Consider the following 115,343-nt stretch of genomic DNA (forward strand, 5'->3'; position numbering starts at 1 on the left):
ATCGCCCGCGCTTTCGGCCGCACCGCCGCAGTGGCCGAAGCGGTGCAAAGCACCCCGGGCCTGGGCCTGGAAGGCCAGGTCGAAGGCCGCCTGCTGCGTATCGGCCAGGCTGCCTTCAGTTGCGGGCCGAGCGGCGCGCCAGTGCCGCCGATGCCCGACGAACCCGGCCAATGGCTGCTGCTCGGCGACCAGCAAGGCCCGCTGGCCTGGTTCGTCCTCGACGACCGCCTGCGCCACGACGCCGCCGACCTGCTCGACGCCTGTCGCGCCCGTGGCTGGCGAACCCTGCTGCTGTCCGGCGACAGCTCGCCGATGGTCGCCAGCGTCGCTGCCGAGCTGAACATCGACCAGGCCGTCGGCGGCCTGCGCCCGGACGACAAGCTGCAGCGCCTCAAGGCCCTGCAGGCCGAAGGGCGCAAGGTGCTGATGCTGGGCGACGGGGTCAACGACGTGCCGGTGCTGGCGGCGGCGGATATCAGCATCGCCATGGGCTCGGCCACCGACCTGGCCAAGACCAGCGCCGACGCGGTGCTGTTGTCCAACCGCCTCGACAGCCTGGTGCAGGCCTTCGTCCTGGCCCGCCGCACCCGGCGGATCATCATCGAGAATCTGTGCTGGGCCGCGCTCTACAATGGCCTTATGCTGCCGTTTGCCGCCCTCGGCTGGATTACCCCGGTGTGGGCGGCGGTCGGCATGTCGGTCAGTTCGCTGATCGTGGTGCTCAATGCCCTGCGCCTGACCCGGCTGCGCGGCAGCGTGGCGGCGCAGCCCGCACCCGCCGCGGCCCATGCCGCGCCCGCCTGAGGAACTGCCATGCCCGCACTCTACGTGATGATTCCCGCCGCTCTGGTCCTGGTCGGCATCGCCGTGTACATCTTCTTCTGGGCAGTGGACAGCGGCCAGTACGAGGACCTCGACGGCCCGGCCCACAGCATCCTGTTCGATGACCAGGACCCCAAGCACCAGGCTGCGGTAAAAGGCGAGGAAACCGCCACGGACGACAAGCCGGAGCCGCCTGCCCGTGGTTGAACTGCTGCCCCTGCTCGGCTCCGCCTTGATCCTCGGCCTGCTCGGCGGCGGCCATTGCCTGGGCATGTGCGGCGGCCTGATGGGCGCACTGACCCTGGCCATCCCGCCCGAACAGCGCGGCCGCCGCCTGCGCCTGCTGATTGCCTACAACCTTGGCCGCGTGCTCAGCTACGCCAGCGCCGGCCTGCTGCTGGGCCTGGCCGGCTGGGCCCTGGCCGGCAGCCCGCTGGCCACGGCGATGCGCGTGCTTGCCGCGCTGTTGTTGATCGCCATGGGCCTGTACCTGGCCGGCTGGTGGAGCGGCCTGACCCGGGTGGAAGCCCTGGGGCGTGGCCTGTGGCGGCATATCCAGCCAGTGGCGACGCGCCTGCTGCCGGTTTCCAGCCTGCCTCGCGCCCTGCTGCTGGGCGCCCTGTGGGGCTGGCTGCCCTGCGGCCTGGTCTACAGCACCCTGCTCTGGGCCGCCAGCCAGGGCAGCGCCATCAACAGCGCCCTGCTGATGCTGGCGTTCGGCGTCGGCACCTGGCCGGTCCTGCTCGCCACCGGCCTGGTCGCCGAGCGCAGCAACGCCCTGCTGCGCCAGCGCGGGGTGCGCATCGCCGGTGGCCTGCTGGTGATCCTGTTCGGCCTGTGGACCCTGCCCGGCCCGCACCAGCACTGGCTCATGGGCCACTGAAGCGGGCTTGATGCAAATCAACACCGATGTACGTGGCGCTCCCTAGACTCCGGACACTGCCGTAATTCCTGGGACTGCCACCATGTACGACGCCCTCCAATGGGACTCTGACCTGATCCGCCGCTACGATCTGGCCGGCCCGCGCTACACCTCCTACCCGACCGCGGTGCAACTGCACAGCGAGATCGGCTCCTTCGACCTGCTCCATGCCCTGCGCGACAGCCGTCGCGCGGCGCGTCCGCTGTCCCTGTACGTTCATGTGCCGTTCTGCGCCAACATCTGCTACTACTGCGCCTGCAACAAGGTCATCACCAAGGACCGCGCCCGCGCCCAGCCCTACCTGCAACGCCTGGAGCAGGAAATCCAGCTGATCGCCTGCCACCTCGACCCGGGACAGACCGTGGAGCAGTTGCACTTCGGCGGCGGCACCCCGACCTTCCTCAGCCACGTCGAACTGCGCGAACTCATGGCCCACCTGCGCCAGCACTTCAACCTGCTGGACGATGATTCCGGCGACTACGGCATCGAGATCGACCCGCGCGAGGCCGACTGGTCGACCATGGGCCTGCTCCGCGAACTGGGCTTCAACCGCGTCAGCCTCGGCGTACAGGACCTCGACCCGGCCGTGCAGCGGGCGATCAACCGCCTGCAGAGCCTGGAGCAGACCCGCACCATCATCGAAGCGGCGCGCACCCTGCAATTCCGCTCGATCAACCTCGACCTGATCTACGGCCTGCCCAAGCAGACCCCGGAAGGCTTCGCCCGCACCGTCGAGGAAGTGATCAAGCTGCAGCCCGACCGCCTCTCGGTGTTCAACTACGCACACCTGCCGGAACGCTTCATGCCCCAGCGGCGCATCGACAGCAGCGACCTGCCGGCCCCGGCGGCCAAGCTGGAAATGCTCCACCGCACCATCGAGCAACTGACAGGCGCCGGCTACCGCTACATCGGCATGGACCATTTCGCGCTGCCCGACGACGAACTGGCCATCGCCCAGGAAGAAGGCACCCTGCAGCGCAATTTCCAGGGCTACACCACCCACGGCCACTGCGACCTGATCGGCCTGGGCGTGTCGTCCATCAGCCAGATCGGCGACCTGTACTGCCAGAACAGCAGCGACCTGGCCGACTACCAGAACGCCCTCGACGCCGCGCAACTGGCGACCCGTCGCGGGCTGATCTGCAACCAGGACGACCGCGTGCGCCGGGCCGTGATCCAGGACCTGATCTGCCATTTCGAGCTGGATTTCGAGCGCATCGAACAGGCCTTCACCATCGACTTCCACGGCTACTTCAAGGAGCTATGGCCGGCATTGAAAGTGATGGCCAAGGACGGTCTGATCGAACTGCGCAGCGACGGCATCAGCGTGCTGCCGGCCGGACGCCTGCTGGTGCGCTCGGTGTGCATGGTGTTCGACGCGTATCTGGACCTGAGCAACCGCCAGCGTTTCTCGCGGGTGATCTAGACCAGCAGCTTCATGGCCTTGCCGACCTGGTCCGGTGTCAGATCGGCCTGGCTCATGGCCCGGACCAGTCCGAAATTGACGGTATTCAACGACGCGGACAATGCGCTGACCCGGGCTTGCAAGGCGGCAGTCTTTTTCTGCATTTCAACCGGATCGAGGGAACGATCGCGCATCAACGCCTGGAGCTGGCGGTTGGCCTCGGCCAGTTCCCTTTGCAGTTTGCGGATCATCTTGAGCAACTGACGAACGGACTCGGGCAGCCCACTTTCGTCGATATCGGCGTCGCCCTGCTGTTTGCTGGCGACTTCCAGGCCCTTGAGGGACAGGTCGACCTTGATCCCCTCGGACGGCGCGGAACCGCTCTGGCGCGCCTCTTCAGCCTGTTTGGCGGAGGTTTGCGCCTGATTGGCGAGGATTGCCTGGCGAGTGCTCTTGATATCGACGGTCAGCATGGCGCGGCCTGCCTGGGGAAAAAGATCCATGAAGGGGTATCGGCGGCAAAGCCGCGAACTTGAGCGGGAGGCGCACCAAAACAGAGCAAGCTGGCCTACAGTAGCCCGGCTGGGTTACCCTTGCATTCTATGTGTGCTTTCCCACAAGGATCGATGAAATGTCTGAGCCAGTTAAACTGCGCCCTCACAACCAGGCTCATTGCAAGGATTGCAGCCTGGCGCCCCTGTGCCTGCCGTTGTCGCTGAACCTGGAAGACATGGACGCACTGGATGAAATCGTCAAACGCGGGCGACCCCTGAAGAAAGGCGAGTTTCTGTTCCGGCAGGGTGACAACTTCGGCTCTGTCTACGCGGTGCGCTCCGGCGCCCTGAAAACCTTCAGCCTCAGCGATGGCGGCGAAGAGCAGATCACCGGCTTCCACCTGCCCAGCGAACTGGTCGGGCTGTCCGGCATGGACACCGAGGCCTATCCGGTCTCGGCCCAGGCCCAGGAAACCACCTCGGTGTGCGAGATTCCGTTCGAGCGCCTGGACGAGCTGTCGGTGCAACTGCCGCAATTGCGTCGCCAGTTGATGCGGGTGATGAGCCGGGAGATTCGCGACGACCAGCAGATGATGCTGCTGCTCTCGAAGAAAACCGCCGACGAACGCATCGCCACCTTCCTGGTCAACCTCTCCGCACGCTTCCGCGCCCGTGGCTATTCGGCCAACCAGTTCCGCCTGAGCATGTCGCGCAACGAAATCGGCAATTACCTGGGCCTGGCGGTGGAAACCGTATCCCGGGTGTTCACCCGCTTCCAGCAGAACGGCCTGATCGAGGCCGAAGGCAAGGAAGTGCGCATCCTCGACCCGATCCAGCTCTGCGCGCTGGCCGGTGGCGCACTGGAAGCCTGATTCCTCGCGCGAACGGGTATACTGACGGGCGTTTTGCCCACCAGGATACCCGTTCCATGCCCAGCGACAGCTTTGACCTCAAATCCCTCATCCGCCCGGTCGTGGACTTCCCCAAGCCCGGCGTGATCTTCCGTGACATCACCCCGCTGTTCCAGTCGCCCCGCGGGCTGCGCCATGTCATGGACCAATTCATCGAGCGGTATGTCGAGGCCGACTTCAGCCATATCGGCGCCATGGATGCCCGTGGCTTCCTGATCGGCTCGATCATCGCCCATGAACTGAACAAGCCGCTGATCCTGTTCCGCAAGCAGGGCAAACTGCCGGCCGATGTGATCAGCCAGGGCTACCAGACCGAATACGGCGAAGCCTTCCTGGAAGTGCATGCCGACAGCCTGTGCGAAGGCGACAAGGTACTGATCTTCGACGACCTGATCGCCACTGGCGGGACCTTGCTGGCGGCGGCAAGCCTGGTGCGGCGAATGGGCGCTGCGGTGTATGAAGCGGCGGCGATCATCGACCTGCCGGAGCTGGGCGGCTCGCAGAAGCTGCGCGAAGCGCAGGTGGAGACGTTCTGCCTGACCGAGTTTTCGCTCAGCGAATACTGATCGGCTTCAGGGCCTCATCGCTGGCAAGCCAGCTCCCACAGGTTCACTGCAAGGCTTTGGCCTGAGGTGATCCCTGTGGGAGCTGGCTTGCCAGCGATGAGGCCCTGAAAAACAACACAAGATTCAGAGGGAAATTGGTTTACGCCCGGCAAACGAGTGAGCCAGCGTCCCACCATCCACCAGCTCCAGTTCCCCGCCCAGCGGCACCCCATGGGCGATCCGCGAGGCCACCAGGCCCTTGTCCGCCAGCAACTGGGCGATGTAATGCGCCGTCGCCTCGCCTTCCACCGTCGGGTTGGTCGCCAGGATCACCTCGGTAAAGGTGCCCTGCTCCTCGATCCGCGCCATCAACTGCGGAATGCCGATCGCCTCGGGCCCCAGGCCATCCAGCGGCGACAGATGCCCCTTGAGCACGAAATAACGCCCGCGATAGCCGGTCTGCTCCACCGCGTAGACGTCCATCGGCCCTTCCACCACGCACAGCAGCGTGTCGTCACGGCGCGGATCAGCGCATTGCGGGCACAACTCCTGCTCGGTCAGGGTGCGGCACTGACGGCAATGGCCAACCCCTTCCATGGCCTTGGTCAACGCCTCGGCCAGGCGCGTACCGCCACTGCGGTCGCGCTCGAGCAGTTGCAAGGCCATGCGCTGGGCGGTTTTCTGGCCCACGCCCGGCAGGGTGCGCAAGGCGTCGATCAACTGGCGAATCAGGGGACTGAAGCTCATGGTAAAAGGCCCGGCAAATCATCGAATGGGAGAAACGACGGTGGGAGCGACGACCTCAAGGCCGTGCTCCCACCGTGGGTACAGCGGATGCCGTCTTAAAACGGCATCTTGAAGCCAGGAGGCAACTGCATCCCGGCAGTCATGCCGCTCATCTTGTCCTGGCTGTTCTGCTCGACCTTGCGCACGGCGTCGTTGACGGCGGCGGCGATCAGGTCTTCCAGTACTTCCTTGTCTTCCTGCATCAGGCTGTCGTCCAGGCTGATGCGCTTGACGTCATGACGACCGGTCATGACCACGCTGACCAGGCCGGCGCCGGATTGACCGGTCACTTCGGCGTTGGCCAGTTCTTCCTGCATCTTGGCCATCTTTTCCTGCATCTGCTGCGCCTGCTTCATCAGGCCGGCCATGCCACCTTTCATCATGAGAAATCACCTCGGTAGTTGTATGACTCACCGCGCACCGGGCGCGGCGCTGGATAGGGGTTATTCGCCTTGGGTCACCACGGCGTCGACAGGTTCAATAGTATCGTGGCGCACGCTGGCACCGAACTTCTGGATCATTTGCTGGATGAACGGGTCGTTCTCGATCGACTGCTCGGCCTCGCGCTGGCGGTTGGCGCGCTTGCGTGCCGCGGCCTGGGCCGGGGTTTCCTGCTCGGGGCGGATCAGCTCGATGCTCAGGTTCAGGGTGCGGCCCAGGTGCTGGTTCAGCGCCTCGTTCAGGCGGCGCTGCTGGGTGGCGTTGAACAGGGCACTGTGGTTCGGGTCCAGGTGCAGCAGCCAGTTGTCGCCTTCGGCGCTGACCAGGGTGCAGTTGGCCGCGATGCTCCCGGTCATGCCGGAAATCGGCAGGTGCGGGAACAGCTCCAGCCATTGCAAGGCCAGGCCCGTGGCCGGTTGCGCAGCGGGCTCGGGTTCCGGCTCCGGGGCCGGCTCGGCGCTGAGTTCGGCGGCGTGCTCGGTGGCCAGTTCGTCCAGGTAGCTGTAGCCGGCCGGGTCCACTTCGCCCATGTAGTAATCGTCGTCCGGCGGTGGCTCGTCGTCGCGGTCCATGCCGGCGGGGGCGTAGGCCTGGTCGTCGTGGGGCGGCTCTTCGCGCGGGGCGGCAGGCGGCGCGGCGGCGACAGGGGCCGGGGCTGGCTCGGGTTCAGGTGCAGCGACAGGCGCAGGAATCGGGTCTTCCCAGGGCAGGTCGGTGACTTCCTCGATTTCCGGCTCGGGCTCGGCTGCGACGACGGGCTCGGCTTCCGGCTCGGGTTGCGGCGCTGGCTCGGGCTCAGGCTCGGGCACCGCCTCGACGACCGGAGCGGGAGCACTGACAGGCTGCGGGGCGGGTGCGGCGATCGCAACCGGGGCCACCGGTGCCGGGGAATCAGTCGTGGCCTGGCTGATCCCCACTGGCTTTAGTGTCGTGCCCGGGGCATCGCCGCTGTCGGCCGGGCGGAACGCCAGCATGCGCAGCAACACCATCTCGAAGCCGCCACGCGGGTCGGGTGCCAAGGGCAGGTCACGCCGGCCGATCAGGCCCATCTGGTAGTAGAACTGCACATCCTCGGCCGGCAGGGCCTGGGCCAGCGCCAGTACCTTGTCGCGGTCGCCCTGGCCGTTGTCCACCGCCTCGGGCAGCGCCTGGGCGATGGCCACGCGGTGCAGCACGTTGAGCATTTCCGACAACACGCCGTTCCAGTCCGGCCCCTGCTCGGCCAGATGGCGCACGGCCTCCAGCAGCGCCCGGGCATCGCCTTCCAGCAAGGCCTGGAGCACGCCGTAGACCTGGCCATGGTCGAGGGTACCGAGCATCGCCCGCACATCGGCAGCCAGGACCTTGCCCTCGCCAAAGGCGATGGCCTGGTCGGTCAGGCTCATGGCGTCGCGCATCGACCCGTCGGCAGCGCGGCCGAGCAACCACAGGGCATCGTCCTCGAAGGGCACGTTCTCCACACCGAGCACATGGCTCAGGTGCTCGACCACCCGTTCGGGGGTCATGTTCTTCAGGGAGAACTGCAGGCAGCGGGACAGGATGGTCGCCGGCAGTTTCTGCGGGTCGGTGGTGGCCAGGATGAACTTGACGTAGGGCGGCGGCTCTTCCAGGGTCTTCAGCAGGGCGTTGAAGGAATGGCTGGAAAGCATGTGCACTTCGTCGATCAGGTAGACCTTGAAGCGCCCGCGGCTCGGCGCGTACTGCACGTTATCCAGCAGTTCGCGGGTGTCCTCGACCTTGGTCCGGCTCGCGGCGTCGATCTCGATCAGATCGACGAAGCGGCCCTCGTCGATCTCCCGGCACACCGAGCAGGTGCCGCAGGGGGTCGAGGTGATGCCGGTTTCGCAGTTCACGCACTTGGCGATGATCCGCGCGATGGTAGTCTTGCCGACCCCGCGGGTGCCGGTGAACAGATAGGCATGGTGCAGTCGCTGGTTATCGAGTGCGTTGATCAAGGCCTTGAGCACGTGGGTCTGGCCGACCATTTCGCGGAACGAGCGCGGACGCCATTTACGTGCAAGGACCTGATAACTCATGAAAAACGTCGCAACCTGAACGAGCGGGGAGAGACCGCTAATGCTAGCGGAGCGGGGGCAAAATTGCATCCTGCCATTCATTAGCGCCACGAACCCTGTGGGAGCTGGCTTGCCAGCGATTGCGATGGTGAATTCACTACTGCAATCGCTGGCAAGCCAGCTCCCACAGGGTTCGCGGTGTGCTTCAGAGAAGGCATGCTGCCAGGAACAGCCCGCAGCCGAACACCACATGCGTCATCAAACTCCGCCCCCGGTTCCGCCACGGCGTCGGCGTTCTGCTGGCAAAGAACCCCGCCCCCATCGCCGGCTGCATCACGCACCACGGCGCCAGCACCGTCGCAATCCCGAAGAGCAAGGCCGGAGCCAGTGTCGGCTGGCGCAACCAGCCTTCTCCCACCAGCCCCACCAACCCGGCCGCGAACAGCAACCCTATCGCATAATGCAGCACCCAGCCCCAGGCCAGCTCGTGGGCCACAGGTTCACTCCTGGCAATCCCCTGATGATGCACGCGCCCCTTCAACAAATGCCCGGCCCAGCGCCCGAGCATGGCGTAATTCAGGGTGGCGACCCCAAGCCGCTTGAGCAACAGCGTCCACAGGTCCATGACCAGCGTGGCACCCACCCCGATCAACACAATGGAAAACATGGCAAATCCCCTCGGCACGTTGACGAAATCGAAACATGCCGCGCAGGATAGAAGTTGAAGTCAACTTCAAGTCAAGGGTTCGCCAATGGACATTGCCGACGTCGCCAAACGCACCGGAGTACCAGCCTCGACGCTGCGCTACTACCAGAAGATCGGCCTGCTCCAGTCCCTCGCCGGCCACGGCCAGCGGCGCCAGTTCGCGGCGGACGTGGAAGACCGCCTGGCCCTGATCGCCCTGGGCCAGGCGGCGGGTTTTTCCCTGGATGAGGTGGGCGCGATGCTGGTGGACCTGCAGGTGGACCGGCACATGCTGGTGGCCAGGGCCGACGAGATCGATGCGCAGGTCAAGCGCTTGCAGGCGATGAGCAAGGGGCTGCGGCATGCGGCGCAGTGTCCGGAGAAGGATCACCTGGCGTGTCCGACGTTTCGGCGGTTGATGAAGGTGTCGTTGCTCAGGCGCTGAGCGAAGCTTCGCCGCCGGCAGCCGGTTGCACCTGGTGCAAAGGCTAAATACGCTTCGTCAGCCATTGAACACCATCCACCGAAGACGCTTGAAAGGGACCCCGCATGATCTTCAAATCCGATGACGAAGCCATCGCCGAACGCTATTTCCGCTCTTCCCAGGACATCGGCTCGCTGTTCGCGATCAGTGCCGGCCTGACCTGCCTGCAATTCCAGGATCCACGACCTTTCGCCATGATCGTCACCGCCTTGTTCTTCCTTTGGGCGTTTCTCTCGGGAGGCGCTTATCGTCGAATCGCCAAGGCGTACCTGAAGCAGTATCCCGGTGTTCTCGGTGGGATTCGGTTTGCTGTCACCAAGTTGCCACTGGTGCTGTGCAGCCTGACGTTTCTCGCCCTGATCATGATGGGCGTGCTGACTGCGGAGCGAATTCTGCAATTTGGCAAGCTTCTACCCGTCTCTCCGTTCTGAAAAGGGAAACGGTCCGGCTTGCCGTGCTGCTCAACTGAAAACCGGCCCCCTCGTTTTACTTCGCGCAACGCCAGGCAGGCGCGGAGAGATGCTCATGGAAAAAGTCGGACAGCGCCCTGATCTTCGCTGGCCGCGTCCGTGCAGACGGCGTGACGAAGTACAACCCTCCCCGCGTCATGCTCCACTGCGGAAGGATTCGCTCCAGACGCCCATCGGCCAGGTACTCGCTGGCTATGAACTCGGGCAGTTCCGCAATGGCGAGCCCTTCGAGCAAGACCGGCAACAGCGCATCGGAGTTGGTGACCCGCAGCGGCCCTGTGGGCAACACGTCTTCTTCCGTCCCCGACGCGTCAGTAAAGCGCCACACCTGGCTCCGGGCACGGTAGGCATAGCTGAGACAGGGGGCATCAGCCAGATCCCTTGGATGTTGCGGACGACCGTGCCGCTGCAGATAGGCCGGCGCCGCCACCAGCACCTGCGTGACGGCGCAGAGGCGCCTGGCTACCAGGGAGGAATCGGGCAACGCGGCAATCCGCAGTGCCGCGTCGAAACCTTCTGCAACCAGGTCCACCGAGGCATCGGAGAGATGCAGGTCGATGGACAGCCCGGGGTACTGGCGAATCAATTTCGGCAGCAATGGCGCCACCCAACGCAACCCGAACGACATCGGCACCGCCAGCCGCACCTGCCCACGGGGTTGCACCGACAGCTCCATGGCCTGCCCTTCGACCTCCTCGGCCTGTCGATAGATCTCGCTCGCCTTGCCGACCATGCCATGCCCGAACTCGGTCAACGACAGTTGTCGTGACGTGCGGTTGAACAGCCGTCCGCCCAAGCGCTCTTCGAGGCGGGCAACCGCACGTGACACTGTCGGCACCGAGACGCCCATGACCCGCGCCGCCGCCGCGAACGACCCTTCTTCAGCCACCTTGGCGAACATGGCCAGGCCTTCAAAATCCGGAAGTTTGCTCATTTCATTTCTGCAACGATGAGTTTCAAACGATTCTATTTTGGTTTTATCTGATCGTCGATACGCTTCTCCCACCGAAACAAACACCCTCTTGGAGAAGCATCATGAACGGTAAGCTTGAAGGCAAAATCGCAATCGTCACCGGTGGCACCAGCGGCATCGGCCTGGCCACTGCAAAGCTCTTCGCCAGCGAAGGCGCAACCGTCTACATCACGGGCCGTCGCCAGGCGGAACTGGACGCCGCCGTGGCGCTGATCGGCAACGCGACCGGCGTGCAGGTCGACTCCTCGAAGGTGGAGCAACTGGACGCGTTCTACCAGCAGGTAAAAGCGCAACACGGTCGCATCGACGTGCTGTTCGCCAATGCCGGTGGCGGCTCGATGCTGCCGCTGGGCGAAATCACCGAGGCGCACTACCACGACACCTTCGACCGCAACGTCAAGGGCACGCTGTTCACCGTGCAGCAGGCGCTGCCGCTGTTGGCACAAAATGCCTCGGTGATTCTCACCGGCTCCACCGCAGGCAGTTCCGGCACCCCGGCGTTCAGCGTGTACGCGGCGTCCAAGGCCGCCGTACGAGCCTTTGCCCGCAACTGGATTCTTGATCTGAAAGACCGGAATGTTCGGGTCAACACCATCAGCCCGGGTGCCACCCGTACCCCGGGCCTGGTGGAACTCGCCGGCCCCGACGCTGCGCAACAGCAAGGCCTGCTGGACTACCTGGCTTCGCAGATCCCGCTGGGTCGCGTCGGCGAACCGGAAGAAATCGCCAAGGCCGCATTGTTCCTGGCGTCCAGCGATGCCAGCTTTGTGAATGGGGCAGAATTGTTCGTTGATGGTGGCCAGGCGCAAATCTGATCTTGAGGGCGCTTCATCTTTACAAGCACGAAAAGGGGCAGATCCATTGCCGCTGCGCAGTCCCGCCGGCAAATGGATCGACCCCTTTGTTATTTCAAGCGAGGACGGCAGCGGTACGCTGCCCGCCAAGCAAAGCGACTTGCACCGACTCACTGACATCAACGATGCTTTTCCGAGTTTCCCCCTCCTCTTGATGCAGGTTCAGCGAATGCCCCTGAGTTTTTACAAGATGCACGCCAACGGCGATGACTTTGTAATCGTCGACGCCAGAACCGCCCAAGTCCCGATCACCGAACACCTCGCCCGCAAAATGGGTGACCGCAACCGGGGTGTCGGCTTCAATCAACTGGCGCTACTGCGTGCCTGTGATGACGCCGATGCGCAGGTGCTGTTCTGGAATGCCGACGGCTCCCCCCTGGACACCTGCGGAAGCGCAACCCGCGGTGCCGCCGATATCCTCATGCGCGAAAGCGACACCTCGTCCGTAGTCTTGCGAACCAACCGTGGCCGCCTCACCTGCACACGAACCGCCACCGACGAGATCTCGGTCAGCATGGGGCAACCGATGCTCGACTGGGCCGAAATCCCTTTGGCGCGAGAACTGGACACCGCCTCTCTGCCCATTGCCGGCAATCCCGCCGCCGTGAGCATGGGCAACCCGCACTGCACCTATTTCGTGGATGACCTGACGGCGGTGGACGTTGCCGCCGTTGGGCCTGCGCTGGAAAAGAACCTGCTGTTTCCCGCCAGGACAAATGTGCACTTCGTCCAGGTCATCAACCGACAGCACATTCGTCTGCGTATCTGGGAGCGAGGCGGAGGCGTGCCCCAGGGTTCAGGCTCCTGCTCATGTGGCGCTGCGGTGAATGGCATTCGCCGTGGGTTGCTGGATGACGTGGTCCGGGTCGAATGTGATGGCGGGAGTGTCACGGTTCAGTGGGATGGGGTTGGCGCCGTGATGCTGACCGGCCCGGTGGAAATGTTGTTCTCCGGGAAACTGGCGGAGGGCTTTTTGAACCGCTGACATCCCAGCTGATTCACCTAGCTAAAAATGTCGCATTTAGCGGCAAAACTTCCTCGATTTCCGACTTTCTTGTAGGCAATTTCCCAAGCATACTCCCCGACCCCGCCTGGTGGTTGCGTCCCGTGGAAACGGTGCCTAGTCTGCGTCGGTCGTCGCAAATTCGGCGACCGGATTAGCAGTCCGACATTGGTAACCACCAGCAACCAGTTATGGCGGCTGTGCGTGTGGGCACCTTCGGGTGCGCCGGGTTCCCAATGTCCTGGTCTGCTAACTCACGTACGGTCGCCACCCTTCGTCTAGCAGCGCCGCGTGGCGACTCCGATCCCTACATTGGAGTTTCACCATGAAAAAGCTGGTACCTGATCCACCGCCCGCCCTTTGCGTAGGGCCTGGCCTTTCACATGAAGAAGCCATCAAGCGCGCGGCGGAGCATCTCAATAGAGCGATACTCAGGGCTGCCTACTTGCCCGATCCGCCTGATGCGAGGCATAGGGAAATGCTCAGTGATGCGGTGCTGAACATGAGGATTTCCAAGGCGCTGTTGGCGCTTGCGGTAGCGGAGTCGCCGTTGACGGTAGCGGTATGAACAAAGGCCGTAGAGTTTGTCTCTGCGGCCTTTTAGTTTCGCAACCTAGGCTCTGTAGGAAATCCCAAGAAACCCAATCGGCGCCCTTCGGAAGCTGAAATTCTGTAGGGTTTCCGGCCATCTACGGGAAGGAATTCTGTGATGGCAAAGCGTTACGAACTCTCGGATGAGGCCCGGGGTGTGGTCGCCGATCTCTTCATTGAAACTCATGGTCGAGGGCAACCGCGCCTGAGCGATCGCCTGACGCTCGATGGCGTGCTTTGGGTGCTCTGCTCGGGTGCTGCATGGCGAGATATGCCGGAGCGCTTCGGCCCATGGTCAACGGTGTATCAACGGTTTCGCGGCTGGCGAAAATCAGGGGACAGTCGAACAGATGCTCAAACGCTTGCACCTGAGATTGAATGAGCAAGGCTTGATCGATCTGCAAACCTGGATGATCGACTCAACCGCCGTAAGCGCAACCCGAGCCCCATCTTGCGCTCGGAAAAAAGGGGGCCTGCCGAGCCTGCCGATCACACTCTAGGCCGCAGTCGCGGTGGCCTGACAACCAAAATCCATATGCTCTGCGCTGCCAACGGGACACCGTTGCGCTTCCTCCTTTCTGGCGGTCAAGCCAGTGACATCAGCTATGCCCAGCCATTGCTCGACGACGTCAGCATTCCATCAAACCAACCTGGCCGCCCGCATAAACGCTGCAAATGGTTGCTTGCTGACAAGGGTTACGACGCCGAAGCACTACGCCGCTACTGCGACCAATATCGAATGCAGCCCGTCATCCCGATGCGCTCGATGAAGCGCAAGCCCAAGCTTGGTTTACCCAGACTGTTTGATCGGACTAAGTACCGACAGCGCAACATCCTCGAGCGCATGCTTGGCTGGCTGAAGAGAACCGCCGCATCGTGACACGCTTCGACAAGCTCTCGAAAAGCTATGCCGCCATGGTCTCACTAGCTTGTTCCATGCGGTGTTTGCGACATCTCTTTTCGTACAGCGCCTAGGCAAGGCTAAACCAAATAAAGAACATGCTATGTTTGCTTAATTTTTTTTTACCCCGATTCCGCTCTGAAAATCTTCAATAATTCTTTTTTCAAACAATCCATCAGCATATCGCTTTAGTTCAGGGCCACGCAACCTTTGAATTACAACATCAAGAGATTCATCCTTACCGAAGAGACTCCTCTGCATTAATCTTTCAGTAATCTCAGTTGGCAAACCATATTCCTCAAGAGAGGAAAAACTGTCAGGCTGAAATAAATGCTCAATCGAGGCCGCAAAGGGAATATAGTTACACCCACTCAGCCCTCTCGCCGCCAATACAAAGGCTGCAATATCATTTAAAGCAGAAAGATATTTAGGGTAGTTAAAAGATGCCCACCCACGTATGAAAGCGAGTACATTCTCAACCGCCTCATCGGCTGCCGAGCCATACTCCATCTGATTGATAATTTTCTGCTTTCTAAATACCGGGACGCTCTTGAGCCTAAACAAATCCCATATCCACTTCGTCATCATACTAGATGTTCTCATTGCTGCTCTACGCGCCGACTGAGCACCACCCAGCTTTTCCCAAATTATCTCGGACGAGAACCTTAATTCATCATAAGTAGGGCGAGCAACCCAAGAGCACTGCATAAGAGAGCGGATATCCAACTCATGCAAATACTTGGCTGTATCAATCAAATATTCCGGCTCGATCCCCGAGTGAGCCTTCAAAATGGCCACAGGTAAAAAATTCTGCTTCGTGAGTCTCTCAACTTTTTCCTCTAATCCAGTTGGCAAATCATCCTTACTCATTTGAAGTAGCAAGCTGCTTGGAGTTGCATCAGTAGGGTTGAGTGCGGGTATATCTACGAATGGCAAATCTTCTTCAGGCGGAGCCTCAAATAAGTATACATTCCCGACAAAATGACGAAACATCCGCCCAGAGCGACCTTTGATATTGTTAAAAGTGAAAAAGTCCAGCGGCTGCCGATTCAGTTTATTGTCGTATATAATGACGTTTTTCGCCGCTGTATTTACACCTTCAATCAGAGTTGAAGTACAGAGCAATATTTTTAACTTACCCTCCTCAAAAGCTCGAATCATGAAGCGCCCTAAAGACCTAGGTAGCCGTCCATGATGGATGCCGATGCCATACTTTAAGCCGACAGAAACTAACCAATCGTGATGGTAATGTTTAGCAGTCCAACCAGCTGCCTCTATGAGCTCTTCATCACCCGTTTGCTGGAGTTCTCTATTCTCGAGATACTCGCTCAATACAGTCCTTGTGCTTGATGGAGATTGACAATAAATCATTGTCTGACCATCCAGTCGGTCCAGTAGACCCGCAAGCGCTAAAGCCTTGTTAGGCTTTTTCTTGATATGATGCAACTCAACAGCAACCGTCTGAAAATTCTCCACAACAAAACTGCATTCAACCTTGTTGTAAACCTCTTCAGGGATAGCCTTTATAGAGGGACCGAGCAAATAAAACTGAGCACCAGTCCTTGATAGCGCCAAAAACGCCTGATTCAGCAGAGTAGCTCTATCCCCCTCTCCAGATATCGATAATTTGTAGAACTCATCAATCACAAAGAAATCAATACTAGGAAGCTTGCCCTCAATACTAAGAAACCGTTCCTGAGCAAGAACAAATATATTACGCCCTTCTATTTTTTGATTTGCAGATGTGACAATTGAGTATCTATCTACAAACCTCGAAACGCGTCTCCTAGTTTCTTCCACCAACGCCAAGGTCGGCACAATTAAAACTATATTTGAAAAATCCTTAGCCGAGATCAACAAATCCACCAACAGACTTTTACCAAAAGAAGTTGGTGCACTTAAAATAACTGACTCTCCAGCCATGAGCTTACGCAAAACTTTGGCTTGGGCACTGTGAATGACAAAGTCACTCATCTCTCCGTCCGCTCTGTGAGCAGCGTGCATCATTGCACTTCGCAGAGACAGATCAGACAAACTTTCCACATAAGGATATAACCCAACCTGCATGGCAAGCTCATCAACTATTTCTCGATAGCCATGAACCAATATGAGTTCGCTATCCAAAGCCCTTATTACTAATTCACGACCCAATTCAACGTTTTCGACACAAATTTTCGCAATATTTGAAACAAGATAAAATGGTGACTCGACTAACCGCTCCCCTTTAAGGGCCGCTCTGACCTCATTAATATCCATCATAATTGAAGCGCCTTCAACCTAGTATCCATGGCAGAAATTAGTTCTTTCTTATCTTTAAGCGGTATAAGGATCACATGAACCGTAACCGGCAAATCCGAACCAAATTTATCCCGATATTGTGCACCAAGTTTTTCTCGAAGATTTTTATATGCAATGGCCACTTCAGCCTTAAGGCAATTCAAATAATCAGAATTAGATTCACTAGAGCCTTCAACCGCTTGACTATCATAAGTAAGCAGTATTGGTATGCAGGCCTTTTTGAAAACTTGATCCAACGACACATTACTACTGAGTAGTTTTTTTAGAGATTCTGCCTCAGGCCATTCTGGGTCAATTTTATTTTGAATCAATATAAACTCAGTACGCAAATAATCCGTTGCCAGATGATCAACAATCTCTTTGCACACGTCATATATAGCCCTAGTGATATCATTATAAAATTTAGTTTCACCTATCCATAGCTCTAGCCCATCTCTCCCCTTCACTACATGAACGGCATCAAAGCCCTTTACCGTTTCATTAGCCGAAGACTTATAATAAATCTTACTAACTGCAGGCAAAGTTTTATAAACCTGCCTGATAGCTATATGCAAAAAAATCTCACCAAACTCGCCACGCAACCCATACTTTTCGGACTGGTAAACGATTTTCGCAGCTTTTTTTGTCATACGGATCGCGTTATAGTGCCCAATCTCTTCCAACTCTGAGTAATTCAAAGCGAATTCCGGAAGCCATTCCATTACATGATTTGCTAACTGATCTCTCCGCCACACCCCGCGCTCGAACCCTGCACACAATGCTAGATCATCACCAGCAGCATCAATTTCATGCACGACCAAACTTAGAAATTGTTCTGGATGGTTCATGAGAAATTTCCAGTAAATTTCAGTACGGCTTCCGAATCGCTCATCCTCACTCCTTGAATAAAAATAACCTAATTTGTCCTAACTACAAAATTGCACGCAATGACTTCTCAAACCCGTATCAAAATATAAAGAAAGGGGACAGATCTATTTTTGGTCGATCTACCCCACCCCTTCATTCGTAGAGAGAAATAGTCCCCTTCAGCTGATCAGCAAACCCATAAATATCATCCACCGACCCTATCGGATGGCGCGTTTCGTTTTTTTCCTGATCAAAGACACCGATATATTTTTGACTACGATTGAAGTGCAAGCGACAAATCGGCTTACGGTTGTTGTCATCGAGCAATATCCCGAAGTAGCTCTGAGTATCGCGATGCACGATCCGCTTGGCATCTACGACTGCTCGAACAATCGCCTTTACAATATGGAAGCCCTCCAACTCTTCAAGAGTTGTCTGAACCCGGTCTTCACTGGTGCTTTCGGCTGACTCTTTTTCAGATTCATTCTGTGCAGTAGCCGCCATAGCGAAAGAGGGCTCCGGTGCACCACTCATCGCTGACTTCAGGCGATCATTTACCTGGTCCCCAAGGAATTGACTGGCAGCTTTCCGCGTCAATGTGGTGAATTGCTCCCGCACCTTCTGCGTAATCATGCCTTCATAGACACGGGCGGCGAAGAACTTGACGAAGTCCTCGTCAGGCTGACTGAACTGCGCAGCCATCTCTTTCTTGATCTGCCCGACATACTTCAGCTCACCCGCCGCACTGATGATCGAATCAACATCAAATGCGGACTTGGTGAGCTTCTGAAGCTCAGGAAGCGCATGCTCATCCAAATCAAGCAGATCGAGCTCCAGAAAGGGCTTCTCGTCCATCTTGTTGGGCGCATCAAGGTCAGTGAAGAATTTATATACCTGGCCGTTAGTCAGAATCGAGATACGAGCACTGGTGACATGGAAATACCGGAAAAGCTGGCTCGCGTGATTAATATTCAGCGGCTCACCAATCTTCTTGCACTCGATCAAGATCTGAATTTCGCCCCCTTTGCGGATGGCGTAGTCGATCTTCTCGCCCTTTTTCGTGCCGACGTCGCACACGTACTCAGGCGTCACCTCGGACGGGTCGAACACGTCGTACCCAAGGACGGAGTTGATGAAAGGCATGACAAAGGCGATCTTGGTCGCCTCTTCTGTCTGGATTGCGGGTCCTTGCTGGCGGATCTTTGCCGATAACGCGTTCAGTCGCTCTACGAATTCCATATCTAGCTCCTTGCTCAGAAGCCTCATCGTAGTAGCACCTTCACGCTACTGGCAATTGGAAATCACGGGAAAGCGAGCACCCCAGATAAACGGGCGCAAGGGAAAAGAGGAAGAAGGCAGGGAGACAGAGGCCCGAAAACGATTTTTCCGACCCCAGAAATGGAGGCGGCCCCACCAGCCACACCCCGGCACACAATGTTCCCGCTATGGCTGCTCCCTTCCGGGCCTGACCAGGTTTACGGGTAATCGTTGCGGGGGGACCGATGGGGCCACCATTACGCAGCTCGCCATCTGGTGACGAGCCGCGCCATTGTACCGGTCTGAGGCAGAGTTACAACCTTTGGGTGAGAAAAAATCATCATTTCTCAAGGACTTGTCCGAAGCGAGGGGCTCGCTGCGTGACGCTGTCGGGGGCCTGGGCACCAGTTGTGTCAGGCATACCGGAATGGGGCTGACTGTGAGGGGCGGCGAACCACTGCGATCAGGAGGTTGAATTCACTGACGCAATCGCTGGCAAGCCAGCTCCCACAGGGGCCCGCGGAGCTTAGACGGCGATGCCCTGCCCTGTCAGAAATTCGATGAAGGTGTCCTCGTCCATTACCTTGACTCCCAGCTCGTTGGCCTTGGTGAGCTTGGAGCCGGCACCCGGTCCGGCCACTACGCAGTGGGTTTTGCCGGAGACGGATCCGGCGACCTTGGCGCCGAGGCTTTCCAGTTTGTCCTTGGCGATGTCGCGGTTCATGCGCTCCAGGGTGCCGGTGAGAACCCAGGTCTGGCCTGCCAGTGGCAAGCCTTCCGCCGTTTTCTTTTCGCTGGCCCAGTGCATGCCGAATTCCAGCAACTGCGCTTCGATGGCCCGGGCGAGGTCACGGTTGGCTTCGACCAGGAAGAACTCACGCACGGCGTCCGCCTGCTTGGTCGCCAGGGCCCGGCGCAGGTCGATGCCGTCGGCTTCGATGATCTTGTCCAGGCTGCCGAGCTTGGCGACCAGCTTTTCGGCGCCGGTAGGCCCGACCGAGGAGATGTCGAGCTTGGCGATCATGCCGGCCAGGGTGGTGCTGGCGGCGAATTCGGGGCTGAGTTCGCCTTCGTCCTGCAGTTGCATGCCGCAGTCGAGCAGCTGCTGGATGACGTTGCGGTTGTGCTCGTCTTCGAAGAAGTTGTGGATTTCGTATGCCACTTCCAGGCCGATGTCCGGCAGGTAGGTGAGCACTTGCGGCAAGGCCTTCATCACCCGTTGCAGCGAGCCCAGCGAGCGGGCGAGGACCTTGGCGGTTTCTTCGCCGACATCCGGGATGCCGAGGGCGTAGATGAAGCGCGCCAGGCTCGGGCGCTTGCTGGCTTCGATGGCGGCGAGGAGCTTGTTGCTGGACACCTCGGCGAAGCCTTCGAGCTCGACCACCTGCTCGTAGGTGAGGCGGTAGAGGTCTGCCGGGGAGGCGATCAGGCCTTCGTCCACCAGTTGCTCGACGCTCTTTTCACCCAGGCCGTCGATGTCCATGGCGCGGCGCGAGACGTAGTGGATGATCGCTTGCTTGAGCTGCGCAGCACAGGCCAGGCGGCCGACGCAGCGGTACACGGCACCCTCACTGACGGTTTCCTTGCCCTTGCTGCGCTTGACCAGTTGGGTGCGTTCGACCTGCGAGCCGCATACCGGGCATTCGGTGGGGATCTGCACCGGGCGCACGATGTTCGGGTCGCGGCGTTCCAGTACCACTTGCATGACTTGCGGGATGACGTCGCCGGCGCGGCGGATGATGACGGTGTCGCCGATCATCACGCCCAGCCGCGCGACTTCGTCCATGTTGTGCAGGGTGGCGTTGGCGACGGTGACGCCGGCGACCTTGACCGGCTTGAGCCGCGCCACCGGGGTGACGGCGCCGGTGCGGCCGACCTGGAATTCGACGTCGAGCACTTCGGTGAGCTCTTCCATGGCCGGGAATTTGTGGGCGATGGCCCAGCGTGGTTCACGGGCGCGGAAGCCGAGTTCGCGCTGCGAGGCGAGGCTGTTGACCTTGAATACCACGCCGTCGATTTCATACGGCAGGTCGTTACGCCGGGCGCCGATGTCGTGGTAGTAGGCCAGGCATTCTTCGATGCCGGCGGCGTGCTTGAGCTCGCGGCTGATGGGCATGCCCCAGGCCTTGAGCTGTTCGAGGATGCCGATATGGGTGTCGCCCACGGGTGCGGACACCTGGCCGATGCCGTAGCAGCAGAATTCCAGCGGGCGGCTGGCGGTGATCTTCGAGTCGAGCTGGCGCAGGCTGCCAGCGGCAGCGTTGCGCGGGTTGGCGAAGGTCTTGCCGCCGATCTCGGCCTGGGAAGCGTTGAGCTTTTCGAAGCCGGCCTTGCTCATGAAGACTTCGCCGCGCACTTCCAGCACCTCCGGCCAGCCCTCGCCGTGCAGCTTGAGCGGGACGTTGCGGATGGTGCGGACATTGACGCTGATGTCTTCGCCGGTGGTGCCGTCGCCGCGGGTGGCGCCCTGGACGAGCTGGCCGTTGCGGTAGAGCAGGCTTACGGCCAGGCCGTCGAGCTTGGGCTCGCAGCTGTAGTCGACCGGGGCGCCGCCGCCGAAGAGGTCGCCGGCCGGCAGGTCGAGGCCTTCGACAACGCGGCGGTCGAATTCGCGCAGGTCGGTTTCCTCGAAGGCGTTGCCGAGGCTGAGCATGGGGATTTCATGGCGGACCTGGGTGAAGGCCGAGAGCGCGGCGCCACCGACGCGCCGGGTCGGGGAGTCCTCGGTGACCAGCTCCGGATGCTCGGCTTCCAGGGCCTGGAGCTCGCGGAACAGACGGTCGTACTCGGCGTCGGGGATGCTGGGTTCGTCGAGCACGTAGTAGCGGTAGTTGTGCTGGTCGAGTTCGGCGCGCAGTTCGAGGATTCGGGTTTCGGCATTCATGGTTCTGGGTCTCTTGCTATGAAGAGCAGTCGGGCGATGGTCGGTTGAAATGGACAACCAGAGAACGGCGCTGACCCTGTGGGAGCTGGCTTGCCAGCGATTGCTTTGGTGAGTTCACTGCCGCTATCGCTGGCAAGCCAGCTCCCACAGGGTTCGCGTCTCTCTGTAAGCACAAGGGCCGCTAAGCGGCCCCTGTGGTATCAACTGCGTGCTTCAGCGTTTCTGGGTCAGAGCGCGGCGCTCGAATTCGACGATGCGCTGGCGGTAGTGTTCGATGGTCTGCGCGGTCATGACGCTGCGCTGGTCATCCTTGAGTTCGCCATTGAGTTCGTGGGCCAGCTTGCGTGCGGCAGCCACCATCACGTCGAAGGCCTGCTTCGGATGACGCGGGCCCGGCAGGCCGAGGAAGAAGCTGACGGCGCGGGTGCTGAAGTGGTCGATGTCGTCCAGGTCGAAGACGCCCGGCTTGACGGCGTTGGCCATGGAGAACAGGACTTCGCCGTTGCCGGCCATGCTTTCGTGACGGTGGAAGATGTCCATTTCGCCGAAGCGCAGGCCGCTCTCGAGGATGTTCTGCAGCAGGGCCGGGCCCTTGAAGCCGCCTTCGTCGCGGGAGATGACGCTGATCACCAGCACTTCCTCGACCGGTGGCAGTTCCTTGCCTTCAGCGGCGGTACCGTAGCCGGTGGTCGTGGTGGTGCGGGTGTTTTCCGCCGGGAAGTCGTCTTCGGCGTCGGCGAACAGGTCAGGCTCGCGCGGTTCGGCGCTGAGGGCGAGGTCGCCCTGCAGCGGCTCGCCGCGCTTGCCACGCTTGCTGGCCTTGCCCGCCTTGGGCTCGCGCGCCGGGGCGCTCATCGAAGGCAGGTCGTCTTCGTCGAGTTGCGGTTCCTGGTGCGTGTCCAGCACGCGGGACGGGCCGAGCACTTCGGCGTTGCTGTCGTCGTCAGGAAGATTGGAGAAGCTGCGGTCCAGACGGAATTTCAACTTGCCCTTGCCACCGCGCATGCGGCGCCAGCCGTCGAAGAGAATACCGGCGATAACTATGATGCCGATGACGATCAGCCATTCGCGCAGACCGATTTCCATGTAATCCCGTGCCTCTGTAAAAAATGCTGAAAAATAAAAGGGTTAAAACCCTTTAAAACGTGGCGCCAACTCTATGTTCTGACTGACGTTTTACCCACGCACGAAAAATTGACATTAAGCTAGCACGACCAAAGATAACTTTACACCGTCTAGGCCACTTGACCGGCGCATTTGCCCAAAGATCGTGCATAAACTCCCGTTTCAGGCGTCGACCATGGCCATCGCCTCCTCCACATCCACCGCCACCAGCCGCGAACAGCCGGGTTCATGCATGGTCACCCCCATCAGTTGATCGGCCATCTCCATGGCGATCTTGTTGTGGGTGATATAGATGAACTGGACGGTCTGGCTCATCTCTTTGACCAGCCGCGCATAGCGGCCGACGTTGGCATCGTCCAGCGGCGCATCGACTTCATCGAGCATGCAGAACGGTGCCGGGTTCAATTTGAAAATGGCAAATACCAGGGCCAGGGCGGTCAGCGCTTTTTCACCGCCGGAGAGCAAATGAATGGTGCTGTTCTTCTTGCCTGGCGGCCGCGCCATGATCGTTACCCCTGTATCGAGTAAATCTTCGCCCGTCAGTTCCAAGTAAGCGCTGCCGCCACCGAAAACTTTCGGGAAAAGTGCCTGCAATCCGGCATTTATCTGATCGAAGGTATCCTTGAAGCGGTTGCGGGTTTCCTTGTCGATCTTGCGGATGACGTTCTCGAGGGTGTCCAGGGCTTCCACCAGGTCGGCGTCCTGGGCATCGAGGTAGCGTTTGCGCTCGGATTGCTGCTGGTATTCCTCGATGGCCGCGAGGTTGATCGCGCCAAGGCGCTGGATGCGGCCGTCGAGGCGCTCGAGTTCGGCTTCGGCCTCCAGCTCGCTGGCCTCCGGGGTCAGGGTGGCGATCACGCCGTCGAGGTCGTAGCCGTCGGCGTGCAGTTGTTCTTGCAGGGTCTTGCGCCGCACGCTGAGGCCCTGCCATTCCAGGCGGTGCTGTTCGAGCTGGCCGCGCAGAAGCTGCGACTGCTGCTCGGCCTGGCTGCGGCGTTTTTCGGCGTCGCGCAGCTGGCGGTCGGCGTCGTCCATGTGCAGCCGCGCCTGACGCATTTCCTCGTCGACGCTCATGCGTTTTTCCAGCAGCTCCTCCAGCTTCAGGCGCAGCTCTTCCAGCGGCGCCTCGCCCTCCTCCAGGTTGAGGCTGAGCTGTTCGCGCTTTTCGGTGAGGCGTTCGGATTGCAGCTCCAGGCGTTCCAGGGCCTGGCGCGTGGAATCATGCTGGGCCCGCAGGGAGCCGAGGCGCACGGCCAGCTGGTGGGCGTGGTCCTTGTGTTGGCGGGCTTCCTGGCGAACGCGGTCGAGGTGCTCGCGCAGGCCGTCGCGCTGGGCCAGCAGCAGCTCGCGCTGCTCGGTGTCCTGGGCCATGAGCTCCAGGGATTCCTGCAGGATCAGGCGCGACTCACCCAGTTGCTCCTGTTCGATCGCGCGCTGTCCAGCGGCCTCGGCCAGTTCATCTTCAAGACGCTGGCGACGCAGGTTGAGCTGTTCGGCGCGGGCCTTGCCGGCGGACAACTTCGCTTTCAATTCACCTTGCTGGCGGGCTTCTTCCTGGGCACGACGACGCAGCTGTTCGCGGCTGTCTTCCAGGTGACGCTGCTGCTCGCGCAGTTCCCCGAGCTGCTCGTCAAGCTGGGCCAGGCGCGCCTCCTGCTCCTCTTGCTCCAGCCCCAGGCGCTCCAGTTCCTGGCCACGGGCAAGCACACCGCCTTGGGCATCGCTGGCCCGGCTGACCCGCAGGAAGTGCCGCCCCACCCAGTAGCCGTCACGGCTGACCAGGCTTTCGCCCTCGCCCAGTTGCCCGCGCTGGGCCAGGGCCTGGTCCAGGGTTTCCACCGGGCGTACCCGGCCCAGCCATGGCGCCAGGTCCACCGCGCCTTCGACCTTGTCCAGCAGGCTGCCGGGCAGGCGGGTCGCACCGGCCTGGGCGTCGAGCAGGCGCAGTTCGCCCTGGTCGAAGCCGTCGAAGGCCAGGGTGTCGAAACCTTCCACCAGCACCGCTTGCAGATCAGCGCCGAGCACGGTTTCCACCGCCAGCTCCCAACCGCTTTCCACGCGCAGGCCCTCGGCCAGGCGCGGACGCTGTTCCAGCCCCTGCTCACGCAGCCATTCGGCGGCGCCTTTGCCCGGCTCCAGTGCTGCCTGCTGCAATGCCTCCAGCGAAGCCAGCCGGCCACCGAGGCGCTGCAATTCGCCCTGGGCCTGCTGCTGGGCCTGGGTCGCCTGTTGCAGTTGCTCGCGCAGCGTGTCGAGACGCTCCGCGGCCTGTTGTTCTTCCAGTTGCAGGTCTTCCAGCGCCAGCTCGCTGTCGGCGACCTGTTCGGCCAGTTCGAGAATGGCCGCGTCTTCCGGGTCGGCGCTGAGCTGATCGCGCTCCTCGCCCAGCTTGCGCTGGCGCTCCGACAGCCGTTCGATGCTGTGCTCCAGTTGCTGGATCCGCGACTGCTGCACCTCGGCCTGGCGCCGTGGCTCGGCGGAGCGGGCGTTGAAGGCGTCCCACTGTTCCTGCCAGCCGTGCATGGTGGTTTCCGCTTCCTCGAGGGTCGCGGCAGCTTCCTCGGCGGCGGCCAGGGACATTTCCTGTTCCGGCTCGAGCATTTCCAGCTCTTCGCCGAGGGTCGCCAGCAAGGTGCGGTCGTGGCCGAGGTGGGATTCGGTTTCCTGGCGCGAGCGCTCGGCTTCCTTGAGGTCGTCCTGCAACTGGCGCAGGCGCTGCTGGCCGTGCTGGATGCTTTGCTCGATGCGCGCGATATCGCCGCCTACCGAATAGAAGCGCCCCTGCACCAGATTGAAGCGCTCGGACAGCTCATGGTGCCCGTCACGCAGCCTTTCGATGCTCGCGTCTGCGTTGCGCTGGTCCGCCACCAGCGCCTCGAAGGACACTTCCTGGTCGCCGATCACGCTTTCGCGCTGGCGTACCTGCTCGTCCAGCGCACGCCAGCGCAGGGCCGCCAGCTGCGCCTTGAGCTGGCGTTCCTCCGCCTTGTATTCGGTGTATTTCTCAGCTGCCTGGGCTTGGCGATGCAGGCGCTCCAACTGGCGCTCCAGCTCTTCGCGCAGGTCGGTCAGGCGCTCGAGGTTTTCCTGGGTGCGGCGGATGCGGTTCTCGGTTTCGCGGCGGCGCTCCTTGTACTTGGAGATGCCCGCTGCTTCCTCGATGAAGTTGCGCAGCTCTTCCGGCTTGGCCTCGATCAGCTTGGAGATCATGCCCTGCTCGATGATCGAGTAGCTGCGCGGCCCCAGGCCGGTGCCGAGGAAGATGTCGGTGATGTCCCGGCGCCGGCACTTGGTGCCGTTGAGGTAATAGGTGTTCTGCCCGTCGCGGGTCACCTTGCGGCGGATCGAGATCTCGGCATAGGCGGCGTATTCACCCACCAGGGTGTTGTCGCTGTTGTCGAAGACCAGCTCGATGCTCGCCTGGCTCACCGGCTTGCGGCTGGTGGAGCCATTGAAGATGACGTCGGTCATCGATTCGCCGCGCAGGTTCTTCGCCGAGCTTTCGCCCATCACCCAACGCACCGCGTCGATGATGTTGGACTTGCCGCAGCCGTTGGGCCCGACCACGGCGGCCATGTTGCTGGGGAAGTTGACCGTGGTCGGGTCGACGAACGACTTGAAGCCCGCCAGGCGGATGCACTTGAGGCGCATGGTCAGTCGGCCACCAGGGCCGAGAGCACCAGCTCGCAGCTGCGGCTGCAGTAGGTACTCAACACCTCACGGACCTTGGCCAGGTCACGGGCGACCACGGCCTGCAGCAACTGGGCGAAGAGCACGAGGAAGTCGTTCATCTGCGCCTTGCGTCGGTCCAGCGCCAGGTAATAGGCACGGCTCATGGCCGGCTGCAGGTTCTCGACGGTCTCCTGCAGGTAGGGGTTGTTGGCGAAGGGGTAGGCGGCGCGCATAACCGCGAAGCTTTCCTCGACGAAGGTCTGGATGTCCTTGCGCGCGCAGGCCTCGGTGAGCCGTTGCTGGATGCCGAGGAACGGCGCCAGGTCGGCCTGGCTCTGGTGCCCGGTGGCGACCGAGTTGCCCAGCAGGATGTACAGCTCGCCCATCAGCGCGCAGAGGCTGCGCAGGTTGTGCTCGTTGAGTTCGGTCACGTGGGCGCCACGGCGCGGCAGGATGGTCACCAGGTGACGGCGTTCGAGGATCAGCAGCGCTTCGCGCACCGAGCCGCGGCTGACATTCAGCGCCTGGGTGACCTTCTGTTCCTGGATGCGTTCGGCAGGCTTGAGTTCGCCCCGGATGATCCGCTCGGCCAGGTAGTGGGCAATTTGCTCGGAGAGGCTGTCCGGCGCCTTGAACGTCATGGTTGTCCTTCGCAATCGTTGAACGGCTAAAAACCCGGAAGTGTACCGCAAATGCCCTTTGCCAGCATGTAAGACGCCGTCAACCTGCACGAGCTTTTCGTGCCTGGCGTACGACTTTTCATGGGTCCGAGGGCATTCCTCAGCGTACGCCCGACTCCCCGCGAAGAATTCCGTCAAGGCTAGTCGAGGATCGGGCATGCTGCTTGCAAACGTTCACTCATCCATCTCAGCGTTTTTCTACGTGATCGGTGCTTAATTGAAGACAGGGAAAAGTGCTGCGGATGACCGGGCGTGGAAAATTTCCTGACCCTTAAGTCAGAAAATCATTGACCGGAAAGTCAAGGCTGAATACATTCCGCCTCAGTCCGCTCAACAACAATAAATTCGCTTGTGAGGCCCTTCCGTGATCCAGTTTCTCTTGAACCAGGAATTGCGCAGTGAGCATGCCCTGGATCCCAACATGACGGTGCTCGACTACCTGCGCGTGCACCTGGGCAAAACCGGCACCAAGGAGGGCTGCGCCAGCGGTGACTGTGGTGCCTGCTCGGTGGTGGTGGCCGAGCTCGACACCGATGCCCAGGGCAAGGAAAGCCTGCGTTACCGCAGCCTGAACTCCTGCCTGACCTTCGTTTCGTCTCTGCACGGCAAGCAGTTGATCAGCGTCGAGGGCCTCAAGCACCAGGGCAAGCTGCACAGCGTGCAACAGGCCCTGGCCGATTGCCATGGTTCGCAATGCGGTTTCTGCACCCCGGGCTTCGTCATGTCGCTGTTCGCCCTGCAGAAGAACAGCGACGCGCCGGACCTGCACAAGGCCCAGGAAGCCCTGGCCGGCAACCTCTGCCGCTGCACCGGCTACCGCCCTATCCTCGCCGCCGCCGAGCAATCCTGCTGCCAGGCCAAGCCCGACCAGTTCGATGCCGCCCAGGCGCAGACCATCGAGCGCCTGAAAGCCATCGCCCCGAGCGAAACCGGCGAACTGAACAGCGGCGACAAGCGCTGCCTGGTGCCGCTGACCGTAGCCGATCTGGCCGACCTCTACGGCTCGCACCCGGAAGCCCGGCTGCTGGCCGGCGGTACCGACCTGGCGCTGGAAGTGACCCAGTTCCACAAGACCCTGCCGGTGATGATCTATGTGGGTAACGTCGCCGAACTCAAGCGCATCGAGCACTTCGACGACCGCATCGAGATCGGCGCCGCCACCCCGCTGACCGACTGCTACGACGCCCTCAGCGCCGAGTACCCGGACTTCGGCGAACTGCTGCACCGCTTCGCCTCGCTGCAGATCCGCAACCAGGGCACCCTGGGCGGCAATATCGGCAACGCTTCGGCAATCGGCGACTCGCCACCCTTGCTGATCGCCCTCGGCGCGCAGTTGGTGCTGCGCAAGGGCGAGAGCACCCGCACCCTGAAGCTGGAAGACTATTTCATCGACTACCGCATCACCGCGCGCCAGGACAGCGAGTTCATCGAGCGCATCATCGTGCCCAAGGCGCGCAGCCACTGGGCGTTCCGCGCCTACAAGGTGTCCAAGCGCCTGGACGACGATATCTCGGCGGTGTGCGCGGCCTTCAACCTGCGCATCGAGAATGGCGTGATCGAGCAGGCCCGGGTGGCCTTCGGCGGCATGGCGGCGATCCCGAAACGCGCCCGCGCCTGCGAGGCGGCGCTGACCGACAAGCCGTTCAACCAGGCCACCCTGGAGAAGGCCTGCCAGGCCCTGGGCGAAGACTTCACCCCGCTCTCGGACTTCCGCGCCAGCAAGGAATACCGCCTGCTGGGCGCGCAGAACCTGCTGCGCAAGTACTTCATCGAACTGCAAACACCGCACATCGAGACCCGGGTGACCGCTTATGTCTAACCATCATCACGTGGCCAAGAGCCAGGCCGAACTGGCCGAACTGTTCAGCCAGGACCTGACCACCGGGGTCGGTCGCAGCGTCAAGCACGACAGCGCCGACAAGCAGGTGTCCGGTGAAGCGGTGTATATCGATGACCGCCTGGAATTCCCCAACCAGTTGCATGTGTATGCCCGCACCGCGGACCGCGCCCATGCGCGCATCCTGAAGATCGATACCAGCCCGTGCTACGCCTTCGAGGGCGTGCGCATCGCCATCACCCACGAGGACATCCCCGGCCTCAAGGACATCGGCCCGGTGGTGGCCGGCGACCCGCTGCTGGCCATCGACAAGGTGGAGTTCTTCGGCCAGCCGGTGATCGCCGTGGCCGCAGGCGACCTCGACACCGCGCGCCGTGCGGCAATGGCGGCAATCATCGAGTACGAGGACCTGGAGCCGGTGCTCGACGTGGTCGAGGCCCTGCGCAAGAAGCACTTCGTGCTCGATAGCCATACCCACCAGCGCGGCGACTCGGCCAGCGCCCTGGCCAGCGCCCCGCACCGCCTGCAGGGCACCCTGCACATCGGCGGCCAGGAACACTTCTACCTGGAAACCCAGGTGTCCTCGGTGATGCCCACCGAAGATGGCGGGATGATCGTCTACTGCTCCACCCAGAACCCCACCGAAGTGCAGAAGCTGGTGGCCGAGGTACTGGACGTGCCGATGAACAAGATCGTCCTCGACATGCGCCGCATGGGCGGCGGCTTCGGCGGCAAGGAAACCCAGGCGGCCAGCCCGGCCTGCCTGTGCGCGGTGATCGCTCGCCTGACCGGCCAGCCGACCAAGATGCGCCTGCCGCGGGTCGAGGACATGACCATGACCGGCAAGCGCCACCCGTTCTATGTCGAGTACGACGTGGGCTTCGACGACGACGGCCGCCTGCACGGGATCAATTTCGACCTGGCCGGCAACTGCGGTTACTCGCCCGACCTGTCGGGCTCGATCGTCGACCGCGCAATGTTCCACTCCGACAACGCCTACTACCTGGGCGATGCCACGGTGCACGGCCATCGCTGCAAGACCAACACCGCGTCGAACACCGCCTACCGCGGCTTCGGCGGGCCGCAGGGGATGGTCGCCATCGAGGAAGTGATGGACCGCATTGCCCGGCACCTGGCGCTCGACCCGCTGGCGGTGCGCAAGGCCAACTACTACGGCAAGACCGAGCGCAACGTCACCCACTACTACCAGACCGTCGAGCACAACCTGCTCGAAGAGATGACCGCCGAGCTGGAGGCCAGCGCCGACTACGCCGAGCGCCGCGAGTCGATCCGCCGCTTCAACGCCAACAGCCCGATCCTCAAGAAAGGCCTGGCGCTGACCCCGGTGAAATTCGGCATTTCCTTCACCGCCAGCTTCCTCAACCAGGCCGGTGCGCTGATCCATATCTACACCGACGGCAGCATCCACCTGAACCATGGCGGCACCGAGATGGGCCAGGGCCTGAACACCAAGGTGGCGCAGGTGGTGGCCCAGGTGTTCCAGGTTGACATCGAGCGCATCCAGATCACCGCGACCAACACCGACAAGGTGCCCAACACCTCGCCGACCGCCGCCTCCAGCGGTGCCGACCTGAACGGCAAGGCGGCGCAGAACGCGGCCGAGATCATCAAGAAGCGCCTGGTGGAATTCGCCGCACGGCACTTCAAGGTTACCGAGGAAGACGTCGAGTTCCGCAACAACCATGTACGAGTGCGCGACGAGATCATTACCTTCGAAGCGCTGATCCAGCAGGCGTACTTCGCCCAGGTGTCGCTGTCCAGCACCGGCTTCTACCGCACGCCGAAGATCTTCTACGACCGCAACCAGGCACGTGGCCGGCCGTTCTACTACTTCGCCTTCGGCGCGGCGTGCTGCGAAGTGATCGTCGATACCCTGACCGGCGAGTACAAGATGCTGCGCACCGACATCCTGCATGACGTCGGCGCCTCGCTGAACCCGGCCATCGATATCGGTCAGGTCGAGGGCGGCTTCGTCCAGGGCATGGGCTGGCTGACCACCGAGGAACTGGTGTGGAACGCCAAGGGCAAGCTGATGACCAACGGCCCGGCCAGCTACAAGATCCCGGCGGTGGCGGACATGCCGATCGACCTGCGGGTGAAGCTGGTGGAGAACCGCAAGAACCCCGAGGACACGGTGTTCCACTCCAAGGCCGTGGGCGAGCCGCCGTTCATGCTGGGAATCGCCGCGTGGTGCGCGATCAAGGATGCGGTGGCGAGCCTGGCCGATTATCGCGAACAACCGAATATCGACGCCCCGGCGACGCCGGAACGGGTGTTGTGGGGTTGTGAGCAGATGCGCAAGAAGGTGGCGCAGCGACAGGCTTCGGTCGAGGTCGAGGCGGTCACCGAATAACAGGCTGGCCTGTTTATGGAAGGCTGCTGGCCCTATCGCTGGCAAGCCAGCTCCCACAGGTTCACCACTGCCCTGACTGCGGTGCAGTACCTGTGGGAGCTGGCTTGCCAGCGATGAGGCCAGTAGAAGCACCACAAGATTCCTGGAGAGGACATCAATCATGCACCAATGGATCAACGCCCTCGCCGAGTTGCAGGCCCAGGGCGAGCCCTGTGTCCTGGTGACCATCATCGAGGAGCGCGGCTCCACCCCGCGCAACGCCGGTTCGAAAATGGTGGTCAGCGCCTTCCAGTTGTACGACACCATCGGCGGCGGCCATCTGGAGTTCAAGGCCATGCACATCGCCCGCCAGATGCTCGCCGAAGGCCGCGAAGCGCCCCACCTCGAACGCTTCAGCCTGGGTGCCAGCCTCGGCCAGTGCTGTGGCGGCGCCACCGTGCTGCTGTTCGAACCCATGGGCGCGGTGCAGGCGCAGATCGCCGTGTTCGGCGCAGGCCATGTCGGCCGCGCTCTGGTACCCTTGCTCGCCGCCCTGCCCTGCCGGGTGCGCTGGATCGATTCGCGCGAGCAGGAATTCCCCGCGACCCTGCCCGCCGGGGTCAGCAAGATCGTCGCCGACGAGCCGGTCGACGAGGTCGATGAACTGCCCCCGGGCAGCTACTGCATCGTCATGACCCACAACCATCAGCTCGATCTGGAACTCACCGCCGCCATCCTCAAGCGCAACGACTTCACCTGGTTCGGCCTGATCGGCTCGAAGACCAAGCGCGCCAAATTCGAACACCGCCTGCGCGACCGCGGCTTCGATGCCCAGCGCCTGCAGCGCATGCGTTGCCCGATGGGCCTGGCCGAGGTCAAGGGCAAGCTGCCGATCGAGATCGCCGTGTCCATCGCCGCCGAGATCATCGCCACCTACAACGCCAGTTTTGGCCAGCACAACCCGGCCGCCAACGCCGAACCCATTGCTCAATTGCTGCCGCCCTCACGGCGCAGCCAAGCCATTTGACGAGACCGTTATGAGCGCAACCCGCAAAGCCTACCGTTCCGCCATCCTGCACAGCATCGCCGACCCTGCGGAAGTCGGCATCGAGGCCTCCTTCGAGTATTTCGAGGACGGCCTGCTGGTGGTGGAAAACGGCAAGATCAGCCGTGTCGGCCATGCCGGCGACCTGCTGCCGACCCTGCCCGCCGATATCGAAGTGGTGCATTACCAGGACAAGCTGATCACCCCTGGCTTCATTGACACCCATATCCACTTCCCGCAGACCGGCATGATCGGCTCCTACGGCGAACAACTGCTGGACTGGCTGAACACCTACACCTTCCCCTGCGAGAAGCAGTTCGCCGACAAGGCCCATGCCGACAAGGTGGCCAGGATCTTCATCGAGGAACTGCTGCGCAACGGCACCACCACCGCCCTGGTGTTCGGCAGCGTGCACCCGGAGTCGGTGAACGCCTTCTTCGAAGAGGCCGAACGCCTCGACCTGCGCATGATCGCCGGCAAGGTGATGATGGACCGCAATGCCCCGACTACCTGACCGACACCGCCGAATCCGGCTATGCCGAGAGCAAGGCGCTGATCGAACGCTGGCACGGCAAGGGCCGCCTGCACTACGCGGTCACCCCGCGCTTCGCCCCGACCAGCACCCCGGAACAGCTGCAACTGGCCGGGCAACTGCTGGGCGAATACGACGGCCTGTACATGCACACCCACCTGAGCGAAAACCTCAAGGAAATCGACTGGGTGAAGTCGCTGTTCCCCGAGCGCAGTGGCTACCTGGATGTGTACGACCACTTCAAGCTGCTCGGCGAGCGCTCGGTGTTCGCCCACGGCGTGCACCTGTGCGATGCCGAATGCCAGCGCCTGGCCGAGACCGGCTCGGCCGTGGCGTTCTGCCCGACATCGAACCTGTTCCTCGGCAGCGGCCTGTTCAACCTGCCACAGGCGGAGCAGTTCAAGGTCAAGGTCGGGCTGGGTACCGACGTGGGTGCCGGCACCAGCTTCTCGCTGCTCAATACGCTGAACGAGGCGTACAAAGTGATGCAGTTGCAAGGGGCTCGGTTGCATCCGTTCAAGTCGCTGTACCTGGCAACCCTGGGTGGCGCGCGGGCGCTGAGCCTGGATGACCGGATTGGCAGCCTGAAGGCCGGCAACGATGCCGACTTCGTGGTGCTGGACTACAAGGCCACGCCGCTGCTGGATTACCGCCTGCAGCAGTCGAACAGCATCGAGGAGACGCTGTTCGTGCTGACCACACTGGGCGATGACCGCACCATCAGCCAGACCTTTGCGGCGGGTGTTTGCGTCCATCAGCGAGGCTGAACGCTGAACCTGTGGGAGCTGGCTTGCCAGCGATAGCTATAGTGGATTCACTACAGCAATCGCTGGCAAGCCAGCTCCCACAGGGTTACTCATTGCCCATAAAAAAGGGGCTCATCATGAGCCCCTTTTCGCATCTGTGCAGTTTTCAGCCCTTGGCTGACACTGCCCCACCACGCTTCTTGCTCTGCAACAAATGCGAGAACACCGCATGCAGATCATCCGAAGCGCTTTCCTCGTCCAGGTTCAGCTTGCTGTCGATGTGGTCCATGTGGTGCATCATCAGGTCCACTGCCTTGGCCGCGTCGCGGGCCTCGATGGCGTCGATCAGTTGCATGTGCTCGTCATAGGAACAGTGCGAGCGGTTGCCGCTTTCGTACTGGGCGATGATCAGCGAGGTCTGCGACACCAGGCTGCGCTGGAAGCTGATCAGCGGCGCATTGCCGGCCGCCTCGGCGAGCTTGAGGTGGAATTCGCCGGAGAGACGGATACCGGCGCCACGGTCGCCACGGGAGAAGCTGTCGCGCTCCTCGCGTACCATCTCGCGCAGTTCATTCAGTTGTTCGGCCGTGGCGTGCTGCACCGCCAGCTCGGTGATCGCCCGCTCCACCATGCGCCGGGAGAAGAACACCTGGCGCGCTTCCTCGACGGTGGGGCTGGCCACCACCGCACCGCGGTTGGGCCGCAGCAGCACCACGCTTTCATGGGCCAGGCGCGACAGGGCGCGGCGGATGATGGTGCGGCTGACGCCGAAGATCTCGCCCAGTGCTTCCTCACTCAACTTGGTACCCGGGGCCAATCGCTGTTCGAGAATGGCTTCGAAGATATGCGCGTAGACAATATCGTCCTGGGTGCCGCTGCGACCGCCGGTCTTGCCGGCCCGCGGGGCTTTCTTGAGGGGTTGTAACTGTTCGTTCATGGGCACTCGCGCACGAAGATTCACCTATCGGGCCTCGACTGTAATACCAGCCAGTGGGGCGATGGCAAGTCCTGGGTAGAAAAATGACGGCATAAGGTATTGCCGCATTGTACACAGCAATTGGCATTTCCGCAGGTGCCATCATTCGTTATAGCCCTTGTGACAAACAAACTGCGCACATCCAATAAAACAGTATTTGCATTCTTTGTATACAAAAGCATAATCCACCGGGCAACTTCCTGACCCAGGAGTCAACTCAGGATCCGGAGTCGCCGACACCTTCCCTCGCAGAGCCCCCAGTCAACGTGCAGGACCAGCTCTGAAAAACAAGAAAGACTTGAGGAGTACTCGCTGTGGAAAGCCGCAAATCCGACGCCCCTACGCTGGATCTTGCTCCACCGCTCGAAACGAGCTGGCTGGAACGGATTTTCAAACTCAAGCAACACGGCAGCACCGTCAAGACCGAGATGATCGCGGGCCTGACAACCTTCATCACCATGGCCTACATCATCTTCGTCAACCCCAACATCATGGCCGATGCCGGCATCGATCACGGTGCGGCGTTCGTCGCCACCTGCATCGCCGCCGCCCTCGGCTGCCTGCTGATGGGGCTGTACGCCAACTGGCCGGTGGGCCTGGCGCCGGGCATGGGGCTCAACGCCTTCTTCACCTACACCGTGGTCGGGACCATGGGCTACACCTGGGAGGCCGCGCTGGGCGCGGTGTTCGTGTCCGGGGTGCTGTTCATGTTCCTCACCCTGTCCCGCGTGCGCGAGTGGCTGCTCAACAGCATCCCGGTCAGCCTTCGCCACGCCATGGGCGCCGGCGTCGGATTGTTTCTCGGACTGATCGGCCTCAAGACCGCGGGCATCGTGGTCGATAGCCCGGCCACCCTGATCAAGCTCGGCCACCTCAACGAGCCCGGCCCGCTGCTGGCGGCGCTGTGCTTCCTGATGATCGCGGTGCTCAGCTATCACCGGGTGTTCGGCGCGATCCTCATCAGCATCATCACCGTGACCCTGGCCGGCTGGGGCCTGGGTCTGGTGGAGTACGGCGGGGTGTTCTCGCTGCCGCCAAGCCTGGCGCCGACCTGGATGGCCATGGATGTGGCCGGGGTGTTCAACGTCAGCATGATCGCCGTGGTCCTGGCCTTCCTCTTCGTGCATATGTTCGACACCGCCGGCACCCTGATGGGTGTGGCCCAGCGCGCCAACCTGGTGAACGCCGACGGGCGCATCGAAAACCTGTCGCGGGCGTTGAAGGCAGACAGCGCCTCCAGCGTGTTCGGCGCCGTGGTCGGCGTGCCGCCGGTGACCAGTTACGTGGAAAGTGCCGCGGGCGTCGCTGCCGGCGGGCGTACCGGGCTGACAGCGGTGGTGGTGGGCGTGCTGTTCATCGCGGCGATGTTCTTCGCCCCGCTGGCCGGCATGATCCCGGCCTATGCCACCGCCGGTGCGCTGATCTACGTGGCGATGCTGATGATGGGCAGCATGGCCCATATCGAATGGGATGAAGCCACCGACAGCATTCCGGCGATCGTCACCGTGATCATGATGCCGCTGACCTTCTCGGTGGCCGACGGCATTGCCCTGGGCTTCATTACCTATGTGGTGCTCAAGGCCTTCACCGGCAAGCACAAGGAGATCTCGGCCAGCCTGTGGGTGCTGTGCGCGATCTTCATTGCCAAGTTCATCTTCCTGTAAGGGTTGGATGCAGGGCAGAGAGCCTCACCTTCGGGTGGGGCTTTTTTGTGGGTGCTCTCCCGGGCCTCATCGCTGGCAAGCCAGCTCCCACAGGGCAATACAGACCCTGTGGGAGCTGGCTTGCCAGCGATGAGGCCCAGAAGAACACCACAAAAACAGCAGACGAAAAAAAGCCCGCCAGTGTGAGCGGGCCAAGGACCTACGAAGATTCTTCTAGCGACCAACTAGCTTCCGCGATAGGTCGAGTAACTGTAGGGCGAGATCAGCAGCGGTACGTGGTAATGATCCTGCTTGTCGTTGATGCCGAACCGCAGCACCACCACATCGAGGAACGCCGGCTCGGGCAGTTGCACGCCACGGGCGCGGTAGTAGTCGCCGGCGCTGAACTGCAGTTGGTAGACGCCACTGCGGTAGTCATCGCCCTGCAGCAGCGGCGCGTCGACACGGCCGTCGCTGTTGGTCAGCGCGGTGGTCACCAGCTCCAGTTGCTGGCCTTCGACGCGGTACAGCTCGACCTTGATCGAGCTGCCAGGGCAGCCATGTGCGGCATCCAGTACATGCGTGGTCAAACGTCCCATTGCTTGATCGCCTCGTGTTCACTCTATGGGCAAAAAATACCCGCCTGCACCAGAGGGAAACACAGTGGCAGGCGGCGGTGGAAGCATTAAGACATTTTATCGAAAAATTGTACACAATTTTTCTGGCAATTTTACGATTCAGCGCTACACGCCCCCGGGAACCCTCCATTATTCGCCAGGCCACGCCCGATAAAGACGCCAGCGTCATTAGCTGACCAATCAGGCAGGTTTCTTGCTAGGCATATAGAGCAGGGTGCGACGAAGAAATGGGAAAAAACAGGCTTACAAATCGTAAATAAAGTTGTATACAATCATTCCATCGTCGTGGCCCACCGCAAACCTGCGCATGCCACCACCCTCCGTTTTCACGTACAAGAAGGAAGACTGCAGTGAGCGCTGATTATCCTCGCGACCTGATCGGTTATGGCAATACCCCTCCTCATCCGCACTGGCCGGGGAATGCGCGCGTCGCGTTGTCTTTCGTGCTCAATTACGAAGAAGGTGGCGAGCGCAACGTCCTCCACGGCGACAAGGAATCCGAAGCCTTCCTCTCCGAGATGGTCGCCGCCCAGCCGCTGCAGGGCGTGCGCAACATGAGCATGGAGTCGCTCTACGAATACGGTAGCCGCGCCGGCGTGTGGCGCCTGCTCAAGCTGTTCAAGGACAGCGGCGTGCCGCTGACCATCTTCGCCGTGGCCATGGCCGCCCAGCGCCATCCGGACGTGATCCGCGCCATGGTCGAGGCCGGCCACGAGATCTGCAGCCACGGTTACCGCTGGATCGACTACCAGTACATGGACGAGGCCCAGGAGCGCGAGCACATGCTCGAAGCCATCCGAATCCTCACCGAACTGACCGGCGAGCGTCCGCTGGGCTGGTACACCGGCCGCACCGGCCCGAACACCCGGCGCCTGGTGATGGAGGAAGGGGGTTTCCTCTACGACAGCGATACCTACGACGACGACCTGCCCTACTGGGAGCCGAACAACCCGACCGGCAAGCCGCACCTGGTGATCCCCTATACCCTGGACACCAACGACATGCGCTTCACCCAGGTCCAGGGTTTCAACTGCGGCGAGCAATTCTTCCAGTACCTGAAGGACGCCTTCGACGTGCTCTACGAAGAAGGCGCAACCGCGCCGAAGATGCTCTCCATCGGCCTGCACTGCCGCCTGGTCGGCCGTCCGGCGCGCCTGGCCTCGCTCAAGCGCTTCATCGACTACGCCAAGAGCCACGACCAGGTCTGGTTTGCCCGTCGCGTGGACATCGCCCGCCACTGGCACGCCACCCACCCTTTCAACGCCGAGATTTCGCAATGACCGCTTTCAAGACCCTGACTCCCTCGACCCTGGACCGTGCCGCGTTCATCAAGGCGTTCGCCGACATCTACGAGCATTCGCCCTGGGTGGCGGAGAAAGCCTACGACCTCGGCCAGCTCCAGGAGCTGGACCAGATCGAGAACCTGCACCAGCGCATGAGCGACATCCTTCTCAGCGCCGATCACGCCGCCCAGCTGGCGCTGATCAACGCTCACCCGGACCTCGCCGGCAAGGCCGCGATCCAGGGCGAGCTGACCGAGTCGAGCACCAACGAGCAGGCCGGCGCCGGCATCCACCAGTGCACCGCCGAAGAGTTCGCCCGCTTCACCGAGCTCAACGACGCCTACAAGGCCAAATTCAAGTTCCCGTTCATCATGGCGGTGAAAGGCAGCAACCGGCACCAGATCCTCGCCTCCTTCGAGACCCGCATCCATAACGATGCCGATACCGAATTCAAGGAAGCCCTGGCGCAGATCAACCTGATCGCCCTGTTCCGCCTGCTGCAACTGTAAGAACTGCACCGCAGCGCCTGACGACATACAACACAGAATTCAGAGAATAAAAGCATGCGTACTCTAGTGATCGAGCCCCTGACCAAAGAAGCCTTCGCCCCCTTCGGTGACGTGATCGAAACCGACGGCAGCGACCACTTCATGATCAACAACGGCTCGACCATGCGCTTCCACAAGCTGGCCACGGTGGAAACCGCCCAGCCGGAAGACAAGGCGATCATCAGCATCTTCCGCGCCGACGCGCTGGACATGCCGCTGACCGTACGCATGCTGGAACGCCATCCGCTGGGCAGCCAGGCCTTCATTCCGCTGCTCGGCAACCCCTTTCTGATCGTGGTCGCGCCACTTGGCGATGCACCTGTATCAGGTCACGTCCGTGCCTTCGTCAGCAATGGCAGGCAGGGCGTCAATTACCATCGCGGCGTCTGGCACCACCCGGTGCTGACGATCGAAAAGCGGGATGACTTCCTGGTGGTTGATCGCAGTGGTTCCGGCAACAACTGCGACGAGCATTTCTTTACCGAGGATGAGCAACTGATCCTCAATCCCCACCAATAAGAGAAGGCCGAACACCGTATTTCGGTGGCCGGCAAGAGGTACAAGACTGTGGAAGCACATCTGTTGGAATGGCTGAACCTGAGCGTGCGCTGGGTTCACATGATCACTGGCGTGGCCTGGATCGGCGCGTCGTTCTACTTCGTCTGGCTGGAAAACAACCTGAACCGCGCCAACCCGCGGGACGGACTGTCGGGTGACCTTTGGGCGATCCACGGTGGCGGTATCTACCACCTGGAGAAGTACAAGCTGGCACCGCCGAAAATGCCGGAGAACCTGCACTGGTTCAAATGGGAAGCCTACTTCACCTGGATGTCCGGCATCGCCCTGCTGTGCCTGGTGTTCTACTGGCAGCCGACCCTTTACCTGCTGGCTCCGGGCAGCACCCTGACCGGCTTCGAAGGCGTGGCCATCGGTGTCGGCTCGCTGATCGCCGCCTGGTTCATCTACGACTTCCTCTGCGACTCGCCACTGGGCAAGCAACCCGCCCTGCTCGGCCTGGTCCTGTTCGTACTGATCATCGCCGCCTGCTACGGCTTCAGCCAGGTGTTCAGCGGTCGTGGTGCGTACCTGCACACCGGCGCCATCATCGGCACCATCATGGTCGGTAACGTGTTCCGCATCATCATGCCGGCCCAGCGCCAGCTGGTAGCGGCGATCGAAGCCAACCAGACCCCGGATCCGGTGCTGCCGGCCAAGGGCCTGCTGCGCTCGCGGCACAACAACTACTTCACCCTGCCGGTGCTGTTCATCATGATCAGCAACCACTTCCCGAGCACCTACGGCAGCAAGTACAACTGGGCGATCCTGGCCGGTATCGCGGTCGCGGCGGTGCTGATCCGTCACTACTTCAACACCCGCCACGACAGCAACAAGTACGCCTGGGCCCTGCCTGCCGGCGCACTGGCGATGATCTGCCTGGCCTATGTCACCGGTCCTGCACGGGTACCGAGCACTGCACCGGAGCAAGCTGCGGCGAAGATCGAATACCAGCCGCTGCCGGAAACCGCACTGGGTGGCAAAACCGCCGCCGAGCGTGCCGAGGAAGAAAAGGCCGCCGCCTGGCAAGCCGCACAGGCCAAGCCCGCCGAACCGGCCGCACCAGCCGCCCCGGCCGAAGCCCCTGCGCAAGCCACCGCCGCTGCGGGCGGTGCCGGTTTCGACAAGATCCATAACGTCATCCAGGAACGCTGCACCGTGTGCCACTCGGCCAAGCCGACCAGCCCGCTGTTCAGCGCCGCACCTGCCGGCGTGATGCTCGACACCCCGCAACAGATCCAGGCCATGGCCCCGCGTATCCAGGCCCAGGCCGTCGCCAGCCAGATCATGCCGCTGGGCAACATCACCCAGATGACTGCCGAAGAACGCAAGCTGGTCGGTGACTGGATCGCCAACGGCGCCAAGGTCAACTGATCCGCCCCGCAACACGCGTAACACCGCTGCAAGCTTCACGCGGCGCCCCGGACGGGAACCACGGGCCGAAAGGCCTGCCGCCCGGGCGCTGCGGCTCAAAAAAATAAGGGTATACGGATTTAATGGTTGATGGGGCACCTTCACCCCATCAATCTGATACCACCCTCAGATGGTTGATAGATCGACTCCGTAGTTGAGTTCCTCTGCGAAGTCCGGCAGTCCGTAACCGATGGTTTTCTTGTAGAAAGGAGAGACCTTCGCAGTCGGTGCCTTCTTCTTGTGCTTCGTGGTGTAGAGCATTCGTGCCCGCATCACCTCGAAGGAGTAACCGCGCCCTTCACGGTTCTTGTCCTTGGCCAGTCGGTTGATGGACTCCGTGTAAGCGTTGGTGACGGGCATGTCCGTCTCGAAGTAGGTCATGGTCTCTTCGCGCCAGTTTCCCACTGCCCTGACCAGATCGCTCCAGACTTCCTTTTGGCCCTTCGGGATGGTGGCTATCCACTCGTCCAGGGCGGCTTCTGCCTGGAGCCGTGTGGTGGCGTCCCAGATGCCGTAGAAGCGCTCCTTGTGCTCGTAGGCGGCCAGCAGTTGCGGGAACGCGCCTGTCCAGGTCTCCATGATGAGGCGCTCCCGGTCTGAGACTTCGTGAGCGCGTTTCAGCAGGATTTTCCGGTCTCCCTTGAGAGTCCGGCTCTGGGACGGTTTCAGCTCCTTTCTGAGGCCCTTGCGCACTCTCTCTAGGGCATCGTTGGCCATGCGCACCACATGGAACTTATCGACCACGATACGGGCCTGGGGCAGCACAGCCTTGACCGCTGCCCGGTAGGGGTTCCACATGTCCATGCTGACGATCTCGACCTTCTGCCGGTCTTTCAGCTTCATCAGGTAGTTGGTCACCACGTCCTGGCGGCGGGTGGCCAGCAGGTCGAGCAGGGTTCGCTCCTCAATGTTGGTCAGAATGCAGCGGTAGCGCTTGTTCAGGTATAGCTCGTCAATGCCCAGGATGCGGGGCGTCTCGAAGCGGTGCCAGCGCCCCAGGAACTCGGCGCGGGCGTTGAAGATGTCGCGCACCGTCTTCTCGTCCAGGCCGGTCTGTGCCGCCACAAAGGTGTAGGGGTGGTTGAAGGATTCCTTCTCCACGTACTCATGCAGCCGCAGTGTCATACGGAATCCGTCCACCATCTCCGGTAGCTGGGGCCTGAATGTTGTCTTGCAGGCCCGGCAGGTGTATCGGCGGCGGACCACCCAGAGAGTGACCCGCTTGCCGTGGATGGGCAGATCACGATAGGGAACGTCACGCTTGCCGAACCGTACGAACTCACCCTGCACGCCGCATTCCTCGCAGGCGATGGGATCGGGCACGTCCACCTGGAAGTGCATTTCGTCGTCGGTTGATTTGCAGCCCAGTACTTGGTATTGCGGCAGGTGAAGGATGTTGTCGGGAAGTTCGGTCATGGTGTTGTATAGGCGTAGGTGTCAGTCAGATCCATCCGACTCGGCATTGGTGTTTGCTTTTTTACCCAACAAGCTGCTGGAAACGAAAAGTAAGGCACCGAGGACAATTGCAATATCAGCCAGGTTGAAGGCCGGCCAATGCCAGTCTCGCCAATAGAAATCAAAGGAATCCACAACATAGCCGCGAAAGACCCGGTCAATCAGGTTGCCCATGGCGCCACCGAGGATAAGACTGTAAGCGATGGCTTCTCCTTTATGACGATTTTCAAGGATCAGCTTGATCAGAAAAATCGAGACCACTACCGCGATTCCGATAAAAAAGTAGCGCTGCCAGCCTCCACCATTCGCAAAAAGACTGAATGCGGCACCGGTGTTCCATAGGTGCACCCAGTTAAAGAACGGGGTCACCGAAACATACTCGCCATAGGCCATTGATTGCTGCACCAGCCACTTTACAGCCTGATCAGACGCTGCCAGCAGGCCCGATATGGACAATAGGGCATACGGCGAGAGCTTTTTGCCAATAATGAGCATTATTTAACCCTTCAACGCCAAAATGCGTCTGGCACCGTTAAGTACAATGCCCCCCGCGATGGTGCCGATAATCAGATCCGGATAATTGGAACCGGTCCACGCGACCAGGGCGCCGGCGGTGATGACCCCCAGGTTGATCACCACGTCGTTGGCCGAGAATATCCAGCTTGCCTTCATGTGCGCCCCGCCTTCCCGATGTTTGGATATGAGCAGCAGACAACTGGTATTGGCAATCAATGCGACGAATGCGATAGCCATCATCACCAGCGATTCAGGCTCACTACCGAATACAAAGCGTCTCACCACCTCTACGAGCACGCCCACAGCCAAGATCAGTTGCAGTACACCAGCAAGATGCGCGGCACGTACCTGCATTTTCACGCTATGTCCAACCGCATAAAGGGCAAGCCCGTACACCGCCGCATCGGCAAAATTGTCCAGGGATTCTCCAATCAGGCCGGTGGACCGGGCGATCAGACCGGCAGTCATTTCCACCACGAACAGAAGTGCATTGATGCCGAGCAACCAGCGCAGGGTCCCGGATTCTTGCTTAGCAGAAGCTGCCGAAAACTCGGCGGCCTTGATGGTCTCCGGATTTGCAGCGACGGTTTCCTGAAGCGAGGCGCCTAGCCCCAAGGTCTTCAGTTTCGAGGTGACGGGCTCGACCTCGCCGTCATGCACGACCTTCAGCCGGCGGTTCGACAAGTCGAAGGACAGCGCCCGAATCTCCTCAAAGCCGTTCAGGGCTAGGCGAATCATTCGTTCTTCTGATGGACAGTCCATCTTCGGCACGGCATAAACACTGACCCATCTCCCTGGCGCCTCGGAGGAGGCCTGTATATCGGTATCCGCTGCGGACGTTGCATCACCGCCACAGGCGCCACCACAGGATTTGCTCATGATACGACTCCACTTGAACAATGTTGTGGTACCATTTAAAACTATAAAGCTACTATAAGGTCAATAGAGTAAAGAATCCGTTGGGGAGGAGGCTGATGCGCATTGGTCAGTTGGCGCAGTTGGTAGGGGTCGAAACACAGACGATCCGCTTCTATGAACAGCAGGGCTTGTTGCCGCCGCCTGATCGGCAGGACAACGGTTACCGTGTCTATACCGAGAAGCATGGTGAGGGGCTGGCCTTCATCCGTCGCTGCAGAATCCTGGGCCTGTCACTGGCTGAGATTCACGAACTACAGAGCTATGAGGACGACCCTCATCAGCCTTGTACCGCCGTCAACGCCTTGCTCGATGATCACATCTCTCATGTGCGGTCGCAGATAACCGCTCTGCAAGCGCTTGAGAAACAACTCGTTTCACTGAGAGCGAGTTGCAACGATGACCGGGAAGTTGAGGCGTGTGGGGTTCTTGCTGGGAATTAGCGAAGGAAACATGCACCAGCAGTAGGTGAAGCATCAACCAGATAATCCGATGAGATGCCGGTCTGTCTCACTCTCATGCAAAGGTAAGATCAACCATTTAATCCGCTTACCCAAAAATAACAACAAAACTCGAGGTGCTGCATGTCCGAGTCTCGCCAGGCGTACATCCCCGATGCGCCGCCACGACAGCCGCTGCCCCTGCTGCAACTCATCCTCGTGGGTCTGCAGCACGTATTGCTGATGTACGGAGGCGCCATCGCGGTGCCACTGATCATCGGACAGGCTGCCGGACTCTCCCGAGAAGAAGTCGCTTTCCTGATCAATGCCGATCTGCTGGTCGCCGGTGTCGCCACCATCGTCCAGTCGTTCGGCATTGGTGCTGTCGGCATCCGCATGCCGGTGATGATGGGTGCCAGCTTCGCCGCCGTGGGCAGCATGGTGGCCATGGCCGGGATGCCCGGCGTCGGTTTGCAGGGGATCTTCGGCGCGACCATCGCCGCCGGGTTCTTCGGCATGCTGATCGCGCCCTTCATGTCCAAGGTCGTGCGTTTCTTCCCGCCGCTGGTCACCGGTACGGTGATCACCTCCATCGGCCTGTCGCTGTTCCCGGTGGCGGTGAACTGGGCGGGTGGCGGCGTCGAGGCGTCCACCTTCGGCTCGCCGATCTACCTGACCGTCGCCGGCCTGGTGCTGGCCACCATCCTGCTGGTCAACCGCTTCATGCGTGGGTTCTGGGTCAATGTGTCGGTGCTGATCGGCATGGGCCTGGGCTACATCCTCGCCGGCTCCATCGGCATGGTCGATCTCACCGGCCTGGACCAGGCGCCCTGGCTGCAAGTGGTGACCCCACTGCACTTCGGCATGCCGACCTTCAGCCTGGCGCCGATCCTGTCCATGTGCCTGGTGGTGGTGATCATCTTCGTCGAGTCCACCGGCATGTTCCTCGCCCTGGGCAAGGTCACCGACCGCGAAGTGACCCCGGGCATGCTGCGTCGCGGCCTGATGTGCGACGCCGGTGCGTCGTTCGTCGCCGGATTCTTCAACACCTTCACCCACTCCTCGTTCGCCCAGAACATCGGCCTGGTGCAGATGACCGGCGTGCGCTGCCGTTACGTAACGGTGGTGGCCGGTGGCTTGCTGATCCTTCTGAGTCTGCTGCCGAAAGCGGCCTTCCTGATCGCCTCGATTCCTCCGGCGGTCCTGGGCGGTGCCTCGATCGCCATGTTCGGCATGGTGGCCGCTACCGGGATCAAGATTCTCCAGGAAGCCGATATCAGCGACCGGCGCAACCAGCTGCTGGTAGCCGTGAGCGTCGGCATGGGCCTGATTCCGGTGGTTCGCCCGGAGTTCTTCGCGCAGATGCCGCAATGGATGGAGCCCATCACCCATAGCGGCATTGCCATGGCGACGGTCAGCGCGCTGGTGCTGAACCTGCTGTTCAACATCCTCGGCGGCGCCGAACGCGCCTCGCACAACCAGGCCGCCGCGCACCATTGAGGCTTTAGGGGTGGCGCACGGCCACCCCGCACTCCCCGAGCAACACGCAGTACCGCCGACCCGTGGGAGCGGGCCGGTCGGGGCGCTTCGCGCCGAAGAAAGCGCAACGAACAACAATAATTAGCCGGGAATCACAACATGAAACGCACCACCACTTCCCTTCTCCTGGGCAGCAGTTTGCTGGCGAGCCTTCCAGCGGTAGCGGGGGATCTTCTGCTGTGGCAATCCAACAGCCTCAGCTATTTGTACGGCAAGGACTTCAAGGTCAACCCTGCGATCCAGCAGACCATCACCTTCGAACACGCCAACAAGTGGAAGTACGGCGACACCTTCCTGTTCGTCGACAAGATCTTCTACAACGGCCAGGCCGACCGCGGCAAAGGCTACCGCACCTACTACGGCGAGTTCACCGAGCGCTTCTCCTTCGGCAAGATCTTCGACCGCAAGATCGAGCTGGGCCCGATCAAGGACGTGCTGCTGGCCCTGAGCTACGAGTCCGGCGAAGGCGACAACGAGGCCTACCTGATCGGCCCCGGCTTCGACCTGGCGATTCCCGGCTTCAACTACTTCACCCTGAATTTCTACAACCGCCACACCGAAGGCAGCCGCGCCGGCGATAACGTCTGGCAGATCACCCCGACGTTCTCCTACACCATCCCCGTGGGTTCGTCCGACATCCTGATCGATGGCTACATGGACTGGGTGGTGGACAACGACGAGACCAAGCGCCGCGGCACCTACCACGCCAACCTGCAGTTCAACCCGCAGGTCAAGTATGACCTGGGCAAGGCCCTGAAACTCGGGGCCAAGCAGCTCTACGTGGGTATCGAATACAGCTACTGGAAAGACAAATACGGCATCGAGAACAGCAACCGGCTCGATACCAACCAGAGCGTGACCAGTGCGTTGATCAAAGTGCACTTCTAAAAAACCTGATCTGCGTCAGGTGCTTCTGGAGAGGGGCACTTGAGGGCCAGCGCGCAAGCCAGTAATCTGCGCGCCCCCTCGACCCGGGCGGAGGGATTCCGCCCGCGTTTGCTGACCGTCCAGTCAATGAAAACGGGCGGTTGGCCAGCGCAAGCGCCAACAGTCGTAACCGTTGTGAACTGTTCAGAAAGACGTCGAGCAGGATTGCTGCACCCTTCCGGGAAGGTGGGACCAGCGCTTGCCCTTTTTCCGTGGGCGATCGCAAAAAGCTGACCCGAAAGACAACACGCTCAACCCGACGACGCCGACTCAAGAGCGTTGCTAACAGAATCGATCAAGGGAGCTACCCGATGCGCTTTACCAACCGCCTGATCCTCGCCGGGGGCCTGCTGGCCGCCAGTTCCGCGATGGCCGACGACCTGCTGTTGTGGCAGAACAACAGCCTGACCTACCTGTACGGCAAGGATTTCGCCGTCAACCCGGAAATCCAGCAGACCTTCACCTTCGAGCACGCCGATGCCTGGAAGTACGGTGACAACTTCCTGTTCATCGACAAGATCTTCTACAACGGCCAAAAAGACGCGAACAACGGCCCGAACACCTACTACGGCGAGTTCAGCCCGCGCCTGTCGTTCGGCAAGATCCTCGGCCAGGACCTGTCCTTCGGCCCGGTCAAGGACGTACTGCTGGCCATGACCTACGAGTTCGGCGAAGGCGACACCGAGGCCTACCTGATCGGTCCGGGCTTCGACCTCGACGTGCCGGGCTTCGACTACTTCCAGCTGAACTTCTACAACCGCCACACCGAAGGCAGCCGTGCCGGCGACAACGTCTGGCAGATCACGCCGGTCTGGGCCTACACCATTCCCGTGGGCAAGTCCGACATCCTGATCGACGGTTTCATGGACTGGGTGGTGGATAACGACGAGAACAGCAAGGGCACCTACCACGCCAACCTGCACTTCAACCCGCAGATCAAGTACGACCTGGGCAAGGCCCTGAACTTCGGCGAGAAGCAACTGTACGTCGGTATCGAGTACGACTACTGGTCGGACAAGTACGGCATCAAGGACAGCAAGTTCTTCGATACCAACCAGAACACCGCCAGCCTGCTGGTCAAGGTGCACTTCTAACCGCGTCGTTCGCCGCTGCGGCGGCAACCTGTCCGGGCCCTGCACCGCAGGGCCTGAACAGGTCCAGTTCCTCGCGATAGACCGAGGTGCTGACGCCCATGAGGCCCAGCATTGAATGGAACAGGTTGTCGTGGGACAGCGGGCTGTCACGCCGCCCGCGCAGGCACTCCATGCTCGCCCCGCCGCTTCTGGCGAAACCTTCCGACAGCCACGCCACCATTGGTACCCGGGTCTGCTCGCTCGGCGCCATGGCATACGGCAGCCCGTGCAGGTAGACGCCCTTCTCCCCCAGCGATTCGCCATGATCGGACACATAGAGCATGGCCGTGTCGAAACGCTGTTCGCGCGCCTTCAGCAGATCGAGCAGTTGCCCCAGCACGTGGTCGGTGTAAAGGATCGAATTGTCGTAAGCATTGACGATCTGAAGGGTGCCAACTGTTAGCTAATCCATTACAGTCCGCCCCCCTGATCGAGGTTTGTCCCGGCTCTTGATGGGAGATCACTAATAGAGGCTTGAAGGCTGTGGAATGAGGTTAGTGCTCGCGACAAAAGACCTGACGGTAGCCGGTCGATCCTTCGAAGGTTTCCCGCTCTTGGTTGGTTCAGATGGCTGGCCTGTGGAACCGGCTCAATCATTCCTATGGCACATTCTAGTCGAGTCAGGTGAGGCACTCAGTGTTCTGACGTGGGAGGCCTATGGTCGTCGTCTGTTCGACTACTTCGCCTTCCTGGAGGCTAATGGCCTGGCCTGGAATGAGGAGAGTCAGGCAGATGGCCTGAGCGTCCTGTCGCGATATAGAGACTGGTCGAGCGGTGAGCTGGAGCTAGATCCCAGCACACTGAATAAGCGACTGAACCTAATTGTGAGGTTCTACCAATGGGCCAAGCAGCGTGATCTGATCGCAGTTCTACCCTTTGGCGAGCGAAGGGTCAGAGCGACTCCGCACTCTGGCTTTCTCAGTCACGTAGCGCGTCCTAACGCCGCGAGTACCAAACCCTCAGTGATGGTGCGAGAGCGTAAGCGATTGACCAAATTCCTGACCAAAGATCAGGCAAAGGTTTGCCTCGCCCTTGATGCAGATCCGAGTCACCGGATCTTGTTCCATCTAATGGTTCGTACTGGCCTTCGCTCCTGCGAGGCTCGCACTTTCCCTCTCAAGTACATCTTTAATCCTCGGCTGAAGAAGGGCCTACGTCTTGGGCAAATGATCAGCGTGGCTCTTGAACCATCGGACATGCATCTCAAGTACAACCGTCCGAGGACAATCGACGTGCCTTGGTCGCTGATGGAGGAAATGTGGTCGTACACGCTTCATAAGCGCGAAGTACGGAAAGCGACCGGCAACGGACGCACCACGGCCTTGGTGCTGACCAAGGAGGGGCGGCAATACGCGAAAGACTCTATCGTCGACGTGATGAAAGCGTATGAGCGCAAGTGCGGCTTTTATGTTAGGGCCCATATGCTTCGCCATACCTATGGAACTTATACCCTTCTTGCATTGCGAAAAAGCCGAGATTTTAAAGGCGAGCCGTTACTCTATGTCCGAGACAGAATGGGGCACTCCGACATTCAAACAACAATGGTGTATCTGCATCTAATTAATCAGCTAGAGGCTCAGTCTGTTCTTGCCCATGAGGATGAGATAGACATGATGTTTATGGCCGGCTCTACTCCAAGCGCCTGAGGTACTACTGTTGGCTCGAAAGAAAAACTATAAGGCCGAGATGCATTCGGTCACTAAAGGATTCGAGACCGTAGAGAATGAGCTTGTAATCGATCTCCCGAAAAATCCTCGGAATGTAACTAAGATTGATCACACTCAGTACATTGGGCTTGGCTTTGACGCATGGGCCATTCAGAGCACTCATGTAATCAGGGCGCTGGTCAATGGAGGGAACTTCTCTCTGGCTACTCTTGTAGGGTACTCTAGCTATGGCCTTCGATATTTCATGGCCTTCTTGAAAAGCGGAGCGATTGATTCACCACCGTCATCCCCCAACAGCCTAACTAGACGGCATCTTGATCGATATGTTTCTTGGTTGAAGCTAAAATATCCAAACGGGTCAACTGCAAAGAACTATTACACTTCACTGAGGTCATTGATCATCAGTCTAATTGAATACGGATTCATTGAGGCAGACAAAGATAATTTTCTTCCAGTTGTTCCTTTCCCGAATAACGCGAAATCCACCAATGACGCGAAGCCGCTCAGCCTCTCGGAAATGCAGAGTCTTATAACTGCACTAAAATCAGACTTAATAGCTATTCATAAGGGGTTATTCCCTGGGAATGACGCTGAAGCAATGACGGTCTTGTTACTGATTACAGCCGCCAGATCTGGCATTAACACTACGCCGCTCTTGGAAATGTCTAGAGATGCGCTCCAGTCACACCCATTCATCCCTAATCTTCGACTTTTGAACACCGTAAAAAGACGCGGAAAGGGTGCTCAGAGCAAAACCATTCGACAGACGGGACTGCATGACGAATACAACTCAATTCCTTTAGATGGGGTTGCTGTTGTAAATAAGGCTTTGTCAATTTCTGAACCACTGGTTGAGTTTGCACCTGAGAATATTAAGTCGCATGTTTGGCTATATAGATCCGGACAGAATGGGCATGGTCATAAGATAGTCGCGCTTGCTTCCAGCACGTTATTTCAATCAACGAAGAGTATTTGTGCGAGGCACTCTTTGAAGGATGATCAGGGCAAGCCGCTGATCGTTAATCTCAGTCGTCTTCGAAAGACTATGGAAAGTAGGCTTTGGAAGCTCAGCGGCGGCGACCTACTGGAAGTGTCCGCCGTGATGGGCCAGTCCCCTAGCGTCGCTGATAACCATTATTTGAAGATAAATGACGAGATCAGGGTTGAGGGGGCGATCTTCGTCGGATCGGCTTTCACCGATCAGCTGCGTGGCATCAATGTCACACCGACACCCCCAGGAGGCTGTAAAGATAGCCTCTATGGAAGCCTGGCGCCCAAAGATGGTGTCACCCATTGTTCCGAGTTCATTCATTGCTTGACATGTCCTAGTTACGCAATTGTCGGTACTCTTGATGACTTGTATCGACTGTTCAGCTATCAGCAGTTTCTGCGCGCGGAGATGGAGTATTTTTTAACGGATGAGTGGGCGGGATGGCGTAAACGCCAAGGCGATTTCATCAGGCTCATTGACGAGTTTACGTCGAGAAAATTTAATATTGAACTGATCGAGGCGGCTAAAGCCAAAGCGAAAATGTCCCCTCATCCGTTCTGGGGATGCAAGATTGAGTTTATGCGGAAAATTCGAGGGGGCGATCTTGTCGGCTAATAGGAACTCCAAGGCAGCTCTCAAGGCCTATGATGTACTGTTCGCGCAACCTGTAACAGCCTCGGGCCTCAGCAAGGCTGAGCGAGATGCGATAGTTGTTAGTGCGATTGTTAATGATCATGGCGAAACTTTTGTATTAAGCAGATTTGGTGATGCTCGGTGGGATCTTCGGCCATTCTTTGATCAATCTAACGTAAGTGAGGGGCACAAGTATGTCAGTTGGGACTTTAATCTCCCACCTGAGATGATTGATGACTGCAAGGCAGTCGCGTATGCATGGTTCAAGAGAGGGCTCCCAGGGTCAAAGCCACCTGTCGCCAGGGGGATCACAACTCTCGTCAGCGCCAGCGTAATTCCGTTCATTCGTTGGCTTAGTGGCTTGGGAATTGAACGGTTTTCCGATGTTCGGCCTATACATATCAGCAACTACATACATCATTGCAAGTCAGAATCATTGAGGCCGATGCCTCTTTATTCCAGACTGCGGATAATTGATTTTTTATGGATATTCTCTGTCGAAACCATTTCCCCTCTTCAGTATTTTCCATGGGGAGAGTCGTCCCTGTGGCGAGTTAGCGGAATTGGAGAAACAAGGGGAAGTTCAGCTGCTAATAAGAACACCGGTAGGACGGATATAATTCCGCCAGACGATCAGGCGAAGATATTTAATTACTGCGAGCAGGTCGTCCATGAGGCGAAAGAAGATTTGATGGTCACCGGCATTGACACTTTTACTCGCCGCAGCCCCAAAATGATTAATTGTCGTGATGCTGTCTTGTACATCGCGTCAATTACCAGCGGCATGCGTAACGAAGAAGTCATCGGAATTGAAGTCGGCGCATGGCGAAAAGAGGTGGTGGATGGTGTTACTTACTGCTGGGTAATCACGACCGAGCATAAAACAGGAAAGGGGCGAGTCGAATATCTTGTCCCTGAGCTTACGCTGGATGCGTTAAATCTCTTTGCCGTGTGCTCAACCCCAATGAGAAGAGAGCTTGAGGCGGAGTTGAGCGACCTTGAACTGTCGCCCAATTTAACTGACTCCGCTGATCTTTTGCTTCGATTGGAGAAGGCCAGAAAAGACTCGAAGAGACTGTTCCTCTGCTTGAATGGAAGCGGCAACAAAACCGAGCGCGTTGGACACATCGAAGTGCTCAGCGCCGCAGGTTCCAATGAGGCCTTCAAGCGACTCGCAAAAGCCGCTGGAAGTGATTGGCCATTGCGGACTCACCAGTGCCGTCGCACCTATGCCCGGTGCTTTGTAGAGTCTCGTATGGGGCGTGCTTCGCTTGTATTCCTCAAGTGGCAGTTCAAACACAGCAGTATGAGCATGACTCAGCTCTATGCCTCCAACCCCCTTCAGGATCTCACGTTGTTCGATGAGATCCTCCAGCAAATGACCGAATTCAAAATCGACCTGATTGAATCTTGGCTCGACGATCAGCCATTGGCCGGAGGCGCAGGAGAGAGGATCGTTGAGTTGCGGGCTATTCCGGTCAAGAACAGGGCCGCTCTACTGGCCCAAACTGCGCCTCATGCGAATATTCGGGCGACTGGCCATGGCTGGTGCATTGCCACAGAGCGCGGATGCGGAGGTGCGGGCTTATACGAGGCGACACGGTGCCCTGGGTGCAAGCATTCGGTGATTGATGAGACATTCGCCGGCACTTGGCATGCTATCTACTCGCAACAGCGGGAGTTGATGAAAATTGAGGATGCAGGCCCAGCAGTAAGACAGCGCGCCGAGCGTGATTTGAAGGTCGCGCTCGATGTTATCAACAGCCTAGGCCTATCCCCTGATGGCGACGAGCAAGAAGGGGCTGTGAATGGCTAAGCAAGCGACGGAGCCTCGCTCCACTGGGCGATCTCGGCCAAAGACAGCCGATGCACTCGACAAGGTCATCGATGGCATGGTCGAGGGCAACCAAAAGCTCAGCATCTCCTCAGTTGCCAGGGCCGCAGGAGTCACGCCGGGTCTTATCCATAATACCTACCCTGCGGTGGCGGAACGTATTCGCAACCTTATGGGCAAGTCGGTGCGCGCCCAGCGTGACTCCAAGCATCAAGCACTGATGAAGGAGAAAGAACTGAACAAGGCGCTCCGGGGGGAGAACAGCCTGCTTCTTGAGGAGCTAGCCAGGCTCGCGTCGGTGAACCAGCGCCTCATGATTGAGCTGGCCCAGTTGGATGGCGTTGCCCAAGGTAAGGTAGTTACGCTTGCACCGAAGCCTGGGGCTAAGTAGCCCCAGGGGCTTATTTCACCATCCATAGCTGATCGATCCGGGTTGTATAGCTGGGGCTCGCTTCATGTTCCACTTCGGGGTAACAGGCAACGGCCTGGCCGCAGGGTTCCACGGCCCCATTTCGAGTTGACTTGATCCATCACCTGCATGACCGTAAGCGGGCGGCGGCAATCATGAGCTTGATCCAGTCGGTGCGGATGAATGGGCATGAACCGTATGCCTACTTGAAAGATGTGCGCACGCGGTTGCCGACGCAGCGGGCGAGTGAGATCGAGCAGCTGCTGCCGCATCGGTGGGGCCTGCCTAACCCATGCTAGGTGAGTTGGGCAGACGCTTAACAGTGCGGAATAGGATGCTCCCCCGTGGAGTGGACGTGAGGGCTTAGCGAGGCGGTATGCCCATGTGTTGCTGATGCTGCATCATCTGATCCATCATCATCTGCTGCATGCCCATGTACCTATCCATCATGTATTGATGCTGCTTCATCTGCTCAGGCGTCATCTGGGAGTAGTGACTGCCCATTTGGCCCCAGCCCATCATATGGCCGCCCATCATGCCGCCCCCGCAACACCCCATCATCCCGTTACCCTGCATCCCATTCATCATCTGCATGCCTTGTTGCATCATGGCTTGGTGCTCTTGCATCAGCTTCTGGCGCTGAGCGGGGTCGGTGGACTTCTGAATTTGGCTCATTTGCTCCTGCATTTTTTTGAGATTTTCTTGTGCCTTTGCCATCTCTTGGTCGAATTGCTCAACGCTTATCGGTTGCTGTTGGGCCGATTTAGCAGCGGTTGAGTCCTGCTGCGCGGAGGCTAATGCGGGGAAAAGCGCTGCCGCCAAAGCGACGGCGGCGAGTTGGGATGCTTTCATCTTCTGCTCCTTGTAGCTGGTGATTGATCGAGGGTGAATCACTACTTTCCAATATAGACCTCAATTTTGGGCATAGCCTGACTGGGATCAATGGTTGACCCTGTACCTGCTACAGGGTGTATTCAGGCTGCCTACTTGTTAGGAGGTGAACGGGATGAGTGGTGACAAAGCTTGTGGTTGTGCGAATAGCGTTGCGCCGTCGAATGAGGTGTCCACCCCAAGCAATGGGGCTGCGTGGGTCAGTGAGTTTTCTGTACCCAAGATGGACTGTCCCTCTGAAGAGCGCATGATTCGCTTGGCTTTGGAGGGGCTGGAAGGTATCGAGTCGTTATCCTTCGATCTCAGTCAACGGCGCGTTCACGTCTATCACTCGGGGGCGATAGATCTGCACGCTAACAAGCTCGATTCCTTGGGCCTTGGCTCGACCCTGATAGGTACGCGGGCTTGCGCACCAAGCGAGGTCGCGGAGAGAGGGCAGGCTGACGCCCAGGAGGCTCTAGACGAGTCCAGAGTGCTTAAAGCCTTGCTGGGTATCAACGCTCTTATGTTTGTAGCCGAGCTGGTTCTTGGGGTTATTGCTGAGTCCACAGGGTTGATTGCGGATTCGCTGGATATGTTCGCCGATGCCGCTGTTTATGGCCTTGCCTTCTATGCCGCTGGACGGAGCAAGGGTCTACAGCTTAAGGCCGCACATCTGTCGGGCTTTCTACAAATAGCGCTCGCGTTAGGCGTTTTACTGGAAGTTGTGCGCAGATTTATTTTCGGCAGCGAACCCGAGTCATTGCTGATGATGGGGGTTGGCCTGGTCGCCCTTGTGGCCAATGTTGGCTGTTTGCTCTTGATATCAAAACACCGGAATGGTGGCGCTCACATGCGAGCAAGCTGGATATTCTCAGCAAACGATGTATTGGCCAACCTAGGGGTTATTGTTGCTGGCTTACTGGTGATGCTTACGGGTTCGCCTTATCCCGACCTTGCCATTGGTTTTGCTGTCGGGCTGCTTGTCCTCAACGGTGGTCGGCGAATTCTTGCCATGAAGGCTTGATGATCATGCTCAAACCTCCGCCCATTAAGCAACGTGGAGGTTTAACCGGGAGGAAATTAATCTTTCTTTTTTCGATCTACCTAAAGGACGTGCTCACGCGCTTGCCAACCCGGAAAGCCAGCTGTTGCTGCACAGCTGGGCTCCCCGGCAAGGCGTGATGCCCCGTTCGCCTAGCTAGATGTATGCGTCCGGCTGATTTCTGCACGTCGGCACGAGGGTGCCCACTTACCGTGAGCAAACGCTCTTTTCTGCCACCTCAATCAGATCGGCCTTGCCAGCTTGCGGGCGACTGTACGCATGACCTGCTGGGATGACGATGGTTACGTTGGCGTTCGAACAGTGGTCGTGAAGGGTTTCAAGAGGCCTCGAAAAATTGAAAAATTGTTAGTCTGGTAAAATGCTTATAAAACAGTATGTTACAATCTACTAACTGTTAGAGTCATTCAGATACAACGATGGCGGCGTTGTCGCATTTGTCCAGCTGGCTGCTGTCGCAGGTCGGGGTGAAGCGGCGGAAGGCCTGGGGATAGCGCTTGTAGTAGGCCGGGCCATGGCTGCCGAGCATGTGCAGGACGATGAGGGTGTCGTCGCTGCTGCTGTCGATCCGCTCCGCCAGGCCATGCAGCAAGGCTTCGTCGAAGCAGCCATCGGCGTTGCAGATTCCGGGGATCTGCAGCTTGTCCACCTCCTCGCTGGGCACCCGGTCGCAGGCGCCCTTGCAGCCCGAGTTGTTGTCGCGCCAGAGCACCGCCACACCTGCCCGCTGCAGCACATCGAGCAGGTTTTCGCGACTTTTGCCGTGGATGCTGCGGTACTCGCGGCGGCCAAGGTCCTGGAACATGCAGGGCACCGAGATCGCCGTGGCGGTGCCACAGGCGCTGACCTCGCTGAAACTGACCACCTCGCGGGTCGCCAGCGCCGGATTGGTCTGCCGCTCGTAGCCGTTGAGCGAGAAACTCGCCGCCCGCGCGGTTTCACCGACCACCAGCACCACCACCTTATGCCGGCCGCCGGCGGCGGAATTGACCTGGCGCGCCGCATCCAGCCCGACCTGCTCCAGGGTCAAGGGCGTGCGCAATTGGCGCTTGGCATAGCTGTGCACCGCACCGACCAGGTTCGACGGCACCAGCATCAGGCGCAGTTCACGGTGGTTGCGCAGCAGCGAGGCGTAGGACTGATAGGCCAGCGCCAGGATCAGGGCGATCAGCGCCAATGCCACCAGCACGCTGCCCGCCTTGGACAGGCCCGCCCTCGCATAGCCAGGCCGGGCCACGGGAATGCGGCTGACCACAATCGCCGGCACCACGCCAACCAGCAGCACCCAGAACGCCAGCCCGGGACCGAGCAGATCGAACACTTCACGGCGATCGGTCTGCATTGCATTGATCAACATCGAATAGTCGATCATCACACCGTAGTTGCTCATGAAGTAACTGACGCAGGCCGACAGCAACAACATGATGACCAGGACAAGTTTGCCCAACCTGCCCCATGCCAATAAACACAGGACTACAAAGTTAAACGCCAGCACCACTAATGGAAGCGTACCGAGAAAGAACGGATTGTCATTTTCAAGGCCACCCGTGGCCGTCCAGACCTTGCGCCAGAAAGGTGCGTTCATCACCAGTGTCATCCACAGCGCAACCAGCAACACCAGCAACGGCGCAGGCATGCCCCGCATGCTCGACGCTTGTACGTTCATAAGTGTGTCTCCTGACACCTGTTCGACTATCCCTGAAACAAACCTGCGACTTAGCGCGAGAGGCGCAGGCGCACACTCCAGATCGCCGCCGTAGGTACCCCGAAGCCCAATAGCAGAAGGGCGGCAAGCATGCCGGCACGGTCGAAGAAGAAGATCACATCAAGCAGCAGCAGACAGCCACTGACGAACACCGCCAACCCCGGTACCAGCCAATGCAGGTACCCGTGCCGGGCGTGAAACAGCAGGCGAGAGTTGAAGGCGAGCAGCAGGCAGAGGCACAACCAAAACAAGATGGCAGCCAGGTAGAACGCCAGATGATAAATATCGAAGGACAACTTCCAGACAGGCATGACACCCCTTCCTTGCGGCAAGAAAAATAGTAATCGTTATTACTTCAATCCGGACTTCCTTGCCCGTTGCAACTGCCCGTTACTTTAGCCGGGCTTTTCATCATTTCCATACATGACATTTACATTTCTTTCTCTTTTCCCTTGTTAGTTTTCCCCGCCTACACTCGCCAGTACCTGCCAAACAAGGCCGTTGCAGGTAATGGACTATTCGAATAAAGGGAATTCACGATGCACACCCCCAAAACAGCGCCCATGCGCTATCTCTTGCTGCTGTCCGCCGTCTGGCTCGGTGTTTTCCTGCTGACCCGCGCGGCCCTGATGTTCAGCCACCTGGATGAAGCCGGACATGCGTTCCTTTCGGTCTTCACCGTGGGCCTGCTCAACGACCTGGTGTTCCTGGTCTATGCCGCCCTGCCCCTGAGCCTGTTCGTCCTGCTCTGCCCGCGCCGGCTATGGCAGGCCCGGGTCACCCGCTGGCTGCTGGTGGGCATCCTCGCGATCAGCCTCTACATCATGCTGTTCACCGCGGTGGCCGAATGGCTGTTCTGGGACGAGTTCGGGGTGCGCTTCAACTTCATCGCCGTGGATTACCTGGTGTACTCGGATGAAGTGCTGAACAACATCCTCGAGTCCTACCCGATCGCCCTGCTGCTGAGCATCCTTGGCCTGCTGACCCTGGCCCTGGTCCTGGCCTTGATCAAGCCGCTGCGCTGGGTCTTCGAGGCGCCCTACCCGAGCCTGCGCCAGCGCGCCTTGCACACCGCCGGCATCGCCGTCGCGGCCCTGCTGTGCGTGCAGTTCGCCGACCAGGACAGCCTGCGCAGCCAGGGCGGCAATACCTACCAGCGCGAGCTGGCGAGCAACGGCCCGTACCAGTTCTTCGCCGCCTTCCGCAACAACGAGCTGGACTACCAGCAGTTCTACAGCACCCTGCCCGAAGCGGTCACCGCCCGGCAGATGCGCGACGAACTGAACGAGCCGGGCGTGACCTTCATCGGCAATGAGCCGCTGGACATCCGCCGTACCGTGAGCAACCCGGGCACAGCGCGTACGCCGAACATCATCCTGGTCACCATCGAAAGCCTCAGCGCCAAGTACCTGGGCAGCAACGGCGACCCGCGCAACCTCAGCCCCAACCTCGACGCCCTGCGCAAGCAAAGCCTGTACTTCAACAACTTCTATGCCACCGGCACCCGCACCGACCGCGGCCTGGAAGCCATCACCCTGTCGATCCCGCCAACGCCCGGGCGCTCCGTCGTCAAGCGCATCGGCCGTGAAGGCGGTTTCGCCAGCCTTGGCCAGCAACTGAGCGAAGTGGGTTACGACACCGTATTCGTCTATGGCGGGCGCGGTTACTTCGACAACATGAACGCCTTCTTCAGCGGCAATGGCTACCGCATCGTCGACCAGAGCAGCGTCGACGAGCAGGAGATCAGCTTCAAGAACGCCTGGGGTATGTCCGACGAAGACCTGTACAAGCAGGCGATCAAGCTGGCCGATGCCGACCACGCCAACCAGGTGCCCTTCCTGCTGCAACTGATGACCACCTCCAACCACCGGCCCTACACCTACCCTGACGGGCGCATCGACATTCCGTCAGGCAACGGCCGCGACGGCGCGGTGAAGTACACCGACTATGCGATTGGCAAATTCCTCGCCGAGGCGCGGACCAAGCCTTGGTTCGATAACACGATCTTCGTCTTCGTCGCCGACCACACTGCCGGCAGCGCGGGCAAGGAAGACCTGCCGGTGCATAACTACCAGATCCCCCTGTTCGTCTACGCGCCGAAGCTGATCGAGCCGCGCGAGGACGGCAAGCTGGCCAGCCAGATCGACCTGGCGCCGACCCTGCTCGGCCTGCTGAACATGAGCTACACCTCGACCTTCTACGGACGCAACCTGCTGCAGGAAGACGCGTTGCCGCCGCGGGTGCTGATCGGCAACTACCAGCACCTGGGGCTGTTCGATGGCCAGGACCTGGCGATTCTCAGCCCACGCGGCGGCCTGCGCCTGCACCAACAGGCACTGGGTGAAAGCCGGGAGGTTCCGGGCGAGGTGGAGAATCCGCTAATTACCCGGGCGATCGCCTATTACGAAAGCGCCAGCTACGGGTTCAAGCAGCGGCTGCTGGAGTGGGTGCCGGAGAGTCATGAGGTAAGTGCTGCCATCGCGCCTTGAGATGGCTGAACGGCCACTGCGGTGGCCGTTCAGCCGATGGAAGCTCGGCGACCGGCTCGAATATGACTCCAGTTGGCCGAGGCATTCACACCGATCCGGTAGTCCGAATACAGCACATCCTCAAGGGAGCGATTTAGGGACACCTCCTCGGTCGGAGTGGTATCGCGGTAATAAAAGGGCTTGATCGGCAACACCCCGAAATCTTCAATGACCCGGCTGAATCCCAGAACATTCCCGATCATGGTCGGGCCTGTCATGGCCATGGTCAGCCCGAAACGGGAAAACCTCTCGAGCGCCGCTGGCCCGGAACGCTTCTCGACCCAGCTCACCTCGGGCCTGGTGCGTGCACGTAAAGACTGCGGCGAATATTCCAGGACCAGCTGATCAAGCAAACACCGCCCCGTCTCGGATTCAGCCTCGGCAGCTAGGACTACATTCATGACATCTCTCGCACTCGAATACATGTAGAAGTCCCCGCGGAGCTTGGAAAGATCAATGGGCCCGCGCACCGCCACATCACCGTCCATCCATAAGCCGCCATAAACCTCGAGCGCCCCCAGGCGAAACACATCGCCCATCGACGCCAGGTTCGAAAAGGGTCCGTTACCTTCCCGTGCATAGATGCTTCTGACCTTATACGCCTGAGGGTAGATCCCGGCCAACGCAGCGAACATCTCCTCCGGATCCCGATACTGGATCTTGTCCGCGTAGTGATGCGCAAGGTAACGCTGGACAGGGGTACCGTCGTCTTCTATTGCCTCCAGGGTCCGACGCCAATGCTTGGTGGTCGGGGTCCACAGGTTCACCTGCCAATCCGGATTGTGGTACTTGAACATCAAGGTGTTTTGCAGAAAGTCGGCCGGTATTGGCTTGCCTGCCCAGAAGGTGTGCGCCAGGGTCGGTATGCCTTCCCCGCCATTCACATCCCGCAGGTTCAGCGGATTGTTCATCACCATCCGGTACAGATTCAGCCCATCCACTTCGCCCAAGGGATCCGCACTGATCCAACGTCCCAGCCAGGGCGCGTAGTAACGCAATCCGAAGTAATACAAACCACCGGCATCGCGCTCCTTGCCGCAATAGCGGTGGGTCTTCGGCTCATTCCGGACCACACTCCTCGCTGCCCATACCGCCGTGCCGCCGAACGGATAAAACGCCTCGCGGCTGAGCAAGGCGCCCTGCCCGTCCAGTTCCACGGCGATGGAGCCCAGGTGATCGCCCAGGCTGTAGCGCCACTGCTCACCCGAAATGCGCAGGTGTTCATCCACCAGTACGACCCGCCGCGTGTCCCCGGTCACTGCGCGATGCAGTTCCAGCCCCGGCAGGTAGCGCACTTCGCTGTCCAGGCTGCGTGATCGGGCCTGGGCCACCGACACTTTGCGCACACGGTTGCCATCAGCCGAGTAGATATAGCGTTCATGGTCATCGCTGCCTGAATCACGCGTCACCTGCCGCACCCCGGCCAGCTGGTTGCGCGGATTCCAGTGCATCTCGGCAATACCCTCCAGCCGCAGCAGATTTCCACAGCCATCATGGGCGGCGGCGATCTGCGCTTCATCAGGCAGGCTGCCATCGGGTCGCCCAGGCAAAGCGTGATTACTGGTGCCCGACACCGCCATGCGCAAGCCGGCGGCGTTGCTGTGCTGGCGGCTTAGTAAATTGCCGGCAGCATCGTATTCGAAGCGTTGTACGTAGTTGACCAGCCGGGTCGGGTCCAGCGGCAAATCGTACGGCGGTGGCAGCCCGGGGCCATGGCTGGGCTGGTCGACTTCCACGCCACGGGCCTCGATCAGTTGATAAAGCGTGTCGTAGACCATTACCTGCTGCGCCGCGATCCGCTGGTTGCGGTAGAAGGTCAGCGGCTGCGACAGGTCATCGATGACCAGGATATTGCCAGCCGGATCGTACTGGTAACGCAGGTCCTGCAACGCTGCCTGCCCGGGCAGACGGGAAAGCTGGCGCTGCAGTCGGCCATCCTTGGGACAGAAACTGCGCTCGGTGACTACACCGTTGCCGGCCGTCTCGCCGCTGACCCGGCCCATGGCGTCGTAATGGATCGCATCGCGCACCCTTTGCGCCTGCTCGCTGCCGGCCAGTTGCACGGTCGAAGAACGCAAGGCACCCGCCTGGTCGAGCGCCAGCCGTTGGCGGTTGCCGAGGGCATCGATGCGCAGGACAGGATCACCGGGCGGATTGAAATGCGTTTCCGTGGCATAGCCGTCACCGGGCTCGAGCAGTGCATCGCGCGCGGATTCGGCGCCGGGCCAGTCCGGCCCCTCAGCCTCGACAAGAAAACGCCGACGCTGCCTGCGCAATTGACCGCCCAGCGCATAGTCGTCGAACAGCACGGTGCCCGCCGGATCGTCATGGCGCAACAGACGGCCACATTGGTTGCGGGCCTGAAGATCGGCACCGCCGTACGCCAGGCGCTCGATCACCCGGGAAGCCTCACCGGCAGCCTGTTCATGCAAGGCTACAGGGCGCAGTTGCCCGTCATATTCGCTGCGAAAGACGGAACCGCGACTGTCCCAGGCCTGAGCCGCCGGCCCGACCTCGGTAGACAGCGCCAAGCGCCAGCCGGCATCGCGGCTTTCGGTAAACAGGACACGCCCGGAGAGGGAATGTAGCTGTGTACGATTGGGCGGTCCGCCGCTGTTCCACACTCTTGGATCGCAGGCTGCGATATCACGTCCGAGCACATCGAAGGCATGCGCCGTGACCCGCCTCTCGGCCACCTCCTGCGCAGCGACCCGACAATACGCCACGCTACGCACCGTCGCACCGCGCGAATCGCCCACCGACAGCACGGGCGTGTGCTGATGAAGCTGACGACTCGATGACATGCCTGACATCCCCGGTCTGCGGTGGACGCCAGTATGCGCTGCGGCGTGCGATCAGGAACCTGACAAAAATACCAGTCAGCCGCGCACTGCCTTCCACAGCCTGCCGCCCACGCTGACCAGCGCCAGCACCACGGCACCGGCGACGATGCCGAGCACCCCATTGACCAGGGCGCTGGTCAGCGCACCGCCATTGCCCTGGCTGAACGCCTCGACCGCATGATGCAGCGGCGCGACGCCATGCACGAGGATCCCGCCGCCGACCAGGAACATCGCGGCCGTAACCACAACCGACAGGGTCTTCATCAGGTACGGCGCGGCGCGCAGGATGCCGTGGCCGATGCGCTTGCCGATGCCCTTGCGGGTCTCGGTCATCCACAGGCCCAGGTCGTCCAGCTTGACGATTCCCGCCACCAGGCCATACACGCCGATGGTCATGACCAGGGCGATGCCCGAGAGCACGATGATCTGCTGGGTCAGCGGTGCATCGGCGACGGTGCCGAGGGTGATGGCGATGATTTCGGCGGAGAGGATGAAGTCGGTGCGGATCGCGCCCTTGATCTTGTCCTTCTCGAAGGCCACCAGATCTATTGCCGGATTGGCGGCGGCTTCGCTCAGCGCGGCATGGTTCGCCTGCTTTTCCTCGGTGCCATGCAGAAACCTGTGCGCCAGCTTTTCGAAGCCCTCGAAACACAGGTAGGCGCCGCCAAGCATCAGCAACGGCGTCACCGCCCAGGGGATGAACGCGCTGATCAGCAGCGCCGCCGGCACCAGGATCAGCTTGTTCAGCAACGACCCCTTGCACACCGCCCACACCACCGGGATCTCCCGCTCGGCGCGTACCCCGGTGACCTGCTGCGCGTTGAGCGCCAGGTCATCGCCCAGGACACCGGCGGTTTTCTTGGCCGCCACCTTGGTCATTACGGAAACGTCATCGAGTACCGTGGCGATATCGTCGATCAATACCAGAAGGCTGCTTCCTGCCATGTGTCCTGTCTCGCGCAAAGGATAGTTGCAAAAGGATAGCGGGTTGACCATGCAAATACCCATTGGTGCCATCGCGAGCAGCGCCGGGCCGCTGCCTTGAGCCCCTCGCGAGCCCGGTGCTACCATGCGCCACCGCCTGCCCGGCCTGCCCGGGACGAGACCAAGGAACAGCGCCAACCATGAGCAGCATTCGCGAGCGCAACAAAGAACTGATCCTGCGCGCGGCCAGTGAAGAATTCGCCGACAAGGGTTTCGCCGCCACCAAGACCAGCGATATCGCGGCCAAGGCCGGCCTGCCCAAGCCCAACGTCTACTACTACTTCAAGTCCAAGGAAAACCTCTACCGCGAGGTCCTTGAAAGCATCATCGAGCCGATCATGCAGGCCTCGACGCCGTTCAATGCCGAGGGTGACCCGGAAGAAGTATTGAGCGCCTATATCCGCTCCAAAGTGCGCATCTCCCGCGACCTGCCGTTCGCCTCCAAGGTATTCGCCAGCGAGATCATGCACGGCGCCCCGCACCTGAGCCCGCGCCAGGTCGAGCAACTGAACGCCCAGGCCCGGCACAACATCGCCTGCATCCAGCGCTGGATCGACAAGGGCCGGATCGCCCCGGTCGACCCGCACCACCTGATGTTCAGCATCTGGGCCGCAACCCAGACCTACGCCGATTTCGACTGGCAGATCTCGGTGGTGACCGGGAAGGCGAAGCTGGACGAGAGTGATTACGAGGCGGCCACGCAAACGATCATTCGCTTGGTGTTGAAGGGGTGTGCACCGGACAGTTGATGTCCGGCGCGAGGGCCCCATCGCTGGCAAGCCAGCTCCCACAGGGTCTGCGGCGCCGCTAACCCTGTGGGAGCTGGCTTGCCAGCGATGAGGCCAGTAGTTACACCACAAGCTTCAGATCAGGCAGCAACCCCCGCATCCGCCCGCAGCCCCGCCTCCTCGATCGCACTGATCGCGCACTGCTCATCGATATCCGACGTATCCCCGCTGATCCCGATAGCGCCCAGCACCACGCCCGCCTCATTGCGGATCAGCACGCCACCGGGCGCCGGCACCACCGGGCTCTGACCCAGGCCATTGAGCGCGGCAAAGAATGCCGGGCGCTGCTGTGCGTCCAGCGCCAGCAAACGCGAGCCCTTGCCCAGGGCGATCGCCCCCCAGGCCTTGCCCATCGCCACCTGCGGACGCAGCAGGCTGGCGCCATCTTCCCGTTGCAGGGCCAGCAGATGGCCACCGGCGTCCAGCACCACCACGGTCAGCGGCGCGGCGGAGATCTTGCGCCCCGCTGCCAGCGCGCCATTCACCAGGCCGACGGCGACTTTCAAGCTCAATGCGTTCATGAAACGGTCCTCTTGTTGTTATGAAGCCCTGTGGGCAAGTGAAAATTGATAGACCAAATAGAACACAATGGTAAATGTTTTTGTATACAATAATTCGAACGCTGCGACCTTATGCCGCGCCAGGCCCGTTTCTACGGCGTTTCGACGAAAGCACAGGTCACGGACGAAAATGGATTGACCAGAGCCGCGTCCCATGAATACACTCTGGCGCAAAGCATCTTGTATACAATTACAACATCAATGAGGCACAAAGCCATGAGCAAAATGAGAGCAATCGATGCAGCCGTTCTGGTGATGCGCCGCGAAGGTGTGGAAACCGCGTTTGGCATTCCTGGTGCAGCGATCAACCCGCTGTACTCGGCCCTGAAGAAAGTCGGCGGTATCGATCACGTCCTCGCTCGCCACGTTGAAGGCGCCTCGCACATGGCCGAGGGTTACACCCGTACCAAGGCCGGCAATATTGGCGTGTGCATCGGCACCTCGGGCCCTGCCGGCACCGACATGGTCACCGGCCTGTACAGCGCTTCCGCCGACTCCATCCCGATTCTCTGCATCACCGGCCAGGCCCCGCGTGCCCGCCTGCACAAGGAAGACTTCCAGGCCGTGGACATCACCAGCATCGTCAAGCCGGTGACCAAGTGGGCAACCACCGTCCTGGAACCGGGCCAGGTGCCTTACGCCTTCCAGAAAGCCTTCTACGAAATGCGTACCGGCCGTCCGGGCCCGGTGCTGATCGACCTGCCGTTCGATGTGCAGATGGCCGAGATCGAGTTCGATATCGATGCCTACGAGCCACTGCCTGTCACCAGGCCAGCCGCTACCCGCAAGCAAGCGGAAAAAGCCCTGGCCCTGCTCAATGAAGCCGAACGTCCGCTGCTGGTCGCCGGTGGTGGCATCATCAACGCCGACGCCAGCGACAAGCTGGTCGAGTTCGCCGAACTGACCGGCGTACCGGTAGTACCGACCCTGATGGGCTGGGGCACCATCCCCGATGACCACGAGCTGATGGTCGGCATGGTCGGCCTGCAGACCTCGCACCGCTACGGCAACGCCACCCTGCTTAAGTCCGACCTGGTGTTCGGCATCGGCAACCGCTGGGCCAACCGTCACACCGGTTCCGTCGACGTCTACACCGAAGGCCGTACCTTCATCCATGTAGATATCGAACCGACCCAGATCGGCCGCGTGTTCACCCCGGACCTGGGCATCGTGTCCGACGCCGGCGCTGCCTTGGACGCCTTCCTCGAAGTGGCCCGCGAGTGGAAAGCCGCCGGCAAGCTGAAGTGCCGCGGCGAATGGCTGAAAGACTGCCAGGCCCGCAAGTCGAGCCTGCAGCGCAAGACCAACTTCGACAACGTGCCGGTCAAGCCACAGCGCGTGTACCAGGAAATGAACGAGGTGTTCGGCAAGGACACCACCTACGTCAGCACCATCGGTCTGTCGCAGATCGCCGGCGCCCAGTTCCTCCACGTCTACAAGCCGCGCCACTGGATCAACTGCGGCCAGGCCGGCCCGCTGGGCTGGACCATCCCGGCTGCCCTGGGCGTGGTCAAGGCCGACCCGAGCCGCAAGGTCGTCGCGCTGTCGGGCGACTATGACTTCCAGTTCATGATCGAAGAACTGGCGGTGGGCGCGCAGTTCAACCTGCCGTACGTCCACGTGCTGGTGAACAACGCCTACCTCGGCCTGATCCGCCAGGCGCAGCGTGGTTTCGAGATGGATTACTGTGTACAACTGGCGTTCGAGAACATCAACGCGCCGGACGTCAACGGCTACGGCGTCGATCACGTGGCCGTGGTCGAAGGCCTGGGTTGCAAGGCCCTGCGCGTGTTCACCCCGTCCGAGATCGCCCCGGCGCTGCTCAAGGCCCAGAAAATGGCCGAGGAGTTCCGCGTTCCGGTGGTGGTCGAGGTGATTCTCGAGCGCGTTACCAACATTTCCATGGGTACCGAAATCAACGCGGTCAACGAGTTCGAAGACCTGGCGCTGGTCGGCAACGACGCGCCAACCGCGATTTCGCTGCTCGACTGATCGTCTGCGAGGCCCCGCCCTTCAGGGTGCGGGGCCCAACCCAGCAAGGAGACCACCATGCCACGCTTTGCCGCCAACCTGTCCATGCTGTTCACCGAACAGGACTTCCTGGCCCGCTTCAAGGCTGCTGCCGACGCCGGCTTCAGCGGTGTCGAGTACCTTTTCCCGTACGACTACGCCGCCACCGAGATCAAGCAGCAGCTCGACGCCCATGGCCTGACCCAGGTGCTGTTCAACCTGCCGGCCGGCGACTGGGCCAAGGGTGACCGCGGCATCGCCTGCGACCCGGCGCGGGTCGAGGAATTCCGCAGCGGTGTCGACCTGGCCATCGCCTACGCCCAGGTGCTGGGCAATACCCAGGTCAACTGCCTGGCCGGGATTCGTCCACAGGGCCCGGACTGCGCCACCGTGCGCAAGACCTTCGTCGACAACCTGCGTTTCGCCGCCGACAAGCTCAAGGCTGCCGGGATCAAGCTGGTCATGGAAATGATCAACACCCGCGACATCCCGGGCTTCTACCTGAACACCACCCAGCAAGCGCTGGAGATCCAGGCCGAGGTGGGCAGCGACAACCTGTTCCTGCAGTACGACATCTACCACATGCAGATCATGGAAGGTGACCTGGCGCGTACCGTGGAAACCAACCTGGCGAAGATCAACCACATCCAGCTGGCCGACAACCCGGGCCGTCACGAACCGGGCACCGGCGAGATCAACTACCGCTTCCTGTTCGAGCACCTGGACCGCATCGGCTACCAGGGCTGGGTGGGCGCGGAGTACAAGCCCAGGACCACCACTGAAGAAGGTCTGGGCTGGTTGAAGACCCATAACGCGATCTAACAAGCACCGCCCTCCCCTGTGGGAGCTGGCTTGCCAGCGATGAGGCCCGAGCGGACAACATCGTTGCTGCTGCCGGCCCTATCGCTGGCAAGCCAGCTCCCACAGGGACCGCGTCGCTCCTGATTAAAAGAAGAGGCACATTCTCATGGCTAAAATCGGTTTCATCGGCACCGGCATCATGGGCCGCCCAATGGCGCAGAACCTGCAGAAAGCGGGTCACAGCCTGTTCGTTTCCACCCACCACGACGCCGCTCCGGCCGACCTGATCGCCGCGGGTGCCGTGGCCCTGGCCAATCCGAAGGAAGTGGCCCAGGAAGCCGAATTCATCATCGTCATGGTCCCGGACACCCCGCAGGTGGAAAGCGTCCTGTTCGGTGAAAACGGCGTCGCCGAAGGCGTCGGCCCGAACAAGATCGTGATCGACATGAGCTCGATCTCCCCCACCGCTACCAAGGCCTTCGCCGAGAAGATCAAGGCCACCGGCGCCGCCTACCTGGACGCTCCGGTATCCGGCGGCGAAGTCGGGGCCAAGGCCGCGACCCTGAGCATCATGGTCGGTGGCTGCCCGAAAGCCTTCGAGCGCACCCTGCCGCTGTTCCAGGCCATGGGCAAGAACATCACCCGCGTCGGCGGCAACGGTGACGGCCAGACCGCCAAGGTCGCCAACCAGATCATCGTCGCCCTGAACATCCAGGCCGTCGCCGAGGCCCTGCTGTTCGCCGCCAAGAACGGCGCCGATCCGGCCAAGGTCCGCGAGGCACTGATGGGCGGCTTCGCCTCGTCGAAGATCCTTGAAGTGCACGGCGAGCGCATGATCAAGGGCACCTTCGACCCGGGCTTCCGCATCAGCCTGCACCAGAAGGACCTGAACCTGGCCCTGCAAGGCGCCAAGGAGCTGAACATCAACCTGCCCAACACCTCCAACGCCCAACAGGTGTTCAGCACCTGCGCGGCCATCGGTGGTGCCAACTGGGACCACTCGGCGCTGATCAAGGGCCTGGAACACATGGCCAACTTCTCGATCCGCGACGACAAATAAGCAACACCTGCCAGCCCGCGGATCGAAGGAACCGCGCATCGTTTCCTTCAGCTTCTGAGGCTGGCAGTTGCACTCGAGCAACACCGCCCCTGGTTCAGCCTGCACGGAGGCCGTTCCAGGGGCGTTTTTGATTCTGCAGAACAATAAGATTTGGAGGCCTGAGATGTCGGTCGATCCGCAACACTTTCTCCGCGACCTGTTCGCCACGGCCATCGATGCCGCGCACCCGCGTCAGGTGCTTGAAGCCCATCTGCCCGCCGACCGTACGGGTCGAGTGATCGTCATCGGCGCCGGCAAGGCCGCCGCCGCCATGGCCGAAGTGGTCGAGCGCGCCTGGCAGGGCGAGGTCCGCGGTCTCGTAGTGACCCGCTACGGCCACGGCGCCAGCTGCTCGAAAATCGAAGTGGTGGAAGCCGCCCACCCCGTCCCCGACGCCGCCGGCCTGGCCGTAGCCAGGCGCGTGCTGGACATGGTCAGCGACCTGAGCGCCGACGATCGGGTGATCTTCCTGCTCTCCGGCGGTGGCTCCGCATTGCTGGCCCTGCCCGCCGAAGACCTGACCCTGGCCGACAAGCAGCAGATCAACAAGGCCCTGCTCAAGTCCGGCGCCACCATCGGCGAGATGAACTGCGTACGCAAGCACCTCTCGGCAGTCAAGGGCGGCCGCCTGGCCAAGGCCTGCTGGCCGGCCACCGTGTACACCTATGCGATTTCCGACGTGCCTGGCGACCTGGCCACGGTCATCGCTTCCGGCCCGACCGTGGCCGACCCGAGCACCTCGGCCGACGCCCTGGCGATCCTCAAGCGCTACAACATCGAAGCGCCGAAAGCCGTCATCGACTGGCTCAACAACCCCGCTTCGGAGACCGTAAAGGCCGACGATCCGGCCCTGGCCCGCAGCCATTTCCAGTTGATCGCCCGGCCCCAGCAGTCGCTGGAAGCCGCCGCGGTGAAAGCCCGCCAGGCCGGCTTCAGCCCGCTGATCCTCGGCGACCTGGAAGGCGAATCGCGGGAAGTGGCCAAGGTCCATGCCGGTATCGCCCGCCAGGTGGTCCTGCATGGCCAGCCACTGGCCGCGCCCTGCGTGATCCTTTCCGGCGGTGAAACCACAGTGACCGTGCGCGGCAACGGCCGGGGCGGGCGCAACGCGGAATTCCTGCTCAGCCTGACCGAAAGCCTCAAGGGCCTGCCGGGCGTCTACGCCATCGCCGGCGACACCGACGGCATCGATGGTTCGGAGGATAACGCCGGCGCCTTCATGACCCCGGACAGCTACGCCCGCGCCGCCGCCCTGGGCCTGTCGGCCACCGACGAGCTGGACAACAACAATGGCTACGGCTACTTCGCAGCGCTCGACGCGCTGATCGTCACCGAGCCGACCCGCACCAACGTCAACGATTTCCGCGCCATCCTCATTCTTGAGACTGCCCACCATGACGCCTGACAAGAAAGTCAAGATCCTCGCCACCCTCGGCCCCGCGACCAAGGGCATCGACGATGTCCGCCAGCTGGTGGAAGCCGGGGTGAACATCTTCCGTCTCAACTTCAGCCACGGCGAGCATGCCGACCACGCCATGCGCTACCAGTGGATCCGCGAAGTCGAGGCCCAGCTGAACTACCCGCTGGGCATCCTCATGGACCTGCAAGGGCCAAAGCTGCGCGTCGGCCGCCTGGCAGAAGGCAAGGCCATGCTCAAGCGTGGCCAGGCCCTGCGCCTGGACCTCGACCCGACCCCGGGCGACGCCGCGCGGGTCAACCTGCCGCACCCGGAGATCATCGCCGCACTGGAACCGGGCATGGACCTGCTGGTGGATGACGGTCGCCTGCGCCTGCGGGTGACCGCCAAGCACGCCGATGCCATCGACACCGAGGTGCTCAACGGTGGCGAGCTGTCCGATCGCAAGGGCGTGAACGTACCGCAGGCCGTGCTCGACCTCAGCCCGCTGACCGCCAAGGACCGCCGCGACCTGGCCTTCGGCCTGGAACTGGGCGTGGACTGGGTGGCGCTGTCGTTCGTCCAGCGTCCCGAAGACATCGCCGAAGCTCGCGAGCTGATCGGTGATCGTGCATTCCTGATGGCCAAGATCGAGAAGCCATCGGCAGTCACCCAACTGCGCGAGATCGCCGAGCTGAGCGACGCGATCATGGTCGCCCGCGGCGACCTGGGCGTGGAAGTGCCGGCCGAGGCCGTGCCGCAGATCCAGAAGAACATCATCGCTACCTGCCGCCAACTGGGCCGGCCGGTTGTCGTAGCGACGCAGATGCTCGAGTCGATGCGCTTCTCCCCTGCCCCGACCCGCGCCGAGGTGACCGACGTCGCCAACGCCGTGGCCGAAGGCGCCGATGCGGTAATGCTGTCGGCGGAAACCGCCTCCGGCGACTACCCGCTGGAAGCTGTGCAGATGATGAGCAAGATCATTCGCCAGGTCGAAGCAGGCCCGGATTACCAGACCCAGCTCGACGTCGGCCGGCCGAAGGCCGAGGCGACCGTCTCCGATGCCATCAGCTGCGCGATCCGTCGTATCAGCGGGATCCTGCCGGTGGCAGTGCTGGTCAACTACAGCGAGTCGGGCAACTCGACCCTGCGCGCCTCCCGCGAGCGGCCACGGGCACCGATCCTCAACCTGACTCCAAACCTGGGCACCGCGCGGCGCCTGAGCGTGGTGTGGGGTGTGCACTCGGTGGTCAACGACCGCCTGCGCCAGGTCGACGAGGTTTGCTCCACCGCGCTGGAAATCGCCCAGGCCCAGGGCATGGCCAACCGCGGCGACACCCTGTTGATCACGGCCGGCGTGCCTTTTGGCCAGCCGGGATCGACTAACTCGCTGCGTATCGAAACACTGCTTTGACGTCTTCGCGAGGCAGGTTGGCGGCCACCGATTCATCCGCGTGAATCCGTGATCGCCGGCCTGCTTCGCGATCAACAACCGTGGGACAAGACCCGCCCAAAGAGGCGACCCACTTAATCCAGACCTACTGCCATGTACACGAAAAACCTAGTCAATCCGTGCCCGGATTGGGCCACCGCGTTGCTCAACGGCTTCAGCCAGGTGCTGCTGCAGCGTAATCCGCTGTGCGGCCTGTGTTGCCTGCTGGCCATTCTTCTCACCGCGCCCCACCTGCTCGGCGGCGCACTGCTGGGCGCCCTCGCCGGCCTGCTCACTGCCCAGCGGCGCGGCTACAACCGCGCCGATCGCCAGGCCGGGCTGTACAGCTACAACGGCGTGCTTATCGGCCTGCTGTTCAGCTACCTGCTGCCCTGGTCGCCGCTCCTCCTGCCGCTGATCATCGCCGTCGCCGGGCTGAGCAGCATGCTCGTGCATCAATGGCTCAAGCGTGGCGGGTCGGTGCTGTTGCCGGCCTACACCCTGCCCTTCGTGCTGGCCGGCTGGGCGCTGTTGCTGATCGCCGAACCGACGGCGCAGGCCAGCGGGCCGGTGCAGGCCAACCCGCTGGATGCCCTCGCCCGGGGACTGGGGCAGATCTTCCTGCTCGACCAGCCGCTGGCCGGGCTGCTGATCGCCTTGGGGCTGCTGCTAGCGGACCGCTATGCGGCGGCCTGGGCCTTCGTCGGCGCAGCGATCGGCGGCAGTGTTGCGCTGATCGGCGGCGAGGCCACGGCCGCATACCTGGGGCTGTACGGCTTCAATGCAGCGCTGGCGGCCCTGGCCTTCAGCGGCACGCGCTCGCAGCCGTGGAAACCCTTGCTGGCGATCGTCCTGGCGATCGCGGTGCAGCCGCTGTTCAACCTGCTGCCGATCCCGGGGCTGACCGCGCCGTTCATCGTGGCGTGCTGGATGGTGCGGCTGGGGGATGTGAAAGGGACCGGGGTGCAGAGTCGCTGCATCTGACGCTATCGCTGGCAAGCCAGCTCCCACAGGGATCGCGCCGCTCTTGAGGGCAGTGGTGCATCTGTGGGAGCTGGCTTGCCAGCGATTAGGCCCTGGAAGCTTGCACAACTGCCGGATCCCACCCTAGGCTTCGCATCACCACCCGCCTCGGAACCACCACCTCATGGACACCCCCAGAGCCTGCGCCAGCGGCTCTTCGTCATCGTCTTCCAAACCGACACCGTTGCCGGACGCCGCTTCGACACCATCCTGCTGCTGATCATCCTGGCCAGCCTGGTTACCGTGATCCTCGACAGCATCGACGAGGTCCACCAGGGCTACGCCGGCCTGCTCGCCGCCATCGAGTGGGGCTTCACCGCCGTCTTCCTGGTCGAGTACCTGCTGCGCCTGTACTGCTCGCCCAGGCCCCTGCGCTACGCCTTCAGCTTCTATGGCCTGGTCGACCTGCTGGCGATCGTGCCCGGGATCATCGCCCTGTACTACAGCGACGCCCAGTACCTGCTGATCGTCCGGGTCATCCGCATGCTGCGGATTTTCCGCGTGCTCAAGCTCAGCCCCTACCTGAAACAGGCCCACTACCTGCTCGACGCCCTGCGCGGCAGCAAGCAGAAGATCATCGTGTTCCTGGTCAGCGTCTCGACCCTGGTCACGGTGTTCGGCACCCTGATGTATGTGGTCGAGGGTCCGGAACACGGCTTCACCAGCATTCCCAAGGGCATCTACTGGGCCATCGTCACCCTCACCACCGTGGGCTTCGGCGATATCGTGCCCAAGACGCCGCTGGGCCAGGTGATCTCGTCGATGGTGATGATTACCGGTTACTCGATCATCGCCGTGCCTACGGGTATCTTTACTGCCGAACTGGCCAATGCCATGCGCGGCGAGCAACTGCGCCACGATTGCCCGGTGTGCCGCAAGAACAGCCATGAACACGGCGCCGCCTTCTGCTCGCGCTGTGGCAACGCGCTGTTCCGGAAGGTGGAATAAGCAAAGTCGTTTTTAATCTTTTTGTGCCTAAGGGCCATTGGCTATAGTCGCTGGCACAATGCTGTTATCCCAACCAACTCCAACAAGGAATGCACAGTGAAAAAACTCTTTGGCGCCTCGCTCCTCGCCGCGAGCCTGGTCGTGGGCGGCCTCGCCCAGGCCGCTCCCGCACCGCTGCTGAACGTCTCCTACGACGTGATGCGCGACTTCTACAAGGACTACAACCTTGCCTTCCAGAAGCACTGGGAAGCCGAGCACAAAGAGAAGATCAACATCCAGATGTCCTTCGGCGGCTCCAGCAAGCAGGCGCGCTCGGTGATCGACGGCCTGCCGGCGGATGTCATTACCATGAACATGGCCACCGACATCAATGCCCTGGCCGACAACGGCCAATTGGTCCCGGACAACTGGGTCACCCGCCTGCCGAACAACAGCGCGCCCTTCACCTCGGCCACGGTGTTCATCGTGCGCAAGGGCAACCCCAAGGCCCTGAAGGACTGGCCGGACCTGCTCAAGGATGGCGTGCAGGTGATCGTGCCGAACCCGAAGACCTCGGGTAACGGCCGCTACACCTACCTGTCGGCCTGGGGCTACGTGCTCAAGACCGGCGGCGACGAAGCCAAGGCCAAGGACTTCGTCGGCAAGCTGTTCAAGCAGGCGCCGGTGCTGGATACCGGTGGCCGCGCCGCCACCACCACCTTCATGACCAACCAGATCGGCGACGTGCTGGTGACCTTCGAGAACGAAGCGGAAATGATCGCCCGGGAATTCGGCCGCGATCAGTTCGAGGTGATCTACCCGAGCGTCTCCGCCGAGGCCGAGCCGCCGGTGAGCGTGGTGGACAAGGTGGTCGACAAGAAAGGCAGCCGGGCGACCGCCGAGGAATACCTGAAGTACCTGTGGTCGCCTGAAGCCCAGGAAATCGCCGCCAGCAACTACCTGCGCCCGCGGGACGAGAAGGTCCTGGCCAAGTACACCGACCGCTTCCCGAAAGTGCAATTCCTCTCGGTGGAGAAGACCTTCGGCGACTGGCGCACCGTGCAGAAGACCCACTTCAATGATGGCGGGATCTTCGACCAGATCTATAGCGGCAAGTAAGATCGGGGCCTGACTTTCGGGCCCTATCGCTGGCAAGCCAGCTCCCACAGGGTCTGCGGTGCATGCAATCCTGTGGGAGCTGGCTTGCCAGCGATAGGGCCATCACAGTTTGCAAATCCCTCGCAGAAAAACTCCAAGGATCATTGTCTACCCTTTCCGTCACCCCACGGCTGAAGGAGTATCCCGTGATCCGCCCCCTGCTCACCGTTCTCTTCTGTACCCTGCTGAGCCTGCAGGCGCTGGCCGGCCCCCTGGCAGCCGTCACCGAGGAACAACCGGCCAAGGAACCGGAACCGGTCGTCCAGGGCGGTCTGCTCGGCACCCTCGCCAGCGGCCTCGACGATGTTTCCCAGGAACTGGATATCGATCACCACCTGCTCGACAACTGGCGGCTGCGCACCGACCGGGCGGCAAAGGAGGTCAACCAATTGGTCGACCGCCACGATGCCGACGACCTGATGGCGATGACCTGGGATTTCCTCATCCTCAGCGCCAGCTGGGCCGCGACCTTCGCCCTGCTGTGCTACCTCGGCCGTCTGGCCGCCCGCGCCAGCCAGCGTACCCGCCTGCTGCGCAGCCATCCGCGGCCGCAAAAGCTGCTGGCCTACCTGCTGCCCTACACCCTGCCGGCCATCGTAAGCCTGCCTGCGGCACTGTTCGTCAGCCGTCAGCTCGATCCGTCGGTGGGCCGCGCGCTGGGCATGAGCCTGGCCTACGCCACCAGCAGCGGGATCTTCTCCACCACCCTGATCCTGTGCCTGATTACCCTGTTCGATGTCGGCCACAAGCGCACAGCGGTGCAGATCATCCGTGAGGCAGCGCCGCGGCCGCTGTTCCTGATCGGCTTCCTCGCCGCCTGGAGCGACGCCCTGACCAGCCCGCAGATTTCCCGCCAACTGGGCGGCAACCTGACCAGCAGTATCGCGGTGGTCACCGGCCTGCTGGCGACCCTGATCTTCGCCGTGGTGGTGTTGCGCTCGCGTCGTCCGATGGCGCACCTGATCCGCAACCGCAGCCTCAAGGACCGCCTGCAGCACCGCGCCGTGCAGGAAACCCTGCGGATCTTCTCGGCCATCTGGTACCTGCCGATCCTTATGATGATCCTGGTCTCGGGGATCAACCTGATCGGCGCCGGCGAGGAAAGCCAGCGCGCCCTGCAGAAGGCGTTGCTGACCACCGTGCTGCTGATCGGCACGGTATTCCTCAGCATCACCCTGCAGCACTTTCTCAACCCGCCGCGCAATCCGGAACAGCGCCTGCGTCCCTACAAGGAACTGCTCTACAGCCTGGCCCATGCCCTGCTGCGCGTCGCCATGGCGGTCGCCTTCATCGAATTGCTCGGACGCATCTGGGGTTTCTCGGTGCTGGACTTCGCCCTGCGCAACAGCTTCGGCCGGGCGATCAGCGATTCGCTGAGCAGCATCGGCCTGATCCTGCTGGTGACCTGGCTGCTCTGGGTAGTGATCGACACGGCCATCCAGGAAGCGTTGAAGCCGACCCCGGGGCGGCGCAATACACGCCAGCCAAGCACTCGCACGCGGACCATCCTGCCGATGCTGCGCAACGCCACCAAGGTGGTGCTGGTGGTGATCTGCACCATCACCACCATGGCCAACCTGGGGATCAACGTCGCGCCGTTCCTCGCCGGCGCCGGGGTAGTCGGCCTGGCCATCGGCTTCGGCTCGCAGCAACTGGTGCAGGATGTCATCACCGGGCTGTTCATCCTGATCGAGGACACCATCGCCATCGGCGACTGGGTGGTGCTCGACTCCGGGCATGCCGGCACCGTGGAAAGCCTGACCATCCGCACCCTGCGCCTGCGCGACGGCAAGGGCTTCGTGCACTCGGTACCGTTCGGGCAGATCAAGGCGGTCACCAACCAGTCGCGGCAGTTCGCCTATGCCTTCTTCTCGGTGCAGTTCAGCTATGACTCGGACGTGGACGTGGCGTTGAAGCTGATCCGCGAGGCGGGGCAGTCAATCAGCGAGGATCCGATCCTGCGCCACAACCTGCAGGGGCCGCTGCAGGTATTCGGCGTAGACAGCATGAACCTCAACGGGATGACCCTGACCGCACAATTCAGGACCACGTCGGGTGGGCAGTATGCGGTGAACCGGGCGTTCAACGAGCGGTTGAAGAAGCTGGTGGACAAGACGGACGAGGTGAGTTTTGCGCAGTACAGTCCGGTGCCGGCAGCCCAGTGATTGATGGTGTTCTCAGGGGCCTCATCGCTGGCAAGCCAGCTCCCACAGGTTGGACTGCCCCCAAGAAGTTGGAGACTAATCCAACCCTTGGGGGAGTTATGAGTAAGTACACCGAGCAGTTCAAGCTCACAGCCATCACTGCCTACCTGGAGGGCACCGATGGTTTCCGAAAGGTAGCCCGGCATTTCGGTATCGATTTCAGCCTGCTGAGGCGCTGGGTGGCGAGCTATAAAGCCCGTTCCACTATCAGTCCCATACCTCACGGTCAGCGCTACGACATCAATTTCAAGCGCAGGGTTGTGCAGTACATGCGCGAGCATCGGCTTTCCCTGCGTAAAACGGCAGCTCACTTCGGCTTGGGACAGTCCTCCCGGGTAGGCATTTGGGAGCACCAGTACTACAGTGGCAACCTTGCCACCTCTACTGCCACTCAACGAAAAAAGCCTGCCGACGTGTCCAAGAAGATCAAGCCACTCAAACCCACTGACACTGACGACGCGCTGAAGCCGCGAGATCAGCTCATGGCAGAACTCGAGTATCTGCGCATGGAGAACGCTGTCCTAAAGGAGCTGAAGGCTTTGAGAGAGCAGAAGGAGCGAAGGCCAGAGAAAAAACGCTGATCGTCTCAAGACTCCGAACCCGATTCCCGCTGTCAGCGTTGTTGGCCCTGGTCGAGTTGTCGAACAGTACCTTCTACTACCAGCTCAAAAGCCTTCAAAAGCCGGATAAACATGCCGATCTGAAAGAGCTGGTGAGTCAGGTCTATCACAAGGAAAAAGGGCTCTATGGGTATCGGCGCGTGACGCTTGCGATCAAGAATCAAGGCATCCTGGTGAACAAGAAGGTTGTGGAGCGGCTGATGGCCGACCAAGGTTTGCGGGCGGTTGTGCGGCCTAAAAAGTATCGGTCCTATCGAGGAGAGATAGGCAGGATTGCCGAGAATCTGCTGGAGCGAAACTTCATCGCCCAGCGGCCCAATCAGAAGTGGGTGACTGACGTAACCGAGTTTAAAGTGGCTCAGCAAAAGCTCTATCTCTCACCAGTGATGGACTTGTACAACAGTGAGATCGTGGCCTACGAGATCGCTCGCCGCCCAGGCTATGAGCTGGTGGGGAATATGCTGGAAAAAGCTCTGAGTAGCTTGGGAAAGGAGCCGAAGCTGGTCATCCACTCTGATCAGGGATGGCATTATCAGCAGCGCCAATACCGCGAAAAGCTTGAGCAGCGTGGCGTAAAGCAGAGCATGTCGCGCAAAGGGAATTGCCTGGATAACGCCGCTATGGAAAGCTTCTTCGGCACACTCAAGTCTGAGTTTTTCTATTTGAAGCGGTTTGAGAGCATCGAAGAGCTGACCACCGGTCTGGACGAGTACATCCGCTACTACAACCATGACCGCATCAAGCTGAGGTTAAACGGCTTAAGCCCTGTCGATTACAGGGCCCAAGCTGCTAGCTAAAACTGTCCAACTTTTCGGGGGCAGTCCAGGTTGTGGGAGCTGGCTTGCCAGCGATGAGGGCCTGGAGGTCACCGGAAAACCAGGGCCTTGAGCCCCCCGGCCACATCCACATCCGCAAACTCCGGCGGGTTTTCCAGGCGCTCGACGAACGTCAGGCCCGGCGCCTGCTCCGCCATGCCCTGGATCAGGAACTCCGGCCCGATCCCCGGATCGTTGACGCAGGCCAGTACCGTGCCGCCCTCGCTGAGCAGCTCCGGCAAGCGGCGCAGGATCTTCGCGTAGTCCTGGGTCAGGGCAAAGCTGCCCTTCTGGAAGCTCGGCGGGTCGATGATGATCAGGTCATAAGGCGCCGGCTTGCGCACCTTGCCCCACGACTTGAACAGCTCGTGCCCAAGAAACCCGACGCGGCCCAGGTCATGCCCGTTCAGCCGGTGATTATCACGCCCGCGGGACAGCGCGGCCTTCGACATGTCGAGGTTGACCACCTGCTGCGCCCCACCGGCAATCGCTGCCACCGAGAAGCCGCAGGTATAGGCGAACAGGTTGAGCACCCGCTTGTCCGCCGCGTGCTCGCGTACCCAGCGCCGGCCATAGCGCATATCGAGGAACAGGCCGTTGTTCTGTTTCAGGCCGAGGTCGAGCTGGTAGCGCAGCCCGTCCTCGTCGATGACCTTGTGCGTGCAGGGCTCGCCCAGCAGCCAGTAGCCCGGGCTGTCCGGCAGGTAACGATGCTGGATCAGCACCGCCATGTCGCCCGTCGCCAACCCGCGCAGCATGTCTTGCAGCGCCGCGAGCTGCCCCTCGGGCGGCTCGCGGAACAGCCCCACCAGCAGCACACCCTGAAGCCAGTCCACGGTGATCTGCTCCAGTCCCGGCCAGCAGCGCCCGCGACCGTGGAACAGCCGCCGGGTTTCACTCGGCGGCGGGTTCAGGGCGGTGCGCAGGTGTTGATGCAGGGTGTCGATGGCAGCGGTCATGGCAGGTGTTCAGCAGGCTAAAGCGGCGCATTCTACGCCTTTGCGCTGCTGGCGCGGGCGGCGGATTTGAACCACCAGCCGCGCTGCATGCCGGCGGCCGCCAGCAGGATCGCCGACACACCCAGCCATTGCAGGGGTCCAGGCGATGACCGAAGGCCACCCAGTCCACCAGGATCGCCGCGATGGGGTAGATGAACGACAGCGCGCCGGTCAGCGCCGTCGGCAGTTTCTGGATCGCCCCGTAGAGCAGCACGTACATCACGCCGGTGTGCACGATGCCCAGGGTGACCAGGCTGCCCAGCTCACCCGGAACCGTGGGCAGGCCACCGATATTGGCGAACGGCGCCAGCATGAGCACACCAGTGCTGACCTGGATCAGCGCGATCAGGTGCGGCGGCGTCCCGCTGAGGCGCTTGATGATCAGTGCCGCCACCGCATACAGAAACGCCGCGCCCAGGGCCAGGACGATGCCCAGCAGGTACTGGTCGCCGCTCTCGCCTTGGCTGCCATGGGCACTGACGATAGCCAGCATCCCGGCGAAGGACACACCGAGCCAGAACAGCTTGGGCAGGGTGATCTTCTCGCCGAGGAACAGCGCCGCCAGCCCCACCAGCATGAACGGCTGGACGTTGTACACCGCCGTTCCGATGGCGATGGACGCCCGCGAGTAGGAAGCGAACAACAGCACCCAGTTACCAACGATGGCCACGCCGCTGAGCACGGCCAGGGCGAAGGTCATGCGGGTCAGGATGCCCGGGCGCAGGAAACCCATGGCCGCGCAGATTGCCAGCAAGGTGACGGCACCGAACAGGCAGCGCCAGAACACCACGTCCAGCACCGGCTGCCCCGATACCAGGACGAACCAGCCGATGGTGCCGGAGATCAGCATGGCGCCGACCATTTCAAGGGAACCGCGACGTATCGAATTGTCCATGTCACACCTCCGAGAACTTTGTGACAAAGTATGCCGAGGGTGCTCCAGGCCAATCCAGTGGATAAATAAGGCCGGAATCCGCACCTGCCTTTTTTATTGAGGCAATTTACCTGATTAGCCTGACAGGAGCTTTTTCATGACCGACGCCATCGACCAGTTGCTGCTCAATGCCTTGATGGAAGATTCGCGGCGCTCGCTCAAGGCGCTGGCCAGCCTGACCGGACTGTCCTCGCCCAGCGTCAGCGAACGCCTGCGCCGCCTGGAGGAACGCGGGGTGCTCAAGGGCTATACGGTGGAAGTGGACGCCCGCAGCTTCGGCTACCAGTTGCAGGCCATCGTGCGCATCCGCCCGTTGCCGGGGCAGTTACACGAGGTAGAACGGCAGATCATCGCCATTCCCGAATTCACCGAGTGCGACAAGGTCACCGGGGATGACTGCTTTATCGCGCGCCTGCATGTGCGCTCGATGGAACAACTGGACACCTTGCTGGACAAGCTCAACAGCCATGCCGAGACGAGTACGGCAATCGTCAAGAAGACCCCGGTGAAGCGGCGGTTGCCGCCGATGGATTGAGCCTTTTGGTGTTGTTGAGGGCCTCATCGCTGGCAAGCCAGCTCCCACAGGGATCTGTGGGAGCTGGGCTTGCCAGCGATGAGGCCGGAGAGAGCGACACAGCCCTGTGTGTCCAATCCAATACCCATATGAACAAGAAGTGTACACAAGCATGTAACCGAAAGTGCCTTTTTTGTGTGCAATCACCTCAACTGGCGCCCCATAGGGTTACATCGCTCCGCTCTAACAAGTTGACCAATTAATCAGAATTCAACTAAGCAAAAAAATAAAACCTGTTTAATCGGTCAATTTATAAATTCAAATTTTCAGTAACTTATAAAAAATTCCAGAAACTTCAAAAAGATAATGACTCTTCCCTGCGACTCCCCGTGGCATGGATCTGGCTTTAGTGCATTCGTGCTTTGTATACAACTCAGCACGATCAAGAGCACACACCAGATCCGCCCACCTGCCGTCGCCGGGTAGCGGAATGCCCCTAACCAATTGGTTCTCGTGGTTAAAGACCAGGCGTCCCCACGCCACGAGTATCAGGAGCACGCCGGAATGAGCATGAGTCTCTCCAACAAGACAGAACTGGACTTTTCCTCGTCTACCCCGAACCGACGACGCACCCGCAACACCCCGTGACCCTGAGCCCGCGTCTGCACAACCACGACCTCGCCCCGACCAAGGCCGAGGGCCGCCGCTGGGGGCGCTACAGCATCTTTGCCCTGTGGACCAACGATGTGCACAACATCGCCAACTACTCCTTTGCCATGGGGCTGTATGCCATGGGCCTGGGCGGCTGGCAGATCCTCCTGTCGCTGGGATAGGCGCGGCGCTGGTGTACTTCTTCATGAACCTGTCCGGCTACATGGGCCAGAAGACCGGGGTACCGTTCCCGGTGATGAGCCGGATCGCCTTCGGCATCCATGGCGCCCAGATCCCGGCGCTGATCCGCGCGGTAATCGCCATCGCCTGGTTCGGCATCCAGACCTACCTGGCCTCGGTGGTCCTGCGCGTGCTCCTTAGCGCCATCGCCCCTGGCCTTGCGGCCTACGACCAGGACTCGATCCTCGGCCTGTCGAGCCTCGGCTGGGTGTGCTTCGTTGCCATCTGGCTGGTGCAGCTGGTGATCCTGGCCTACGGCATGGAAATGGTGCGACGCTACGAGGCCTTCGCCGGCCCGGTGATCCTGCTCACCGTGACCTGCCTGGCGGCGTGGATGTACGTCCAGGCCGGCTTCGAGATCGCCTGGTCGGTACGCGAACCGCTGACCGGCGCAGCCATGTGGCACAACATCCTGGCCGGCGGAGCGCTGTGGCTGGCGATCTACGGCACGCTGGTGCTGAATTTCTGCGACTTCGCCCGGTCCTCGCCGTGCCGCAAGACCATCCGTTCGGGCAACTTCTGGGGCCTGCCGGTGAACATCCTGGCCTTCGCGGTGATCACCGTGCTGCTGTGCGGTGCGCAATTCAAGATCAACGGCCAGATCATCGACAGTCCGACGCAGATCATCGCCAGCATCCCCAATACGTTCTTCCTCGTGCTCGGCTGCCTGGCCTTCCTGATCGTCACCGTGGCGGTGAACATCATGGCCAACTTCGTCGCCCCGGCCTTCGTCCTCAGCAACCTGGCGCCGCGCCTGCTCAACTTCCGCCGCGCCGGCCTGATCAGCGCCACCCTCGCCGTGCTGATCCTGCCGTGGAACCTCTACAACAGTCCGCTGGTGATCATGTACTTCCTGTCCGGCCTCGGCGCCCTGCTCGGCCCGCTGTACGGGGTGATCATGGTCGATTACTGGCTGTTGCGCCGTGGCCGCATCAACGTGCCCGAGCTGTACAGCGAAGACCCCAAGGCCGCCTACCACTACCGTCGCGGGGTCAATCCCCGTGCCCTGGTCGCCTTCGTGCCGGCGGCGCTGCTGGCGATCGTCCTGGCCCTGGTGCCCAACTTCGAAACCATCGCGCCCTTCTCCTGGATGATCGGTGCCGGTATCGCCGGCCTGCTCTACCTGCTCTGTGCGCCGCGCAACCAGCAGTACCTGGACGTGAGCGGCGAATCCATCGCCGTCGACAGCACCAGCCATTGATTGCCTCTTGCGGCCCGGTGCTGCCGGGCCGGTTCACTGCCTAGCGAGACCCGATATGCGAATCCTCATAGTCAACGTCAACACCAGCGAAGCCATCACCGAAGCCATCGCCCGCCAGGCGCAGGCAGTAGCCGCACCGGGCAGCGAAATCATCGGGCTGACTCCGTATTTCGGCGCGGAATCGGTGGAAGGCAATTTCGAGAGCTACCTGGCGGCCATCGCCGTGATGGACCGCGTGCTGGCCTACGACGGCCCCTACGACGCGGTGATCCAGGCCGGCTACGGCGAACACGGCCGCGAAGGCCTGCAGGAATTGTTGAACGTGCCGGTAGTGGACATCACCGATGCCGCCGCCAGCACCGCCATGTACCTTGGCCATGCCTACTCGGTAGTGACCACCCTGGATCGCACCGTGCCGCTGATCGAGGACCGCCTCAAGCTCTCCGGCCTGTACGACCGCTGCGCCTCGGTGCGGGCCAGCGGCATGGCCGTGCTGGAACTGGAAGCGGAGCCGGAACGGGCGCTGGAAGCCATCGTCCGCCAGGCCGAGCTGGCGGTCAGCGAGGACAAGGCGGAAGTAATCTGCCTGGGTTGCGGCGGCATGGCCGGGCTGGACGAGAAGATCCGCCAGCGTACCGGCGTGCCGGTGGTGGACGGGGTCAGCGCGGCGGTGAAGATGGCCGAGTCGCTGGTCCAGCTCGGGCTGTCCACTTCCAAGACCCGCACCTACGCCAAACCGCGGCCCAAGCGCGTGATTGGCTGGCCGGCGCAGTTCGGTCGGTAAACGAACGTTCCTTTTTGCGAGGCGCGATCAACGGTGCCAGGACCTGCAAAGGTCATCTCCCTTGGTACCCGCGCCTCGGTTTTTTCCCATTCTCCGAGCCGACTCGATCCCTGTGGGAGCTGGCTTGCCAGCGATGAGCATGGGTATCTACACATCTCTCGCCCAGGCTCGGATGATGGGGCAACGCAGGATCTGTAGGAGCGTGGCTTGCCCGCGAAGGGCCGCACAGCGGCCCCAAATCCTGCCACGCCGAGCATCTGGGGTACTGAAGTCGAGCAGGCGCTGAATCCAGAAAACTATTCACCAGCCAGTTCGTGCTGGATGGCTTTGGGGCCGCTGTGCGGCCCTTCGCGGGCAAGCCACGCTCCTACCTGAACCGCGTCCGCCATCGGCCGAGATGTGTAGATACCCATGCAGCGATGAGGCCGGCAAGAACAAAGATGTTGTCAGAGAGGGCCAAATCGCTGCGGTGCGGCGATCCGACAAGCCAGCTCCCACAGGGATCGTGTCAGCTCTGGGAGAGGGTATGCGGGCAACTCAAGTCCCCACCATCCAGCCCCTGCTTCACATTGCGGCTCAGCATCGTCGCCTTGCCATCACGCCAGGTCAGGGTCAGCACATACAGCGAGTCGAAATCGCCGTTTTCCCAATCCTTGGTGATCACCCGCTCCTCGCCCAGGGCCTTGCCGGCCACGGCGTTGATCAGTTCGGGGAGGTAACCATGGGACCAGGCGGTGTACACCGTCGAGTTACGGTACTTGTTGCTGGTCAGCTCGCGTGCCAGGGCGTTGGTGTCGTTGGCGCCGTAGTCGATGTTCACCGGCAGCCCGAGCTTGATCGCGCTCGGGCTGATGGTCATCAACGGCCGCAGGTAGCTGTAGCTGTCGTCGTTGCTGCCTTCCTCGACCTCACGGGTCGGGTCGGCGGCGAACACATAGTCGGCCTTGCCGAATTTCTCCGGCAGCAAGGTCGCCAGGTCGAGTGCGCGGTTGAGCCCTTGGCAGTTCAGTTGGCCGAGGCCTTCACCGGGCTTTTCCGCATGGCGCAGGAACACCAGGGTCTGGGTGCCGTCGACCGGCCTGGCCAGGCTGTCGAAGGTGGTGAATCCAAGGAGGGCGGCGCCTGCAACGAGCACGGTGCCGAGCAGCGCCTGACGGCGCGAAGGCAGGAATGCGGGGAACTTCATGATCAACCCTTGAGGACAAAGCTTGGGACAAAGACAGTGAACCAACCCGCCAGTGCTGCCCCGCGGCCGAGGCCGCGGGGCATCCCTGTCTGTCGCTCCATCCGTGGATACGGGCATCCTTGAGAGTGCAGCAGGCCCGATTGGTTCTGTCCCTGGGGCGCTTGTCCTTAAGCTAGGAGTGAATCTACGCGTTCCCTGTTACCAAATTAAGACGGTGCTTCAGTCGTCGCGGGTCAGTACTTCGAGCACTTCGATTTCGAAATGCAGGTCGGAACCGGGCGGGATCGAGCCCATCTTGCGCTCGCCGTAGCCCAGGTGCGCCGGGACGAACAGCTTGCGCTTGCCGCCCACCTTCATGCCCATCAGGCCGATGTCCCAGCCCTTGATCACCCGCCCGGTGCCGATCACGCACTGGAACGGCTTGCCGCGCTGGTGCGAGGAGTCGAAGACCGTGCCGTCGGCCAGGGTGCCGGTGTAATGGGTGGTGATCAGGGCGCCCTTGACCACTTCCTTGCCGTCGCCCAGGTGGACGTCGGTGATCTGCAATTCGTCGCTCATGATTGCCTCGCTGTCGATCGTGCAGCCGCCTTTTCTCAGGAATATCAGGGAATTGCAAGCAAAGGCAGAGCACGGCGCTATGGAGCGACTAGCTGAACTGCGCGACTACCTCGGCGCCGGTCATGTTCTTCGTCTGGTTGGAGAAGCAGTAGAAGGAGGGTTTTTCGTCGATATAGACCTGAAGATCGAAGGTCCAGGGTTGATCGCTGTCCAGCAGGCCCACCGGGATGGCGAAGAAATTGCCGCCCTTGAGGCGATAGAACAGATGGCTGCCGCAAGCCGGGCAGAAGCCGCGTTCGGCCCAGTCGGAAGAGTTGTAGACCGCAGGCTGGGCACCGCTGAAGTGCGGGGCGCTGCTGCTGTGCACGGTCAGCAGCGGGCCGCCGTTCCATTTGCGGCACATGCTGCAATGGCAGGCGCCGACGCTGTTGTCGTCGAGGGTGACGGTGAGCTGGATGGCGCCGCAGAGGCAGGCGCCCTGGTGGGTTTGACTGGACATGGGGGCTCCTTGCAGGCTGAGGTTGCTGAGTGTAGCCAAGATCCATCGAACACCCGAGAACCCTGTGGGAGCTGGCTTGCCAGCGATTGCTATGGTGAATTCACTGAAGCTATCGCTGCGGTTCGGCGGCCCGACAAGCCAGCTCCCACAGGGTAAGCAGTGCTCTTACGGACTCACCGGTGTCAGGACCGGTTCGCCGGCAAAGAATGCCTGCAGGTTCTTGAGCACCAACGCCACCATATCCCTGGCCGCCTCAGGCGTCTGCGCCGCCACATGGGGCGTCAGCACCACATTGCCCAACGCCTTCAACTCATCCGGCACCGACGGCTCGTCATCGAACACATCCAGCCCCGCACCGGCGATCCGTCCTTCGCGCAGCGCCGCGACCATCTCGGCGGTCGAGACCACACTGGCCCGCGCGATATTCACCAGGAACCCTTGCGGCCCCAGTGCATCCAGCACGTCACACCCGACCAGCCCACGGGTATCGGCCCCGCCCGGGGTGGCGACGATCAGGAAATCCGACTCGCGGGCCAGCTCCAGCACGCTCTCGCAGTATTGGTAGGGTACGTCTCGCCGCGAGCGGCTGTGGTAACGCACCTGCATGTCGAAACCCAGTGCGCCACGCCTGGCAATCGCCATGCCCACCGCCCCGAGGCCGAGAATGCCCAGGCGCTTGCCCGCCAGCGACGGGCTGATCACCCGGTTCCACTGCCCTTGTCGGGTGGTGGCGTCAGCCCGGCAGATATCCCGGACCACGGCGAACAGCAGGGCCATGGCATGATCCGCCACCGCCGAGGCATTGGCCCCGGCGCCATTGGTCACGACGATGCCCCGGGCCCGGGCAGCATGCAGGTCAACCGCTTCGTAACCGGCACCGATCACGCAGATCAGGCGCAGCAACGGCAGCGCGGCGATTTCCTCGGCGGTGATCCCCAAGGGCCCACGGGTCAGTACCACATCGATCTCGCCGCCCTGGCGGGCAATGGCCTCGGCCCGCAGCGCCGGCGTTTTCGCGTGGATCAGGCGGTATCCGTGTTCTTCCAGCAAGGGCAGGTAGTCATCGACCGTTTCGACCAGCACCAATACCGTCTTCGTCATCACATGCTCCCAGGCGTTCAGCGACGGAGCATTATGCCGGCATTACTGGGCGAACGCGCGCCCCAGGCCGCCTGGCACGCCACTGGAGTCGGTGTCCTGCCACGGGCCTTCTGGATTGGTCGCCCAGCTCCAGCCGTTGTTCCAACGGTAGTAGGTGCGCTGGCGGTAGAAAGTGTTGGTCTTGCCTTCGAGCACGTAGACCCCGAGCTTCGGATCCCAGTGGCTGGCGCCGCCCGGTGGCGGGGCGAAGCTGGCCGAGGTGCGCGGCATGGGTTTGGGCGTCGGGGTGACGGAGGGCTTGGGCGTGCCCGGGCCCGGCTTGATCACCGGGCCCGGTCGGGGTGCCGTCTCGATCGGCGGCAAGGGTTCGCGCTCCGGCTCGCGCGGCTGCTGCACCGTACATGCGCTCAACCCCAGGGCCAGGGAAATCAGGGTCAGGCGTACGGTGCTGTTCATGAAGTCGCTCTCTTCTACTTGTCCGGATTGTCCGGGCTATCGATGGTCAGGTGTTGCGGCTTCCGGGTGTCGCTGGGCAGCGGCGAGCTGCGACCGATCCACTCGCCCTTGCCGGGTTGACCGGCACGGGAGACGCGCGCCATCAGTTGGACTTCAGGGAAGTTCGACAGTTTCATGTTGGGCATCATCGCGTCGCTGTCGCTGAGCACCACCTCGATCGGCAACTGCGCCACGGTGATCCGCCTGGCCGCCAGCGGCAGGCTCGGACCGGACGCGGCGCGGGCGAAGATGAAGACCACGTCGTCCGGCCTGACCTTGTCCTTGAGCGCGTCGGCCAGTTCGACCTTGACCGTCAGGCTGGCAGCCGAGGCCGTGGCGACCGCTGCGGAGCCCTTGCCCTCGCCCGCTGCGATCTTCTCCTTGGCCCGTTCGATGCCGCCCAGCAGCGCGGTACGCGAGCTGTCACCTTGCGGCAATTGGACCAGCAGGCGGTTCCAGTAGTCCACCGCCTCCTGGTAGCGCTCGCCCTCGAAGGCCGCGATGCCCAGCAAGCCGAGGCTGGTGACCTCGTTCGGATCGGCTTTCAGGGCTTCGTCGGTCAAAGCCTGGAACTGTGCGGTCCATTGCTTGTTATTGGCAAAGTACAGGGCCTGGGCCCATTGCCCGAGCAGCTCGGGCGCACGGCCGGCGACGCCGACGGCACGCTCGAAGGCCTTGGCCGCATCGCCCGGACGCTCCTGGGCCATGTAGGCCCGACCGAGGAAATACAGGCCCTCGGCATTGTCCGGCTGGGCGGCCACGCTGCGCTCCAGGCGCGACGTCATTTCCTCGAGGCTCTGCGGCGCCGTGGCGAACTCCTGGGTCAGGGCGACCTTGTCGCTGGCACCGAAGTGCAGGTACAGCCCCACGGCCATCGCCGGCACCAGGAAGGCCGCGAGGATCGGCAGCGCCTTGCCCAGCCGCGCGCTGCGCAACGGTTCGGCATTCTCGGTGTCGTCCAGCAGTTCGCGGGCCGCCTCATCGCGGCCACGGGCCAGTTGCTCGGCGTTCAGCACGCCCTCCGCCCCCTGGGCCTGGAGTTCGGCGACACGTTCCTGATAGAGCGCGACGTTGAGGGCGGTACGGTCTTCTTCCTGCTGCGCACGACGGCCACGCAACACCGGAATCAGCAAAAAGCTCAGGGCTACCAGCAACAGCAGGCCTGAAGCGAGCCAGAAATCAGTCATGGGTCTGTTCTTTGTCCAGCAGTTTGGCGAGGCGCTCGCGCTCCTCGGGGGAAAGGTCGGCCGTCACGGTGCCCGCCGGGACCCGGCGCTTGCGCACGATCACTGCCATGACGCCGATACCGCCCAGCAACAAGGCCGCCGGACCGAACCAGAGCAGCCAGGTTTTAGCGGTGAGGGCCGGCTTGTAGCGGACGAAATCACCGTATCGATCGACCATGAAATCGACGATCTGCTGGTTGCTCTTGCCTTCGCCGAGCATGCGGAAGATTTCCCGGCGCAGGTCGGCAGCGATCGGCGCATTCGAGTCGGCGATGTCCTGGTTCTGGCATTTGGGGCAACGCAGCTCCTTGGTCAGCTCGCGGTAGCGCTCGCGTTCGGCCTCGTCGGCGAACTGATAGGTGTCGATGGCCGCCCTGGCCACGCCGGTCAGGCTAAGGCCAAGCACGGCGGCTGCAAGCCAGCGCTTCATTGCTTCGCCTCGTCGACCAGGCCCTGGTAGACCGGCGCCAGCTTCTCGCGCCAGACGGTTTCGTCGATCACTCCGACGTACTTGTCGCGGATCACACCCTTGGCGTCGATGAAGAAGGTTTCCGGCGCGCCGTACACCCCCAGGTCCAGGCCGAGGGTGCCCTGCTCGTCGCGGATATCCATCTGGTACGGATTGTGGAACTCGGCCAGCCATTTCAGCGCGGCAGCGTTGTCGTCCTTGTAGTTGACCCCGTAGATGTTCACGCCCTGCTGCGCCAGCTTGTTCAGCACCGGATGCTCGACCTTGCACGAGATGCACCAGGTGGCCCAGACGTTGACCAGCGCCGGCTTGCCCTTCAGGTCCGCCTCGGTCAGGGTGCGGTCGCCCTGCACGTTGGCCAGGGAGAAGGCCGGGAACGGCTTGCCGATCATCGCCGACGGCAGTTCCGCCGGGTCCAGGTACAGCCCGCGGTAGAGAAACACCGCCACCAGCAGAAACACCGCCAGCGGTACAACCATGATCCAGCGCTTCATGCCGTCGCTCCTTGCAGGCCAAGGGCGTCGCGCACCTTGGTCTTGACCTTGATTCGATAACGCCGGTCCAGCGCCGCGAGCAAACCACCCAGGCCGGTCAGCAGGCCGCCCAGCCAGATCCAGCGCACGAACGGCTTGACGTGCACGCGCACCGCCCAGGCGCCGTTTTCCAGGGGCTCACCCAAGGCGACATAAAGGTCGCGGGTGAAGCCTGCGTCGATGCCGGCTTCGGTCATCATCGACTGCTGCACGGTGTACAGGCGTTTTTCCGGGTGCAGCACGCTGATCTGGCGGCCGTCCTTCAGCACCCGCACGGTGCCTTTGTCGGAGGTGAAGTTCGGGCCCTCGTGGTGTTTCGCGCCTTCGAAGACGAAGTGATAACCGGCCAGTTCCACCGCGTCGCCCGGCGCCATGCGCAGGTCGCGCTCGGCGCTGTTGTTGCTCGACAGCACCACGCCCATGGCGCACACCGCCAGGCCCAGGTGGGCCACGTGCATGCCCCAGTAGCTGCGGTTGAGGCCGCGAATGCCCTTGAGCAGGCCCTTGTGGCGGGTCTTGTCGAGGATGTCGCGCACCCCGCCGAGCACGATCCACGCCGCCAGGGCGAAGGTGGTCAGCACCTGCCAGTCGAAATCATCCACCAGCAGGCCGCAGATCGGCGCCAGCACCGCGCTGCCTACCAGCACCGGGGTCAGCATGCCGGCCAGCCAGCGGCCGGGGGTGTCTTTCCAGCGCACCAGCACACCCACCGCCAGCACCACCATCAGCAGGGCCATCAGCGGGATGAACAGGGCATCGAAGTACGGCGGGCCGACCGACAGCTTGGCGCCGCTCAGGGCATCGAGGATCAGCGGGTAAAGGGTACCGAGCAGGATCATCGACGCAGCCACCACCAGCACCAGGTTGTTGGCCAGCAGCAGGGTCTCGCGGGACCACAGGGCGAAGCCGACCTGGCTCTTGACCACCGGTGCGCGCAGGGCGAACAGGGTCAGCGAGCCGCCGACCACGATCAGCAGGAAGAACAGGATGAAGATGCCGCGCTCCGGATCGGAGGCGAAGGCATGCACCGAGGTCAGCACCCCGGAGCGGACCAGGAAGGTGCCGAGCAGGCTGAGGGAGAAGGCGGCGATGGCCAGCAGCACCGTCCAGCTCTTGAACACGCCACGCTTCTCGGTGACCGCCAGCGAGTGGATCAACGCGGTGCCCACCAGCCAGGGCATGAACGAGGCGTTTTCCACCGGGTCCCAGAACCACCAGCCGCCCCAGCCGAGTTCGTAGTAGGCCCACCAGGAACCCAGGGTGATGCCGATGCCGAGGAAGGCCCAGGCGACGATGGTCCAGGGCCGCGACCAGCGTGCCCAGGCTGCGTCGAGGCGCCCGCCGAGCAAGGCGGCGATAGCGAAGGCGAAGGCCACGGAGAAGCCGACATAGCCCATGTACAGCATCGGCGGGTGGACGATCAGGCCGATGTCCTGCAGCAGCGGGTTGAGGTCGCGACCGTCACCGGGCATCTGCGGCAGCAGGCGGCTGAACGGGTTGGAAGTGACGATCAGGAACGACAGGAAGCCGACGCTGATCATGCCCATCACCGCCAGGACCCGGGCCAGCATCACCTGCGGCAACTGGCGGGAGAAGATCGATACGGCGAAGGTCCAGCCGCCGAGGATCAGCGCCCAGAGCAGCAGCGAGCCTTCGTGGGCGCCCCACACGGCACTGAACTTGTAGTACCAGGGCAAGGCGCTGTTGGAGTTGCTGGCGACATAGGCGACCGAGAAATTGTCGGTCATGAAGGCGTGGGTCAGGCAGGCGAAGGCGAAGGCCAGGAAGGCGAACTGCCCCCACGCGGCCGGGCGTGCCAGGCTCATCCACAGGCTGTCGCCGCGCCAGGCGCCGAGCAGCGGAACACTGGCCTGCACGCAGGCGAAGCAGATGGCCAGGATCATCGACAACTGGCCGAGTTCGGGAATGATCAGCGCGGCATTCATTGGGCGGGCGCTCCGTTGGCGGCCTGGCCGCTTTCCTTCAGGGCCTTGGTGACCTCCGGCGGCATGTACTTCTCGTCGTGCTTGGCCAGCACTTCATCGGCCACCACCACGCCCTCGCCATTGAGCTTGCCCAGGGCGACGATGCCCTGGCCTTCGCGGAACAGGTCGGGAAGGATGCCGCGGTAGGTGATCGGCACCGACTTGTTGAAGTCGGTGACCACGAAGCGCACGTCCAGCGAGTCGCTGGAACGCTGCACCGAGCCCTTCTCGACCATGCCGCCGGCGCGGATGCGCGTGTCCAGCGGTGCTTCGCCGTTGGCGATCTGGGTCGGGGTGTAGAACAGGTTGATGTTTTCCTGCAATGCACTGAGGGCCAGGCCCACGGCGACACCCAGGCCGGCGAGCAGGCCGAGGATGATGAACAGGCGCTTCTTGCGTTGCGGATTCACTTGGCGTTCTCCCGGCGCAGGCGGCGCGCCTCTGCTTGCAGGTAACGACGGCGCGCCAGCAAGGGCGCGGCGACGTTGATGGCCAGCACCGCCAGGCAGATGCCATAGGCCGACCAGACGTACAGGCCGTGATGGCCCATGGCGAGAAACTCGCCGAAGGATGCGAAGCTCATCGTGCGCCTCCCAAGCTGTTCAGCACTTCTTCCCGGACCCAGCTGGCGCGGGCTTCGCGCTTGAGCACTTCGAGGCGCATGCGCAGCAGCACCACGGCGCCGAAGAAGCAGTAGAAACCCAGCACCGTGAGCAGCAGCGGCAGCCACATCTCCGCCGGCATCGCCGGTTTCTCGGTGAGGGTGAAGGTCGAGCCCTGGTGCAGGGTGTTCCACCATTCCACCGAGTACTTGATGATCGGGATGTTGATCACCCCGACGATGGCCAGCACCGCACAGGCTTTTGCCGCGCTGTCACGATTGCTGATCGCGTGGCCGAGGGCAATGAGACCGAAGTACAGAAAAAGCAGGATGAGCATGGACGTAAGGCGGGCATCCCAGACCCACCAGCTGCCCCAGGTCGGCTTGCCCCAGATGGCCCCGGTGAGCAGCGCCAGCGCGGTCATCCAGGCGCCGATGGGCGCGGCGCTCTGCAGGGCGACATCGGCGATCTTCATCTTCCACACCAGGCCGACCACGCCGCACACCGCCAGCATCACGTAGCAGGACTGGGCCAGCATGGCCGCCGGCACATGGATGTAGATGATCCGGAAGCTGTTGCCCTGCTGGTAGTCCTGCGGGGCGAAGGCCAGGCCCCAGACCACGCCGGTGCCGATCAGCAACACCGCGGCGACCGCCAGCCAGGGCAGCATGCGCCCGCTGATGGCATAGAACCATTTGGGGGAACCGAGCTTGTGAAACCATGTCCAGCTTATTGCGCTGCTTTTCATCACGGTACATCCAGGGTCTTTGCTGGGCGTGGCCCAGACCTCGTTATTCGCCGACGCTGATCTTCAGGCCGGCGGCTATCGCGAAAGGTGCAAGGGTGACTGCCAGGGCGGCCAGACTGCCAAGCCAGAGCAGGTATCCGGTTGCGGGCATAGCTTGCACTGCTGCTTGTAAGGCGCCACTGCCCAGGATCAATACCGGGATATATAACGGCAGAATCAGCAGCGCCAGAAGCAGACCACCACGTTTCAAACCAACGGTGAGCGCCGCTCCGACGGCACCCAGCAGGCTCAGCACCGGGGTACCGAGCAAGAGCGATGCCAGCAGGACCGGCAGGCATTCCACTGGCAATCCGAGCATCACCGCCAGCAGCGGCGACAACAATACCAGCGCCAGCCCGGAAAAAATCCAGTGTGCCAGCACCTTGGCCAGCACCAGAAGCGGCAGCGGGTGCGGCGAAAGGACCCACTGTTCCAGGGATCCATCCTCGAAATCGCTGCGAAACAGCCCGTCCAGCGAGAGCAAGACCGACAAAAGCGCGGCCACCCAGACTAACCCTGGAGACAAGATTTGCAACAATTGTGTCTCAGGACCGACCGCAAGTGGGAACAATGCGATGACGATCGCGAAGAACACCAGCGGATTGGCCAGTTCTGCCGGACGTCGGCAGAGCAGACGCGCCTCACGGCGCAACAACAGGACAAATACACTCATGCGGCCCACTGCCCCAGGTTGATATCGCGATAACCGGAGGGCGTGCGCTCCAGCGTGTGGTGGGTGGTCAGCACGACCATGCCGCCCTGCTCGCAATGCCGGGCCAGGTGCGCTTCGAGCTGGGCAACACCCTGCCTGTCGAGGGCGGTGAAGGGTTCGTCGAGGATCCACAGCGGCGGGCTGTCCAGGTACAGCCGGGCCAGGGCCACGCGGCGCTGCTGGCCGGCCGACAGGGTATGGCAGGGCACGTCCTCGAAACCGCGCAGGCCGACGGCTTCCAGCGCGCGCCAGATCGCTTCGCGGGAGGCCGGACGGTGCAGGGCGCAGAGCCAGGTGAGGTTTTCCTCGGGGGTGAGCAGGTCCTTGATCCCGGCGGCATGGCCGATCCACACCAGGCTGCGGGCCAGTTCGGCGCCCTGCTCCGCCAGCGGCTTGCCGTTGAGCAGGACCTGACCCTGGGTCGGCTGCATCAGACCGGCCAGCAGGCGTAGCAGGCTGGTCTTGCCGCTGCCGTTGGGACCGCTGATCTGCAGCATGTCGCCGGCTGTCACCTGCAGTTCCAGGTGTTCGAAGAGCATTCGCCAGTCGCGCTCGCAGGCCAGGCCCACGGCTTGGAGATGAGGAGTCACGGATTCGCCTTATTGGTTCGGGGACTGTCTCAAGTCGGTTCGACCCTGGCCGTTATAGAGACAACGAAAACCTGGCCGACCGGTCTGGTCGCGAGCGCCCGGATCCTGCGCTCGCGGGAGAAATCGGGCGGCATTATACATGTCATGTCCTACTGTAAAGAGGGCTATTTGAACAGGTCGCGAAAGCAATGACGGGCGAAATCAACAGCCTTGGCCCGCAGGCGGCGGGCAATCCGCAGGTCCGTGCCGCCGCCCTGAGCGGCGAGATGGTCAAGTTGCTGGATGCGCAGCCGGACCTGCTGGAAAAAGGCGAGACGGCCAAGGGCGAAGTGGTCTCCTTGCGCCAGGTCGGCGAGGAGTTCCAGATGCTCCTGCGCCTGCTGCGCGCCGGTGGCCAGCAGACCCTGGTGCAGACCAGCGCCAGCCAGCCCCTGCCCCTGGGCACCCAGGTCACGGTCACCCAGCCCACTGCCGCCCAGCTGAATCTCGCCGTGCAGCAAGCCGCCGCCAACAACGTCACCACCCTGACCAGCCTCGATACCCGGCAATTGCCGGTGGGCACCCTGCTGCAGGGCAAGGTACTGACTACCCAGTTGCAGGCGCAGGCCGGCAACCTGCCGCCGGTGTACCGGTCGCTGGTGACCTTGCTCAACACCCTGCAGGCCGGCGCCACCCTGAGCATCGAATCGCCACGCCCGCTGCCGCTGGGCAGCCTGCTCAGTGCCAGGGTGCTGGCCGAGCAGCAGATCCGCTTCGTTCCACTCAGCGGCCGTCAGGACCAGATGGCCATCGCCCAGAATCTCAGCGTCCAGCAGAACCGCCAGGCCTCCCTGCAAAACCTGCTCGGAGCGATGCAGCGCATCGCCAGCGACGACGGCCAGCCAGCGGAAATACGCGCCAGCATCGACAAGCTGCTGGCGAGCCTGCCGGATATCCGCCAGTTCGGCGACGCGCGCCAGGTTGCACAGGCCCTGGGCAACAGTGGCACCTTCCTCGAAGCACGCCTGCTCAATGGTGCTACCAGCGAGCTGGCGCCGGACATCAAGGCCCAGGTGGTGCGCCTGATCGCCCAGTTGCTGCCCAATGTGCCCGGTGGCACCCCGCTTTCCCCGACGCTGCAGGCCAGCCTGGCCCAGGCCCTGCCGGGGATGGTCCGCAGCTACCTCGGGGCCCTGGGCCAGGTTGCGCCCAGGCCGCATCCAACGGGCTTCCCCTGCCCACCCGCCTGTTGCAGAACCTGGAGCAGGAAGGTGACCTGCAACACTTGCTGCGCCTGGCGGCGGCAGCGATATCCCGGTTGCAGAGCCATCAACTGGCCAGTCTCGAGCAGACCGGCAACACCCCCGACGGCAACCTGCAAACCACCTGGCAACTGGAAATCCCCCTGCGCACCGGGCCGGAGTTCATGCCGGTGCAGGTCAAGGTGCAGCGCGAGGAAACCCCGGAACAGCAGGCCGACCCGGAACGCGAGCGGCGCGACCCGCTGGAAATGCTCTGGCGCGTGGACCTGGCCTTCGACCTGCATCCGCTGGGGCCGCTGCAGGTGCAGGCGCAGATCGTCCGCGGCAGCCTGTCCAGCCAGCTTTGGGCGCAGCGCCCGGAAACTGCCGAGCTGATCGGTCGCGAGCTCGACGACTTGCGCGCCCGCCTGGTCGCCCGCGGGGTGAACGTCGGCGAGTTGCATTGCCACCAGGGCGTACCACCGCAAGGGCCGAGAACCCATGTTGAACAACGCTGGGTGGATGAAAACGCATGAGCAAACGACCACCGCGCCAGGCCATCGCCCTCAGCTACGACGGCGCCCAGGCCCCGACCCTCACCGCCAAGGGCGACGACGAGCTGGCCGAAGCCATCCTCGCCCTCGCCCGCGAGCATGAAGTGCCGATCTACGAGAATGCCGAGCTGGTGCGGCTGCTGGCCCGCATGGAATTGGGGGACAGCATTCCCGAGGCGCTGTACCTGACGATTGCCGAGATCATCGCCTTTGCCTGGCAACTGAAAGGCAAGGTGCCGGTGGGGTTTCAGGATGAGCCGCTTGGGGAGCGAGATATCACGCCAGAACCGAAAAGCTTGCCCAGGCCGGAATGACGAGGCACGAAAGAGCGACAAATAACTAACACTATTAGCAACTTGCAAAAATCTACCTTGGGCTCCTCAACCGCCAACACAAAGGTAGATCCCCATGCGCCACCCGCAGATCAACCGCCAGGGCCAGCTGTTCGCCCGCGAGCACTTCACCCACTTCCCGCGCCCCGACCGGGCTGCCGCTGATGCCCTCAAGCAATGGGCAGCCGAGCGCGGCCTTGATATCGACCCCGAACAGCTCGACCTGGTCACCCTGCACTGCCAATGGTCGTCCAGCCATGGCTGGCAAGGCGTGGTGGTGCAGAAGCTGAGCCTGATCGAAGCCATGCTCGGCAACTGGCAGGGCGAGTCGGCCAACGACTGGCTTGGCAGCTTGATCCACCAGCCCTGGGCCGGGCAGTTGCCCGGGCAGATCACCCTGGTCGAGGCCCTGCGCCCTGCAGCCTACCTGGTGTACAACGGCCTGTTCCGCCGCAGCGAACCACAGCAATACGGCCTGCAAACCCGTGTCGAGGTTTCCATCGAAGCCTTGCAGGGCTTTATCTGGAACCTGGATTTCCACCACACCTACCGCACGCAGCTCGAACGCTATTGGGTGTCCTCTCGGGCCGGCCATCGCAGCCTCGCCAGGATGGCGTTCATTAGCGCCTGCAACCAGCAGGTGATCGAGGGCTCGCTGGACGAGCCGGCCCGACGCCTGGCCTGGCAGGCGGCCGGCCTGCTACCCCGCCAACCCGGTTTCCAGGCACGACCGTTGAACATCTACGGCTATACCGCGATAGACCTGATCTGCATGCGAGACGGCCAGTCGCCCTGGGTCGTGCTCTACGTTCCAGGCAATGCCTCACCCTTGCACGGCTTCGCCGACGAGGGCCGGATGAAGGACTGGCTTGCGCAGCAATGTCGCTCGGCGCCGATCCGCGACAGCCTGGCCCGGCATTTCGCCCTTGCCGACCTGCCCGACGGCCTCGACTTCAGCGGTCTGCGCACCGCCCTGGAAGGCCTTGCGGCCTATCCCGCGATCCACCGCCTGCCGCCCAACCGTCCGGGCTTCACCACCGGCGGGCGCTGGGACCCTGCCGAGTACATCAACTACCGCCCCGACCGCTACAGCCCGCCGCTCGGCGACGACCTGTTCGAGGCCCTGACCGAACGCCAACGCCTGCGCACCCTCGCCGACGCGGACACGCTCATCACCACGCAGGACGATGTGCGCAAGACGCAATGGCGCGACTACCTGGTCTGCGCCACCAACATACTGGCACCGCTGGTGCTCGTCGTACCGGAACTGGGCCTGCTCGTTGCCTCCACCAGCCTGGCGCAGTTCGGCCTGGCCCTGGATCGTGTGGTGAAAGGCAAGACCCTCGACGAGCAGGCCGACAGCGTCGGAGTCGCTACCTACGGCTTGCTCAATGCCCAGCCACTGCTGGTCGATGGCGCGAGCCGGGCTACGGCCCTGTTCCGCCTGCATGCACCGGAGTTCGTGGTGCCCGGGCGCTTCAACGGGCGCCTGGGCTATCGCCTGAGCCCGCTGGAGCCGCCACGGCTGCCGGACGACCCGGTGCTGGACTATTTCCATGTCCCGAAAGACATCGCCCCGCTCGATGACGGCCATGTCGCCACTGCCGCCGCGGTGATCCGCACTCCACGCTACGATGGCAACCCGGATCTGCTACGGGCCAGCGTCGACGGCTACCTCACCGATGTGGTCTACGACCTGGAGAGCGATGCGTTCTTCCGCGCCAGCGACCTCAATGAAATCGAGCCGCAGGCCTATGTCGCCCGCCAGGGCAGCCGCGCGCTGGTTCGCGCACCGGAGGGACGGCTGATCGACCATTCGACGCGTACGTCCAGCCTGCGCGCATTGGGCGTCGACCTGCCGCTACCGGTGGAGATTCCCACGCCATTACCCCAGGCCAGCCTGCGCGAAATCCCGAAGCATGCCATGAGCGTCTGGCTCGGCCACAAGACCCTCAGCGAAGAACTGCTGGCCAATATCGCCAACAATGCCGAGCGCCTGGACGAGGCCGGCTACACCTACCGCTTCTACCTGTCGCGCACCTGGCCGGAGGCATTCGAGCAGAACCTGCGCCTGCTCAAGCAACGCGCGCCGACGCTGACCGTGCTGCCGCTGGAAGACCAGGCCGTCTATGAGTCCTTCACCCGCACCGAGGTCTACGATCAGTACCAGGCGGCAGTCGATGGCAATGGTGGCCGCGCGCGAAACTACTCGGCGGCCTCGGATGTGCTGCGCTACCACTTGCTCTATCACGAGGGCGGCCTGTACATGGACGTGGATGACACATTGCTCAAGGCGACTGCGCACAACCCAGCGCTGCGCGAGCTGCCGCTGAAGACCAGCGCCGACGGGCTGCTCCTGCACCCACCGGTTTCCAACGAGCTGTTGGGGATGAACGTGGAATTCAACGGCAGCATGATCGGCAGTCACCCGGGCAATCCGGTATTGCTGGAGATCAGCAAGGAACTGCGCCAGCGCTACCTGGCCAATCCGGATTTCTTCAACAGCCGGCCGGACCGCGCCCTAGACCCGAAGGCCTTCCAGGCCTACAGCGCGACCCTGAACCGCCTGTGCGGGCCCGGCATGCTGACCGACGTAGCCACACGCCACCTGCCGGCCTTGCGCACGCTGCGGGAGATCAACAACTTCCTGGTAATGCCCAATTTCAATGCCACGCCGTTCATCGATCTAGCGGCGTATGAGGCAGCAGTGCGCGAGTACCTGCCGCTGAGCCGCATTGCGCGGATCGGCAGTGCCAATAGCTGGGTGAGCACCTGAGGCTTTGTGTGATGCTTTCGGGCCTCATCGCTGGCAAGCCAGCTCCCACAGGTTCAGCGGTGCACGCAATCCCTGTGGGAGCTGCGGTTCGGCGCTCCGACTTGCCAGCGATGAGGCCCTGGAGGCCACTACAAGACTCAGTTCTTGTGCAACTTCCTCATCAACTCCGCCTCTGCCTGGGTCAGGCCGCAGGTCTGGGTCAGTTCATCGACGCTGGCGCCCATCCCCACCAGCCGCGCCGCCTGGGCGAACGACAGGCTGTTGGGGTCGCGCTGCTCGAGTTGCAGCAGTTTCTCCGGCAGCGGCGAAACCGTCGCGCGCAGCTCGTGCAGGGCATCGCCCATCGACACCGACAGGTTCTGGTAATCGTCCAGGCGCTTGTTCAGGTCCTTGATGCGCTGGTCGCGCAGCGCATCACCCTGGGCCTGTTGCGCGACGATCTCGCGCTGGCGCTTGCTGTAGCTGACGAACAGCCAGGCACTGGCGGCCCAGAGCACCGCCAGGAATACGACCGCTACCTCCAGGATCAACTCAGATGTTCTCCAGCTCGGACCATTCTTCCTCGGTCATCATCTTGTCCAGTTCGACCAGGATCAGCAGTTCGCCGTTCTTGTTGCACACGCCCTGGATGAACTTGGCCGACTCCTCGTTGCCGACGTTCGGCGCGGTCTCGACCTCGGACTGGCGCAGGTAGACCACTTCGGCCACGCTATCGACCAGGATGCCCACCACCTGCTTGTCCGCCTCGATGATGACGATGCGGGTGTTGTCGGTGATATCGCTCGGCACCAGGCCGAAACGCTGGCGGGTGTCGATCACGGTGACCACGTTGCCGCGCAGGTTGATGATGCCCAGCACGTAGCTCGGCGCGCCCGGGACCGGAGCGATCTCGGTGTAGCGCAGCACTTCCTGGACCTGCATCACGTTGATGCCGTAGGACTCGTTGTCCAGGCGGAAGGTAACCCACTGCAGGATCGGATCTTCGGAACCTTGTCCAGACGTCTTTTTCATTCCCCTAACCCTCAAGAACCGCCGTTGGCGGAGTGCTCAGTGCGACCGCGCCGATGCGCGACCGATCATTTGTTTCCCAGTTGCATGTTGCGGACCGCGCCGCTGGCGATCAGCTCGGCCAGCTCGGCGACATCCAGCAACGCACACATGTGTTCGATGACGGTGCCCGCCAGCCATGGCCGCAGGCCACGCTGGGAGCGCCACTTGATCTCGCTCGGGTCCAGGCGCAGCGAGCGGCTGACCTGGTGCACCGCCAGCCCCCATTCGTAGCCCTGGACCGAAATCACGTATTGCAGGCCGTCGCGCAGATCGTCGCGGTAGCGCTCGGGCATGACCCAGCGCGCCGTATCCAGTACCTTCAGGTTGCCGGCCTGGCTCGGCAGGATCCCGAGGAACCATTCCGGCTGGCCGAACAGCGGCGTCAGTTCCTGGCCGGCCAGCGGGTAGATCGAACCCAGGCAGACCAGCGGCACCGCCAGGGTCAGCCCGGCGACGTCGAACAGCAGGCATTCGAATGGCTCGGCGGCCCACTGCGGACGGCCATCGATGGTTTTCGGCGGCGGTGGCGGTGCTGGCAGGTGTACTTCTACCAGCGGCTCGACCGGCTGCGCCGTCTCGACCCTGGCCTCGACCTTCTGCACCAGCGGCTCGGCCAGGATCACGGGCGCCACAGGAACAGGAACGACAGCAACGGCAGGAACGGCAGGAACGGCAGGAACCGCGACGGCTTCGCGGCGGGCATCACGAGCCTGCTCTTCCAGTACCGCGGCCTGGAACTCATCCAGGACTTCACTGCTGGCAGGCGCCTCGACCGGCGCAGGCACGACCGGAGCCATGACCACCGGGGCCGGTGCAGCCACCGTCTCCACCACAATGTCTTCGGTGGCCTCCTGCAACAGTCCGTCGAGATAGGACTGCAGGGCCAGTTGCGGCTTGGTCGCCAGGGGTTGCGGACGATTCATCACGCCACCTGCGCCACGGCTTTCTGCTGGGTCAGCAGGTGCTTGAGCAAGGCCCGGTAGGCCACCACGCCACGGCTCTTGGCATCGTATTGCGACGGGGTGACGCCGGCCCGGCTGGCATCGCGCAGGCGGGTATCGACCGGGATATAGCCCTGCCAGATGTTTTCCGGGTAAGCGTCGCGCAGCACCTTGAGGGTGCCCATGGACGCCTGGGTGCGGCGATCGAACAGGGTCGGCACGATGTGGTACGGCAGCGCCTGGCGGCGCGAGCGGTTGACCATGGCCAGGGTGCTGACCATCCGCTCCAGGCCCTTGACCGCCAGGTATTCGGTCTGCACCGGGATCACCAGTTGCTGGCTGGCGGCCAGGGCGTTGACCATCAGCACGCCGAGCAGCGGCGGGCTGTCGATGATGGCGTAGTCGAAGTCCTGCCAGAGCTGCGCCAGACTCTTGGCGATCACCAGGCCCAGGCCGTTCTGCCCGGGCGACTGGCGCTCGAGCACGGCCAGCGCGGTGCTGGAGGGCAGCAGGGAAATCTTTTCATTGCTGGTGGGCAACAGCAGCTGGCCCGGCAGGCCGTCGGGCACCGTACCCTTGTGCTGGAACAGGTCGAAGCTGCTGTGTTCCAGGGTGTCGGGGTTATGGCCGAAATAGCTGGTCATCGACCCGTGGGGGTCGAGATCGACGACGACCACACGCCGGCCGGCGTCGGCTAGCAGGCCCGCCAGGGCGATGGAGGTGGTGGTCTTGCCGACCCCACCTTTTTGATTGGCTACTGCCCAGACTCTCATGCGCTGCTTCCTCCCGGTCAGACCGTGGCCAGCCGGGATCGATTAAAAGGTCGACGACGACGGGGTTTTGACGCTGTTGTTACCCGACGTCGGTGATACCGCTGGCGGTGCAGTTTGTGTGCCAGCACGCCTCAGTGCCGCATCCGGCTGCGCGTTGGCAGTGCCGGTTCCGGTCAGGCTGCGGCGCACGTCCAGGTTGCGCGAAATCACCAGGACGACCCGGCGGTTCTTCGCCCGGCCATCGGCGGTGGTGTTGCTGGCGATCGGCTGGAACTCGCCGTAGCCCACCGACGCCAGGCGCGCCGGGTTCACCCCTTCCATGGCCAGCAGGCGGACAATGCTCGCCGCCCGCGCCGAGGACAGCTCCCAGTTGGTCGGGTACTGCGCCGTGCGGATCGGCTGGTCGTCGGTGAAGCCCTCGACATGCACCGGATTGGCGAAGGGCTTGATGATGTTCGCCACCTTCTCGATCAGGTTGAACGCGATATCGCTGGGCATCGCGTCGCCGCTGCCGAACAGCAGCGAGGAATTGAGCTCGATCTCGATCCACAGCTCGTTGCCGCGCACCGTCATCTGGTCGCTCTTGATCAGATCGCCGAAGGCTTCCATCACCTGGTCGGTAATGGTCTTGAGCGGATCGGCACTGGACTGGGCCAGGCCGGCGTCAGTCTGCTCGCTGTCCTGCACCAGCGGCTGCGCCGGGCGGGTGCTGAGCGGGCGCTCCTCGCCGATGGGGATCGGCCGGGTGCTGCGCTCGGACTCGCTGAACACCCCGATCAGGGCCTGGGACATGATCTTGTACTTGCCCTCGTTGATCGAGGAAATCGAGTACATCACCACGAAAAAGGCGAACAGCAGGGTGATGAAGTCCGCGTAGGACACCAGCCAGCGTTCGTGATTCTCGTGTTCCTCGACCTTGCGACGACGGGCCATGCCTACTCCATGAAGCCTTGCAGCTTCAGTTCGATCGAGCGCGGGTTCTCGCCCTCGGCGATGGACAACAGCCCTTCCAGGAGCATTTCCCGGTAGCGCGACTGGCGCATCACCTGTGCCTTGAGCTTGTTGGCTACCGGCAACAGGATCAGGTTGGCACTGGCCACGCCGTAGATGGTGGCGACGAACGCCACGGCGATGCCGTTACCCAGTTGCGAAGGATCGGCCAGGTTGCCCATCACGTGGATCAGGCCCATCACCGCACCGATGATGCCGATGGTCGGCGCGTAGCCGCCCATGCTTTCAAAGACCTTGGCGGCCTGGATATCCCGGGCTTCCTGGGTCAGGAAATCGACCTCGAGGATGCTGCGGATGGCTTCCGGCTCGGAGCCGTCGACCAGCAGCTGCAGGCCCTTGCGCGCGTATGGGTCGGGTTCGGCATCGGCCACGCCCTCCAGGCCCAGCAGGCCTTCCTTGCGCGCGGTAAGGCTCCAGTTGACCACCCGGTCGATGCCGCCGGCCAGATCGACCCGCGGCGGGAACAGGATCCAGCCGAAGATCTGCAGGGCGCGCTTGAATGAACTCAGCGGCGATTGCAGCAATGCCGCCGCCAGTGTGCCACCGAGCACGATCAGGGCCGCCGGGCCGTTGATCAGCGCGCCGACGTGACCACCTTCGATCAGGTTGCCACCGATGATCGCGACGAACGCGAGGATGATGCCGAGCAGGCTGAGTACATCCATCAGACGCAAGCCTCGACCAGGTGGCGGCCAATGTCATCGAGTCCGTAGACCGCGTCGGCCAGGTTGGCCTTGACGATCGCCATGGGCATGCCATAGATCACGCAGCTCGCTTCATCCTGGGCCCAGACCTGGCTGCCGCCCTGCTTGAGCAGGCGCGCGCCTTCACGACCATCGGCCCCCATGCCGGTGAGCACCACGGCCAGCACCTTGTCGCCGAAGGACTTGGCCGCCGAACCGAAGGTGATGTCCACGCAGGGCTTGTAGTTCAGACGCTCGTCACCCGGCAGGATCTTCACCATGCCGCGGGCGTCGACCATCATCTGCTTGCCGCCCGGGGCCAGCAGGGCCAGGCCGGGGCGCAGCATGTCGCCGTCCTCGGCTTCCTTGACGCTGATCTTGCACAGCTTGTCGAGGCGCTCGGCGAACGCTTTGGTGAACGCCGCCGGCATGTGCTGGATCAGCACGATGGGCGCGGGGAAGCCGGCCGGCAACTGGGTCAGGACCCGCTGCAGGGCCACCGGACCACCGGTGGAAGTACCGATGGCGAGCAGTTTGTAGGCCTTGCGCTTGGGCGCAGGCGAGTGGCTTGCAACTGGCGCAGGCGCCGCAGCGGTGGTGCGCCCGGGCAGCGAGGATGGCGCGCGGGCCGTGCCGAGTGACGCAACCGGGCTCGACGAGGTACTGCTCACCGCGGGCAACGGGCTGGAGTAGCTGCTGAAGCGCCGGTTGCTGCGGGAGATGGTATGGACCTTCTCGCACAGCAGTTGCTTGACCTTGTCCGGGTTGCGCGAGATGTCCTCGAAGTTCTTTGGCAGATAGTCCACCGCGCCGGCATCCAGGGCGTCCAGAGTGACCCGGGCGCCTTCGTGGGTGAGCGAGGAGAACATCAGCACCGGCGTCGGGCAGCGCTGCATGATGTGGCGGACCGCGGTGATGCCGTCCATGGTCGGCATCTCGTAGTCCATGGTGATGACATCGGGCTTGAGCGCCAGGGCCTGGTCGATCGCTTCCTTGCCGTTGGTGGCGGTACCGACCACCTGGATGGTCGGGTCCGCCGAGAGAATTTCCGAGACACGGCGGCGGAAGAAACCGGAATCATCCACCACCAGGACCTTGACTGACATAAACACTCCATTAGACGGCGCAACCCCGAGGCCGCGCCGTCGGGATCAGATTCGCCGCGCGGCGTAACGCTTGAGCATGCTCGGCACGTCGAGGATCAGCGCGATGCGCCCGTCACCGGTAATGGTGGCGCCCGACATGCCCGGGGTGCCCTGGAGCATCTTGCCCAGCGGCTTGATGACCACCTCTTCCTGGCCCACCAGCTGATCGACGACGAAGCCGATGCGCTGGGTGCCGACCGAAAGGATCACCACGTGGCCTTCATGCTGCTCTTCATGGGCGGCAGAACTGACCAGCCAGCGCTTGAGGTAGAACAACGGCAGCGCCTTGTCGCGCACGATCACCACTTCCTGCCCGTCCACCACGTTGGTGCGCGACAGGTCGAGGTGGAAGATCTCGTTGACGTTGACCAGCGGGAAGGCGAAAGCCTGGTTGCCCAGCATCACCATCAGGGTCGGCATGATCGCCAGGGTCAATGGCACCTTGATGACGATCTTCGAGCCCTGGCCCTTGGCCGAGTAGATATTGATCGAGCCGTTGAGCTGGGAAATCTTGGTCTTCACCACGTCCATGCCGACGCCGCGGCCGGACACATCGGAAATCTCGGTCTTGGTCGAGAAGCCCGGGGCGAAGATCAGGTTGTAGCAGTCCGACTCGCTCAGGCGGTCGGCGGCGTCCTTGTCCATCAGGCCTTTTTCCACGGCCTTGGCACGCAGCACCGCCGGGTCCATGCCCTTGCCGTCGTCGGAAATCGACAGAAGGATGTGATCGCCCTCCTGCTCTGCCGCCAGCACCACCTTGCCACCGCGCGACTTGCCTGCCGCTTCGCGTTCTTCCGGGGTTTCCACGCCGTGGTCGACGGCATTGCGCACCAGGTGGACCAGCGGGTCGGCCAGGGCCTCGACCAGGTTCTTGTCGAGGTCGGTTTCCTCGCCCACCAGTTCCAGGTTGATCTCTTTCTTCAGTTGCCGGGCCAGGTCGCGAACCAGGCGCGGGAAGCGCCCGAAGACCTTCTTGATCGGCTGCATGCGGGTCTTCATGACCGCGGTCTGCAGGTCGGCAGTGACCACGTCGAGGTTGGACACGGCCTTGGACATGGCCTCGTCGCCGCTGTTCAGGCCCAGGCGGACCAGGCGGTTACGCACCAGCACCAGTTCGCCCACCATGTTCATGATCTCGTCCAGGCGGGCGGTATCGACGCGCACGGTGGTTTCCGCTTCGCTGGCCGGCGGATGCTTGTCGCCAGCGGCAGCGGCTGGCGCGGCGGCCTGGCGGGCAGGCGCGGCCGCGGCCGGCTTGGCCGCTGGAGCAGGACGTGCGGCCGGCTTGGCGACTGCAGCGGCCGGCGCAGCGGCGGCAGCCGGTGCAGCGGTGGCGGCAGCGCCCACGGCATCGGCGGCGAACTTGCCCTTGCCGTGCAGTTGATCGAGCAGCGCTTCGAATTCGTGTTCGGTGATTTCGTCACTGCCTGCGGCAGCAGGCGCCGCTTCGACGGCCGTAGCGGCAGGCGCGGCAGCCGCCACACCGGGCAGCGAATCCACGGCGAAGGAACCCTTGCCATGCAACTGGTCCAGCAGCGCTTCGAACTCGGCATCGGTGATTTCGTCGCTCGGTTCGGCCCCGGCTTCGGCAACCGGCGCAGGCACGCTGGCGCCCTGCAGGTTGTCGGCGGCGAACTGGCCCTTGCCGTGCAACTGGTCGAGCAGGGATTCGAATTCGGCGTCGGTGATTTCGTCGCCGCCGGCCTCGGTCGCCGGTACTTCGTCAGGCATGGCGCCCAGCGAGTCGAGCAACTGCTCGAACTCGCTGTCGGTAATGTCGCCCGACGCCGCCACCGGCTCCGGCTCTGCAACGACCACCGGCGCGGCGGGCTCGGCACCGGCCGGCTCGGCCAGGCGCGCCAGGGCGCCGAGCAGTTCCGGGGTGGCCGGGGTAATGTCGGTACGCTCGCGCACCTGGCCGAACATGCTGTTGACCGTATCCAGGGCTTCCAGGACCACGTCCATCAGTTCGGCATCGACCCGGCGCTCTCCCTTGCGCAAGATGTCGAAAACGTTCTCGGCGATATGGCAGCACTCCACCAGCTCATTGAGCTGGAGGAAGCCGGCGCCCCCTTTTACAGTGTGAAAACCGCGAAAGATCGCATTGAGCAGGTCCGCATCGTCCGGGCGGCTTTCCAGCTCGACCAGTTGCTCGGACAGTTGCTCAAGAATTTCGCCGGCCTCTACCAGGAAATCCTGGAGGATTTCTTCATCGGCGCCGAAGCTCATCAAACGTGCTCCCTAAAAACCCAGGCTGGACAGCAGATCATCGACATCGTCCTGACCGGACACGACATCTTCACGTTTATCGGCATGAATCTGCGGTCCTTCACCCCGAGTCGGATGTTTACTTTCGTCTTTTTCAGCATGCAGCTCACGGCGGTCATGCTCGATACCGGCAAAGCGGTCGACCTGGCTGGCCATCAGCACCAGCTTGAGCAGATTCTTCTCGACTTCGGTGACCAGCGAGGTCACCCGCTTGATCACCTGGCCGGTCAGGTCCTGATAGTCCTGGGCCAGGAGAATGTCGTTGAGGTAGCCACTGACTTTCTGGCTGTCCTCGGCGCTGCGCGCCAGGAACCTGTCGACACGCTGGACCAGCTCACGAAACTCCGAGGCGGCCACTTCCCGGCGCATGAAGCGCTGCCAGTCGGCGTGCAATGCACGGGCCTCGTCCCCCAGGTCGTGGAGCACGGGCGTCCCTTGCTCGACCAGGTCCATGGTGCGGTTCGCCGCCGCCTCGGTGAGCTTGACCACATAGGCCAGGCGCTCGGTGGCGTCGGTGATCTGGGAAATTTCCTCGGCCTGCGGCATGTGCGTGTCGATCTGGAAACTGACGATCGCACTGTGCAGCTCGCGCGTGAGCTTGCCGACTTCCTGGTACAGGCCGCGGTCACGGGTCTGGTTCAGCTGATGGATCAGTTGCACCGCGTCGCCGAACTGGCCTCGTTCGAGGCTCTCGACCAGCTCCTGGGCATGTTTCTTCAGGGTGATTTCGAAATCGCCCAAAGATGATTCTTTATGGTCCATAGCGCCCCCGTTGACGCATCAAGCGTTGACGCGTTCGAAGATCTTTTCGATTTTCTCTTTCAGCACCTGGGCGGTGAAAGGCTTCACGACGTAGCCGTTGACCCCGGCCTGGGCGGCTTCGATGATCTGCTCGCGCTTGGCTTCGGCGGTCACCATCAGTACCGGCAGGTGTTTCAGCTTCTCGTCCTTGCGCACTTCGCGCAGCAGGTCGATACCGGTCATGCCGGGCATGTTCCAGTCGGTGACCAGGAAATCGAAGTTGCCGGAGTGCAGCATGGGCAGTGCGGTAGTACCGTCGTCGGCCTCGTGCGTGTTGGTGAAGCCCAGGTCACGCAGCAGGTTCTTGATGATCCGCCGCATCGTCGAAAAGTCGTCGACGATGAGGATTTTCATTTCTTTGTTCAATTAGACCTCCAAGCAGTCTTTAACGCGCCCAGCGCTGAGCGCGCGTTCAATCATTCCGGCTACCACGTTGTAACGACTGCATCGAACCCGGGTTCAACGCGCCCGCCATTCCCCAACCGGCTGCGCAGGCGGGCCGCGCACTGGCTATGCAACTGGCTGACGCGCGATTCGCTGACCCCCAGGACCTCACCGATTTCCTTGAGGTTCAGCTCTTCGTCGTAGTACAGCGCCAGGACCAGGCGTTCGCGTTCCGGCAGGTTGGCGATGGCATCGGCCAGGGCTGCCTGGAAGCGTTCGTCCTCCAGATCGCGCGAAGGCTCGAGCTGGGCACTGGCGCCGTCCTCGTGCAGCCCTTCATGCTCGCCGTCCTGCAGCAGGTCGTCGAAGCTGAACAGGCGGCTGCCCAAGGTATCGTTCAAAATCCCGTAGTAATCATCGAGACTCAATTGGAGTTCGGCAGCAACCTCGTGATCTTTAGCGTCACGGCCGGTTTTTGCTTCGATTGCCCGAATTGCGTCGCTGACCATGCGGGTATTGCGGTGCACCGAGCGCGGTGCCCAGTCGCCCTTGCGCACTTCATCGAGCATGGCGCCACGGATACGGATGCCGGCGTAGGTCTCGAAACTGGCGCCCTTGCTCGAGTCGTACTTGTTGGCGACTTCGAGCAGGCCGATCATCCCCGCCTGGATCAGGTCTTCCACCTGCACGCTGGCCGGCAGCCGCGCCAGCAGGTGATAGGCGATGCGCTTGACCAGCGGCGCATAGCGCTCGATCAGCTCGTACTGGGCGTCACGCGAGGACTTGCTGTACATCCGGTAGCCGCTGGCGTTCATAACACGGGTCCCGCACTGGTCGGCTGCACCAGACGTTCGACGAAGAATTCCAGGTGGCCGCGCGGGTTGGCCGGCAGCGGCCAGCTATCGACCTTCTGGGCGATCGCCTTGAACGCCAGCGCGCACTTGGAACGCGGGAAGGCTTCGTAGACCGCTCGCTGCTTCTGCACGGCCTTGCGCACGCATTCGTCGTACGGCACAGCACCGACGTATTGTAGGGCGACATCGAGGAAGCGATCCGTGACCTTGGTCAACTTGGCGAACAGGTTGCGCCCTTCCTGGGGGCTCTGCGCCATGTTGGCGAGGACGCGGAAACGGCTCATGCCGTAGTCACGGTTGAGCAGCTTGATCAGCGCGTAGGCGTCGGTGATCGAGGTCGGCTCGTCGCACACCACCAGCAGCACTTCCTGGGCCGCGCGAACGAAACTGACTACCGAGTCACCGATCCCCGCAGCGGTGTCGATCACCAGCACATCGAGGTTGTCGCCGATCTCGCTGAAGGCCTGGATCAGGCCGGCGTGCTGGGCCGGGGCCAGGTGCACCATGCTCTGGGTGCCCGAGGCCGCCGGGACGATGCGTACACCGCCAGGGCCCTGGAGCAGGACGTCGCGCAGCTCGCAACGGCCTTCGATGACGTCGGCCAGGGTGCGCTTGGGGTGAGCCCGAGCAGTACGTCGACATTGGCCAGGCCAAGGTCGGCGTCCAGCAGCATGACGCGACGACCGAGCTCGGCCAGTGCCAGTGACAGATTCACCGACACGTTGGTCTTGCCAACGCCACCTTTGCCGCCGGTCACGGCGATCACCTGTACGGGATGCATGCTACCCATATTTGTTCTTTACCTTGTCTTGCTTAGACCGAGGCCACATGACGGGGCCGCGCTGGCTACAGCCATGACTTGCCACGCGATCCGTGTGATGTAGGTACTTTGCAACTGATACATATCCACCTCAGCCGACACGCTTGCCGTCACTGTGGTACAGGTCGGCGAACATATCGGCCATGGCCTCCTCGCTCGGGTCGTCCTGCATCTGCACACTGACCGCGCGGCTTACCAACTGGTGCCGCCGCGGCAGGTGCAGGTCGTCAGGAATGCGCGGGCCATCGGTAAGATAGGCCACGGGCAGTTCGTGACTGATCGCCAGGCTGAGAACCTCGCCCAGGCTGGCAGTTTCATCGAGCTTGGTCAGGATGCAACCGGCCAGGCCGCAGCGCTTGTAGCTGTGGTAGGCGGCGGTCAGCACCTGTTTCTGGCTGGTGGTGGCCAGGACCAGGTAATTCTTCGCCTGGATGCCACGCCCGGCAAGGGTTTCCAGCTGCATGCGCAGCGCCGGGTCGCTGGCCTGCAGGCCGGCGGTGTCGATCAGCACCACGCGCTTGCGCAGCAGCGGCTCCAGCGCCTGGGCCAGGGACTGCCCGGGATCGACGTGGGTCACCGGGACGTTGAGGATCCGCCCGAGGGTCTTGAGCTGCTCCTGGGCACCGATACGGAAACTGTCCATGCTCACCAGGGCCAGGTTCTGCGCGCCGTACTTGAGCACATAGCGCGCGGCCAGCTTGGCCAGGGTGGTGGTCTTGCCCATGCCGGCCGGGCCGACCATGGCGATCACCCCGCCCTCCTCGATCGGCTCGACATCCGGCACATGGATCATCCGCGCCAGATGGGCCAGGAGCATGCGCCAGCCGTGGCGCGGGTCGACGATTTCCTGAGTCAGGTCGAGCAGGTCGCGGGCCAGCGGGCCGGACAGGCCGATGCGCTGCAGGCGGCGCCATAGATTGGCCTGGTGCGGCTTGGCACCCTGCAACTGGTTCCAGGCCAGGGAGCCGAGCTGGACTTCCAGCAGCTCGCGCAGGCCGGAAAGCTCGGAACGCATGGAATCGAACATGCGCCGGTCGATGGCCGATGGCGCCGGGGCGGCCGGCGCAGGCGCCGGCTCTTCATGACGCGGCTCGACCAGCGGCTCGGAGGCCGTCAGCGGCAGGCCGGCGAAGAGCTGGCGGTTGCCGCTGTCGCTGTCGTCGCGGGCGCTCAGTTCGGCCTGGGCAGTGGCGATGCGCGACTGGGTCTTGCGCAGCTCGTCTTCAAGCTCGGCGTTGGGCACCCGAGGCGCAAGGGCGGACAGCTTGTAGTCCAGCGCCGCCGTCAGCTCGACACCGCCAGCAATCCGTCGGTTGCCGATGATGGCGGCATCGGCCCCAGCTCATCGCGAACCAGCTTCATGGCCTGACGCATATCGGCGGCGAAAAAACGCTTAACTTGCATAACCCACTACCTCAGCCGTTGGGGCCCACTGTGGCAACGATGGTGACTTGCTTGTTGTCAGGTATTTCCTGATACGCCAAAACATGCAAATTCGGTACGGCCAGGCGACCGAAACGCGAGAGCATTTGCCGGATCGGTCCTGCTACCAGCAGGATGGCCGGCTGACCTTGCATCTCCTGACGCTGGGCAGCCTCGATCAGCGAACGCTGAAGCTTTTCCGCCATGCTCGGTTCAAGAAGAACACCGTCTTCCTGACCTTGCCCGGCCCTTTGCAGACTATTGAGCAAGATCTGTTCCAACCTTGGCTCTAAGGTGATCACAGGCAGCTCGGACTCAGTGCCGACAATGCTTTGCACGATAGCGCGACACAATCCGACGCGGACTGCGGCGACCAGCGCGGCGGTATCTTGACTCTTGCTGGCATTGTTGGCGATCGCCTCGGCAATGCTACGGATATCCCTGACGGGAACCTGCTCCGCCAGCAGGGCCTGGAGCACTTTCAACAAACCGGACAAGGACAGCACCCCGGGGACGATTTCCTCTGCCAGCTTCGGCGAGCCCTTGGCCAGCACCGCCAGCAGTTGCTGGACCTCCTCATGGCCGATCAGCTCGTGGCAATGCTTGTAGAGAATCTGGTTGAGGTGGGTGGCGACCACGGTACTGGCATCGACCACCGTATAGCCCAGGGACTGCGCCTGGCTGCGCTGGGCGACATCGATCCACACCGCTTCCAGGCCGAAGGCCGGGTCCCGCGCGGAAATACCGTTGAGTGTGCCGAATACCTGGCCCGGATTGATGGCCATTTCCCGCTCGGGGAAGATTTCCGCCTCGGCCAGGATCACCCCCATCAGGGTCAGGCGATAGGTGCTCGGGGCCAGGTCGAGGTTGTCGCGGATGTGCACCGTGGGCATCAGGAAGCCCAGGTCCTGGGACAGCTTCTTGCGCACGCCCTTGATCCGCGCCAGTAACTGGCCACCCTGGTTGCGGTCCACCAGCGGGATCAGGCGGTAGCCCACTTCCAGGCCGATCATGTCGATCGGGGTGACATCGTCCCAGCCCAGCTCCTTGGTCTCGGCAGCGCGCGAGGGCGATGGCAGGGCTTCCTGCTGGCGCTGCAGCTCCTGGGCGGCCTTGACCTTGACCTGGTTCTGCTTCTTCCACACCAGGTAGGCGCCGCCGCCGGCCAGCAGGCCGAGGCTGATGAAGGCGATGTGCGGCATGCCCGGGACCAGGCCCATGACGATCATCAGGGCCGCCGAGACCGCCAGGGCCTTCGGCGAATCGAACATCTGCCGATTGATCTGCTTGCCCATGTCTTCCGAGCCGGAAGCACGGGTCACCATGATCGCAGCGGCGGTGGACAGCAACAGGGACGGCAGCTGCGCCACCAAACCGTCACCGATGGTCAGCAGGGCGTAGACCCGGCCGGCATCGCCGAAGGTCATGCCGTGCTGGACCATGCCGATGGCCATGCCGCCGATCAGGTTGATGAACAGGATCAGCAGGCCGGCAATGGCGTCGCCCCGCACGAACTTGCTGGCACCGTCCATGGACCCGTAGAACTCGGCTTCCTGGGCCACTTCGGCACGGCGTGCCTTGGCCTGGTCCTGGTTGATCAGGCCGGCGTTGAGGTCGGCGTCGATGGCCATCTGCTTGCCGGGCATGGCGTCGAGGGTGAAGCGTGCGCTCACCTCGGAGATCCGCCCGGCGCCCTTGGTCACCACCACGAAGTTGATGATCATCAGGATGGCGAAGACCACGATACCGACCACGTAGTTGCCGCCGATGACCACGTCACCGAAGGCCTGGATCACTTTACCGGCGGCACCGTGGCCGTCGTGGCCGTGGAGCAGCACAACCCGCGTCGAGGCCACGTTCAGCGCCAGGCGCAGCAGGGTTGCCACCAGCAGGATGGTCGGGAACGCGGCAAAATCCAGCGGCCGCAGCGCGTACACGCAGACCAGCAGGACCACGATGGACAGGGCAATGTTGAAGGTGAAGAAGACGTCCAGCAGGAACGGCGGGATCGGCAACATCATCATGGCCAGCATGATCAGCAGCAATACCGGCACCCCGATATTGCCCCGGCCCAGGCTGCCGAGGTTGCTGCGCGCGCTGTTGATTAACTGAGAGCGATCCACCGGTCTTCCTCTTCAAGCAAAACTTTGACGCCACGGGGGCGCTTGGCGCTGCTCTTTGCAAGAAGCTTTCCAACTTTGCGGTGAACATGAGGGCCCCATCGCTGCGGTGCGGCGATCCGACAAGCCAGCTCCCACAGTGACCGCGTGCACCGCTGAACCTGTGGGAGCTGGCTTGCCAGCGATGAGGCCCGAAAGAACAGCAGAGAATCAGGAATCGCGCCGCAGGTCCGGCGGAATCGGCAGGTCCTTGAGCGGCTCCGGCGCCTTACCCTTGCCCGCCTGGTACTGGCGGATCTGGTAGACGTAGGCCAGCACCTGGGCTACGGCGAGGTACAGGCCGGCGGGAATCTCTTCCTCCAGTTCCGTGGAGTGGTAGATCGAGCGCGCCAGCGCCGGCGACTCCAGCAACTGGATGTTGTGCTGCACGGCGATCTCGCGGATCTTCAGGGCGATGAAATCGGTACCCTTGGCCAGCAGCAAGGGCGCCGAGCCCTTCTCCGGATCGTACTTGAGCGCTACCGCATAGTGGGTCGGGTTGGTGATGATGACGTCGGCCTCGGGCACCGCCGCCATCATCCGCCGCTGGGAAATCTCGCGCTGCACCTGGCGGATGCGCTGCTTGACCTCCGGCTTGCCCTCGGTGTCCTTGTATTCGTCGCGCACTTCCTGCTTGGTCATCATCAGCTTCTGCTTGGCCTGCCAGAGCTGGATCGGCACGTCCACCGCGGCGATCAGCAGCAACCCGCAGGCCATCCACATGGCGCTCCAGCCGACCACCTGGACGCTGTGGATGATGGCCTGGTCCAGCGGCTCGTTGGCGATCGCCAGGAGGTCGTCGCGGTCGGCGGACAGCACCGCCAGGGCCACCACCAGGATCACGGTGAACTTGGCGATGGCCTTGAGCAATTCGGCCAGGGAATGCACCGAGAACATCCGCTTGATCCCCGCAAGCGGGTTCATCCGGCTGAACTTCGGCGCCAGGGTACCGGTGGCGAACAGCCAGCCACCCAGGGCAATCGGGCCGAGCAAGGCGGCCAGCAACAGCACCAGCAGCACCGGCTGGGTGGCAAGGATCGCCAGCTTGCCCGAGGTCAGCAGGAAGATGCCCATGTAGCGCTCATCCATCAGCACTTCCCGCGACAAGCTGAAGTTGCTGCGCATGATCTCCATCAGCGCTTCGGCCAGATAACCGCCGAAGGCCAGCAAGCCACCCGCCCCGGCAATCATCACGGCAACGGTGTTGAGCTCCTTGGAACGGGCGATCTCGCCCTTTTCGCGGGCGTCATTACGGCGTTTGTCCGTGGGGTCTTCTGTCTTGTCCTGACCGCTTTCGCTCTCTGCCATGCTCAGCGCGCCCGTGCCAGTTCACGCAGCCATTGCAGCGCCTCGGACGCCAACGACTGGTAATGGGAAAGAATGTCCGCCAGGCCGACCCAGAACAGCCCCATGCCGATCACCAGGGTCAGCGGGAAGCCGATGGCGAAGATGTTCAATTGTGGCGCCGCCCGGGTCATCACGCCGAAGGCGATGTTGATCACCAGCAACGAGGTGATCACCGGCAGCACCAGCAGCAGCGAGGCGCCCAGCACCCAGCCCATGCGTCCGGCCAGCTCCCAGAAATGGTTGACCATCAGCCCGCTGCCCACCGGCAGGGTGGTGAAGCTTTCGACAAGGACTTCGAAGACCACCAGATGGCCGTTCATCGACAGGAACAGCAAGGTCACCAACATGGTCAGGAACTGGCTGATCACCGTGGTATTGACGCCATTGGCCGGGTCGACCATGGAGGCGAAGGCCAGGCCCATCTGGATCGCGACGATCTGCCCGGCGATCACGAAGGCCTGGAAGAACAGTTGCAGGGACAGGCCGAACAGCGCGCCGATGAGGATTTGCTCGCCGACCAGCAGCAGGGCGCTCAAGTCCAGCGCCTCGACCGGCGGCATCGGCGGCAACGCCGGGACGATCACCACGGTAATGGCCACGCCGAAATACAGGCGGATCCGCTGGGGCAGCAGCGAGGTACCGAACACCGGCATGGTCATCAGCACGGCCAGCACGCGGAACAGCGGCAGGATGAAACTGGCCACCCAGGTGGAAATCTGCGTGTCGGTCAGTTCGAGCACGGCGCGGTCAGCCGATCAGCTGTGGAATGCTGCCGTACAGGTTCAGGATGTACTCCATGAACTTCTGCACCAGCCAGGGC

The 115,343-nt window shown here is 62.1% G+C and carries 99 protein-coding genes, 1 other RNA gene and 9 pseudogenes (2 of these 109 cut by a window edge); 49 read left to right on the plus strand and 60 right to left on the minus strand.

Translation table 11 applies throughout. The features are described from left to right. From CSV86_RS15460 to hemN, 4 genes are all read left to right on the plus strand, one after another. On the plus strand, positions 1–804 hold the 3' portion of the coding sequence (locus CSV86_RS15460; protein WP_170395071.1) for a heavy metal translocating P-type ATPase. 1,617 nt of this gene lie to the left of the window's left edge; only the last 804 of its 2,421 coding nucleotides appear in the window; its start codon lies off the left edge, out of view; its stop codon occupies positions 802–804. Positions 805–813: 9 nt separating this feature from the next. Further along, positions 814–1,029 carry a cbb3-type cytochrome oxidase assembly protein CcoS gene (gene ccoS / locus CSV86_RS15465; protein ID WP_009396207.1) on the plus strand — a complete coding sequence of 72 codons (216 nt, stop codon included), beginning with the start codon at positions 814–816 and terminating at the stop codon, positions 1,027–1,029. Beyond that, positions 1,022–1,705: a sulfite exporter TauE/SafE family protein gene (locus tag CSV86_RS15470; protein WP_009396206.1), complete on the plus strand. Its 684-nt coding sequence runs from the start codon at positions 1,022–1,024 to the stop codon at positions 1,703–1,705. The genes ccoS and CSV86_RS15470 overlap by 8 nt, the downstream gene beginning before the upstream one ends. Before the next feature lie 82 nt (positions 1,706–1,787). Then, positions 1,788–3,170 (plus strand): oxygen-independent coproporphyrinogen III oxidase, encoded by a 1,383-nt coding sequence (gene hemN, locus CSV86_RS15475; protein ID WP_009396205.1) that lies wholly within the window; start codon positions 1,788–1,790, stop codon positions 3,168–3,170. Here hemN and CSV86_RS15480 read toward each other — a convergent pair. After that, positions 3,167–3,652: a hypothetical protein gene (locus CSV86_RS15480; RefSeq protein ID WP_158487703.1), complete on the minus strand. Its 486-nt coding sequence runs from the start codon at positions 3,650–3,652 to the stop codon at positions 3,167–3,169. The two genes, hemN and CSV86_RS15480, sit on opposite strands and share 4 nt — an antisense overlap. A 128-nt stretch (positions 3,653–3,780) precedes the next feature. On the opposite strand from CSV86_RS15480, the gene fnrA reads away from it, so the two are divergent. Both fnrA and CSV86_RS15490 read left to right on the plus strand, forming a co-directional pair. Further along, positions 3,781–4,515 carry a Crp/Fnr family transcriptional regulator FnrA gene (fnrA, locus tag CSV86_RS15485; protein ID WP_009396203.1) on the plus strand — a complete coding sequence of 245 codons (735 nt, stop codon included), beginning with the start codon at positions 3,781–3,783 and terminating at the stop codon, positions 4,513–4,515. 56 nt (positions 4,516–4,571) lie between these two features. Continuing rightward, positions 4,572–5,120 (plus strand): adenine phosphoribosyltransferase, encoded by a 549-nt coding sequence (locus tag CSV86_RS15490; RefSeq protein ID WP_009396202.1) that lies wholly within the window; start codon positions 4,572–4,574, stop codon positions 5,118–5,120. Between the two features lie 123 nt (positions 5,121–5,243). Here CSV86_RS15490 and recR read toward each other — a convergent pair whose 3' ends face one another. The 4 genes from recR to CSV86_RS15510 form a co-directional block, all read right to left on the minus strand. Continuing rightward, positions 5,244–5,846 (minus strand): recombination mediator RecR, encoded by a 603-nt coding sequence (gene recR, locus CSV86_RS15495; protein ID WP_009396200.1) that lies wholly within the window; start codon positions 5,844–5,846, stop codon positions 5,244–5,246. Between the two features lie 95 nt (positions 5,847–5,941). Then, complete coding sequence (locus CSV86_RS15500) at positions 5,942–6,268, minus strand: YbaB/EbfC family nucleoid-associated protein (RefSeq protein WP_009396198.1); 327 nt, start codon at positions 6,266–6,268, stop codon at positions 5,942–5,944. A 60-nt stretch (positions 6,269–6,328) separates the two neighbouring features. Then, on the minus strand, positions 6,329–8,362 hold the full coding sequence (gene dnaX / locus CSV86_RS15505) for a DNA polymerase III subunit gamma/tau (protein ID WP_037059209.1): 2,034 nt from the start codon (positions 8,360–8,362) through the stop codon (positions 6,329–6,331). A 184-nt stretch (positions 8,363–8,546) separates the two neighbouring features. Beyond that, positions 8,547–9,008 carry a DUF2938 domain-containing protein gene (locus CSV86_RS15510; RefSeq protein ID WP_009396194.1) on the minus strand — a complete coding sequence of 154 codons (462 nt, stop codon included), beginning with the start codon at positions 9,006–9,008 and terminating at the stop codon, positions 8,547–8,549. An 85-nt stretch (positions 9,009–9,093) separates the two neighbouring features. Here CSV86_RS15510 and CSV86_RS15515 point away from each other — a divergent pair, with 85 nt between their 5' ends. Both CSV86_RS15515 and CSV86_RS15520 read left to right on the plus strand, forming a co-directional pair. Further along, the gene (locus tag CSV86_RS15515; RefSeq protein WP_009396192.1) at positions 9,094–9,471 is read left to right on the plus strand and encodes a helix-turn-helix domain-containing protein; all 378 of its coding nucleotides are present in this window, start codon (positions 9,094–9,096) and stop codon (positions 9,469–9,471) included. A gap of 104 nt (positions 9,472–9,575) precedes the next feature. Next, entirely contained in the window at positions 9,576–9,941 is a 366-nt protein-coding gene (locus tag CSV86_RS15520) for a hypothetical protein (protein ID WP_009396191.1), read from the plus strand. Between the two features lie 55 nt (positions 9,942–9,996). Here the strand turns inward: CSV86_RS15520 and CSV86_RS15525 are convergent, their stop codons facing one another. Continuing rightward, positions 9,997–10,914 carry a LysR family transcriptional regulator gene (locus tag CSV86_RS15525; RefSeq protein WP_009396190.1) on the minus strand — a complete coding sequence of 306 codons (918 nt, stop codon included), beginning with the start codon at positions 10,912–10,914 and terminating at the stop codon, positions 9,997–9,999. Between the two features lie 101 nt (positions 10,915–11,015). Here CSV86_RS15525 and CSV86_RS15530 point away from each other — a divergent pair, with 101 nt between their 5' ends. The 4 genes and pseudogenes from CSV86_RS15530 to CSV86_RS15545 all read left to right on the plus strand — a co-directional run bounded on the left by CSV86_RS15530 (position 11,016) and on the right by CSV86_RS15545 (position 14,376). After that, positions 11,016–11,768 carry an SDR family NAD(P)-dependent oxidoreductase gene (locus CSV86_RS15530; protein WP_009396188.1) on the plus strand — a complete coding sequence of 251 codons (753 nt, stop codon included), beginning with the start codon at positions 11,016–11,018 and terminating at the stop codon, positions 11,766–11,768. A 208-nt stretch (positions 11,769–11,976) separates the two neighbouring features. Next, entirely contained in the window at positions 11,977–12,792 is an 816-nt protein-coding gene (gene dapF / locus CSV86_RS15535) for a diaminopimelate epimerase (protein WP_037059205.1), read from the plus strand. 343 nt (positions 12,793–13,135) lie between these two features. Beyond that, positions 13,136–13,378 carry a hypothetical protein gene (locus CSV86_RS15540; RefSeq protein ID WP_009396181.1) on the plus strand — a complete coding sequence of 81 codons (243 nt, stop codon included), beginning with the start codon at positions 13,136–13,138 and terminating at the stop codon, positions 13,376–13,378. A gap of 141 nt (positions 13,379–13,519) precedes the next feature. Beyond that, positions 13,520–14,376 (plus strand): annotated as a pseudogene (locus CSV86_RS15545) (IS5 family transposase). A 37-nt stretch (positions 14,377–14,413) separates the two neighbouring features. Here the strand turns inward: CSV86_RS15545 and CSV86_RS15550 are convergent. The 8 genes from CSV86_RS15550 to CSV86_RS15585 all read right to left on the minus strand — a co-directional run bounded on the left by CSV86_RS15550 (position 14,414) and on the right by CSV86_RS15585 (position 27,025). Beyond that, entirely contained in the window at positions 14,414–16,561 is a 2,148-nt protein-coding gene (locus CSV86_RS15550) for a DEAD/DEAH box helicase (protein ID WP_009396177.1), read from the minus strand. After that, on the minus strand, positions 16,558–17,427 hold the full coding sequence (locus tag CSV86_RS15555; RefSeq protein WP_037059200.1) for a HamA C-terminal domain-containing protein: 870 nt from the start codon (positions 17,425–17,427) through the stop codon (positions 16,558–16,560). The genes CSV86_RS15550 and CSV86_RS15555 overlap by 4 nt, the downstream gene beginning before the upstream one ends. 172 nt (positions 17,428–17,599) lie before the next feature. Next, a complete protein-coding gene (locus tag CSV86_RS15560) occupies positions 17,600–18,685 on the minus strand; it encodes a type I restriction endonuclease (RefSeq protein ID WP_009396174.1) in 1,086 nt (361 codons plus the stop codon). A 169-nt stretch (positions 18,686–18,854) separates the two neighbouring features. Then, positions 18,855–18,951, minus strand: an RNA gene (gene ffs / locus CSV86_RS15565) — signal recognition particle sRNA small type. Between the two features lie 278 nt (positions 18,952–19,229). Further along, positions 19,230–21,587, minus strand: a complete 2,358-nt coding sequence (ligA, locus tag CSV86_RS15570; RefSeq protein ID WP_009396172.1) for an NAD-dependent DNA ligase LigA — start codon at positions 21,585–21,587, stop codon at positions 19,230–19,232. Between the two features lie 213 nt (positions 21,588–21,800). Continuing rightward, positions 21,801–22,673 carry a cell division protein ZipA gene (zipA, locus tag CSV86_RS15575; protein ID WP_009396170.1) on the minus strand — a complete coding sequence of 291 codons (873 nt, stop codon included), beginning with the start codon at positions 22,671–22,673 and terminating at the stop codon, positions 21,801–21,803. Positions 22,674–22,874: 201 nt separating this feature from the next. Continuing rightward, positions 22,875–26,363 carry a chromosome segregation protein SMC gene (gene smc, locus CSV86_RS15580; protein WP_009396168.1) on the minus strand — a complete coding sequence of 1,163 codons (3,489 nt, stop codon included), beginning with the start codon at positions 26,361–26,363 and terminating at the stop codon, positions 22,875–22,877. Between the two features lie 2 nt (positions 26,364–26,365). Beyond that, entirely contained in the window at positions 26,366–27,025 is a 660-nt protein-coding gene (locus tag CSV86_RS15585; RefSeq protein ID WP_009396167.1) for a GntR family transcriptional regulator, read from the minus strand. Between the two features lie 403 nt (positions 27,026–27,428). Here CSV86_RS15585 and xdhA point away from each other — a divergent pair, with 403 nt between their 5' ends. From xdhA to guaD, 4 genes and pseudogenes are all read left to right on the plus strand, one after another. Continuing rightward, positions 27,429–28,883 carry a xanthine dehydrogenase small subunit gene (xdhA, locus tag CSV86_RS15590; protein ID WP_009396165.1) on the plus strand — a complete coding sequence of 485 codons (1,455 nt, stop codon included), beginning with the start codon at positions 27,429–27,431 and terminating at the stop codon, positions 28,881–28,883. Next, positions 28,876–31,275 carry a xanthine dehydrogenase molybdopterin binding subunit gene (gene xdhB / locus CSV86_RS15595; RefSeq protein WP_037059195.1) on the plus strand — a complete coding sequence of 800 codons (2,400 nt, stop codon included), beginning with the start codon at positions 28,876–28,878 and terminating at the stop codon, positions 31,273–31,275. Before xdhA ends, xdhB begins: the two co-directional genes overlap by 8 nt. A 160-nt stretch (positions 31,276–31,435) precedes the next feature. Continuing rightward, the gene (xdhC, locus tag CSV86_RS15600) at positions 31,436–32,281 is read left to right on the plus strand and encodes a xanthine dehydrogenase accessory protein XdhC (protein ID WP_009396161.1); all 846 of its coding nucleotides are present in this window, start codon (positions 31,436–31,438) and stop codon (positions 32,279–32,281) included. Between the two features lie 10 nt (positions 32,282–32,291). Continuing rightward, positions 32,292–33,598: pseudogene (gene guaD, locus CSV86_RS15605) on the plus strand (guanine deaminase). A 145-nt stretch (positions 33,599–33,743) separates the two neighbouring features. Here the strand turns inward: guaD and CSV86_RS15610 are convergent. Continuing rightward, positions 33,744–34,514, minus strand: coding sequence for a GntR family transcriptional regulator (locus CSV86_RS15610; protein ID WP_009396159.1), 771 nt, complete (start codon positions 34,512–34,514; stop codon positions 33,744–33,746). 467 nt (positions 34,515–34,981) lie between these two features. Between CSV86_RS15610 and CSV86_RS15615 the strand changes: the two genes are divergently transcribed. Then, complete coding sequence (locus tag CSV86_RS15615) at positions 34,982–36,217, plus strand: NCS2 family permease (RefSeq protein WP_240160561.1); 1,236 nt, start codon at positions 34,982–34,984, stop codon at positions 36,215–36,217. Between the two features lie 224 nt (positions 36,218–36,441). Here CSV86_RS15615 and uraH read toward each other — a convergent pair whose 3' ends face one another. Beyond that, complete coding sequence (gene uraH / locus CSV86_RS15620) at positions 36,442–36,795, minus strand: hydroxyisourate hydrolase (RefSeq protein ID WP_009396156.1); 354 nt, start codon at positions 36,793–36,795, stop codon at positions 36,442–36,444. A gap of 389 nt (positions 36,796–37,184) precedes the next feature. Between uraH and puuE the strand changes: the two genes are divergently transcribed. From puuE to CSV86_RS15640, 4 genes are read left to right on the plus strand one after another with little or no spacing between them, the layout of a single operon-like run. Further along, positions 37,185–38,114, plus strand: a complete 930-nt coding sequence (gene puuE / locus CSV86_RS15625) for an allantoinase PuuE (protein ID WP_009396154.1) — start codon at positions 37,185–37,187, stop codon at positions 38,112–38,114. Then, a complete protein-coding gene (gene uraD / locus CSV86_RS15630; protein WP_009396152.1) occupies positions 38,111–38,626 on the plus strand; it encodes a 2-oxo-4-hydroxy-4-carboxy-5-ureidoimidazoline decarboxylase in 516 nt (171 codons plus the stop codon). Before puuE ends, uraD begins: the two co-directional genes overlap by 4 nt. Positions 38,627–38,680: 54 nt before the next feature. Next, positions 38,681–39,184 carry an ureidoglycolate lyase gene (locus CSV86_RS15635; protein ID WP_009396150.1) on the plus strand — a complete coding sequence of 168 codons (504 nt, stop codon included), beginning with the start codon at positions 38,681–38,683 and terminating at the stop codon, positions 39,182–39,184. A gap of 48 nt (positions 39,185–39,232) precedes the next feature. Next, entirely contained in the window at positions 39,233–40,594 is a 1,362-nt protein-coding gene (locus CSV86_RS15640) for a urate hydroxylase PuuD (RefSeq protein ID WP_009396148.1), read from the plus strand. 165 nt (positions 40,595–40,759) lie between these two features. On the opposite strand, the gene CSV86_RS15645 is transcribed toward CSV86_RS15640, so the two are convergent. From CSV86_RS15645 to CSV86_RS15655, 3 genes are read right to left on the minus strand one after another with little or no spacing between them, the layout of a single operon-like run. Next, complete coding sequence (locus CSV86_RS15645; protein ID WP_004574636.1) at positions 40,760–42,049, minus strand: ISL3-like element ISPpu12 family transposase; 1,290 nt, start codon at positions 42,047–42,049, stop codon at positions 40,760–40,762. Between the two features lie 21 nt (positions 42,050–42,070). Continuing rightward, positions 42,071–42,583, minus strand: coding sequence for a signal peptidase II (gene lspA, locus CSV86_RS15650; RefSeq protein ID WP_003821921.1), 513 nt, complete (start codon positions 42,581–42,583; stop codon positions 42,071–42,073). A 3-nt stretch (positions 42,584–42,586) separates the two neighbouring features. Continuing rightward, positions 42,587–43,483: a cation efflux transmembrane domain-containing protein gene (locus CSV86_RS15655; RefSeq protein ID WP_004364974.1), complete on the minus strand. Its 897-nt coding sequence runs from the start codon at positions 43,481–43,483 to the stop codon at positions 42,587–42,589. A 95-nt stretch (positions 43,484–43,578) separates the two neighbouring features. Here CSV86_RS15655 and cadR point away from each other — a divergent pair. The 4 genes and pseudogenes from cadR (at position 43,579) to CSV86_RS15675 (ending at position 47,519) form a co-directional block, all read left to right on the plus strand. Continuing rightward, positions 43,579–43,987: pseudogene (gene cadR, locus CSV86_RS15660) on the plus strand (Cd(II)/Pb(II)-responsive transcriptional regulator). 116 nt (positions 43,988–44,103) lie between these two features. After that, entirely contained in the window at positions 44,104–45,459 is a 1,356-nt protein-coding gene (locus CSV86_RS15665; RefSeq protein WP_009396146.1) for a nucleobase:cation symporter-2 family protein, read from the plus strand. A 138-nt stretch (positions 45,460–45,597) separates the two neighbouring features. Further along, positions 45,598–46,386, plus strand: coding sequence for an outer membrane protein OmpK (locus tag CSV86_RS15670; protein WP_009396144.1), 789 nt, complete (start codon positions 45,598–45,600; stop codon positions 46,384–46,386). A gap of 350 nt (positions 46,387–46,736) precedes the next feature. After that, a complete protein-coding gene (locus CSV86_RS15675) occupies positions 46,737–47,519 on the plus strand; it encodes an outer membrane protein OmpK (RefSeq protein ID WP_009396142.1) in 783 nt (260 codons plus the stop codon). Here the strand turns inward: CSV86_RS15675 and CSV86_RS15680 are convergent. Continuing rightward, on the minus strand, positions 47,503–47,940 hold the full coding sequence (locus tag CSV86_RS15680; RefSeq protein WP_170395074.1) for a sulfatase-like hydrolase/transferase: 438 nt from the start codon (positions 47,938–47,940) through the stop codon (positions 47,503–47,505). The two genes, CSV86_RS15675 and CSV86_RS15680, sit on opposite strands and share 17 nt — an antisense overlap. Positions 47,941–48,046: 106 nt before the next feature. Between CSV86_RS15680 and CSV86_RS15685 the strand changes: the two genes are divergently transcribed. From CSV86_RS15685 to CSV86_RS15700, 4 genes are read left to right on the plus strand one after another with little or no spacing between them, the layout of a single operon-like run. Continuing rightward, positions 48,047–49,204, plus strand: a complete 1,158-nt coding sequence (locus tag CSV86_RS15685; RefSeq protein ID WP_009400475.1) for a tyrosine-type recombinase/integrase — start codon at positions 48,047–48,049, stop codon at positions 49,202–49,204. A gap of 10 nt (positions 49,205–49,214) precedes the next feature. Then, positions 49,215–50,831, plus strand: a complete 1,617-nt coding sequence (locus tag CSV86_RS15690; RefSeq protein WP_037060585.1) for a site-specific integrase — start codon at positions 49,215–49,217, stop codon at positions 50,829–50,831. Continuing rightward, positions 50,821–52,665 (plus strand): site-specific integrase, encoded by a 1,845-nt coding sequence (locus CSV86_RS32005; protein ID WP_232244909.1) that lies wholly within the window; start codon positions 50,821–50,823, stop codon positions 52,663–52,665. Before CSV86_RS15690 ends, CSV86_RS32005 begins: the two co-directional genes overlap by 11 nt. Further along, positions 52,658–53,074: a hypothetical protein gene (locus CSV86_RS15700; RefSeq protein WP_009400469.1), complete on the plus strand. Its 417-nt coding sequence runs from the start codon at positions 52,658–52,660 to the stop codon at positions 53,072–53,074. The genes CSV86_RS32005 and CSV86_RS15700 overlap by 8 nt, the downstream gene beginning before the upstream one ends. A gap of 62 nt (positions 53,075–53,136) precedes the next feature. Here the strand turns inward: CSV86_RS15700 and CSV86_RS33425 are convergent, their stop codons facing one another. After that, a complete protein-coding gene (locus tag CSV86_RS33425; RefSeq protein WP_336512780.1) occupies positions 53,137–53,283 on the minus strand; it encodes a DUF4113 domain-containing protein in 147 nt (48 codons plus the stop codon). Here CSV86_RS33425 and CSV86_RS15705 point away from each other — a divergent pair. Next, positions 53,218–53,391, plus strand: a pseudogene (locus tag CSV86_RS15705) (transposase domain-containing protein); the annotation flags it as partial. The gene CSV86_RS33425 and the pseudogene CSV86_RS15705 sit on opposite strands and share 66 nt — an antisense overlap. Before the next feature lie 64 nt (positions 53,392–53,455). Here CSV86_RS15705 and CSV86_RS15710 read toward each other — a convergent pair. Next, entirely contained in the window at positions 53,456–53,944 is a 489-nt protein-coding gene (locus CSV86_RS15710) for a hypothetical protein (RefSeq protein ID WP_009400465.1), read from the minus strand. Between the two features lie 154 nt (positions 53,945–54,098). On the opposite strand from CSV86_RS15710, the gene CSV86_RS15715 reads away from it, so the two are divergent. Then, entirely contained in the window at positions 54,099–54,989 is an 891-nt protein-coding gene (locus CSV86_RS15715; RefSeq protein WP_037060584.1) for a cation efflux transmembrane domain-containing protein, read from the plus strand. Between the two features lie 439 nt (positions 54,990–55,428). Here the strand turns inward: CSV86_RS15715 and CSV86_RS15720 are convergent, their stop codons facing one another. Next, positions 55,429–56,691, minus strand: a complete 1,263-nt coding sequence (locus tag CSV86_RS15720; RefSeq protein ID WP_170394867.1) for a phosphoethanolamine transferase — start codon at positions 56,689–56,691, stop codon at positions 55,429–55,431. 50 nt (positions 56,692–56,741) lie between these two features. Beyond that, entirely contained in the window at positions 56,742–57,041 is a 300-nt protein-coding gene (locus CSV86_RS15725) for a hypothetical protein (protein ID WP_009397621.1), read from the minus strand. A 228-nt stretch (positions 57,042–57,269) separates the two neighbouring features. Here CSV86_RS15725 and CSV86_RS15730 point away from each other — a divergent pair, with 228 nt between their 5' ends. Then, positions 57,270–59,219, plus strand: coding sequence for an LTA synthase family protein (locus CSV86_RS15730; RefSeq protein WP_037059767.1), 1,950 nt, complete (start codon positions 57,270–57,272; stop codon positions 59,217–59,219). Positions 59,220–59,248: 29 nt separating this feature from the next. Here CSV86_RS15730 and CSV86_RS15735 read toward each other — a convergent pair whose 3' ends face one another. Together CSV86_RS15735 and CSV86_RS15740 are read right to left on the minus strand one after the other, a co-directional pair. Next, positions 59,249–62,062, minus strand: coding sequence for an RHS repeat-associated core domain-containing protein (locus CSV86_RS15735; protein WP_158487710.1), 2,814 nt, complete (start codon positions 62,060–62,062; stop codon positions 59,249–59,251). A gap of 75 nt (positions 62,063–62,137) precedes the next feature. After that, complete coding sequence (locus CSV86_RS15740; protein WP_009397624.1) at positions 62,138–63,046, minus strand: DUF808 domain-containing protein; 909 nt, start codon at positions 63,044–63,046, stop codon at positions 62,138–62,140. A gap of 179 nt (positions 63,047–63,225) precedes the next feature. Between CSV86_RS15740 and CSV86_RS15745 the strand changes: the two genes are divergently transcribed. Further along, positions 63,226–63,834: a TetR/AcrR family transcriptional regulator gene (locus CSV86_RS15745; RefSeq protein ID WP_009397626.1), complete on the plus strand. Its 609-nt coding sequence runs from the start codon at positions 63,226–63,228 to the stop codon at positions 63,832–63,834. 119 nt (positions 63,835–63,953) lie between these two features. On the opposite strand, the gene CSV86_RS15750 is transcribed toward CSV86_RS15745, so the two are convergent. Next, on the minus strand, positions 63,954–64,394 hold the full coding sequence (locus tag CSV86_RS15750; protein ID WP_009397627.1) for a GlcG/HbpS family heme-binding protein: 441 nt from the start codon (positions 64,392–64,394) through the stop codon (positions 63,954–63,956). 255 nt (positions 64,395–64,649) lie between these two features. Here CSV86_RS15750 and gcl point away from each other — a divergent pair, with 255 nt between their 5' ends. The 10 genes from gcl to CSV86_RS15800 all read left to right on the plus strand — a co-directional run bounded on the left by gcl (position 64,650) and on the right by CSV86_RS15800 (position 77,900). After that, positions 64,650–66,425, plus strand: coding sequence for a glyoxylate carboligase (gcl, locus tag CSV86_RS15755; RefSeq protein ID WP_009397628.1), 1,776 nt, complete (start codon positions 64,650–64,652; stop codon positions 66,423–66,425). 57 nt (positions 66,426–66,482) lie between these two features. After that, positions 66,483–67,265: a hydroxypyruvate isomerase gene (gene hyi, locus CSV86_RS15760; RefSeq protein WP_009397631.1), complete on the plus strand. Its 783-nt coding sequence runs from the start codon at positions 66,483–66,485 to the stop codon at positions 67,263–67,265. Positions 67,266–67,410: 145 nt separating this feature from the next. After that, on the plus strand, positions 67,411–68,304 hold the full coding sequence (locus CSV86_RS15765; protein ID WP_009397636.1) for a 2-hydroxy-3-oxopropionate reductase: 894 nt from the start codon (positions 67,411–67,413) through the stop codon (positions 68,302–68,304). A 163-nt stretch (positions 68,305–68,467) separates the two neighbouring features. After that, positions 68,468–69,748 carry a glycerate kinase type-2 family protein gene (locus tag CSV86_RS15770; protein ID WP_009397638.1) on the plus strand — a complete coding sequence of 427 codons (1,281 nt, stop codon included), beginning with the start codon at positions 68,468–68,470 and terminating at the stop codon, positions 69,746–69,748. Further along, positions 69,738–71,153 carry a pyruvate kinase gene (gene pyk / locus CSV86_RS15775; protein WP_009397640.1) on the plus strand — a complete coding sequence of 472 codons (1,416 nt, stop codon included), beginning with the start codon at positions 69,738–69,740 and terminating at the stop codon, positions 71,151–71,153. The genes CSV86_RS15770 and pyk overlap by 11 nt, the downstream gene beginning before the upstream one ends. 132 nt (positions 71,154–71,285) lie before the next feature. Further along, positions 71,286–72,155 carry an urea transporter gene (locus CSV86_RS15780; protein ID WP_037059774.1) on the plus strand — a complete coding sequence of 290 codons (870 nt, stop codon included), beginning with the start codon at positions 71,286–71,288 and terminating at the stop codon, positions 72,153–72,155. 180 nt (positions 72,156–72,335) lie between these two features. Next, positions 72,336–73,142, plus strand: a complete 807-nt coding sequence (locus CSV86_RS15785; RefSeq protein WP_170395077.1) for an ion transporter — start codon at positions 72,336–72,338, stop codon at positions 73,140–73,142. A gap of 96 nt (positions 73,143–73,238) precedes the next feature. Beyond that, positions 73,239–74,240, plus strand: coding sequence for a sulfate ABC transporter substrate-binding protein (locus CSV86_RS15790; RefSeq protein ID WP_009397646.1), 1,002 nt, complete (start codon positions 73,239–73,241; stop codon positions 74,238–74,240). A 185-nt stretch (positions 74,241–74,425) separates the two neighbouring features. After that, on the plus strand, positions 74,426–76,444 hold the full coding sequence (locus CSV86_RS15795; RefSeq protein ID WP_009397648.1) for a mechanosensitive ion channel family protein: 2,019 nt from the start codon (positions 74,426–74,428) through the stop codon (positions 76,442–76,444). A gap of 98 nt (positions 76,445–76,542) precedes the next feature. Then, a protein-coding gene (locus CSV86_RS15800) for an IS3 family transposase (protein ID WP_376699761.1) occupies positions 76,543–77,900 on the plus strand; the annotation gives its coding sequence in 2 pieces (ribosomal slippage) (positions 76,543–77,016 and positions 77,019–77,900; 1,356 coding nt in all). 68 nt (positions 77,901–77,968) lie between these two features. Here CSV86_RS15800 and CSV86_RS15805 read toward each other — a convergent pair. Further along, positions 77,969–78,877 (minus strand): class I SAM-dependent methyltransferase, encoded by a 909-nt coding sequence (locus tag CSV86_RS15805; protein ID WP_009408724.1) that lies wholly within the window; start codon positions 78,875–78,877, stop codon positions 77,969–77,971. Positions 78,878–78,909: 32 nt separating this feature from the next. Further along, positions 78,910–79,811, minus strand: a pseudogene (locus CSV86_RS15810) (DMT family transporter). 136 nt (positions 79,812–79,947) lie between these two features. On the opposite strand from CSV86_RS15810, the gene CSV86_RS15815 reads away from it, so the two are divergent. From CSV86_RS15815 to CSV86_RS15825, 3 genes and pseudogenes are all read left to right on the plus strand, one after another. Beyond that, positions 79,948–80,385 (plus strand): Lrp/AsnC family transcriptional regulator, encoded by a 438-nt coding sequence (locus CSV86_RS15815; RefSeq protein WP_009408720.1) that lies wholly within the window; start codon positions 79,948–79,950, stop codon positions 80,383–80,385. Between the two features lie 623 nt (positions 80,386–81,008). After that, a pseudogene (locus CSV86_RS15820) lies at positions 81,009–82,456 on the plus strand (NCS1 family nucleobase:cation symporter-1). A 55-nt stretch (positions 82,457–82,511) separates the two neighbouring features. Next, positions 82,512–83,240, plus strand: a complete 729-nt coding sequence (locus CSV86_RS15825; RefSeq protein WP_009408716.1) for an aspartate/glutamate racemase family protein — start codon at positions 82,512–82,514, stop codon at positions 83,238–83,240. A gap of 508 nt (positions 83,241–83,748) precedes the next feature. On the opposite strand, the gene CSV86_RS15830 is transcribed toward CSV86_RS15825, so the two are convergent. The 14 genes from CSV86_RS15830 to ccmA all read right to left on the minus strand — a co-directional run bounded on the left by CSV86_RS15830 (position 83,749) and on the right by ccmA (position 93,983). Next, positions 83,749–84,426, minus strand: a complete 678-nt coding sequence (locus tag CSV86_RS15830) for a hypothetical protein (protein WP_009399910.1) — start codon at positions 84,424–84,426, stop codon at positions 83,749–83,751. 219 nt (positions 84,427–84,645) lie between these two features. Continuing rightward, positions 84,646–84,984, minus strand: a complete 339-nt coding sequence (locus CSV86_RS15835; protein WP_009399911.1) for an FKBP-type peptidyl-prolyl cis-trans isomerase — start codon at positions 84,982–84,984, stop codon at positions 84,646–84,648. Positions 84,985–85,072: 88 nt separating this feature from the next. Continuing rightward, positions 85,073–85,483, minus strand: coding sequence for a GFA family protein (locus CSV86_RS15840; protein WP_009399912.1), 411 nt, complete (start codon positions 85,481–85,483; stop codon positions 85,073–85,075). Between the two features lie 165 nt (positions 85,484–85,648). Further along, on the minus strand, positions 85,649–86,584 hold the full coding sequence (locus CSV86_RS15845; RefSeq protein WP_009399914.1) for a 2-hydroxyacid dehydrogenase: 936 nt from the start codon (positions 86,582–86,584) through the stop codon (positions 85,649–85,651). 42 nt (positions 86,585–86,626) lie between these two features. Continuing rightward, positions 86,627–87,040, minus strand: coding sequence for a hypothetical protein (locus CSV86_RS15850; RefSeq protein WP_009399916.1), 414 nt, complete (start codon positions 87,038–87,040; stop codon positions 86,627–86,629). Positions 87,041–87,054: 14 nt separating this feature from the next. Beyond that, positions 87,055–88,266, minus strand: a complete 1,212-nt coding sequence (ccmI, locus tag CSV86_RS15855) for a c-type cytochrome biogenesis protein CcmI (protein ID WP_009399918.1) — start codon at positions 88,264–88,266, stop codon at positions 87,055–87,057. Then, positions 88,259–88,735 carry a cytochrome c-type biogenesis protein gene (locus CSV86_RS15860; protein ID WP_009399920.1) on the minus strand — a complete coding sequence of 159 codons (477 nt, stop codon included), beginning with the start codon at positions 88,733–88,735 and terminating at the stop codon, positions 88,259–88,261. Before CSV86_RS15860 ends, ccmI begins: the two co-directional genes overlap by 8 nt. Next, positions 88,732–89,268: a DsbE family thiol:disulfide interchange protein gene (locus CSV86_RS15865; protein ID WP_009399922.1), complete on the minus strand. Its 537-nt coding sequence runs from the start codon at positions 89,266–89,268 to the stop codon at positions 88,732–88,734. Before CSV86_RS15865 ends, CSV86_RS15860 begins: the two co-directional genes overlap by 4 nt. Then, positions 89,265–91,238: a heme lyase CcmF/NrfE family subunit gene (locus tag CSV86_RS15870; protein ID WP_170395079.1), complete on the minus strand. Its 1,974-nt coding sequence runs from the start codon at positions 91,236–91,238 to the stop codon at positions 89,265–89,267. Before CSV86_RS15870 ends, CSV86_RS15865 begins: the two co-directional genes overlap by 4 nt. An 11-nt stretch (positions 91,239–91,249) precedes the next feature. Beyond that, a complete protein-coding gene (gene ccmE / locus CSV86_RS15875; protein ID WP_009399924.1) occupies positions 91,250–91,702 on the minus strand; it encodes a cytochrome c maturation protein CcmE in 453 nt (150 codons plus the stop codon). Beyond that, entirely contained in the window at positions 91,699–91,875 is a 177-nt protein-coding gene (gene ccmD / locus CSV86_RS15880; RefSeq protein WP_009399925.1) for a heme exporter protein CcmD, read from the minus strand. Before ccmD ends, ccmE begins: the two co-directional genes overlap by 4 nt. Then, complete coding sequence (locus CSV86_RS15885) at positions 91,872–92,642, minus strand: heme ABC transporter permease (protein ID WP_009399926.1); 771 nt, start codon at positions 92,640–92,642, stop codon at positions 91,872–91,874. The genes ccmD and CSV86_RS15885 overlap by 4 nt, the downstream gene beginning before the upstream one ends. 43 nt (positions 92,643–92,685) lie before the next feature. Further along, a complete protein-coding gene (ccmB, locus tag CSV86_RS15890) occupies positions 92,686–93,354 on the minus strand; it encodes a heme exporter protein CcmB (RefSeq protein ID WP_009399927.1) in 669 nt (222 codons plus the stop codon). Next, positions 93,351–93,983, minus strand: a complete 633-nt coding sequence (gene ccmA, locus CSV86_RS15895; protein WP_009399934.1) for a cytochrome c biogenesis heme-transporting ATPase CcmA — start codon at positions 93,981–93,983, stop codon at positions 93,351–93,353. Before ccmA ends, ccmB begins: the two co-directional genes overlap by 4 nt. Before the next feature lie 188 nt (positions 93,984–94,171). Here ccmA and fliK point away from each other — a divergent pair. From fliK to CSV86_RS15910, 3 genes and pseudogenes are all read left to right on the plus strand, one after another. Next, positions 94,172–95,739: pseudogene (gene fliK / locus CSV86_RS15900) on the plus strand (flagellar hook-length control protein FliK). Further along, positions 95,736–96,071, plus strand: a complete 336-nt coding sequence (locus tag CSV86_RS15905) for an EscU/YscU/HrcU family type III secretion system export apparatus switch protein (protein ID WP_009399939.1) — start codon at positions 95,736–95,738, stop codon at positions 96,069–96,071. The pseudogene fliK and the gene CSV86_RS15905 overlap by 4 nt, the downstream one beginning before the upstream one ends. 94 nt (positions 96,072–96,165) lie before the next feature. Beyond that, entirely contained in the window at positions 96,166–98,865 is a 2,700-nt protein-coding gene (locus tag CSV86_RS15910; RefSeq protein WP_009399941.1) for a dermonecrotic toxin domain-containing protein, read from the plus strand. A gap of 137 nt (positions 98,866–99,002) precedes the next feature. Here the strand turns inward: CSV86_RS15910 and CSV86_RS15915 are convergent, their stop codons facing one another. The 17 genes and pseudogenes from CSV86_RS15915 to fliQ all read right to left on the minus strand — a co-directional run. Continuing rightward, positions 99,003–99,395: a DUF2802 domain-containing protein gene (locus CSV86_RS15915; protein ID WP_009399943.1), complete on the minus strand. Its 393-nt coding sequence runs from the start codon at positions 99,393–99,395 to the stop codon at positions 99,003–99,005. A 1-nt stretch (position 99,396) separates the two neighbouring features. Continuing rightward, on the minus strand, positions 99,397–99,876 hold the full coding sequence (locus tag CSV86_RS15920) for a chemotaxis protein CheW (protein WP_009399945.1): 480 nt from the start codon (positions 99,874–99,876) through the stop codon (positions 99,397–99,399). A 65-nt stretch (positions 99,877–99,941) separates the two neighbouring features. Next, complete coding sequence (locus tag CSV86_RS15925) at positions 99,942–100,838, minus strand: CheW domain-containing protein (RefSeq protein ID WP_009399947.1); 897 nt, start codon at positions 100,836–100,838, stop codon at positions 99,942–99,944. Beyond that, positions 100,838–101,629, minus strand: coding sequence for a ParA family protein (locus CSV86_RS15930; RefSeq protein WP_009399949.1), 792 nt, complete (start codon positions 101,627–101,629; stop codon positions 100,838–100,840). The genes CSV86_RS15925 and CSV86_RS15930 overlap by 1 nt, the downstream gene beginning before the upstream one ends. A 42-nt stretch (positions 101,630–101,671) precedes the next feature. Continuing rightward, entirely contained in the window at positions 101,672–102,562 is an 891-nt protein-coding gene (gene motD / locus CSV86_RS15935) for a flagellar motor protein MotD (RefSeq protein WP_009399951.1), read from the minus strand. Between the two features lie 2 nt (positions 102,563–102,564). After that, positions 102,565–103,305 (minus strand): flagellar motor protein, encoded by a 741-nt coding sequence (locus CSV86_RS15940; RefSeq protein ID WP_009399953.1) that lies wholly within the window; start codon positions 103,303–103,305, stop codon positions 102,565–102,567. Beyond that, positions 103,305–104,429: a protein-glutamate methylesterase/protein-glutamine glutaminase gene (locus CSV86_RS15945; protein ID WP_009399955.1), complete on the minus strand. Its 1,125-nt coding sequence runs from the start codon at positions 104,427–104,429 to the stop codon at positions 103,305–103,307. The genes CSV86_RS15940 and CSV86_RS15945 overlap by 1 nt, the downstream gene beginning before the upstream one ends. Positions 104,430–104,474: 45 nt before the next feature. Continuing rightward, positions 104,475–106,697: a chemotaxis protein CheA gene (locus CSV86_RS15950; protein WP_009399957.1), complete on the minus strand. Its 2,223-nt coding sequence runs from the start codon at positions 106,695–106,697 to the stop codon at positions 104,475–104,477. A 12-nt stretch (positions 106,698–106,709) separates the two neighbouring features. After that, complete coding sequence (locus CSV86_RS15955) at positions 106,710–107,498, minus strand: protein phosphatase CheZ (RefSeq protein ID WP_009399959.1); 789 nt, start codon at positions 107,496–107,498, stop codon at positions 106,710–106,712. A gap of 18 nt (positions 107,499–107,516) precedes the next feature. Then, a complete protein-coding gene (locus CSV86_RS15960) occupies positions 107,517–107,891 on the minus strand; it encodes a chemotaxis response regulator CheY (RefSeq protein WP_085982845.1) in 375 nt (124 codons plus the stop codon). 71 nt (positions 107,892–107,962) lie between these two features. Further along, positions 107,963–108,736: an RNA polymerase sigma factor FliA gene (fliA, locus tag CSV86_RS15965; RefSeq protein WP_170394870.1), complete on the minus strand. Its 774-nt coding sequence runs from the start codon at positions 108,734–108,736 to the stop codon at positions 107,963–107,965. After that, a pseudogene (gene fleN, locus CSV86_RS15970) lies at positions 108,733–109,565 on the minus strand (flagellar synthesis regulator FleN). The gene fliA and the pseudogene fleN overlap by 4 nt, the downstream one beginning before the upstream one ends. Before the next feature lie 121 nt (positions 109,566–109,686). Continuing rightward, a pseudogene (gene flhF / locus CSV86_RS15975) lies at positions 109,687–110,999 on the minus strand (flagellar biosynthesis GTPase FlhF). 11 nt (positions 111,000–111,010) lie between these two features. Beyond that, on the minus strand, positions 111,011–113,140 hold the full coding sequence (flhA, locus tag CSV86_RS15980) for a flagellar biosynthesis protein FlhA (protein WP_009400024.1): 2,130 nt from the start codon (positions 113,138–113,140) through the stop codon (positions 111,011–111,013). 207 nt (positions 113,141–113,347) lie between these two features. Beyond that, a complete protein-coding gene (gene flhB / locus CSV86_RS15985) occupies positions 113,348–114,484 on the minus strand; it encodes a flagellar biosynthesis protein FlhB (protein ID WP_009400025.1) in 1,137 nt (378 codons plus the stop codon). A gap of 2 nt (positions 114,485–114,486) precedes the next feature. Then, on the minus strand, positions 114,487–115,263 hold the full coding sequence (gene fliR, locus CSV86_RS15990) for a flagellar biosynthetic protein FliR (RefSeq protein WP_009400026.1): 777 nt from the start codon (positions 115,261–115,263) through the stop codon (positions 114,487–114,489). 7 nt (positions 115,264–115,270) lie between these two features. After that, a protein-coding gene (gene fliQ, locus CSV86_RS15995; protein ID WP_009400027.1) for a flagellar biosynthesis protein FliQ crosses the window boundary here: on the minus strand, positions 115,271–115,343 show its end. The gene runs 197 nt beyond the window's last position; only the last 73 of its 270 coding nucleotides appear in the window; its start codon lies off the right edge, out of view — the gene reads right to left on this strand; the stop codon is at positions 115,271–115,273.

The organism is Pseudomonas bharatica CSV86 (genome assembly GCF_000319305.2).
Lineage (GTDB): Bacteria > Pseudomonadota > Gammaproteobacteria > Pseudomonadales > Pseudomonadaceae > Aquipseudomonas > Aquipseudomonas bharatica.

What these genes read in the sequence shown, in the direction of transcription:
- ccoS (WP_009396207.1), top strand. Translation starts at nt 814, where the DNA reads ATGCCCGCACTCTACGTGATGATTCCCGCCGCTCTGGTCCTGGTCGGC.
- hemN (WP_009396205.1), top strand. Translation starts at nt 1,788, where the DNA reads ATGTACGACGCCCTCCAATGGGACTCTGACCTGATCCGCCGCTACGAT.
- CSV86_RS15480 (WP_158487703.1), bottom strand. Translation starts at nt 3,652, where the DNA reads ATGGATCTTTTTCCCCAGGCAGGCCGCGCCATGCTGACCGTCGATATC.
- fnrA (WP_009396203.1), top strand. Translation starts at nt 3,781, where the DNA reads ATGTCTGAGCCAGTTAAACTGCGCCCTCACAACCAGGCTCATTGCAAG.
- CSV86_RS15490 (WP_009396202.1), top strand. Translation starts at nt 4,572, where the DNA reads ATGCCCAGCGACAGCTTTGACCTCAAATCCCTCATCCGCCCGGTCGTG.
- recR (WP_009396200.1), bottom strand. Translation starts at nt 5,846, where the DNA reads ATGAGCTTCAGTCCCCTGATTCGCCAGTTGATCGACGCCTTGCGCACC.
- CSV86_RS15500 (WP_009396198.1), bottom strand. Translation starts at nt 6,268, where the DNA reads ATGATGAAAGGTGGCATGGCCGGCCTGATGAAGCAGGCGCAGCAGATG.
- dnaX (WP_037059209.1), bottom strand. Translation starts at nt 8,362, where the DNA reads ATGAGTTATCAGGTCCTTGCACGTAAATGGCGTCCGCGCTCGTTCCGC.
- CSV86_RS15510 (WP_009396194.1), bottom strand. Translation starts at nt 9,008, where the DNA reads ATGTTTTCCATTGTGTTGATCGGGGTGGGTGCCACGCTGGTCATGGAC.
- CSV86_RS15515 (WP_009396192.1), top strand. Translation starts at nt 9,094, where the DNA reads ATGGACATTGCCGACGTCGCCAAACGCACCGGAGTACCAGCCTCGACG.
- CSV86_RS15520 (WP_009396191.1), top strand. Translation starts at nt 9,576, where the DNA reads ATGATCTTCAAATCCGATGACGAAGCCATCGCCGAACGCTATTTCCGC.
- CSV86_RS15525 (WP_009396190.1), bottom strand. Translation starts at nt 10,914, where the DNA reads ATGAGCAAACTTCCGGATTTTGAAGGCCTGGCCATGTTCGCCAAGGTG.
- CSV86_RS15530 (WP_009396188.1), top strand. Translation starts at nt 11,016, where the DNA reads ATGAACGGTAAGCTTGAAGGCAAAATCGCAATCGTCACCGGTGGCACC.
- dapF (WP_037059205.1), top strand. Translation starts at nt 11,977, where the DNA reads ATGCCCCTGAGTTTTTACAAGATGCACGCCAACGGCGATGACTTTGTA.
- CSV86_RS15540 (WP_009396181.1), top strand. Translation starts at nt 13,136, where the DNA reads ATGAAAAAGCTGGTACCTGATCCACCGCCCGCCCTTTGCGTAGGGCCT.
- CSV86_RS15550 (WP_009396177.1), bottom strand. Translation starts at nt 16,561, where the DNA reads ATGATGGATATTAATGAGGTCAGAGCGGCCCTTAAAGGGGAGCGGTTA.
- CSV86_RS15555 (WP_037059200.1), bottom strand. Translation starts at nt 17,427, where the DNA reads ATGAACCATCCAGAACAATTTCTAAGTTTGGTCGTGCATGAAATTGAT.
- CSV86_RS15560 (WP_009396174.1), bottom strand. Translation starts at nt 18,685, where the DNA reads ATGGAATTCGTAGAGCGACTGAACGCGTTATCGGCAAAGATCCGCCAG.
- ligA (WP_009396172.1), bottom strand. Translation starts at nt 21,587, where the DNA reads ATGAATGCCGAAACCCGAATCCTCGAACTGCGCGCCGAACTCGACCAG.
- zipA (WP_009396170.1), bottom strand. Translation starts at nt 22,673, where the DNA reads ATGGAAATCGGTCTGCGCGAATGGCTGATCGTCATCGGCATCATAGTT.
- smc (WP_009396168.1), bottom strand. Translation starts at nt 26,363, where the DNA reads ATGCGCCTCAAGTGCATCCGCCTGGCGGGCTTCAAGTCGTTCGTCGAC.
- CSV86_RS15585 (WP_009396167.1), bottom strand. Translation starts at nt 27,025, where the DNA reads ATGACGTTCAAGGCGCCGGACAGCCTCTCCGAGCAAATTGCCCACTAC.
- xdhB (WP_037059195.1), top strand. Translation starts at nt 28,876, where the DNA reads ATGTCTAACCATCATCACGTGGCCAAGAGCCAGGCCGAACTGGCCGAA.
- xdhC (WP_009396161.1), top strand. Translation starts at nt 31,436, where the DNA reads ATGCACCAATGGATCAACGCCCTCGCCGAGTTGCAGGCCCAGGGCGAG.
- CSV86_RS15610 (WP_009396159.1), bottom strand. Translation starts at nt 34,514, where the DNA reads ATGAACGAACAGTTACAACCCCTCAAGAAAGCCCCGCGGGCCGGCAAG.
- CSV86_RS15615 (WP_240160561.1), top strand. Translation starts at nt 34,982, where the DNA reads ATGATCGCGGGCCTGACAACCTTCATCACCATGGCCTACATCATCTTC.
- uraH (WP_009396156.1), bottom strand. Translation starts at nt 36,795, where the DNA reads ATGGGACGTTTGACCACGCATGTACTGGATGCCGCACATGGCTGCCCT.
- uraD (WP_009396152.1), top strand. Translation starts at nt 38,111, where the DNA reads ATGACCGCTTTCAAGACCCTGACTCCCTCGACCCTGGACCGTGCCGCG.
- CSV86_RS15635 (WP_009396150.1), top strand. Translation starts at nt 38,681, where the DNA reads ATGCGTACTCTAGTGATCGAGCCCCTGACCAAAGAAGCCTTCGCCCCC.
- CSV86_RS15645 (WP_004574636.1), bottom strand. Translation starts at nt 42,049, where the DNA reads ATGACCGAACTTCCCGACAACATCCTTCACCTGCCGCAATACCAAGTA.
- lspA (WP_003821921.1), bottom strand. Translation starts at nt 42,583, where the DNA reads ATGCTCATTATTGGCAAAAAGCTCTCGCCGTATGCCCTATTGTCCATA.
- CSV86_RS15655 (WP_004364974.1), bottom strand. Translation starts at nt 43,483, where the DNA reads ATGAGCAAATCCTGTGGTGGCGCCTGTGGCGGTGATGCAACGTCCGCA.
- CSV86_RS15665 (WP_009396146.1), top strand. Translation starts at nt 44,104, where the DNA reads ATGTCCGAGTCTCGCCAGGCGTACATCCCCGATGCGCCGCCACGACAG.
- CSV86_RS15670 (WP_009396144.1), top strand. Translation starts at nt 45,598, where the DNA reads ATGAAACGCACCACCACTTCCCTTCTCCTGGGCAGCAGTTTGCTGGCG.
- CSV86_RS15675 (WP_009396142.1), top strand. Translation starts at nt 46,737, where the DNA reads ATGCGCTTTACCAACCGCCTGATCCTCGCCGGGGGCCTGCTGGCCGCC.
- CSV86_RS15685 (WP_009400475.1), top strand. Translation starts at nt 48,047, where the DNA reads ATGAGGTTAGTGCTCGCGACAAAAGACCTGACGGTAGCCGGTCGATCC.
- CSV86_RS15700 (WP_009400469.1), top strand. Translation starts at nt 52,658, where the DNA reads ATGGCTAAGCAAGCGACGGAGCCTCGCTCCACTGGGCGATCTCGGCCA.
- CSV86_RS33425 (WP_336512780.1), bottom strand. Translation starts at nt 53,283, where the DNA reads ATGCCCATTCATCCGCACCGACTGGATCAAGCTCATGATTGCCGCCGC.
- CSV86_RS15710 (WP_009400465.1), bottom strand. Translation starts at nt 53,944, where the DNA reads ATGAAAGCATCCCAACTCGCCGCCGTCGCTTTGGCGGCAGCGCTTTTC.
- CSV86_RS15715 (WP_037060584.1), top strand. Translation starts at nt 54,099, where the DNA reads ATGAGTGGTGACAAAGCTTGTGGTTGTGCGAATAGCGTTGCGCCGTCG.
- CSV86_RS15720 (WP_170394867.1), bottom strand. Translation starts at nt 56,691, where the DNA reads ATGAACGTACAAGCGTCGAGCATGCGGGGCATGCCTGCGCCGTTGCTG.
- CSV86_RS15725 (WP_009397621.1), bottom strand. Translation starts at nt 57,041, where the DNA reads ATGCCTGTCTGGAAGTTGTCCTTCGATATTTATCATCTGGCGTTCTAC.
- CSV86_RS15730 (WP_037059767.1), top strand. Translation starts at nt 57,270, where the DNA reads ATGCACACCCCCAAAACAGCGCCCATGCGCTATCTCTTGCTGCTGTCC.
- CSV86_RS15735 (WP_158487710.1), bottom strand. Translation starts at nt 62,062, where the DNA reads ATGTCATCGAGTCGTCAGCTTCATCAGCACACGCCCGTGCTGTCGGTG.
- CSV86_RS15740 (WP_009397624.1), bottom strand. Translation starts at nt 63,046, where the DNA reads ATGGCAGGAAGCAGCCTTCTGGTATTGATCGACGATATCGCCACGGTA.
- CSV86_RS15745 (WP_009397626.1), top strand. Translation starts at nt 63,226, where the DNA reads ATGAGCAGCATTCGCGAGCGCAACAAAGAACTGATCCTGCGCGCGGCC.
- CSV86_RS15750 (WP_009397627.1), bottom strand. Translation starts at nt 64,394, where the DNA reads ATGAACGCATTGAGCTTGAAAGTCGCCGTCGGCCTGGTGAATGGCGCG.
- gcl (WP_009397628.1), top strand. Translation starts at nt 64,650, where the DNA reads ATGAGCAAAATGAGAGCAATCGATGCAGCCGTTCTGGTGATGCGCCGC.
- hyi (WP_009397631.1), top strand. Translation starts at nt 66,483, where the DNA reads ATGCCACGCTTTGCCGCCAACCTGTCCATGCTGTTCACCGAACAGGAC.
- CSV86_RS15765 (WP_009397636.1), top strand. Translation starts at nt 67,411, where the DNA reads ATGGCTAAAATCGGTTTCATCGGCACCGGCATCATGGGCCGCCCAATG.
- CSV86_RS15770 (WP_009397638.1), top strand. Translation starts at nt 68,468, where the DNA reads ATGTCGGTCGATCCGCAACACTTTCTCCGCGACCTGTTCGCCACGGCC.
- pyk (WP_009397640.1), top strand. Translation starts at nt 69,738, where the DNA reads ATGACGCCTGACAAGAAAGTCAAGATCCTCGCCACCCTCGGCCCCGCG.
- CSV86_RS15780 (WP_037059774.1), top strand. Translation starts at nt 71,286, where the DNA reads ATGTACACGAAAAACCTAGTCAATCCGTGCCCGGATTGGGCCACCGCG.
- CSV86_RS15805 (WP_009408724.1), bottom strand. Translation starts at nt 78,877, where the DNA reads ATGACCGCTGCCATCGACACCCTGCATCAACACCTGCGCACCGCCCTG.
- CSV86_RS15815 (WP_009408720.1), top strand. Translation starts at nt 79,948, where the DNA reads ATGACCGACGCCATCGACCAGTTGCTGCTCAATGCCTTGATGGAAGAT.
- CSV86_RS15825 (WP_009408716.1), top strand. Translation starts at nt 82,512, where the DNA reads ATGCGAATCCTCATAGTCAACGTCAACACCAGCGAAGCCATCACCGAA.
- CSV86_RS15830 (WP_009399910.1), bottom strand. Translation starts at nt 84,426, where the DNA reads ATGAAGTTCCCCGCATTCCTGCCTTCGCGCCGTCAGGCGCTGCTCGGC.
- CSV86_RS15835 (WP_009399911.1), bottom strand. Translation starts at nt 84,984, where the DNA reads ATGAGCGACGAATTGCAGATCACCGACGTCCACCTGGGCGACGGCAAG.
- CSV86_RS15840 (WP_009399912.1), bottom strand. Translation starts at nt 85,483, where the DNA reads ATGTCCAGTCAAACCCACCAGGGCGCCTGCCTCTGCGGCGCCATCCAG.
- CSV86_RS15845 (WP_009399914.1), bottom strand. Translation starts at nt 86,584, where the DNA reads ATGACGAAGACGGTATTGGTGCTGGTCGAAACGGTCGATGACTACCTG.
- CSV86_RS15850 (WP_009399916.1), bottom strand. Translation starts at nt 87,040, where the DNA reads ATGAACAGCACCGTACGCCTGACCCTGATTTCCCTGGCCCTGGGGTTG.
- ccmI (WP_009399918.1), bottom strand. Translation starts at nt 88,266, where the DNA reads ATGACTGATTTCTGGCTCGCTTCAGGCCTGCTGTTGCTGGTAGCCCTG.
- CSV86_RS15860 (WP_009399920.1), bottom strand. Translation starts at nt 88,735, where the DNA reads ATGAAGCGCTGGCTTGCAGCCGCCGTGCTTGGCCTTAGCCTGACCGGC.
- CSV86_RS15865 (WP_009399922.1), bottom strand. Translation starts at nt 89,268, where the DNA reads ATGAAGCGCTGGATCATGGTTGTACCGCTGGCGGTGTTTCTGCTGGTG.
- ccmD (WP_009399925.1), bottom strand. Translation starts at nt 91,875, where the DNA reads ATGAGCTTCGCATCCTTCGGCGAGTTTCTCGCCATGGGCCATCACGGC.
- CSV86_RS15885 (WP_009399926.1), bottom strand. Translation starts at nt 92,642, where the DNA reads ATGAAAAGCAGCGCAATAAGCTGGACATGGTTTCACAAGCTCGGTTCC.
- ccmB (WP_009399927.1), bottom strand. Translation starts at nt 93,354, where the DNA reads ATGAGTGTATTTGTCCTGTTGTTGCGCCGTGAGGCGCGTCTGCTCTGC.
- CSV86_RS15905 (WP_009399939.1), top strand. Translation starts at nt 95,736, where the DNA reads ATGAGCAAACGACCACCGCGCCAGGCCATCGCCCTCAGCTACGACGGC.
- CSV86_RS15910 (WP_009399941.1), top strand. Translation starts at nt 96,166, where the DNA reads ATGCGCCACCCGCAGATCAACCGCCAGGGCCAGCTGTTCGCCCGCGAG.
- CSV86_RS15920 (WP_009399945.1), bottom strand. Translation starts at nt 99,876, where the DNA reads ATGAAAAAGACGTCTGGACAAGGTTCCGAAGATCCGATCCTGCAGTGG.
- CSV86_RS15925 (WP_009399947.1), bottom strand. Translation starts at nt 100,838, where the DNA reads ATGAATCGTCCGCAACCCCTGGCGACCAAGCCGCAACTGGCCCTGCAG.
- CSV86_RS15930 (WP_009399949.1), bottom strand. Translation starts at nt 101,629, where the DNA reads ATGAGAGTCTGGGCAGTAGCCAATCAAAAAGGTGGGGTCGGCAAGACC.
- motD (WP_009399951.1), bottom strand. Translation starts at nt 102,562, where the DNA reads ATGGCCCGTCGTCGCAAGGTCGAGGAACACGAGAATCACGAACGCTGG.
- CSV86_RS15940 (WP_009399953.1), bottom strand. Translation starts at nt 103,305, where the DNA reads ATGGATGTACTCAGCCTGCTCGGCATCATCCTCGCGTTCGTCGCGATC.
- CSV86_RS15945 (WP_009399955.1), bottom strand. Translation starts at nt 104,429, where the DNA reads ATGTCAGTCAAGGTCCTGGTGGTGGATGATTCCGGTTTCTTCCGCCGC.
- CSV86_RS15950 (WP_009399957.1), bottom strand. Translation starts at nt 106,697, where the DNA reads ATGAGCTTCGGCGCCGATGAAGAAATCCTCCAGGATTTCCTGGTAGAG.
- CSV86_RS15955 (WP_009399959.1), bottom strand. Translation starts at nt 107,498, where the DNA reads ATGGACCATAAAGAATCATCTTTGGGCGATTTCGAAATCACCCTGAAG.
- CSV86_RS15960 (WP_085982845.1), bottom strand. Translation starts at nt 107,891, where the DNA reads ATGAAAATCCTCATCGTCGACGACTTTTCGACGATGCGGCGGATCATC.
- fliA (WP_170394870.1), bottom strand. Translation starts at nt 108,736, where the DNA reads ATGAACGCCAGCGGCTACCGGATGTACAGCAAGTCCTCGCGTGACGCC.
- flhB (WP_009400025.1), bottom strand. Translation starts at nt 114,484, where the DNA reads ATGGCAGAGAGCGAAAGCGGTCAGGACAAGACAGAAGACCCCACGGAC.